Origin of the sequence: Bacteroides sp. AR20, from assembly GCF_964250605.1 — a bacterium.
In the GTDB taxonomy this organism is placed as follows: Bacteria; Bacteroidota; Bacteroidia; order Bacteroidales; family Bacteroidaceae; genus Bacteroides; species Bacteroides uniformis.
The window spans coordinates 115,343-230,685 of the sequence record NZ_CAXUGK010000004.1 but is presented as its reverse complement, the minus strand read 5'-3'; the positions used below and the strand labels follow the sequence as shown (position 1 = coordinate 230,685).

Below are 115,343 nucleotides of genomic sequence, written 5' to 3'. Positions count from 1 at the left end.
TGTCGGCCACGTATCCCGTGATACTCAGCATTCTTGGAAGCCGGTACCCGTCCTTATCGGGAACAGCATTCAGCGTGGCGCTTGCCATAGCCCTCGTCGGCCAGACTGCAATGAACGGCCTGATGGGCATGATTTCCCAATACACCAATGGCATCGGACTTTATCCTTATCTGATGATTGCCTCACTTGCCGTCATGCTCCTTTTGTATAAACGCTCACTCAAATAAATTTATTAACTTCTTAAAAAACAAAAAAGTTATGTTAGCACTCGAATGGTTAAAGAATGCCCATGGCATTATGGAAAAACTGGAGGCTACCCAGTTGGAAAACATCAAAAAAGCAGCCACTGTTATGGCAGACTCCATCGAAGCCGGTCGTTGGGTCCACACGTTTGGTTGCGGCCACGCAACAATTCCCGTAGAAGAAATGTATCCGCGTATCGGCAGCTTTGTAGGATTCCACCCGCTTTGCGAATTGCCTCTGACATTCTTCACGCAGATTATCGGCCAGATGGGTATTCATCAGTTCCTCTTCCTGGAACGGGCAGAAGGCTACGGCCAGGAAATCATGAAGAACTATGATTTTGATTCCAAAGACTGTATGTGGATTTTCTCACATACCGGTATCAATGCCGTCAATATAGACATGGCATTGGAAGCCAAGAAGCGCGGCATGAAAGTTATCGTATACGGTTCGGCCAGCGAAACGGGCGACAAGGCCAGCCGTCACTCCAGCGGAAAGAACCTCTTCCAGTTGGCAGATATCGTAGTGGATTCCTGCGTTCCCCTGGTAGACGCCTCCGTACCTTTGAAGAACCACTTCGACAAGGTAGGTCCGTTGTCTACATTGAGTTTCGTCACCATGGTATGGATGACCATCACTACCGTTGCCGAAATCCTTGCCGACCGTGGCGTACACTTGTACATCCATCCGTCGCACAACGTTCCGGGTGACACAACCGCCCACGAACGACTGGATGCAGCCATTGCAGAATATCAAAGAAAAGTCAAGTGCTTGTAACGAAAGATATTCCAATCATCATCTCATCCAATCATCATCTATGAGTGACGGAGGCCCGTCCCTGCTTCGCCCCCAAGGAGCAGGACGGGCTTTTTCTGTTCAAAAAGAATAAAATCGGCCCACTGCTTCGATAAATCTTCCCTTTGTTGTATATTTGTTCCCCAGAAAAAATAGGGAAACAGATAAGCATAAAAGATAGATATGAAACAGATAAGCATCGCACTTCTCCTCTGCCTCTGTACGCTGGCAGGTTTCGCCCAAAGTGGCAAGGCACTCGATTTGAAAGAAATCGTATCGGGCAAGTTCACTCCGAAGAATATTTCCGGCGTTATCCCCATCCCGGGAGACGGGGAACATTATTCGCAGATGAATGCGGACAGGACACAAATCATCAAGTACTCCTTCAAAACGGGAAAACCCGTGGAAGTGCTGTTTGATGCCGCTACCGCACGCGAATGCACGTTCAAGACATTCGACAGCTACAGCTTTGCTCCGGACGGCAGTAAGCTGCTCATTGCCACCGAAACAACTCCCATCTACCGTCATTCCTATACGGCTGTGCATTACATCTACAGCCTAAAGCGCAATCTGGACGGTAAAATCAACAACATTGTGGAAAAGCTTTCGGACGGCGGCCCGCAACAGGTGCCCGTATTTTCACCGGACGGCAATCAGGTGGCTTTCGTACGCGACAACAACATCTTCCTTGTAAAACTGCTCTACGGCAACAGCGAAAGCCAGGTGACGGAAGACGGGAAACAGAACGAGGTGCTGAACGGCATCCCCGACTGGGTTTACGAAGAGGAGTTCTCCTTCAACCGTGCGCTGGAATTCAGTGCCGACAGCCAGATGCTGGCTTTCATCCGCTTCGACGAGAAAGATGTTCCCTCCTACTCTTTCCCTCTTTTTGCCGGACAAGCCCCCCACTTCACCCCTTTCGAGAAGTATCCGGGAGAGTATACTTACAAATATCCTAAAACGGGAGAAGTAAATTCCAAAGTGTCCGTACACACCTTCGATATCAAGTCGAAAGTGACCCGCAAGATAAACGTGCCGGTAGATGCAGACGGCTATATTCCCCGCATCCGCTTTACCCAAGACCCCAACAAGCTTGCCGTCATGACACTGAACCGCCATCAGAACCGGTTCGACCTATACTTTGCCGACCCTCGCAGCACGGTAGCCAAACTGGCTCTGCGTGATGAAAGCGATACCTATATCCGCGAGAATGTATTCGACAACATCGTCTTCTATCCGGAAAATTTCAGCTTTGTCAGCGAAAAGAGCGGATACAACCATCTGTACTGGTATAGCATAGGTGGCAATCTGCTGAAACAAGTGACAGCCGGACCATATGAAGTGCAGGAGTTCCTGGGTTATGATCCCGAAGAAGGAAGCTTCTACTTCAGCAGCAACGAGGAAAGCCCCATGCGCAGTGCCATCTACAAGATTGACCGGAAAGGTAAAAAGACCAGGCTATCGTCACAAGCCGGAACAAACAGTGCGCAGTTCAGTGCGAACATGAAGTACTATATGAACCGTTATTCCAATCTGGACACTCCGACCGTCATTACGCTGAACGACAATACGGGCAAGACTCTTGCCACCTTGATGGACAATGCGGCATTGAAGCAGGATATCAGCGGCTATGACATGCCACGGAAGGAATTCTTCACTTTCCAGACTTCCGACGGAACCACATTGAATGGCTGGATGATGAAACCTGCCGACTTCTCTGCCGGCAAGAAATACCCGGTACTGATGTACCAGTACAGCGGCCCCGGTTCACAGCAAGTGCTTGACAAGTTCAGTGTAAGCTGGGAAACCTACATGGCATCACAAGGCTATATCGTGGTTTGCGTAGACGGGCGTGGCACCGGAGGACGGGGTGCCGAATTCGCCAAATGCACCTATCTGAACCTGGGTATCAAGGAAGCCAAAGACCAGGTGGAAACCGCCCTCTACATGGGCAACCAGCCTTATGTGGACAAAAAACGCATCGGAATCTGGGGATGGAGTTACGGTGGATACATGACCATTATGAGTATGAGTGAAGGAACACCGGTATTCAAGGCCGGAGTAGCCGTAGCTGCCGTTACCGACTGGAACTACTACGACACCGTTTATGGCGAACGCTTTATGCGCACACCGAAAGAAAACGCCGAAGGCTATAAGGCCAGTTCCACCTTTACCCGTGCCGACAAGCTTCACGGCAACCTGCTGCTGGTACACGGCATGGCAGACGACAATGTACACTTCCAGAACTGTGCCGAATATGCCGAACAACTGGTACAACTCGGCAAACAGTTCGATATGCAGGTTTACACCAACCGCAACCACAGTATCTACGGAGGAAATACCCGGTTACACCTATACACGCGGTTGACCAACTTCTTCAACAAAGAATTGAAATAATGCCCGAAAGAGTACGTAAGCCTGAGTGGCTCAAAATAAGCATCGGTGCCAACGAGCGCTATACCGAGACCAAACGCATTGTCGAATCGCATTGCCTACATACCATCTGTAGCAGCGGCCGTTGCCCCAATATGGGGGAATGTTGGGGGAAAGGCACCGCAACCTTCATGATTGGGGGAAATATCTGCACCCGGTGCTGTAAGTTCTGCAACACGGCAAGCGGGAAGCCCTTGCCACTGGATGCCGATGAGCCTACACATGTGGCAGAGTCCATTGCCTTGATGAAACTCTCCCATGCAGTCGTCACCTCCGTAGACCGTGACGACCTGCCCGACTTAGGCGCGTCGCACTGGGTACGTACCATCCGGGAAATCAAGCGGCTCAACCCTGACACCACCGTCGAAGTGCTGATTCCCGACTTCCAGGGAAGAAAGGAACTCGTGGCACAAGTCATCGATGCACAACCGGAAATCATTTCGCACAACATGGAGACTGTCCGTCGTATCAGCCCCCTCGTACGCAGTGCCGCCAAGTATGAAACAAGCCTGGAAGTGTTGCGGCAAATTGCAGAAAGCAATACTACCACCAAGTCCGGCATTATGGTGGGATTGGGCGAGACTCCGGAAGAAGTGGAAGAACTGATGGACGACCTCCGCCGGGTGGACTGCCACATACTGACCATAGGTCAATACCTTCAACCCACACACAAGCATTATCCGGTAGCAGCATATATTACTCCCGAACAATTTGCACTCTACAGAGAGAAAGGATTGAAAAAAGGGTTTCAGCAAGTGGAAAGCGCTCCATTGGTACGCTCCTCTTATCATGCGGAAAAACAGATCCATTTTATACAAAAAAGAAGTAAAATAGGAAACATTTAAATATCCCAGTTGTTATGATGTAAACGACAAAATCATAATACGGATAATGAGCCATCAAAGAATTTTATCATCAAGATTCAATATGTCGCTGGGATTCATCCCCGTTATAATATCCATCATATTATGCGAGTTTATAACGCAGGACATGTCCATCTACATCGGTGCAGGTGTAGGACTCTTGTTTAGCATCTATTCGGTGAGGCATAGAGGAACGCATGTTCCGCAAATCATACTTTACTGTACTACCGGAATGTTACTGCTATTATCGGTAACAACCCTATTCCTCGTAAACTACTGTCCCCGTTTCATGCTTCCGTTCACGCTGGAAATCAGCGCCATCATCCCCCCGTTCATCATCTACCTCAATAGGAGAAGGTTTCTGGACTACCACATGTCTCAGACACAGAAATGCTGCAAGCAACTTTTTGCACAAGGGGCAGAAGCCGCCATCGTATCCGCACGCGTAATCCTTATCATAAGCCTGCTGCATTTTCTGATTATCTTCTTGGCGGTTCTGGTCAGTTACCCTTTGGGAGACACTACCCGCCACATTCTGTTTTATGTGGCGCCTCCCCTCGTCTTTATATCAGGCATTCTGTTCAATCAGTTCGGCATTTTCTATTTCAATATAGTGATGAACCACACGGTTTTCGTACCGATAGTCAACACCAAAGGAGATGTCATGGGGAAAGCCATCGCCTCAGAGGCCATCAACCGGAAAAACGACTATATCAATCCGGTCATCCGGATTGCCGTTGCCTCACACAGCATGCTGTTTCTCCTCCCCCGCCCCAAATGCAACGTTTTCGAGAAAGATAAAATCGACTTGCTGATGGAGGGTTACCTGATATATGGAGAAACATTGGAACAAGGCGCACACAGAATTTTACGACAAACGCTTCCCACCGCCCCATTAGACCATTTGCACTTCAACTTCATGTATCATTTTGAGAATGAAGCCACCAACCGCCTGGTCTATCTCTTCATGCTAGACCTGGACGATGACTCCATCTTATGCAATAAGAATTTCAAGGGTGGAAAGCTATGGACGTTCCAGCAAATGGAACACAACCTGGGACGGAACTTCTTCAGTAGTTGCCTGGAATATGAATTCGAGCACCTGGAAGCTATTATTTATACAAGAGAAAAATACAAGGAATCTTAGAAAGGTCGGGAGTCTTGCCCTGCCACTCCCTCACGGTCTTGGTTTTGATATACTCCCCTTCACAAGTAATGTTCGCCGCAATGCAGAGCTTGGTCTGCGGACGGCAGTTATGAAGAATATCCTCTATCATCTTATTATTGCGATAAGGCGTTTCAATGAAAAGCTGAGTCTGATGTTCATTATAGACGCGTTGTTCCAGCATTTTCAGCTTTTTGGCACGCTCTGCCGGTTCAATGGGAAGATAACCATGGAAGGCAAAGCTCTGACCGTTGAAGCCGGAACCCATGACGGAAAGGATAATGGAAGAGGGTCCCACCAGGGGGACCACTCTCAAGTTTTTCCGTTGTGCAATAGCCACTACGTCCGCTCCCGGGTCGGCCACAGCCGGACAACCGGCTTCGGAGATCACGCCCATCGGATGCCCCTCCACCAACGGCTTCAGATAGCCGGAGATGTCTTCGGGCGACGTATGCTTGTTCAACGTATAGAATGTCAGCGCATCAATATCTATTCCCTTGTCCACCTTTTTCAAAAAACGGCGTGCCGAGCGCACATCCTCCACGATGAAATGGTGGATTCCCAGTATTATCTCCTTATTATAAGGAGGCAACACCGTTTCAATGGGCGTATCGCCCAAGGTGACCGGCAAAAGATAAAGTGCGAGTTCCATTAGCCGTAAATGATATTTCCGTTTTCGTCCTTATACTCATCCAGTCCCTTCTCGTAAGTAGCCATGGCGCGAAGGCTCATACCTACGCTGGAGAAACCTCCATCGTGGAACAAGTTCTGCATAGTGACCTTGCGGGTGAGGTCGGAAAACATCACGATACAGTAGTCCGCACACTCATCGGCAGAAGCATTACCCAGAGGAGACATGCGGTTGGCGAAGTCGAACAGTTTGTCCATACCCTTCACACCGGAACCGGCAGTGGTCATCGTGGGAGACTGGGAAATGGTGTTGACACGTACATGGTGTTCGCGTCCGTAGATGTAACCGAAGCTGCGGGCAATGGATTCCAGCAGTGCCTTGGCATCTGCCATATCGTTGTAACCGTAGAACGTACGTTGCGCAGCCACATAACTCAAAGCCAGAATTGAACCGTAGTCGGCAATGGCGTTGAGTTTCTTGGCAGCTTGTATCATCTTGTGGAAAGAGACAGCGGAGATGTCCAGCGTCTTTTCCAACATATCGTAATCCAAATCATCATATGTACGTTTCTTACGCACATTGGGAGACATACCAATGGAGTGCAGCACGAAGTCAACCGGGCCACCCAATACTTCCATAGAGCGTTTGAATACATTTTCCAAATCCTCTACACTTGTAGCATCTGCAGGAATCACCTCGCAGTTCAGTTTCTCCGAAAGAGCGGACACTTCGCCCATACGGACGGCAACCGGCGTATTCGACAAAGTGATGGCTGCACCTTCTTCTACTGCTTTTTCTGCTACTTTCCAGGCAATGGACTGCTCATTCAGAGCACCGAAAATAATGCCTCTTTTTCCTTTCAACAAATTGTAACTCATACCTATTTTTAGTAAAATTCGGCTGCAAAGATAGGAAGTTTTTGCATAAAAAGCCCGAAAGTGTGCAAAGAAAAGGGAAGAACGGCAAAAAATACACCGATCACCCACTGCAAAACTACTGCAACGCTTGTGCAGTACCACTGCAATACAGTTGCAGTCACGCTGCAAAGCAGTTGCAGTATCACTGCAAACATATTTGCAGTAACGCTGCACTCCATCTGCAGTACTACTGCAAAACGCATGCAGCAGGAATGCAGTAATAATGCACTGATTATCAGCCCAGGGCTTCCTATTCTGCAAATACCTGATGAAACCCGAGACAGCATTTGAACATGAGCGCAAAAAGCCCTATATTTGCAGCAAACTAAAAAATAGAGAAAGCAATGAAGAAGTTGATTATATTTGACCTGGACGGAACTTTACTGAATACAATAGCCGATTTGGCACAAAGTACAAACTATGCCCTGCAAGCGCTCGGCTATCCCACTCACCCGGAATCGGACTATAACTTCATGGTTGGCAACGGAATCAACAAACTGTTCGAGCGCGCCCTCCCGGAAGGGGAAAAGAGCGAAGAAAACGTCCTGCGCGTCCGCAAGGAGTTTGTGCCTTATTATGACGTGCACAATGCTGATAAAAGCCGCCCTTACCCCGGCATCCCCGAACTGCTGGAACAGTTGCAGGAGAAAGGGATGATATTGGCAGTGGCTTCCAACAAATATCAATCGGCTACCGTGAAACTGATTTCACACTATTTCCCCCACATACGTTTTACCGCCGTCTTCGGACAACGGGAAGGGGTCAACGTGAAGCCCGACCCGACAGTGGTGCATGACATTCTGGACATCACCCGGATATCCCGTGAAGACGTGCTATATGTGGGAGACTCCGGAGTGGATATGCAGACGGCCGCCAATGCCGGAGTCACTGCCTGCGGAGTCACCTGGGGATTCCGTCCCCGCACAGAACTGGAAGAGTTTCATCCGGCACATATCGTAGACAATGCTACGGACATTGCCGTTATCGCCGATCTTTGAGAGGGCACTCCCTCCCCCGGCTATCCGAGAGCGCATATTTACATTATGATATTTTTTAGGCGCGGATTACGCGAAAAACGCGGAGTTTTTCTTTGTCTCTCCGTGAAATCCACGTACTTCCACGCCTAAAAAATAATCAGAAAGAAAACAGCCTCAGAACAATTTCCGCATCGTTCCTTTATCTCCCACCACAAGATAGGTATTCCCGTCAATCAGTAAAGCGCGCCCACGTTTCTTCTTTCGGTTTTCCTCGTTATCCACATTCACTCCAATCACCCGTCCATCATAGAAAGTGGAAATATCCTTAAAAATAGTATGCCCCACAATGATATGTTCGACGTCATAACGTTTCAACATCAGTTGCAGGGAGTCTTGTGCCAATGGATGGTATTTTGCATCCGTCCGTACCAATCCACGATACCAGATAGGTCCGCTATTACCATATAGGAAAGCCGTGAGAGGCGATAAGGCCTTACGTTCCTTCTTGCTCATGAACAATGCACGGCTCATTTCCTCATTCACTGTGGGAATATTCAAGTCACGGTCATAAAACTCCTTTCCCAAACCTGCGTGCACATACAGATTAGGTCCGATGGTCTGCATCGTATTACGGGTACCAAGCCATTTGCCAAGTTCTGTGTCCGGACCGAACAATGCCGAATAATCCATACCCAGTTTTCGGGCCAATGTCTTGTACTTTTCTTTGGTATAACGCAAATCATTTGCCGTCACAAGCGGTTCATGGTTACCCAACAGAAACGAAACATGACCACCTGCATCCGCCGCCTCCTTCTCCAATTTATAGAACAGCCAAAATATCTGCGGCACATCTTTGCCACGGTCAAATATATCACCGATAACCACCAGATGATTGGTTCCAAAACTCCAATGGTAGTCTTTATCAATGACATTGTTGCCCCGCAGCAAGCTCATCACGCAATTCAGCTTGCCATGGGGGTCAGACATCACAAACACTTTATCCGGTTGTCTGTATTGCCATTCCGGACGTTTGACCGGATGCAGCTTCACATCAAACGGATAACGCCCTTTGTGGTCCGTGACATGAAGGGTGAAATCCTGAGGAAGTACTGTATAAGTCGTATCTTCTATCTGCCCTTGGGCTGTAACGCTTATGACGCGCACCTTTCCGTCCGGTTCATAAATCACATAAGGTCCGTCTGCCGACAATTCCTCCTTCTTCTCCTTATCCTTCTTCTTACCGTCTAAACCAAGAGTTCCGGCACTTAGGCCGGAACTGATGAAGGTTAGAATAAATACAGTAAAAAAAGACTTTATAATAGTAGTCTGATACTTCATATTCTCGCTTTTTTGGAATTAATCACCATAAGTCGGATTCTGCTGCATATTCGGATTGGAATTCATCTCCGCCTTAGGAATGGGCAATACTACACGATAATAGTTCCAATCAAAAGATACGCTCTCATCCACCATCTTCAGATGTGAAGTCTCGGCTATTTCCGGGAATTCCTTGGTCGACTCCTTGCGCACGATAGTCTGATGATTACGAAGGGCGTCGAAGAAACGGTGTCCTTCACCGAACAACTCTTTACGGCGTTCCAACAGAACATCATCCAACGTCACCGTCTTACCCTGCACGGTCTTTTCCGGATTGGCACGGCTGACAATAGCATCTAGATACTTTACAGCCTTGTCATTGTTATTGAGCTTTACAGCCGCTTCGGCAGCAATCAGATAAAGTTCGGACAGACGAAGTACTGGAATATTGGAATCTTCCACAGCCTTGCCGCTCTGCGGCTGATACTTGGCTATGTAAGCTCTCTTTGTCTTAGGAACAACCGTATATGCCTGATTTCTGACATCATCCGGATCTTCCTGCATCAGTTCATAGAAAGAACTGGTCAGGCAATAATCATCATAACCCGCCTGCCAGCAAAGGTAAGCCACACTTTCTTTGCCAACGCCGTCCACTGTCAGATTCACCAACTCAAACAAGACTTCTCCCGGATCGGAAGAGGCAAAATCAGTTCCCCATATCGTGCCATACTCATCATTGGTCCACAAACGGTACTTATTCTTTTCCGCTCCCGCAATGGCAGCTTCAGCCGTAATCAAGGCATTCTGATTATCTTCCATATACAAATAGGCTCTACTCAGCAACAGCATTGCCGCCCACTTATTAATCTTACCCTTGTTGAATTCTTCATCCAGCAGGTCAGCACCTTCCTTCAAATCCTTGATGATTGCCTCATAACACTGGGCGACGGTATTGCGCGACGGCTTGTTTTCCGTATTGGATACTTCGGTCACAATAGGCACTCCCAAAGAAGCTCCTCCATCCTTGGCATACGGATAGCCGAAGAAACGGGTCAGGTCGAACAAGGCAAATCCACGGAGAGCCAAGGTCTGGCCTTTCAGGTCGTTGAAGTATTCCGTATCATCCTCACTGACATCCAATCCGTCTATTTGAGACAAAATGATATTACAATTCTGGATAATCTTATAGGCATAAGACCAGTGGGAAGACGGACCGGAATCCTTTGTATAGTCCAGCATATAGTAGCTGGTGGTACGCTTTCCGGTCTTTATGGACTGCGTATCGTCACCCGTCACGTCTCCGTAATAAATCATACGGCCCGAGTAATAGTTGGTACTGCGCATCACGTCGTAGATACCGTTCAAGCTATATTCCACATCATCCAGATTCTGTATGGCGGTTTCAGTCGGAATCTTTGTACTGGATTCAACATCAAGCCAGTCATTGCCACAGGAGGCGGTCAGGCTGACCAACATCCCCATCATCATATATTTTAATGCTTTCATTGTGTTTCTTTATTATGAGGTTAGAAATTCAAATTAAGACCGAAAGTTACTGTTTTCAAAGGAGGTGTTCCCCAGCCGGCTGTACCTGCACTGACTGATTCCGGATCATAGAAATCGTAAGCCGCCCAAGTCCACAAGTTGTTGGCAGATGCGTAAAGGCGCAGGCTGTTTACGCCGATTTTCCGAGTCCATGTTTTAGGAACGGTCACACCGAAAGTCAACGTTTTCAGACGGATAAAGTCCGTGCTGTGCAAGCGGCGGGTAGTGGTAACGCCATTCATGGCTACCGCCGGCTTCTCTATAAACACTTCATATTTACTGATATCTCCCGGTTGCTTCCAATTGTCACGATAATAGGCCGGAATATTAAGAGTAAAGTCCTTGCCGCCATGTTCTGTTTTCTGTGCCCAGTTATCATATCCATAAGCACCGAACTGATAAGAGAACATGAAGCTCAAATCGAACCACTTGTAACGCAAAGTATTAGAGAGACCACCGGTCACATTGGGCTCGGCATGTTTCTTCAGAGGAATGGCTTTGGCATCCTTGTTATTCTCTGTGATTTCCTTAATATAGTTTCCATTCTCGTCCACGTCGTTGGTATAGAACTGAGGTGCACCGGTCTCGGGGTTGATTCCGGCAAATTCTATCATGTAGAATGTACGGTAGGACTTGCCAATCATGTGAATCTGCGAGCCGCTGATAATCTGGGTCTGTTCGCCGTCCAGTTTCACAATCTTATTCTTGTTGTGCGAAAGGGTGAAAGAGGTAGACCAGTCAAAGTCTTTGGACACAATGTTCTTGGAATTGATTTCCAATTCCACACCCTGGTTCTTCACCTCACCGATATTCATCAGATAGGAACTGAAACCGGTAGTCATAGATACGGGACAGTCCATCAAAAGGTTCTTAGTAGTACGGGTATAGTACTCCAAAGTGAAGTTCAAACGGTTGAAGAAGCCGAAATCCAGACCGATATTCAGGTTGTAATTCGTTTCCCATTCCAAATCCCTATTTTCAATCTGCGACTGAATCAATGCGGGATTCTCCATATAGCCGCCACTAAGGCTTGTCAGGCCCATATAGCCGTATAAGTCGGAGGGCAACGTACCATTCACACCGTAGGATGCACGGAGTTTCAAATCGGTCAGCCATTTGGACGTGGGTTTCATGAAATCCTCTTCGATAATACGCCATGCTCCTGAAACAGACCAGAAACTTCCCCAGCGATTATCTCTGTGCAAGCGTGAACTGCCATCCATACGATAGCTCCCACCCAGATAATACTTGTTCTTGTAGTCATAGTTGAGACGGGTGATGTAAGAAACCATTCTTGACCTCTTGGAAGAACCATCTATGCTCTCCAAAGTCTGCCCGTTGGCAATGTCATTCTTTATCGGAGTCAGGAAGTTAGTAGCATATCCCGACAAGAAATCATTGTACTTGGAATCGATTTCATATCCGACAAGGGCATCTAAATTGTGGTCCTTTTGGATAGTAGTCTTGTAAGTCAACTGGTTTGACCACACCAACTTGTTATATTCACTATATGCCTTTTCGGCTCCACCATTATTCTTCTCACCGTCGGAGGTACGGGAGTCTTTCCATTCCTTACCCTTACTGATGTTATAGTCATAGCTCAAAATAGACTTTAACTTCAAGTCCTTGATAAATTCATATTCGGCATTAATCGTATTGAACATACGGGTAACATACTCACGCTGGTAATTGTACTCCTGGGCAAGAACGGGATTTCTTCTTGACAACGAAATCAAGTCCTGGTTATAGCTTCCATCTTCATTGTAAACCGGATCTGAAGGCGTCAATTTGCTTACGCTGGAGTAGAAAGGAGCAGTATAACCGGTTCCTTCACTATATACATCCTGATTCAGATTGGTAAACATGATGTTGGCACCGAATTTCAATTTATCCGTAGCCTGAAAATCAACATTCAAACGTCCGGTAATTCTTTCCAGACCCGATGTTTTTACAATGCCCTCTTGGTTGAGATAGGACAATGAAGAATAGTATTTGAATTTGTCGGTTCCTCCGGATATGGAAGCCTCATAACTGGAATGGTTTCCTTTCTTGAACAGATAATCTCCCCAATCCGTATAGCCGCACCAGGGAACCGGAGCATATTTGTCGATATTCTTATCAGCATAAGCTATGGCATCCGCATCCGATTTGCCGCTGCGCTGTTGTCCAAGCACCATACCATTGTATATGTATTCGCGACGTTCTGCTCCGCTCAAAGTAGGACGATAATCCATAGCAAAGTCACTGAATCCCCAATCGGCTTTCAAACTGATAGAAGCCTTACCGGTTTTACCTTTCTTCGTCGTAATCAGAACCACACCATTCGCAGCGCGCGAACCGTAGAGTGATGCAGCAGCGGCATCCTTGATAATCGTAATATTCTCAATATCCGAAGTGTTGACGGTTGACATGGCATCCAGACCACCATCCGAACTGATGGAGTTTATCGAACCGGAAGTAACGGGCACTCCATCAATAACATACAGCGGAGAGTTGGAGGCATTGAAAGAGCCCATACCACGAATACTCAAAGAAGCTGAAGAACCCGGCTGGCCGGAAGCAGAAGTAAACTGTACACCCGTAGCATTTCCCTGCAACAAATCCTGGAAAGAAACGGAAGGCACATCGGCAATCTTTTCATTCTTCACACTGGCAGCCGAACCCGCATAAGCAGATTTCTTGAATGTACCGTAACCGGTTACAACCACCTCTTCCATCATATTTGCATCCGGCACCAATACAATCTTCAATATCTTACCCGAAGTAGCTTTCACTTCCTGACGAACATAGCCGACATAAGAGACAAGCAAGGTAGCCGATGCATGCTCCACCTTGATAGAGAAACCTCCATTCAAATCGGTAATCTGACCGTTTGTAGTACCTTTGACCAAAACATTGGCTCCAATGACGGGCTCACCGGTCTCATCCACCACTGTTCCGGAAATAACATTAGCTTGTTCTACTGCCTTCACAGCATTCACTTCATTGGCTGGACGGATAGCAATGGCCCCGTCTTTTACGACATAAGCCAATCCGCTATTCTTAAGACATTCATCCAGCACTGCTGCGATTTTTCCATTCGTGACCCTCAAATTACGTACCTTGACATTCTTTACGTCATTTGTACTATAAATGAAAGTAAAATCCGTCTGGCGTTGAATTTCCCATAACACGTCACTTAAAGTGGCGTCCTGCACATTTACAGTAACTGTTGTCTGGGCAAACGCCGTATTGGCAGCCTGCACAAAGCCAATCATAATAAAACTGAAAAACAGGAATGTAATCCACATACGTTTACTACCTTCCCAAAACCTGGTGTAGCTCTGTTCCTTAGTCATAATTAAATTATTAAATGGTTATTTATAGAATATAATAGTTTTACCGTTGATTTTGACATGTATGTTTTCCGTCGCTTCCAGTAGCTCAAGGAAAGGAGCTATTTCCTCATAACGGTTCACATAGCAACCGAAACGCAGGTTCTTTAACGCTTCGTCTGAATAGTCCACTTCAATATTATACCACCTTGAAAGGATTCTCATAATATCTTCCAGCCGTTGATCTTTAAAATTGATTTTTCCCTTCACCCATGATGTATAGAAGGCAGTATCTACTGTACGCACTTGTATATTCCCGCTCCCGGGAATTAATGATGCCTGCTGTGAAGGTTTTAAGACAAGACTCTGTCCCTCCCCGGTGTCCACCTTAACAGAACCACTGACAAGAGTCGCCTGATATTCTTCACCCGGATAGGCCGAAATATTGAAAGTTGTTCCCAACACCTCAATCTGCATACCTTGAGTCGATACAGTGAAGGGATGACCGGTCTTATTTACTTCAAAATAAGCTTCTCCCGCCAATTCCACTTCCCGCTTCCCAGCTTCGAAAGTAAGCGGAAAACGTAGACTGCTCATTGAATTCAGATGTACTTTTGTACCATCATTCAGAACAAGTGTATACTCACCGCCTTGAGGCACTTCAACTTTATTATATACCAAAGCTGACTGCACAACCTGCCCGTTTGCAGCGCTGTAGTTCAAGGTCGTTGAATCTATCTGTATTTGTTTACCAGCCAACTGCAACTGCCGCCCATCGGCATTCTCATCCAGATAAACCGTTTCCCCATTATCCAATGTAAGAATAGCTTTGGCTCCACCCGGCAGTATTTGCTGGGCAGCCAATAATTGATTGCCATCCATGACATGGGGTACAGAAATATCCTGAAGTGCAAAAACCAATATCAGCACTGGTGCAATAAAAAGAGCAACGTACCGTAACAGTTTCAAATGTCTCCTTCTGAGCTCCATCCTCTTGATACGTGTTTCGACACCTTTCCATCCAGCCTGCGAATCAAACTCCATTTTACGAATTTCGTGCTGTGCATAATGTTCATCACTACAAATCTTTTGGAAAAGCTGCTCATGGCTTTTGCTCTCTTTGCGCCATTTATCCAAAAAACGGCTTTCTTCCGGTGTTACTTCACCGGATAGGTGCCTGGAAATAAGATGAGCTATATGAAAGTACTCTTTTATCATAATTTGGCATGTTTTAGTCTATCTTTAATGATAATACAAGCCAAAATGAAAACATGGTGAATCGATAAAGACTTTTTTTTGAAAAAATAGAAAAAAATGTGCTTTTAGATAAATAACAGAAGGCAATAATAATAATCGGTAAGGAATGCACGAAGCTTTTTATAAGCCACTTTTTTAAGAGTATGTACCGTTTCGGGAGAGACATTGAGACGCTCTGCTATTTCTGTATTCTTTTTACCTTCCAGAGCCAACTGCATGATGGCTCTCATTTGGGTAGGAAGTTTCTCTATAGCTTCTGACAGAATCCGGAAAGTCTCTTCTTCCACAATCGCATCACGAAAAAAAGCATCTGCTTTTTTGGCTATAATCTTTTGCTCGTATTCATGAGCTACCTTCGAATGCTCAAGTTCGTTCAAGGCATGGTTACGTACGGCCGTATAAAGAAAAGCTTTCACCTGATGAAGATAAAAGAAATCGTCTCTTATCTGCCACAACTTGGCAAATACGTCTTGTACTATATCTGCTGACATATCCGCATCCTCCATGTATTGGAACGCGAAAGAACAAAGCGCCGCATAATATTCCTTAAAAATATTATGAAACTCTTGCTCATCCAGCTTAATGCTTACAACAGAGTGGGATTTATCCTTTTTTATCAGATTTAGCGCCATATTTATGCTTTTCGGGCGCTAATATAGTTAAATTTTCAGAATATAACCAATATAACTATCAATCCTCTAAATCTTTTCCCCATAAATCAATATCGGATAGAGCTTTCCATAAGCTCCATCCGACCAATAGTCCTATTGCCAATAAAAAAATCAAATATATCATTATAGTCCGGTTTGTTTCAATGTCTTATAATAACACAGTAAACTGGATTAAAGTTCACTCCACCCAAAATTGTTGTTTTTCCTATATATACTTTTCAATGCAGAGAGTGTATTATTTGGTTTTCGTGTACGAAAACGAGCAATTTTGTGCACGATAACGACCAATTTCGTCCAAAATTGTCCCATTTACTAAATAATTATGCTTTTCGAGTTTGATTAATTGAGAAAAGGTCTTATTTTTGACCCGGTTTTTAATTCATACTATTGCAAAAACAAACTCAATTACCTAATTAAATCACAAGAGAATGGAACAAGTTTTCGGCTATATCATCGGCTTAGGAGCAGCAGTGATGATGCCTATAATCTTTACAATTTTGGGAGTATGCATCGGCATCAAATTCAGTAAGGCGCTAAAGAGCGGTCTGCTGGTAGGTGTCGGTTTCGTAGGTCTGTCAGTTGTCACTGCGCTGTTGACCAGCAGCCTCGGTCCTGCTCTGAGCCAAGTCGTTGAAATTTACGGTCTTCAGTTGAAAGTATTCGATATGGGATGGCCTGCAGCTGCGGCTGTAGCCTATAACACATCGGTGGGTGCATTCATCATTCCGGTATGTTTGGGAGTAAATCTTCTGATGTTATTAACGAAAACGACCCGTACGGTCAATATCGACCTTTGGAACTACTGGCATTTCGCATTTATCGGCGCAGTCGTTTATTTTGCCAGCGACAATATCTGGTGGGGTTTCTTCGCCGCTATTATCTGCTACATCATTACCCTGATTATGGCCGACTATACCGCCGACAAATTCCAGGGATTCTACGACAAGATGGAGGGTATCTCCATTCCCCAGCCTTTCTGCGCAGGTTTCGTTCCATTTGCCGTAGTCATCAATAAAGCATTGGACAAAATCCCCGGTTTTGACAAATTGAACATTGATGCGGAAGGCATGAAGAAGAAATTCGGTTTGCTGGGTGAGCCTCTGTTCCTGGGTATTCTGGTCGGTTGCGGTATCGGTGCTTTGTCTTGCAAGAACGGTCAGGAACTGGTAGACAAGATACCTTATATATTAGGTTTGGGTATCAAGATGGGCGCCGTAATGGAGCTGATTCCGCGTATCACCGCTTTGTTCATCGAAGGCTTGAAGCCCATTTCCGATGCTACCCGCGAGCTGATTGCCAAAAAATTCAAAGGTGCTGTCGGCCTGAACATCGGTATGAGCCCCGCATTGGTTATCGGCCATCCTGCAACGCTGGTGGTTTCCCTGCTGCTGATTCCCGTAACCATACTGCTGGCTGTCATCCTGCCGGGTAACCAGTTCCTGCCTCTGGCGTCGCTGGCCGGAATGTTCTACCTCTTCCCGCTGGTACTGCCCATCACGAAAGGAAATGTAGTAAAGACGTTCATCATCGGACTCGTTGTACTGACCATCGGTCTTTATTTCGTAACAGACCTCGCCCCCTATTTCACACAAGCAGCCCACGATGTATACGAGAAGACACAAGATGCTGCCGTGAATATCCCCGCCGGCTTTGAAGGCGGTGCACTGGACTTTGCATCCAGCCCCTTTGCTTGGGTCATTTTCCACCTGACCTACTCGTTGAAATGGATAGGCTCCGGTATCCTTGTATTATGCACATTGTTCCTGATGATTATGAACCGTCGTGCTATTATCAAATACCAAAAATCAATCAAAAATTAAAAGTTAAAAATTAAATAGTAACAAATTATGAAAAAGTTAGTACTTGCATTTATGATGGGAGCAGCTGCCATGGCAGCCAATGCCCAAGTGAATTACAAAGTGCAGACCGCCTGCCATCCGCAGGACGTGAAGCATTATGACACGGAACTTCTACGCAGCAGATTCATGATGGACAAAGTCATGGCTCCAGATGAAATCAACGTAACCTACACCCTCTACGACCGATTGATTTACGGTGGCGCTATGCCGGTGAACAAGACATTGAAGTTGGAAGTGTTCCGTGAACTGGGTCCGGAAATCACTTACTTCCTCGAACGCCGCGAACTGGGTGTCATCAATACCGGTGGTGACGGAGTGGTTACTGTAGACGGTAAGGAATACCCCATGAAGTATAAGGAAGCACTTTACGTAGGCTGCGGAAATAAGGAAGTAACCTTCAAGAGCAACGACGCTACCAATCCCGCCAAGTTCTACATCAACTCGGCTCCGGCCTACAAGCCCTATGTTACTCAGCTGATTACTACCGATGCCAAGCTTCAGAAAGCCAACCCCAAGAAATATGCACTGGGCATCTCCGACCATTATGGAAAAATGGAAGACAGCAACGACCGTATCGTAAACCAGCTGATTGTGAAAGATGTACTGGAAAGAGTGAAAGACGGCGGTACCAACCAGTTGCAGATGGGACTCACGGAACTGGCTCCCGGCTCTGTATGGAATACCATGCCTGCCCACACGCACACTCGCCGCATGGAAGCTTACTACTACTTCAACCTGAAACCCGGCAACGCTATCTGTCACCTGATGGGCGAACCGCAGGAAGAACGTTTGATATGGCTGCACAACGAACAAGCCATCACTTCTCCCGAATGGTCCATCCACGCTGCTGCCGGAACCAGCAACTATACTTTCATCTGGGGTATGGGCGGTGAAAACCTGAAATACAGCGACAAAGACGAAATCAAATACATCGATATGAAATAAAGTTGCCCTGCAACGTCCGATAGGCATGGACTTAAATAATCCATGCCTATTTTTGTCATTTTCTACATCCTTTTTACTCAATATTACACCTCGAACAACACACAAACCCCTACATTTGCATCAAAATATAAATCTATTATCATGAGTACATTTCAAAACACCGCAGGGCGGATGACCAATTACCGTTGGATTATCTGCGCCATGCTATTCTTCGCGACAACCGTCAACTACCTCGACCGCCAGGTTCTTTCATTGACCTGGAAAGATTTCATCTCCCCCGAATTCCACTGGACCGATACACACTACGGCTACATCACAGCTATCTTTTCCATTGTCTATGCCTTAGGCAATCTGTTTGCCGGACGTTTCATCGACTGGATGGGAACGAAAAAAGGGTATTTATGGGCCATTGCCGTATGGTCTATCGGCGCTTGTATGCACGCCCTCTGCGGACTTGCCACAGAAATGACCCTCGGCATTGAAAATGCCGCCAACATGATTAGCGCTACCGGTGCATTGGCCTCTACCATAGCCATCACCAGCGTTTACTACTTCATTGCCGCCCGTATCATACTGGGCATCGGTGAAGCAGGAAACTTTCCTGCCGCCATCAAGGTGACTGCCGAATATTTTCCAAAGAAAGACCGTGCCTTCTCCACTTCCATATTCAATGCCGGCTCTACCATCGGAGCACTGATAGCCCCATTGTGTATCCCTACCCTGGCCCGCTACTTCCAACGCATGGGCGTGGGCAACGGCTGGGAAATGGCTTTTATCGTTATCGGCGGATTGGGTTTCATCTGGATGGGACTGTGGATATTCATGTACAAGAAACCTGATGAAAATCCACACGTAAACGCAGCTGAGCTGGCATATATAGAACAAGACAAAGACAATGAGGAGGATAAAAAGGCGACTACTCCGACAACCAAGGATGAAAAGAGCATTTCTTTCCTGCAATGTTTCAAATATCCGCAAACCTGGGCTGTATTTTTCGGCAAATTCATGACTGACGGTGTATGGTGGTTCTTCCTCTTCTGGGCACCCGCATACATTTCGGACGTTTACGGATTCTCCTCAGATACTCCCACGGCACAGATGCTTATCTTTGTGCTCTATGCCATCACGATGTTGTCCGTCTATGGCGGGAAATTGCCCACCATCATTATCAACAAAACCGGTAAGAACCCCTACGCCGCACGCATGCAGGCCATGTTCATCTTTGCACTGTTCCCGCTATTGGCATTGTTTGCACAGCCATTGGGCAACAAGGAAGTATTTGGCGAACAAGCCTATTGGTTCCCGATTATCATCATAGGTATTGCAGGCGCTGCCCATCAGTCCTGGTCGGCCAACATCTATTCTGTGGTAGGTGATATGTTTCCCAAGAGCACCATTGCCACCATTGTGGGAATCGGAGGTATGGCGGGCGGTATCAGCTCATTCCTTATCAACATGAGTTCCGGTTTGCTGTTCGACTATGCCGACAAGACACAAATGGTATTTCTTGGATTCCAGGGCAAGCCTGCCGGATATTTCATCATCTTCTGTGTATGTGCAGTGTCCTACCTGATAGGCTGGTGCATCATGAAGGCACTGGTTCCGAAGTACAAACCGATTATAGTGGACTAATCAGAAGTCTCTATATAGATATTCAGAATCATGCGGAGTTTGCAAACTGCATTACATGCCTTGCAAACTCCGCACAAAAAAAGCCTTTTCTCACGAAATGGCTTTTCTTCGTTCAATTACAGTCAAAAACAAAAAACTGTAAATGGAACACAATTTAAGATGAAAAAAAGGGAAGTCTCACGACTTCCACAATTCTTCTAACCTTAAATCTAAATCTCTATGAAAAAAACGTGATGCAAAGATAATGGTTTATCTCACACAGCGTTATTAATAAACTCTATAAAGAAGCAGAAAATATTTAAGATTTACTAAATAAGACGGTTACGAATGGCAAACTACAGACAAGAGCTCGGCATAAATAGGATTAAGTTTCAATAGTTGCGGCACTCCTGTCATAAACATCTGCTTGCGGGCACGAGTAAGGGCTACATTCAATTTCCGGTCAATCCGAGTACCGTTTTCCTCCGTCATATTTGCCAGAAACTTCAACTGATAAGCCCGGTTCACACAGAAAGAGTAGATAATGACATCCCGTTCGCTACCTTGGAAGCGTTCCACGGTGTCTACCAATATATCCTCCAAAGGAGCAATACCCAAAGCGGCAATCTCTTTCTTAATCAAGGCTATCTGACTGCGATAAGGAGTGATGACACCTAAAGTGACAGCCGGGTTGAAACCGGAAACAGCTGCATACTGCCGATAGATAGCCGCTGCCAACCGTGCCACAATCCGCGCCTCCGAATGGTTCATCTTGGCCGACTGTGCCGGCGGTTCGACTGCGGCAGGCAGAAAAGCGACACGACGAGTCAGCAAGCCGGCAAACTCACAATCACACAGCTCAGGAGCAAGAGTCAGCTCTCCCTGCTGGTGCGGCAGACCAACCGGTTCCAACAGACCACCGTAAAAAGCCCGGTTAGGAAACAAAGCTACCTCGATATTCATACGACCCTGACGGCAGAGCATGTCGTAGGAGGGATGAGGGATAAAAGATGAAGAATGAGAGGTTGATGCCTGGCGATTGGCACTTTCCTTGGAGAGATTCCTATAAAGGCGTTCGAAAAGGGAATCTTTCAAATTATACAATCCGATAGCCTGCAAAGCTTCGTCACACACTTCCGACTGCTCGGACGACTGCAAGACCACTGCGGGTAGCTGCTTATGGTCACCTATCAAAATAAATTTGCCGATGGCATCCGCGCCTGCGGGATTGCGGGTACAGAGTAACCCCAGCAGTTGTGGTTCCAAAATTTGGGTAGCCTCATCCACAATCGCTACATCAAAAGTCTTCAACCGGAAAAGTTCGGTCTTGGAAGAAAGCGTGGCAACCGTACCGACAAAAACACGGCAACGGGCAATGCGCTCCTGCACCTGCCGCCGAGTGGCACAAGGTTCCAACACATTCTCAATCAGATACGGGCGGAATGAGTCATCGCAAGACAACTCACTGCCTAAACGGATAAAGTCTATTTCAGGCTCAATGGAAGCCAGCGCCTTACTGATTTCATCTACAGCACGATTGGTATACGAAAGCAGTAGAATCTGTTTCCCCTCCCGGTAAAAGGCTTCTACCATGCCCCGCAGCGCGCGAGAGGTCTTGCCGGTACCCGGCGGACCGATTAAAAGGAAATAGTCGCGGGCAGCCTGCGCTTTTAGAATAATCCGCGAAAAATCATCCGGAGCGGTCGCAATACCAGTATCCAAAGAAGCATCGAACTCGGGAGGGCGCTGCCCCAACAACAAATCACGCCGTCTTTGAGTGGCAGAAAGGAAAGCGGAAAGTCCCAGATACATGCTACGAAAGGAGGTGTCCATATAGTCGTGCTCTATGGCATAAAGGCTAGCAGCAGGCAATACACCCGCATTCTGCTGAGTGGCACGAAGACGGATACAGACCTCGTTATCGGATATGCGCTCTATATTACCTTTAAACACCATCTTGTTGGTAACGTTGTCGGTATCCGTATTCCGTTCGTAAAGAACCACCGCATCACCCTGACGGAAATTGGGCAGAACCCGCTCCTGCCGGGAAGCAACCATTTGCTTCGTTCTGAGTGACAAATACGGTTTATGCGCATCTGCCGCATGATTCTCGCAAATAGCCAAATCGTACAGAATTTCACCTGCCTCACATTTCTCAGCCAGTGTGGAAAGCCAGAGGGCGGCAGCACCGGTACGTCCTTCATAATCCACATCTCCAGATTTGGAGGTATAGAGTTCCTTGGTTATAAAGTTATAGAGCGTATAAAAATAGCTTTGTTCCAACGACGAAAGCGAACGGATGCGTTGCGCTACGGCATCGATGGAGGGGCAAAGGAAGCGTTTCCACAAGGTATTGTCCAAACCGCGCTCATTCAAGGTATCCGGATGGATGTCTTTCAGGCGCTCTGCCGTATACTGTGGGCTATTCCGTAACTGGATGCCATATTCATTGGCTACAATCCGGTTACGCACATCCATCACACGGCGCACCATTGCCCACGAAGGACGCGCCGGATAAAGCAACGGATAACGGGTATAGAGCAGATAAGCCTTTACACGTCGATGGTCCATTCCCATAGAATACTCCAACACAGCCTGATAGAGCAACATCTGCACCTTATTGTTTTCTTTAGGCTCCACCTTACCACGGATGGAATACTCGTCCGCCTTACCGGACTTCATTTCAATGAACGAGGTCATATCCCGCTGCATGTAGTCCAGACGCCCTTGCAAACCCAATGCTTCACAGATGTAAGAGGGTTCCAGCACGGCATCAGTCCTATCGAGCTCATAGCCGGATGCACGGAATGTTTCTGTCACCGTCCGGTGGATATTGTCGAAATGGCGCTTGCAATCGGAAAAGAATTCGGCTTCCTTCTCCCGGTCGCGCAGGTCGGCACATGCTGCCAGCTCGATGGGATAAGAACGGAAGGCCTTCTTCATGCATGCCAAATAATCGGGTGCCTCCTTGGCATGAATCCATTCGTCCAGAAAGAGGTTGGCAATATTACCTAACAGTAACGGACGGGTATTGTCTGGCGACTGGAGCCGTGCCAGGATATAGTTGGCAGGATGATGCCCGTAATCCTTGAAGCATTCGGCAAGCGAACTGATGTCTATCAAGTAATCGGGCTCAAGTATAATAAAGGAAGGGGTGAGTATGCCGACTTCGTCCACCGTAACATCCAGCAGATTGACCTGGGCATGCCGCCACAGAATCCGGCAAGTTTCTGCAAACTCTTCATTAATCTGAGGTACATTATAACGGACACGCAACGGCTCATCGGCTACAGTGTCTACGGGCAGTACATATAAATAAGTATCATCGGCATACTGAAAACAGACGCGCGTGCGCTTTATCCGTTCTTTGGCGGGCGGTGCCACTATATAGGTGGCATCCGCACGGGGTAGCAGGCGATAAAGTTCGGCAGGTATCTCCTCCCCCGTCAAGCGCTTGACAAAGAATGCCAGTGTCTTGGCATCACGCAACAACTGTTCACGTTGCGGTTCCGCCTGGCGGTTCAGAATAGCATTGGAGGTCAGCCGGAAGGTATGCAGACGGTTCTGTTCCACGGTGGAAAGTCCAGCCTTCGAAGCCACGAAACTGATACGTGCAGAAAGGTCCGTCATCTGCAAGCTGCCGTCGGGCATCTGTGTACGGCACAAACGCTCCAGCAACTCGCGCAATTGCCGATAGGCCACGTCCAAGGAGATTTCCTCAACGTGGCAGGCTTCCAGCAATATACTAAAATATTCCTTTACTTCACAATCCATCATTCCTCTGTCTCCACTTCTTCCGCTTCATCATCAGTCTTTTTATCCTTTATCATCAGGATACTCAACTCATAGAGCAGATAAAGCGGCACCGCCACTACTATCAAGGTAAACGGGTCACCGGTCGGAGTAATGATGGCCGAGGCAATAACAATGATGACAACAGCATGACGGCGGTATTTCCGCAAAAAGGTCTTGTGCACCAGTCCCAGCAGGGAAAGCAGCCATGTCACCAGCGGCAGTTCGAATGCCAGTCCCATGCAAAGCACCAGCATCATGAAATTGTCGATGTACGAGTTCAGGGAAATTTGATTCTCGATGGCTGCGCTCAATTGATAAGTGGAAAGGAAACGCAATGTCAGCGGATAGACCATAAAATACCCCAGCAACACACCGATGAAGAACATCACCGTACCTATACCCAGCGCTTTCCTCACCCCTTTACGCTCGTTTGGATAGAGTGCAGGGCTTACAAAGCGCCAGATTTCATAGAAAATATAAGGAGCAGCCGTTACCACCGACATCCAGAAAGCGGTAGACATGTGGACAAAGAACGGTGCGGCAAGATTGATATTGACGAGCTTCACATGAAACTCCTGGGTAAAGAACTCATCCTGCAAGTCCAGTCTCTGCCCTATCCAGCGCAGCAAGTCATAGAAAATGAAGTCGTTATGGCAAGGAGCCAATATCACATTGTCAAACAGATAAGGCATGGCAATAAAATAACCGATAGCCAATACAAACCACACACCGAGTACACGAAACAACACTCGGCGCAACTCGTCCAAGTGGTCCCAAAAGGTTAGTTCTTTTTCTGACATAAAGGGATTTACTATTTGACAATTTACTATTTACTATTTGGGCTGCGCTGTGGGGATTTACTATTTGACAATTTACTATTTGGGCTGCGCTGTGGAAAAGGCAACAAGCCTACCCATACTCCTGAACTTCTCAGAGTATCAAATAGTAAATAGTAAATTGTCAAATAGTAAATACCCTTGTTCCTTTATTTCTTTTCAGCCGGTTTATCCAAATCTTCCTGAGCCTTGTTTATCTCTTCTTTGGCTTCATTCACGCCATCCTTGAAGCTCTTCACTCCTTTGCCCAAACCACGCATCAATTCGGGAATTTTCTTACCACCAAACAACAGTAAGATGACCAATGCAATAATTATCCATTCGGAACCGCTGGGCAGAAAGCCTAATAAAAGTAAGTTTGTCATAGTTATATCTGATTAATTATAGTGCAAAGATAGGAAAATTAAGGATTAGGGATTAAGGATTAAGGATTAATTTTATCGCAATCCCTAATCCCTAATCCCTGCCCCCTATCTTCAGTCTTGATAATAAATACGTTTTACCCGCGTAGAAACGCTTGTCAACACCTCATAAGGAATAGTTTCGAGTACATCGGAAAGAACGGTTATAGGCAGATGGTCACCAAAAATTTCCACACTGTCACCCTCCTTGCAATCGATGTCCGTTACGTCAATCATACAGACATCCATGCAGATATTCCCTACATAGGCTGCCCGTTGGCCGTTTACAAGACAATAAGCATGTCCATTTCCAAGATGGCGGTTCAAGCCGTCGGCGTAACCGATGGGAAGAGCCGCTATACGCGACGGACGGGTGAGATGCCCTTTCCGGCTATACCCCACCGTATCCTCTTCGGGAACATCACGTATCTGGAGGATGGTAGTCTTCAACGTGCTCACATTATTCATAATGGAATTGTCTATGGGATTGACACCATAGAGGCCGATACCCAGGCGCACCATATCGAATTGCGCCCCGGGGAAACGCTCGATACCTGCGGAATTGCAGATATGGCGAAGTATCTTATGCGGAAAAGCCTCCTGCAATTCCATGGACGCTTTCTCGAACATTTCTATCTGCCGGCGTGTAAAACTGTCGAATTGTTGCGAATCGCTCCCTACCAAATGCGAGAAGACGGAACGGGCAATCACGGCATTCTGTCCCTTCAGCCGCTCTATCAGCCGGGGCATGTCCTCCGGAGCAAACCCCAGGCGGTGCATACCGGTATCCAGCTTTATGTGGATGGGGAAGTTTGTGATACCTTCCTTTTCCGCTTCTTTAATCAAAGCGTCCAGCAGATGGAAGCTATATACTTCGGGTTCCAGCTTGTAATCAAACATGGTCTTGAAAGCAGTCATCTCAGGATTCATGATAATGATGTTCGCAGTGATGCCCGCTTTACGGAGTTCGGAGCCTTCGTCGGCAACCGCCACGGCAAGATAATCGACATGATGTTCCTGCAAGGTCTTGGCTATCTCGTAAGAACCTGCACCGTAAGCGGAGGCTTTCACCATGCAGACCATCTTTGTTTCCGGCTTCAGCTTGCCACGATAATAGTTCAGATTGGCAATCATCGCTCCAAGATTAACCTCCAGAATGGTTTCGTGCACCTTCTTCTCCAATACTTCCGTCAAGGAGTCAAAACCGAACTTACGTGCACCCTTAATCAGAATTATTTCGTTTTCAAGGCGAAGTTCCCCACGCTGAATGGCACGTATCAAGGCCGCTGTATCCGGATAAAAGGTCTTCTCTATATTAAAGCGTGCAGCGCAGGAAGATATTTCATTTCCTACACCTATGATGCGTTCAATGCCACGGCTGTTTACCAGCTGTGCCACTTGTCGGTAAAGTGTCGGCGTGTTCTGACCGGTCTCCAATATATCCGAAAGAACCAAAGTCCGCCTCAATCCCTTACTTTGCGAACGGCGGTAAAGAAAATCGAGTGCAATATCCAATGAGCCAAGGTCAGAATTATAACTGTCGTTAATCAACAGACAGTTGTTTTTTCCCTCCTTGACTTCCAGCCGCATGGCGATGGGTTCTAGCCTTGCCATACGTTCTGTAATCTGTTCGGCAGGAAGCATCAGATAGAGGCATGCGGCCAGGCAGTTCAGCGAATTCTCGATGGAAGCATCATCTATGAACGGTAGAGTAAACGTATTATCCATATCCAGATAGCGATAGGAAATGACAGTACAGTCATCCCGTTTCTCCACCTTACTTATATATAGAGGACGTTCCATATCTTTCCGGCTCCACGCAATCTCACGTGCAGACAGCATGGACTTCGCCACACAGTTGCTGACGAACTCATCGTCACCATTATAAATCACTACATCACAATTCTTGAAAAGCGTCAGCTTCTCCATGCATTTCTCCTGCAACGAGAAGAAATTTTCCTGGTGAGCCCCTCCTATATTGGTCAGGATACCTATGGTAGGCTTGATGATGTTCTGCAAAGCACGCATTTCCCCCGGCTCGGAAATACCGGCTTCAAAAATAGCAAGTTCGGACTGTTCGTTCATCTGCCACACAGACAAAGGCACTCCAATCTGGGAGTTATAACTGCGGGGAGAACGGATAATGGCACGTTCCGGACTGAGCAACTGGTGCAGCCATTCCTTCACAACAGTCTTACCGTTGCTTCCCGTAATACCGATGACCGGTATCTGGAACCGGTTCCGATGCTGTTCCGCCAGTTTTTGCAAGGCTTTCAGCGGGTTGGGAACAATGAGATAATTGACAATTGACTGCGCATCATCACGCTGCATAGCATTGTCAATAGTCAATTGTCCATTGTCCATTAATCTAAAGCTTTCTTCGCTAAGCACAAAATTACGTACTCCACGGGCATATAAATCTGCAATATAGCGCGCACCGTCATTTCTCTTGGTGGTCAAGGCAAAGAATAATGTTTCCTCAGGAAAATTCAGGGAACGGCTGTCAGTGAGCAGCCAGTCTATGGTAGCCGGCGCGTTTCCCATACGCCGTGCGCCAATACTTTCAGTTATGCTTTCAATCGAATACGACATATTTCTCTCTCTTTTTGGAAATCTAAGTACGGGTATTTTCTGTTAAGTTGGTCTATTTTTAACACAATTTGTCCTAAAAAACGCTTATACTCTTCTGAAGCGGGATAAAATGGCTTATGTGACAACATCTTACGGATATTTTCACTTTCTTCCATAATCCGTAACGCATCGGCAGAGATACACGACCGGGTAAACCGTTCCCAGACATAGCGAATGGCCGTTTCGGAAGGATGCACCATGTCTTCTGCATAGAAGCGATAGTCACGAAGCTCGTCGAGCAGCAACTCATAAGCCGGAAAATAGAAAACATGTTCCGGGAAAGTGGCTTGCAACTGGTTCACGGCAAGCAGCAAGGTAGCTTTACTGAGCTGGTTGGCATGCATTCCGTCACGCACGTGGCGGATGGGGCTGACGGTGAACAATACTTTCAACCGGGGAATCCGCGCCAGCAAGCCGGAAAGCAAAGAGGTGTAGTCAGATACTATTTCACTGACAGAAAGCATACGGCGGGTAAAGCAGGACTCAGGTTGCTTATGACAGTTGGCAACTACAGTTCCCGTCTTTTCATTTTCATAAACCCAGGCAGAGCCGAAAGTCAGCAACAGACAATCCAACCGGTCCAGCCTTTCATGGGCGCTTTTCAAACGCCCGTTAATACCTGCCAATGTTTCCTCTGCAGAGACTGAGGAAAAGCTACCATGATGCATGGCACTGTGCCAAAGTTCATGAAAGAGGAAAATATCGTTTTCATTGTAGCATCTGCCCGCAATGATTTCACGCAATGCCGCAGAAATGGAAAACGGATTATAAAGCACACCATAAGGATTGACGTCACAACGGAACTTGGCATCCGCCAGCCTTTGCCCCATCTCGGACGCAAAACAAGAACCCATCAGCAACAGATTATTCTCTTGCGAAAGAAGGGGCATACTGGAAACTACTTCTACAGGCGTATAAAGATTCATAAGCTCGGAATAAATAAACCATTCACTTTCTCGAAAAAAATGATGTACCAACTGCTTGCTACGCCACAAAGATAGTAAATTTCAATATATAACGGTCGAAACATAAAAAGGCAGGTGATATAACCTTTCATTATATCATCTGCCTTAAATAAAAATACTATATATTCTATTAATACCAATTAGCCGTAGGATCAGCCACCCAATCTGCAAAACCTGGATATTTATCATTAATATCCTGACGTTCAGCAGTCCATTCATATCTTGTCTCTACACGTATCTTCTGCGGCGCTTTGCCTATCTCCGCTTTCAGTGTATATACTTCAGCATTTTGACCTTCCACTTTGATATTTACGGCACCGGTACCGTCAACTCTGTACATCACCGGAGCCTTAGTTGCCCCAGCACCTATATTTACCATTGTAGTATTAGAAACGCCAAAGAGTCCATGAACTTCACGGCTATCACCGCCCACCTCAATATACAAAGGCAAAGTACCACCCGCAGCCTGCAGGGTAATGATAGTTGCTCCTCCATTGGTCGCTACATCAAACACGACATCGTTGAAGTCAAAATCATCACTGTCTCCAAGGTCTTCTGCTATGATTCTGTACGCATTCGTATATACGGCCGGAGAGATCTTCACAATCCAATCACTATAATACCCATCTGCAGCCACTTGTTGATTTGGGTTCTGTCCGGTAGCTTCAAAGTCAAATCCCACATAATAAGCACCCTCAATATATTGTATAGTATAATTATAGTGCATTTTACCATCCAGAGAAGCCCTATAGCCAAAAGAAGACGTTCCACTATTCTGCATTAGCATTATAGCCCCCTCAGTAGCATTAAAATTATTGATATGGTCATCTGATGCCGCAACCAAAAAATCCATATTAGAGTGTGAGCCACTTACATGTTGAACAAAAAAGTCGGTCCAATCCCCCCCAATGGATTGTGGATTCCGATATGTTTTAAACCATTCCGTAACCACTTCTTTTTCTGTAGCCGTAACACTCCCCGGTACTTCCGTAAAATCTTTCCATTGATTGCTATTAGTGTTAGCAACACGCGTTGTCGGTGTTACCCCAAATCCCCAATCCTGATCAACTGCAATTTCTCCATACCTCTGCACAAAAGCCGATGCATACTGTGCCTCTTTCTTAGCTGCCGCCTTTTCCGGGTTGAACAGATCGCTATCAGAACCGCAAGCGGAAAAACCACTACGCCCATAATAGCCAAAACTTTAAAGTCAAGCTTTTTCTTCATATCATTCATTGTTTATTCATTTAACAATTCGTGACTACACCCCATTCCGACACATATTACAACCAAGAATACCATCACATACAATTCAGAATTGTATAACATATTGATAAACAGGACATATTCCACTTCGCAATATATATAATATTATATCAACAACAACCAAAGCTTCTAAAAAGTTGCAATAAATAATTTATAAAATTGCATTTTTCAACAAACATCAAGTGTAGAGCAGCTCTTATCACAGACGGTCACGTGCGAGAATAAAAGTCAATCTTTGGAAGGATTAATATCCTTGTCTACTAACACTAAATCATTCCTATATGTAGAAAAAATCGTTCCACCATGGTGGAACGATTTTTTCTACAGGATGGAACAATATTTTCTCCATGGAGGAACGATTTAATATCAGGCATCTTTTCCCTTAACTATAGGCAGGCGGAACGAGAAATGTGGCGTATGCAAAGAGAAAGTAAAAACAGAAGTGAACAAAAGAGGCTTTTTTTCCTTCTAAAACTTCCCGCCATCCGTTTTCTTTTGCTATTTTTGCATTTTGTAATCTTCAGATTAGAAATGAGAACAGAACCAACAACATATAACTTGCTTAACACCATTACATTTCCCAAGGATTTACGCCAACTCAGCGTAGAAGAGCTTCCTGAAGTCTGTAAAGAATTGAGGCAAGACATTATAAAAGAGGTTTCGTGCAACCCCGGACATTTCGCAGCCAGTCTGGGCACGGTAGAGCTGACCGTTGCCCTGCACTACGTATTCAATACTCCGTACGACCGCATAGTCTGGGATGTAGGCCATCAGGCGTACGGGCACAAGATACTGACCGGACGCCGTGAAGCATTCTCCACCAACCGTAAATTCAAGGGAGTTCGTCCTTTTCCCTCACCAGAGGAAAGCGATTATGACACATTCACCTGCGGACATGCGTCAAATTCAATCTCCGCCGCTCTTGGCATGGCTGTTGCCGCTGCCGAAAAAGGCGAGAAAGACCGCCATGTGGTCGCCGTCATCGGTGATGGAAGCATGAGCGGCGGCCTGGCTTTCGAAGGACTGAACAACGCTTCGTCTACCCCTAACAACCTTCTTATCATTCTCAACGACAATGATATGTCGATAGACAGAAGTGTAGGCGGCATGAAGCAGTACCTTTTCAACTTGACTACCAGCAACCGCTATAACCAGCTGCGCTTCAAGACATCCAGACTGCTGTTCAAAATGGGACTTTTGAACGAGGACCGCCGCAAAGCGCTGATTCGCTTCGCCAACAGTCTGAAATCAATGGCCGCCCAGCAGCAGAATATCTTTGAAGGGATGAACATCCGCTACTTCGGCCCTATCAACGGACACGATGTGAAAAACATAGCCCGTGTCCTACGGGACATTAAAGATATGCAGGGACCGAAAATACTGCATCTGCACACTGTAAAAGGAAAAGGATTCGAACCTGCCGAGAAGAATCCCGATATCTGGCATGCACCGGGCAAGTTCGATCCGGAAACCGGAGAACGCCTCAAGGTGGACACCAGCAATTTGCCTCCGCTTTTCCAGGACGTGTTTGGGGAAACGCTGGTAGAACTGGCAAAGGAAAATCCGAAAATCGTCGGAGTAACCCCCGCCATGCCCACCGGCTGCTCCATGAACAAGCTGATGGACACCATGCCCGACCGTGCCTTCGATGTGGGTATTGCCGAAGGGCATGCAGCCACTTTCTCGGGCGGCATGGCTAAAGAAGGAATGCAACCTTTCTGCAACATCTACTCCTCCTTCATGCAGCGGGCATACGATAATGTCATCCATGACATCGCCCTGCTCCGCCTCCCCGTCGTACTTTGCCTGGACCGCGCCGGACTGGTAGGAGAAGACGGACCGACACACCACGGAGTTTTCGACCTGGCCTATTTCCGTCCGATTCCCAACCTGACCATATCTTCACCGATGGACGAACATGAATTGCGCCGCCTGATGTACACGGCACAGTTGCCGGACCAAGGTCCGTTCGTCATCCGCTATCCCCGCGGACGCGGCGTATTGCTGGATTGGAAATGTCCGCTGGAAGAAATCCCCGTAGGCAAAGGGCGCAGACTGAAAGAAGGCAAAGACCTGGCAGTCATCACCCTCGGCCCCATAGGCAACGTGGCCGCACGTGCCATAGAGCGTGCGGAGAAGGACAAAGGAATCTCCATAGCCCACTACGACCTGCGTTTTCTCAAGCCGCTCGACGAAGCCCTGCTGCACGAGGTGGGACTCAACTTCCAGCATGTCGTCACCATAGAAGACGGCGTCAAAAAAGGAGGAATGGGCAGTGCCGTACTGGAGTTCATGGCGGACAATGACTATATTCCCCGTATCAGACGTATCGGTGTACCCGATGCCTTCATAGAACACGGCACCATACAAGAGTTGCATCATCTTTGCGGAATGGACGAAGAAGGAATCTATAATCAATTGATAATTGATAGTTGAAAATTGACAGTTTGAACATTTACCCCATAGGTCAACTATTAATTATCAACTATCAACGAATTAAAAGTGAAAATAATTATTGCAGGTGCCGGCGCAGTAGGCACACACTTGGCCAAATTGCTGTCCCGCGAGAAGCAGGACATCATTCTGATGGACGACAACGAAGAGAAGTTGAGCACACTGAACTCCAACTTCGACTTGATGACGGCTACAGCCTCCCCTACCTCCATAAAAGGCTTGAAAGAAGTGGGAGTGGGAGAAGCCGACTTGTTCATAGCCGTCACCCCCGATGAAAGCCGGAACATGACCGCATGCATGCTTGCCAACAATCTGGGAGCACAGAAGACCGTAGCCCGTATTGACAACTACGAATACCTGCTGCCCAAAAACAAGGAATTTTTCCAGAAGCTGGGTGTCGACTCACTCATCTACCCGGAAATGCTTGCCGCCAAGGAAATCGTGTCCTCCATCCGCATGAGCTGGGTACGCCAATGGTGGGAATTCTGCGGAGGAGCCTTGATACTGATAGGCACCAAGATGCGCGAAAAAGCCGAGATACTGAACATCCCCCTCCATGAGTTGGGCGGACCGGAGCTGCCCTATCACGTGGTAGCCATCAAACGGGGAAGCGAAACACTGATTCCCCGTGGTGACGATACCATCAAGCTACATGACATCGTATACTTCACCACCACACGAAAATACGTCCCCTACATCCGCAAAATAGCCGGCAAGGAAGATTATGCCGATGTGCGCAACGTGATGATTATGGGTGGAAGCCGGATTGCCGTACGAACCGCCCAATATGTCCCGGACTACATGCAGGTGAAAATCGTGGACAACGACCTGAACCGCTGCAACCGCCTGACCGAGCTGCTTGACGACCGTACCATGATTATCAATGGCGACGGACGGGATATGGACCTGCTTGTGGAAGAGGGACTGAAAAATACGGAAGCCTTCGTTGCCTTGACCGGCAACTCGGAGACTAATATCCTGGCCTGCCTTGCCGCCAAACGCATGGGAGTCAGCAAAACCGTAGCGGAAGTGGAGAACATCGACTACATAGGCATGGCCGAAAGCCTTGACATCGGCACCGTCATCAACAAAAAGATGATTGCTGCCAGCCACATCTACCAGATGATGCTGGATGCGGACGTCAGCAACGTGAAATGCCTGACCTTTGCCAATGCCGATGTAGCGGAGTTTACCGTTAAGGCTGGCTCGAAGATTACCAAACATCCGGTAAAAGACCTCGGCCTCCCGAAAGGAGCCACCATCGGCGGACTTATCCGCCAGGGGGAAGGCGTTGTGGTTATGGGTAACACCCTGATACAGCCGGGTGACCATGTAGTGGTATTCTGCCTGAACATGATGATTAAGAAAATCGAAAAATACTTTAACTAATTGAGAATGAGTAGTTGGTAAATGATTAACTTCAAGACAATCATACGGATTATCGGTATTCTGCTATTGCTGGAAACAGTCATGTTTCTGGTCTGTTCGGGCGTGTCCTTCTACTACAGAGAAAGCGATATGCTCGACTTCTGGAAAGCAGGAGGCATCACAGCAGGGGTAGGCTTATTGCTGGCGGCTCTCGGCAAGGGAGGTGAACGGCAACTGACGCGCCGTGACGGATATGTACTGGTCAGCTTTGCCTGGGTGGCATTCTCTCTTTTCGGAATGCTGCCTTTCTATATAGGTGGATACATACCCGACATTGCCAATGCATTCTTCGAAACCATGTCCGGTTTCAGCAGTACGGGTGCCACCATCTTGGACGACATCGAGTCACTTCCTCATGGAATACTGTTCTGGCGCAGTATGACACAGTGGATTGGCGGCTTGGGAATCATCATGTTCACCATTGCAGTGCTTCCCATCTTCGGAGTCAGTGGCCTGCAGGTGTTCACCGCCGAGGCAAGCGGCCCTACACATGACAAGGTTCATCCCCGTATCGGTATCACCGCCAAATGGATTTGGAGTATCTATGCCGGCATAACCGCTCTGCTTGTCGGCCTGCTGATGCTTGGAGGTATGGACTGGTTCGACAGTATCTGCCATGCATTTGCCACTACCGGTACCGGTGGCTTCTCCACCAAGCAGGCCAGCGTTGCCTACTACAAATCTCCTTATATAGAATATGTCATCTCCATTTTCATGTTTATCTCCGGCATCAACTTCACCTTGCTATTATTGTTCGTCAACCGGAAATTCAAGAAGTTCATCGGCAATGCCGAGCTGAAATTCTATTTCGGTTCAGTTGTGCTCTTCACTGCCGTCATAGCCATCGTGCTTTACTATACCAGTCCCATGGGGATGGAAGAATCCTTCCGCAAATCCTTGTTCCAGGTAATCTCCCTCCAGACCTCCACCGGTTTTGCGACAGATGACTATATGCAATGGACACCCGTCTTGTGGGGGCTGCTTACCATCATCATGCTGATGGGAGCGTGTGCAGGCAGTACCACCGGAGGCTTGAAGTGTATACGTATGGTAATTCTTACCAAAGTCTCACGAAACGAGTTCAAACACATCCTACACCCCAATGCCATACTTCCGGTACGGATAAACAAGCAGGTAATCTCTCCCTCCATTGTCTCCACCGTACTGGCCTTTTGTTTTATTTATATCTCCATTATAGTCATCGGCACACTGCTCATGATGACTATGGGTGTCGGGGCTGAAGAATCAATGGGCTGCGTCATTTCCAGTATCGGTAATATGGGACCCGGATTGGGTGAAACCGGACCTGCCTATTCGTGGAATGCCCTGCCCGATGCAGCTAAATGGCTGTTATCCTTTTTAATGCTTCTGGGTCGTCTTGAGTTATTTACCGTACTGCTGCTTTTCACACCGGATTTCTGGAAACGGAATTGATTTAGGATAAAAAGTGTAAAAATAATCATTTTTTGTTATGCGGGGATAGCAAATTGAACAATACTTATTATATCTTTGCGTCCTTGAAAGAGAGAATTGTGGTATGAAGCAATGCATTAAATACTGTTTAATCATAATCTTTGCAGCCCTATTGCACGACAGTGCAACCGGAGCTGCAGATATTTTGTGCGTTCCTGCCACCCGACAAGCAGAATGCTGTACGCTGTCACAAGCTCCTACCACCCAACAAGCAGTCCAGAAGTTCTACGACTTGTTTTCACCAAACTCCCTCTGCATAGAACATGTGGACCATACGCAAGTACCAACCAACAAAAGCGTACTCCTGCGCATGTACATCTACAAGATGCAGCAGCATGCCTATGCACCGGAATGCGACCGTTTGTTGAATCTGTCTCCTCATCCCGTACCCGACGCGAATTATTACGTGTTCGGGCTAAGAAAGATTATCATTTAGAAGGCCTGCAAGCGCAGACGCTTGCCCCTGACCTCGCCGGACAACAAATCAGAGGTTTTGTCCTCCGGTGCGATGTATCTATTATTATATATCTAAAATCTTATCAGGTTTATGAACTTTACTTTGTTAGTGGTCGTCTTATTGACGGCAATCGCTTTCGTGGGTATCGTCATCGCGCTCTCCAATGCGATAGCACCCCGTTCGTACAATGCACAGAAGATGGAGCCGTACGAGTGTGGTATCCCTACCCGCGGTAAATCGTGGATGCAATTCCGGGTAGGTTACTATCTGTTTGCCATCTTGTTCCTGATGTTCGAAGTGGAAACGGTATTTCTGTTCCCTTGGGCAGTCATCACCCGCGAACTTGGCGTGGCAGGACTTTTCAGTGTTTTATTTTTCCTGATTATATTGATTCTGGGCCTTGCTTATGCCTGGAGGAAAGGAGCTTTGGAATGGAAGTAACAAAGAAACCGAAAATTAAATCTATCCCTTATGAGGAGTTTACAGACAACGAAACGTTGGAGAAACTGGTTCGGGAACTTAATGCCGGAGGCGCCAATGTCGCCCTTGGCGTACTGGACGATTTCGTCAACTGGGGACGCAGCAACTCACTGTGGCCTCTTACGTTTGCAACCAGCTGTTGCGGTATCGAATTCATGGCCCTCGGCGCAGCCCGCTACGATATGGCGCGCTTCGGGTTCGAGGTAGCCCGTGCCAGTCCGCGCCAGGCAGACATGATTATGGTTTGCGGAACAATAACCAACAAGATGGCTCCCGTTCTGAAACGTCTTTACGACCAGATGGCCGATCCGAAATATGTAGTAGCCGTAGGCGGCTGTGCCGTCAGCGGAGGCCCGTTCAAGAAATCCTATCACGTGGTGAACGGTGTGGACAAGATTCTGCCGGTGGATGTCTACATTCCCGGTTGCCCTCCGCGTCCGGAAGCATTCTACTACGGCATGATGCAATTGCAGCGTAAAGTGAAAATAGAGAAATACTTCGGTGGAGTAAACAGAAAAGAAGAGAACCACTAATCAGTACTTAAAAATATGGAAATAAAATACATAGAGCCCTCAGTCCTGCACGACGAAATGCTGCGTCTGCGGAAAGAGAAACAAATGGACTTCCTGGAATGCCTCAGCGGTATGGATTGGGGAATACCCGACGAGAAAGACGCACCGGACACCCCCCGCGGACTCGGTGTAGTCTATCTGTTGGAATCTACTGTTACCGGCGAACGGATAGCGGTACGCACCGCCACTCTAAACCGGGAACATCCCGAACTTCCTTCCGTCAGCGATATCTGGAAAGCTGCGGATTTCAACGAGCGCGAAGTCTACGACTTTTACGGCATCGTTTTCATCGGTCATCCGGATATGCGCCGACTCTATCTGCGCAATGACTGGGTAGGCTATCCCATGCGTAAAGACAATGAGCCGGAAAAAGATAATCCGTTGCGTATGGACAACGAAGAAACGGTGGACACTACCATGGAATTGGAGCTGAATCCCGACGGTAGCATCAAGAATAAGGAGATGCAACTTTTCGGTGATGAGGAATATGTGGTGAACATCGGTCCCCAACATCCGGCCACCCACGGCGTAATGCGCTTCCGTGTATCATTGGAGGGTGAAATCATCGACAAGATTGATGCCAACTGCGGCTACATCCACCGGGGTATCGAGAAGATGTGCGAAAGCCTGACCTATCCGCAGACCTTGGCTCTGACCGACCGTCTGGACTACCTGGGCGCACACCAGAACCGCCATGCCTTGTGCATGTGTATCGAAAAGGCAATGGGCGTGGAAGTAAGCGAACGCGTGCAGTACATACGTACCATCATGGACGAGTTGCAGCGAATAGACTCTCACCTGCTGTTCTATTCTTGTCTTGCTATGGACCTGGGTGCATTAACGGCCTTCTTCTACGGTTTCCGCGACCGCGAAAAGATACTCGACATCTTTGAGGAAACTTGCGGCGGACGCCTCATCATGAACTACAACACCATCGGTGGCGTGCAGGCAGACATTGCTCCCGGCTTCGTAAAGAAAGTGAAGGAGTTTATCCCCTACCTCCGCGGTATCCTACACGAATATCACGACGTATTCACCGGGAACATCATTGCCCAGCAACGTCTGAAAGGTGTGGGTATACTCTCACGGGAAGATGCCATCGCCTTTGGAGCTACCGGAGGCACCGGACGCGCCAGCGGATGGGCCTGCGACGTGCGTAAGCGTATGCCATATGCCGTATATGACAAGGTGGACTTTAAAGAAATCATCCGCACCGAAGGCGATTCATGGGCACGCTACCTTATCCGTATGGATGAAATTCTGGAGAGCCTGAAGATTATCGAGCAACTGATAGACAACATCCCGGAAGGAGCCTACCAGGAAAAGATGAAACCTATTATCCGCGTACCGGAAGGCACTTATTATGCAGCCGTAGAAGGTAGCCGCGGTGAGTTCGGCGTCTTCCTCGAAAGCCACGGCGACAAGATGCCTTACCGCCTGCATTTCCGCAGTACGGGCTTGCCATTGGTATCGACCGTAAATACGATTTGCCGCGGAGCTAAAATCGCCGACCTTATTGCCATTGGCGGAACATTGGATTATGTAGTACCAGATATTGACAGATAAAAGGATTTACGATTTGACAATTTACAATTTACCATGCGGAATTACAGCGCAGCCAAATTATAAATTGTACATTGTGAATTGTAAATCAAAAAGCGCCTCGTAAATTGTAAATAGTAAATTGTAAATAGTAAATGAACAACGTGTTTGACTTTAGTATAGTAACCAACTGGATACACCAGATGCTGACTTCCCTGATGCCGGAAGGTCTGGCAATATTCCTCGAATGCGTGGTGATTGGCGTATGCATCATCTTGATGTATGCCGTGCTTGCCATCATCCTGATTTACATGGAGCGTAAAATATGCGCCTTCTTCCAATGCCGCCTCGGTCCGATGCGCGTGGGGAAATGGGGATTGCTCCAAGTGCCCTGCGACGTCATCAAGATGTTGACAAAGGAAATCATTGATTTGAAATTCTCTGACCGGTTCCTCTACAATCTGGCACCGTTCATGGTAATCATCGCTTCTTTCCTGACATTTGCCTGCCTGCCCATCAACAAGGGATTGGAGGTATTGGACTTCAATGTAGGAGTGTTCTTCCTGCTGGCTGCATCGAGTATCGGCGTAGTGGGTATCCTGCTGGCAGGCTGGAGTTCCAACAATAAATTCTCGCTGATTGGAGCCATGCGAAGCGGTGCGCAGATTATCAGCTACGAGTTGTCCTGCGGATTGAGCATACTGACAATGGTAGTGTTGATGGGAACCATGCAGTTCTCCGAAATAGTAGAAGGACAAGCTGACGGCTGGTTCATCTTCAAGGGACATATCCCTGCATTGATAGCCTTCATCATCTACCTCATTGCCGGAAATGCGGAAACCAACCGCGGTCCCTTCGACTTGCCCGAAGCCGAAAGCGAGTTGACTGCCGGATACCATACGGAATACAGCGGTATGGGCTTCGGATTCTTCTATCTGGCAGAATATTTGAATCTGTTTATCGTAGCCTCCGTGGCAGCCACCATCTTCCTGGGAGGCTGGATGCCGCTACACATCGTAGGCCTGGACGGCTTCAACGCAGTGATGGATTACATTCCGGGATTTGTATGGTTCTTCGGAAAGGCCTTCTTCGTAGTCTTCCTGCTGATGTGGATAAAGTGGACCTTCCCCCGCCTGCGTATTGACCAGATTCTGAATCTGGAGTGGAAGTACCTGGTACCCATCTCTATGGTGAACTTGATTTTGATGGTATTAATTGTAGTATTTAAATTGCATTTCTAACCGGCGTAGCGCCGGAGCAAGATTTCCTTGCGGATAATTTTAATAAAGGCAAAAGTAATGAAAGAAAAGAACTCTTATATCGGCGGACTCATACACGGCGTCACTTCTCTGCTGACGGGTATGAAGACAACCATGACCGTATTCTGCCGACGAAAGACTACCGAACAATATCCGGAAAACCGCTCGACATTGAAACTCTCCGACCGTTTCCGTGGCACGCTGACCATGCCCCATAATGATAAAAATGAACATCGGTGTGTAGCTTGCGGTTTGTGCCAGATGGCTTGTCCCAACGACACTATCAAGGTGACCGGCGAGATGGTTGAAACGGAAGACGGCAAGAAAAAGAAGATATTGGTTAAGTACGAATACGACCTCGGTTCGTGCATGTTCTGCCAACTCTGTGTGAATGCCTGCCCTCACGATGCCATCACGTTCGACCAGGATTTTGAGCATGCAGTGTTTGACCGCACGAAACTGGTCATGACGCTGAACCGTCCGGGCAGCCATGTAGAAGAAAAAAAGAAACCCGCTGCTCCCAAAGAAGAGACAACAAAGTAATTCGTTAATAGTAACTTGTAATTAAACAACATGGAAATAACTCTTGAAACAGTAGTATTCTACTTCCTTGCGGCCTTTATCACCGTATTTTCCATCTTGACGGTAACGACCCACCGCATGGTGCGCTCGGCCACCTACCTGCTGTTCGTGCTTTTCGGTACGGCAGGCATCTACTTTCTGCTGGGTTACACCTTCCTCGGTTCCGTGCAGATTATGGTCTATGCCGGCGGTATCGTAGTGCTCTACGTCTTCTCCATACTGCTTACCAGTGGCGAAGGCGATGTCATCGAGAAGTTAAAGCGTAGCAGGTTCCTTGCCGGACTGGGTGCCACCGTGGGCGGTGCCATCATCGTAGTATTCATCACTTTGAAGCATAAGTTCATTGCCACCACCGACGTGGAACCTTTGGAGGTCAACATCAAGACCATCGGTCACCACATGCTGAGCGGTGACAAGTATGGTTATCTGCTTCCCTTCGAAGCTGTCAGCATCTTGTTATTGGCATGTATCGTAGGTGGATTATTAATAGCACGTAAAAGATAAGAATTATGATACACATGGAATATTATCTGATAGTTTCGGCTATCATGTTTTTCGCAGGCATCTATGGGTTCTTCACCCGCCGCAACACGCTGGCGATACTTATCAGCATCGAGCTGATTCTGAATGCCACGGACATCAACTTTGCGGTGTTCAACCGTTTCCTATTCCCCGGAGGACTGGAAGGATATTTCTTCTCTTTATTCTCCATCGCCATCTCGGCGGCCGAAACGGCTGTAGCCATTGCCATCATGATTAACATCTACCGTAACATCCGCAGTATCCAGGTGAACAAACTGGATGAGATGAAGTGGTAAGAGCAAGAATCGCCAAGCGATGTTTCTTGAATAGTAATAATTGATAAACATAGTATATATGGAATATACAATATTAATCCTTCTACTCCCTTTCCTCTCTTTCCTCGCTCTGGGACTTGGAGGTAAATGGATGTCACACCACACTGCCGGCCTTATCGGAACTGCGGCACTGAGTGTGGTCGCAGTGCTTTCCTATCTCACCGCAGGAATGTACTTCAGCGCTCCCCGCCTTGCCGATGGTACGTACGAGGCGCTAATGCCCTATAACTTCAAATGGCTGCCTTTCACAGAAAGCCTCAGTATCGACATGGGTATCCTACTCGACCCGATTTCGGTTATGATGCTCGTGGTCATCAGTACCGTTTCGCTGCTGGTACACATATACTCTTTCGGCTACATGAAGGGCGAACGCGGTTTCCAGCGTTACTACGCCTTCCTGTCGCTCTTCACCATGTCCATGCTCGGACTGGTAGTAGCAACGAATATCTTCCAGATGTATCTGTTCTGGGAGTTGGTGGGCGTGTCCTCCTATCTGCTGATTGGTTTCTATTATACGAAGCCGGCGGCTATTGCCGCTTCGAAGAAGGCTTTTATCGTGACCCGTTTTGCTGACCTGGGATTCCTTATAGGTATCCTCGTCTATGGGTATTATGCCGGTACATACACCTTCAGCCCTAATGAGATGGCGCTGGCAAAGGGCGGTGCGGCAATGATTCCGCTTGCCTTGGGACTGATGTTCATCGGTGGTGCCGGAAAGAGTGCCATGTTCCCGTTGCACATCTGGCTGCCCGATGCCATGGAAGGTCCTACGCCGGTCAGTGCACTGATTCATGCCGCCACGATGGTGGTTGCAGGTGTCTATCTGGTGGCACGCATGTTCCCGTTGTTCATAGAATATGCTCCCAGCGTGCTGCACATCGTGGCATACGTAGGAGCCTTCACGGCATTCTATGCCGCCAGTGTGGCATGTGTGCAGAGTGACATCAAGCGTGTACTGGCATTCTCCACCATCTCCCAAATCGGTTTCATGATGGTGGCGCTGGGTGTATGTACATCAGCCAACCCACACGAAGGGGGACTGGGCTACATGGCAGGCATGTTCCACTTGTTCACACACGCCATGTTCAAGGCATTGCTGTTCCTCGGAGCGGGTAGCATCATCCATGCCGTACACAGCAACGAGATGTCTGCCATGGGCGGACTGCGGAAGTATATGCCCATTACACATATCACGTTCCTCATCGCCTGCCTTGCCATTGCAGGTATTCCTCCGTTCTCCGGATTCTTCTCCAAAGATGAAATCCTGACGGCATGCTTCCAGTTCAGCCCCATCATGGGATGGATTATGACAGTGATTGCAGGTATGACAGCATTCTATATGTTCCGTCTTTATTATGGTATCTTTTGGGCCGGCTCTGAGCCGGGACAAAAGTCGGCAAGCGATGGGGGCGACAGCCACATGCCTCACCCCCACGAGAGTCCTCTGGCGATGACCCTGCCCCTGATGCTCCTTGCTGTGGTTACGATAGTTGCCGGTTTCATTCCTTTCGGACACTTCATCAGTTCCAACGGTGAAGCATATAACATCCATCTGGATTGGAGTGTGGCAGGTACAAGTATCGCCGTAGCGGTGGTTTCCATAGCCATTGCCACCTACATCTATGCAGGTAGCCGGCAACCCGTTGCCGATACATTGGCACACCGTTTCAAAGGCTTGTGGACAGCAGCTTACCACCGCTTCTATCTGGACGAGGTCTACCAGTTCATCACCCACCGCATCATCTTCGGCTGCATCTGCCACCCCATTGCATGGTGGGACCGCCACGTGGTCGACGGTTTCTTCAACTTCCTTGCCTGGGGGGCTGAAGCTACCAGTGAAGAGATACGCGGCCTGCAAAGCGGACGCATCCAGCAATATACATTTGTATTCCTGCTGGGCACGCTGGCACTGATACTGCTACTATTGCTATAACCCGAGATTTTTCAATCGTAAATCGTAAATCGTTAAATCGTAAATATAAAGATGAACTTTTTATCATTATTCGTACTCATCCCCTTGCTGATGTTGCTGGGTCTTTGGCTCAGCCGCAACATCGTACAAATACGCGCGGTGATGGTGACCGGTGCATCGGCTCTGCTGGTTCTTTCTGCAGCATTGACCGTGATGTACCTCAATGCACGCCACGCTGGTGCCACGGATGAAATGCTGTTCCGTGCCGACATGGTCTGGTATCCTGCACTCAACATCCACTATTCGGTAGGAGTAGACGGTATTTCGGTAGCCATGCTGCTGCTTTCGGCCATCATTGTCTTTACCGGAACATTCGCCTCCTGGAGGCTGCAACCGCTGACTAAAGAATATTTCCTTTGGTTCACCTTCCTCTCCATCGGTGTGTTCGGGTTCTTCATCTCGATAGACCTGTTCACCATGTTCATGTTCTACGAGGTTGCCCTCATTCCCATGTATCTGCTTATCGGTGTATGGGGGTCGGGACGCAAGGAGTACTCCGCCATGAAGCTGACACTGATGCTGATGGGCGGCTCCGCCTTCCTGCTTATCGGTATCCTGGGTATCTACTACGGTGCCGGAGCCACCTCTATGAACCTATTGGAAATAGCACAGATGCACAATATTCCCATCGAACAGCAACGTATCTGGTTCCCGCTCACCTTCCTCGGTTTCGGTGTGCTGGGCGCTCTGTTCCCGTTCCACACATGGAGCCCCGACGGTCACGCCTCCGCACCGACTGCCGTATCCATGCTCCATGCCGGTGTATTGATGAAACTGGGAGGTTACGGATGTTTCCGCATAGCCATGTACCTGATGCCCGAAGCTGCACAAGAACTGGGATGGATATTCCTGGTTCTTACCGGAATCTCCGTGGTATACGGTGCATTCTCCGCTTGTGTACAAACCGACTTGAAGTATATCAATGCCTACTCTTCCGTCAGCCATTGCGGCCTGGTGTTGTTCGCCATCCTGATGATGAACCAGACAGCTTGCACGGGTGCTGTTCTGCAGATGCTCTCTCACGGACTGATGACAGCCTTGTTCTTCGCCCTTATCGGTATGATATACGGACGTACCCATACGCGTGACGTCCGCGAACTCTCCGGTCTGATGAAGATTATGCCTTTTCTGGCTGTCTGCTATGTAATCGCCGGTCTTGCCAATCTGGGACTGCCCGGACTCAGCGGTTTCATTGCCGAAATGACCATCTTCACCGGTTCGTTCCAGCATCCCGATACGTTCCACCGCGTGTGGACGGTCATTGCATGCAGCTCCATCGTGATTACGGCAGTCTATATCCTGCGACTGGTAGGAAAGATTCTCTATGGCACCTGCACTAACAAGCATCACCTCACCTTGAGCGATGCAACCTGGGACGAACGTACAGCGGTCATCATCCTCATCGCATGCGTTGCCGCCCTCGGTATGGCACCATGGTGGATTAGCGGCATGATTGGAGACAGCGTGCTGCCAATAACTGATTTATTTACGATTTGACGATTTACGATTGATAAATGACTTGTAAATCCCAAGAGTAACCTCAATCGTAAATCGTAAAATCGTAAATCCCAAGAGTAATTTCAATCGTAAATCGTAAATCGTAAAATCGTAAATAGATATGGATTATTCCCAATTCCTCCTGCTCAAAGAAGAGCTTTCGCTGATATTGGTCATCGTCATCCTTTTTGTCGCCGACCTCTTCATGAGTCCGGATGCACACAAGAATGACGGCAAACCGGTGCTGAACACAATGCTGCCAGTTGTTCTGCTGACCATACATACACTTATCACCATCGTCCCCGGTCCTGTGGCCGATGCCTTTGGCGGCATGTATCACAACCAGCCGATACAGAGCATCGTGAAATCCATTCTCAGTATAGGTACACTGATTGTATTCCTGATGGCCCACGAATGGATGCGCCGTCCGGACACTGCCATCAAACAAGGTGAGTTCTACATTCTGACACTTTCCACCCTGCTGGGTATGTACTTCATGATTTCCGCCGGACACTTCCTGATGTTCTTCATCGGACTGGAGACGGCAAGCATCCCGATGGCAGCCCTGGTTGCCTTCGACAAATACCGCCACCACTCTGCCGAGGCAGGTGCCAAATATATTCTCACGGCACTGTTCTCCAGCGGATTGCTGCTATACGGATTATCTTTGATTTACGGTACGGTAGGCACTCTCTACTTTGCCGACATACCGGCACGCCTCACCGGCGACCCGTTGCAGATTATGGCATTCGTATTCTTCTTCTCCGGCATGGGATTCAAAATATCACTGGTGCCTTTCCATCTTTGGACAGCAGACGTTTACGAAGGTGCTCCAAGCACGGTGACAGCCTATCTGAGTGTCATCTCTAAAGGCTCTGCCGCTTTCGTGCTGATGGCTATTCTCATCAAGGTATTCGCTCCAATGGTGGAACAATGGCAGGAAGTGCTGTACTGGGTTATCATCGCCTCCATCACAATTGCCAACCTCTTCGCCCTACGCCAGCAGAACCTGAAGCGGTTGATGGCTTTCTCCAGTATCTCGCAAGCAGGTTACATCATGCTGGGTGTCATCAGCGGAAGCGCACAAGGTATGACGTCGCTGGTATACTACGTGCTGATATATATGTTTGCCAATCTTACCGTATTTACCGTTATCACGATTGTGGCACTGCGGGCAGGCAAGTTCACACTTGAAGACTATAACGGGCTGTATACCACTAATCCGAAGTTGGCGTTCCTGATGACACTGGCACTGTTCTCTCTGGCAGGCATCCCGCCGTTTGCGGGCTTCTTCTCGAAGTTCTTCATCTTCGCGGCAGCTTTCGAAGGCGGCTTCCATCTGCTGGTATTCATTGCCCTTATCAATACAATCATCTCGCTTTATTACTATCTGAAGATTGTAAAGGCAATGTACATCAACAAGAGCGACGAGCCGATTGCAGCATTCCGCAGTGACAACTATACACGTGCCAGCCTGGCCATTTGCACGCTGGGTATTGTGGTACTGAGTATTGCAAGTGTGGTATATCAATCCATCGATAAGTTCTCATTCGGATTATAACCGGAGGGTATCATCACTTACCACAAATTACGCAGATTGGCACAAATTATCTTTAGAAGTTCTGATAATCAAGAGCTTTGAGTTGTGTTAATCTGCATAATTTGTGGTGAGTGTGTATTTTAGCACATTTCCATACTATACAATCGGCAGCACAAACCAAAAGCATGAGCCTTTCCCCGGTTCACTGTCCACACCGATTGTGCCACCCAACTGCTCTATAATGCTCTTGCTGATAGAAAGCCCCAGGCCGGTGCCATGCACAAACGTATTCAGCTTTATAAAACGGTCGAATATCTGAGCCTGCATTTCCGGCTCAATGCCAAGGCCCGTATCGGCCACATAAAAACGCAAATGAGTTTCATCCACCTTATCATATCCTACACGTATACTTCCCGCAGTGGTGAACTTGATGGCATTGTTGACAAAGTTGGCTATGACCTGATTCAAACGGTTACGGTCACTGACAATCCGGCATTCCGGCAGATGATGGTCGAAGAGAACTTCCACACCCGGTTTAGCCTTCATCTTCATGAAGCGCACAATGTCCTCACATAGTACGTTCACGTCCAGCTCTTTTTCCACAAAGTCAAATGTCCCGGCCTCTATCTTGGACAAATCCAGTATGTCGGAAATCAGCTGCAACAGCAGGTCATTGTTTTCTTCGATAATCGCCATATACTGCCTTTTTTCCTCCATGTCCCCGGTCTCTCCCATCAGACTGGAGAAACCGACAATCGCATTCAGGGGCGTACGTATCTCATGACTCATATTGGCAAGGAAGGCACTCTTCAGACGGTCGGCGGTTTCTGCCTTCTCCTTGGCTTCAATCAGCATAGCCTCCGTCTCCTTCAATTCCGTAATGTCATAGTTGACGCCTATCAGCTCTATTTGTCCGTTCTCCGGTTCGAACAGATTGACAACCACATTGGTACGTACCCAGTTCCATTTTCCCTTTTCGCCCGGACGCTCAATGCGCATCTCTCCCTGGAAATGTTTGGCTTCGCCCACACGGGCCTTACTGAAGAAATCAAGCATCCTCCTGCGGTCACTGGGGTACATCTTGCTGTATATTCCCACGACATCTGCCAATTGGGTATTCTCGTCCTCTCCCATATTCTTATACCATTGCTTGATGGCATAGCCTTTCCGGTCGAGCAGGTTCAGCTTGGCATAACCTACCTTCGCATAATCCGATATAAGCAGGAAGAAATTCTCGAAATCACAGATACGGCTCATGGCATCAATCCGTTCCGTATTGTCGATGTTAATCATGGCATAGCCGGTAAAGTTACCTTTACTGTCATACACCTTGCTCACTTTCGTATAAAGATGTATCACATCCTTCGGCTGTTTGGAAGTGGAGTAATACCCTTCAGTCCGGTCGAAAGCATAATTCAGGCGGAAGTCGACCATATCCTCGGTCTGTATACGTTCTGCCAATTGGGCGGACACATTCGGGTTCTCGAATAAGTTCACTCCAATGACATCCTGTTTGTCACGGACCCCGAATATCTCCATATCCTTATTGTTGATGTCTACCAGGAATCCGTCTTTGTCATAGATTTCCACCCCGGCCGGTATATTGGCAAAGATATTCTTGAACAGTTTTTCGCTATGGTCCAAAGCCAGATGAGTCTGTACCGAGTCTGTCGTATCGAGGAATAACGCCACCACTTCATTCTTTTCCGGAGAGTATATCACCACGTGGCAGTGCTTGTTGGTGAGCTCAAAACACATGTCCATTTCCTTATGTGTCCCGGTGTTCACTATATCAAGCAGATATTCCAGTCTGGGGGCCGCCTCCCTTGAAAAAGACGAGGCAGTCTTGCCGATAAACGTCGACGCGGGTTTTCCCAGAAAATCGGCAAAGATAGAATTCGCATCTGTCACATAATACCCGTAGGGATTGTCCTTTTCATCACAGACAATGGACATCCGCACATACCCCAAAGGCATATAGCGGAACAAATTGCTGAGGAAAGTACGTTCACGCACAGCCTCATCCTTCGTTTTGCGCAACTCTATGCAAATGCTGATGACATTTGCCAACGAACTAAACCATTGGTAATCCTCGTTAGTCCACATTCGGGTACGGTCCACCAAATCAATGCCCATATATCCCCACACCTGGTCATTGGCAACCAGCGGAGTTACCATCAAGGACTTTATATTCTGTCTCGCCAGAATTTCATATTCGGCGTAAGCGTGCTCCGGCAGTTGCCCCAGCGTTTCCAGCAGAACGGGCTTTTGTGCCATAATCTGTGACGTCCACCACGGCAAGCTGTCAGCCTGGACTCCCTGAAGCATTTCTTTCTCAGGAGCCACTCCCGGAGCCACCACCTCGTATGTGCAGCTCTGGTACCGGCACTTCTCATCGTATTGGAATATATAGACACGCCCGCCGCGAAAGAAATCGAGAATATCTTTCAGTATGTCGTAAATGCCCGCACTGATATCCTCGTCTTTCAGGAAACGGAATAAGGAATGGGATATTGAGGTCTGCCGATAAAGCAAATTGTTCACTCTTTGCAAAGCCTGCTTCGCAGCTTCCTCCTTCGGCATCTCTACGCGCTGCAACACTCCGAAAGCCTTCAACGTACCATCCGGCAAATGCTCCTTATACCCCACGCGCGAGTAGACCCAGACCACTCCTTCAGTAGAATAGATAGGAAACGTCTGTTCATAGACCTCCATATTCTGAATGGCAAGGAACTCCCGGCTGATACGCGTCCGATAGTCTTCGCGTATCATTTTACCGAAATCCTCAAAGCTCAGGTATTCCCCTTCCAAGCCTAACAACTTACAGACATATTCGGAGCAGAGATACTGCCTTGAAGAAAAATCAGCCTCCCACCAACCTATCCGGCCAAGAATGGAAAGGCGCCGGAAATGTTCACTATCGTCACGATGAACAGCCATATATTTATCAATATTGGTTTGAGATACAAAAATAGCCATAAAACTCTAATAAGCAACCATTAGAAACCTTTTTCGTCCCAAGCAGCCTATATATAAGGATAACAAACAATCCGGAAGAATGTGCGGTAACCGAATCGTAATAAATTTGAAAATGAAACGTATGTGCCATGTATCACCGGTGTAATGTCATTGCCTCATCTTTGCAGCGGATTAAAAAACGTACAAAGAAAAGAGATGAGCATGAAATTAGACTTGGGAAAGATTTTCTTCCTTATTTTATTCCTCACACTTTCCGTCATGGCTGCCACGGCGGGAACCATCAAAGGGACAATCACCGACCGACAAACCAAAGAACCGCTGACGGGAGCCACCGTGCAAGTGAGCGGAACGGCACAAGGCGCCGTCGCCGATTTGGATGGTAACTATACACTGGAGCTGAAAAACGGAACCTATACCCTCACCGTCCGTTACATCGGCTACAAAGACATGACGATAAATGCCGTAGAGATAAAGGGCGAAACCGTGCTGAACTTCGACATGGAGCCGGACACGCAAACCCTGGGCGAAGTGCAGGTCACCGCCAAGAAGAACCTTGAGGGCGAACGCGCCTTGCAGATGGAACGGCAAAAAGCGACCCTCGCCATCGAGAACCTCGGTTCCAAAGAGATGTCCCTCAAAGGCATCGGCAATGTGGAAGAAGGAGTAAAGAAAATAACGGGCATCTCCATCGCCAGCGCCGGACAACTTATCGTCCGCGGACTGGGCGACCGCTACAGCACCACCACGCTGAACGGACTGCCCATCGCCTCGCCCAACCCGGACAACAAGCTGGTGCCGCTCGACCTGTTCCCCTCGTCCACCGTACAGAACATCACCGTCAGCAAGGTGTATGACGCAGCCGCCTTTGCCGACTACAGCGGTGCGCACATCAACATCAGCACCAAAGAAAACATACCGCAAGATTTCTTCCAACTGAGCCTCAACACGGGCGGGAAGTTCAACACCTTAGGCAAAGACCGCTATCAGATGGACCGCAGCGGCTCGCTCCTGAAGACACCCGGAGTGGACGCAGCCGCCCTCGGCATGCCCCTGATGGAGTTTGACAAATACGTGAAGACCCGCAATATCTTCGATACCTCCTTCAGCGCCGGCAAGAAGAGTTCGTTGCCCGAACTGGGCGGGAACCTCGGCTTCGGCAAGAACTTCGGTATAGGCAACCAGACACTCAGCCTGCTCGCCTCCTTCAGCGCCAGCAACGGCTACCAAAACATGGAAGATGCCTTCTACAAGACACTCGAGGCCACCGGCACCGTGCAGGACGACTTCTCCTACGACAGCTTTGCGCAGGAACTGAAGCTCGCCGCCCTCGGCTACCTGGGCTACACCCTGCGCCGGAGCGACCGCATAGGCTACACTTTCTTCTACGCCCGCAACGCCATCGACACCTACCAGCGCCGCGAAGGTACTGATGCCGAAGGACACGAGCTGACCGGCAGCAACAACATCATGCACATATACACCCTGCAAAACCATCAACTGAACGGAATCCATAACTTCGGCGAGAGCGACAGGTGGCAACTGACCTGGGGAGGCTCGTACAGCAAGACCGGTAGCGAAGAACCCGACCGCCGCCAAGTGATGTACGTCAAGGACAACGACGGCAGCCTCAGGCTCTTCAAGCTGAACCGCCAAGAGACCATGCGCTACTTCGGCAGCCTGGACGAAGAAGAGTGGAACGCCAACCTCGCCATGCGCTGGAAGTGGAACGACACCAGCCACCTCAAGCTCGGCTTCAACTACAAGGACAAGAACCGCGACTACAGCGCTACCCGCTTCTACTACAACCTGAACAAGCTGGACCCCGTCATCACCGACATCTACAACACCGACGGCTTCCTCAACCAGCAGAACATTGCCGACGGACAAATCATGGTACAGCGTGTGATGCAGCCCAAAGACAGCTACCGCGCCGGAAACGAAATCTACTCCGCCTACCTGCTGACCGACTTCTATCCCACCGAAGCCCTCCTGGTGAACCTCGGCCTGCGCTACGAAATGAGCAAGCAATGGGTGCGCTACGCCAGCGACGGCGGCGACTGGTACTCCCGTCGGCGCAATTTAGACAAGAACGACCTCTTCCCCGCCCTGAACCTGAAATATGCGGTGAACCCCGCCAACAGCATCCGCTTCTCTGCCTCGCGCACCGTCACCCGTCCCTCGTTCATCGAGATGGCACCCTTCCTCTACCAAGAGTCCTACGGTTCGGCACAAATCCGCGGTAACGAAGAGTTGCAGAACGGCTACAACTACAACTTCGACCTGCGTTACGAACGCTTCGGCAAGGACGGCGACATGCTCTCCGTGACCGGCTACTTCAAATACCTAGACAGCCCTATCGAACGCATCCAAGACCTGCAGGGCGGCGCCACGCTGCACAGCTTCAAGAATGCCGACAACGGCATGGCTGCCGGCGTGGAGCTGGAGATGCGCAAACGGCTCGTCAAAGACCTGCGCCTGGGTACCAACATCAGCTACATGTACACCAACGTGAAGCTGCCCCAAAGCGGTGCCTACACCAACAAGGAACGTTCGCTGCAAGGCGCATCGCCCATACTTGCCAATGCCGACCTCACCTACTCGCCCCGCTTCGGCGAAGACAGGCAGCTCAACCTCGCCCTGCTCTACAACCTGCAAGGCAGCCGCATCCATGCGGTAGGCGTGTCGGGCCTGGGCGATGTCACGCAACAGACGCTGCACACGTTGAACTTCAGCGCCGGATATAGCCTGAACAAGCACTTCAACCTGAAGCTGCAAGTGAACGACCTGCTGAACCGCGATGTCATCTTCAAGCAAGATGTGCCCACCACGGGGCAGGAGATGGAAGTGGAACGCTACCACAAGGGAACGAACTTTGAGGTGGGAATAAGCTACAACCTATAAAGTCCCCCGCCCTCCCCCTGAAGGGGGACGGAGAACACTCTTTGACAAACAAGCTCTAAAAGAATCAATCTGAATGACAGACAGATGAATTGAATATAATAACTAAAACAATTGAATTATGAAAGCAATGAAATGGAAATTCTACTCTCTGGCCTTTGTAGCCGGAATGTCTATCCTCACCGCTTGCAGCAGCGACGACAACAACGACAATGACGGCAACGGCGGCAACGGAAACGGCAATGAAATCGAAAACGGTACGATACTGAAAGGTACCATCACCTCCGACGTGACCCTGGCTGCCGGAAACACCTACAAGCTGAGCGGCGAATACATCGTAGAAGAAGGTGCCACGCTCCACATAGAGGAAGGCGTGAAGATTATCGCCGTCTACGATGACATCGCAGACTACATCCTCGTGAAGCAGGGCGGTAAAATCAACGCCGTAGGCACGCCGGACAAACCCATCGTAATGACCAGCGAAAAAGAAGAGCCGGGCGCATGGGGAGGCATACACATCTGCGGACGCGCCCACACCAATGCCGAAGGCGGCAAGGGAAGTTCTGAAATAGGCGGCGCCGTTTACGGCGGCAACGATGATGCCGACAACTCGGGCACGCTGCAATACATTCGCCTGGAATACACCGGCTTTGCCTTCGATGAAGAGCACGAAGCCAACGGTATCTCTTTCTACGGCGTAGGCAACGGTACCATCGTGGACCACTGCCAAGCCTACAAAGGTTCCGACGACGGCTTTGAGTTCTTCGGCGGCTCGGTAAACGTGAGCAACCTCGTAGCCGTAAGCTGTAGCGACGACTCCTTCGACTGGACCGAAGGCTGGAACGGCAAAGGCACCAACCTCGTGGCTTACCAAGAGGACAAATCCACACTGGGCTACGACTGCGACTGCCTGATGGAGTGCGACAACAACGGCAGCAACAACGCCGCCACTCCCGTTGCCCACCCCGTATTGAAGAACCTCATCCTCGTCGGCAACGGCGGCAGCAAGCAAGGCATCCGTCTGCGTGCCGGCACGGAAGTGGAAATAGACAACGCCAAGGTATGCGGCAAAGGCCAGCCCCTGACCGTGGAAACCGCCCTTACCGAAAACGCCCTGAAGAACGGCACCTCCAAGCTGACCAACATCACCCTCACCTCCGAGCTGAGCAGCAAAGAAGGCATCTACACCCATGCCGACTTCATCGCCGTGACAAGCAACAAGGTGGACGCCAACCTGAGCTACAGCTCTTTCGAGGACATCAGGAAAGAATGCAGCTGGATGAACGGAAGCTGGGTGAAGTAAAAAAAAGAAGCACTCGCAAGGCTATAAAAAAACACACAACTTCTTCAACAGCGTGCCCCTCGAATGCCTTCCGGCTTCAAGGGGTACGCGCTGTTTCAAGAAAGAAACTAAAAGTACCGTTTACTTCTTCTTCAGCTCCTTCTTCAATTCCTGAACCTGAAAGCTGAACAAGTCCAGATGACGGCAAACGCGCTGCATGAAACTGCCTGCCGCCCTGAAGCAGATACGCGAAATGCGCACTTTATCTGCCGTACAGTCCTCTATCCGTTCCACCGGTTCGCTGGTGATGGAGGGAAAAAAGTTTCCAAGTCCCTTGATGTTCACCGTGCGTCCACTGGCCAGATAGTCCGCTATAATATCCGGCAGTTGCACCAGCACGGACTGGGCATCGCCCACCTGCAGGGAGCTGACAAAAGCCAGCCTCTTGGCCAGTTCGTCATTGCTCACCGGTTCCGGCTGAAGCACTTTTGACGCCGCGTAGTAGCGCACCACTTCCTTGTCTCCACTCTTGTCCACCTTCTTGCGGACCACATAATTCATTGACATACCAATCTTTCTTTATAATTAGGTTCGTAAAAAACGAAAGATATTCCCGCCCGACGCGAGGCACACCTACAACTTGCATACACAAAGCCTATACCTTACGGTAAAGACTCCGTGACCGAATACCTTTCACTATATGACTGAATACCTAAAACACCCGGATGTATTGCCCCAAAACATGGGGATGTTTTCACCCAAAACACCCGGATGTAATACCCCAAAACATGGGGATGTTTTGGGAGAAAAGATGGGGATGTTCTGACCTTTCAGTATAGGGTTCAAAGGTAATGACTCCCTATGAGAAATACAATAGATATAGGCCTTTTTGATGGTCGGAATCAAGCTCCTTTTTCTTCGGAAGCAGCAGGCAGTACCCGCTGGAAATCTCTGCCGGACGGAGACTGGAATACCTGCAAATCGAATTCGGGGATGATTGCCAGCACATGGTCGAACACATCCGCCTGCACCCCTTCATAGGGCACCCAATCCTTCAGCGCACAGAAGAAATAAAGTTCTATCGGGATACCGCGGTCGGTAGGCTGGAGTTGGCGCACCATGCAGGTCAGTTCCTGATTTACGTCGGGAAGACTTTTCAAATAAGCCGTCAGATACGCCCGGAACACCCCCAGATTGGTCTGGCGGCGTCCGTTGACGAGGATGGAGTTATCGATGCCGTTTTCCACATTGTACTTTTCAATCACTTCCTCCGTCTGCTCCACATAATCTTTCAGTAGCTGTATCTTGCGATATTTTGCCAGCATCTCCGGGGTGCAGAAACGGACGCTGGTCATGTCGATATTGATACTGCGCTTCACTCGCCGCCCACCGCTCTCGCGCATGCCGCGCCAGTTCTGGAAGGAGTCGCTGACAAGCAGGTAAGGAGGGATGGTGGTAATGGTATTGTCCCAGTTGCGCACTTTTACGGTGTTCAACGTTACCTCTATCACCGTACCGTTGGCACCGTACTTGGGCATCTCAATCCAGTCGCCCACCTTCAGCATGTCGTTGGCCGAAAGCTGCACACCGGAGACAAAGCCCATAATGGAATCCTTGAATACCAGCATCAGGATGGCTGCCGAAGCACCCAATCCGGCAAGCAGCGAAAGCGGGTCGCGGCCTATCAGTTCGCCCACGACCACAATGCCGCCCACCAGCCATAGGATGACTTGCATAGTTTGCAACATCCCCTTTAAAGGGCGGTCACGAAATTGCTCCTTCTCACTGTATACACTGTAAACAGCCTTCAGGAACGAGTTGACGAAACTCAGGAAAGTAATGATGATGTAAATAAGGCAGATACGCCGGATAAAATCCATTGCCGATGAACCGACTTCGACAAATGCCAATGGGACAAACAGATAGATGATGACGGGAGCCACCATGCGGCTGAGGTGCACCATCACTTTGCGGTCGAATACGATGTCGTCCCATGTAGCTTTGGTCTTCTTCACCAGTTGTGCCACTACTTTCAGCAGAATTTTCCGGCATAGGGCATCCGCCAGAAAAGCAACGGCAAGTATCAGTGCAAAGGCTATGAACTGGTCGAACATGTCGGCACGGGAAGGGGATATGCCCCACCCGATTAAAAGGTCGTCTATCTTCTTCAATATCTCCATAATCGTATGTTTATCATAACGGCAATCTTATCTACGCGACTGCTCCTCCCGCTCAAGGAACTCCATGATATCTTCTTTCAACCACTGATAAAGATAAAGGTTCTTGTAGCCGCTGTTTTTTTTCAGCATCACGGATACATTGACCTGACTGTTCTCATACCCCGTCAGTTCGTTGCGGAACTGTTCGTTATGCTCTGCCAGGCGCTTTATCTCCTGCTCGCGTTCACGACGCAGCACCGTACATACCGGGATAAGGATTTTCAGCACTACACAATCCATGATATGGTGTCCTTGGATATAAAGATAGGTATTGTCCGGAGTCAGTCCCAAACGTTCCAACTCCGTGCCCAGCTGCTCCACCCGGTCGATGTAGCGGGGGAAACGGGCTTGCAGTTCGGACAGCTTTGCCGACACCGTCTTTTGCATCTCGTCCAGACTACGGTAAGGATGACGCAGGTTTATCTCCTGCAGGCGCACGCAGGCGTTGAAGTCGTACATCGGGAAAGTGTGTGTGTCGTGCTGGCGGTAGAACCAGACATTCCACAGAAACAGCGGATAGGCAATCTGAGAATAACGCTTCAGAAAAGCGGGGAAGTCCAGGATATGCCGGTCGTTCAGCGTGGCCTGCACACAGACTTCATGCAGACTGTCGGCAAAGCAGTGGAAGTTCTCGATGGCATAGCCATAAGTCTGGAAGATATAGGGATTCTTGTTTATCTTATGCGACACCTTGGTGGCACCTTGCAGCAGGAAGTCGTAGTCGCTGTCTACACACGCTATCAGGCTGCGCCCCAGTTCCGATGTGTTCAACGTATTCATCAGCACCATCTTCTTGCCCTTTGCCAGGGAGGTGGCCGAGGGAAGCATCACTTGAAAATAACGTTCCTCATTCTCGAACTCAGACAGCAGCGTCCGCCAGAAAGCGATGTCGTCATAGCTTTCCACATACGCCACTATGCGCCTGCGTGCTCTCTTGGGGGACAACTTGCGGGCGGCATCCAGATAGGCGGAAGTAAGGTTATGTCTTAGGGAAGTGGGCACTTGGGTAGGAATTAAGGATTAGGGATTAGGGATGAGATTTCGCTGACTTCGGTGACGGCATCCAGCCAGCCTTCCATGATGACTGCGGGCGAATGGGTGGTGAGGATAAGCTGCACATTGGGATTCAGATTGCGTATCATGCCGATAAGCTTCTGCTGCCATTCGATGTGCAGGGAGGCTTCCGGCTCGTCCATGAAGAGTACGCAGTGGTCATCGTCACGCACCAGCACGGTCAGCAGGATGACCAGCATCTGCTTCTCGCCCGAAGACAGTTTGTAGGGCAGCAGGCGTTCACCGTTCTGATAGAAAACGATGTCGTTGCTTTTGCGGTCTATCGTCTTATGGGTATAGCTGAAAAGCTCGTCAATCATATCCTGGAACTTCCGCTTGGGGAGGGAAAGGGAGGGAGCCAGGCTACGCTGCTCTTCATCACCGCTGAGCAGTTCTATCATCTTGTTGCCGATGTTCACCTGATAGTCCAGATAACGGCGCTGGAGCAGATAGAGCTGCCAGTCCAGTTCCGACTTCACGTTGGCATCGGCCATGCGTGCCGTAAAGTCGCCCATGATAAGGGGACGGTCGTAGCTGCGGATTACATCATAGGGGATAAAGGTGGCTGCAGAATTGTCGAAGTAGACGTGTACGCCGTTCTTCTCGTCACTCTTCACTTCACCCGATGTCTGTTCCAGATAGTTGACCGAACGGTTCAGGATAGTGGTTTTCCCCACTCCGTTGATGCCGGAAAGTATATTGACGTCAGGACGCAGGTCCCAGGCAATATCGTACCGATGCCACAATCCGTGTATTTCGATACGCTTGATGTAATTGGCTTGTACTTCCATGGTTTCTTGCTTTAATTAGAAGCAAATATACACGATAATCTCTTATTTCTACGCCCATGAACCAGAAAAATCATATAATGAAAGATTTTCTCTTTTCAGAAAATAGTTGTTCTTTTGCACCCGCAAAGAACAAAAGAGTATGAACAAGAACATTCAAGGGCATCTGTTCGCCCTTACCGCAAATATCTTATGGGGCTTGATGGCACCTATAGGTAAGTCAGCCTTGGTAGAGTTTTCCGCGTTGTCAGTAACCACATTCCGCATGGTAGGCGCAGCCGCCTGCTTCTGGCTCCTCTCCTTATTCTGCAAACGCGAACAGGTGGACCACCGGGACATGCTGAAGATATTCTTCGCCGCACTCTTCGCACTGGTATTCAATCAGGGTGTCTATATCTTCGGACTCTCCATGACTTCGCCCATAGACGCCTCCATCGTTACAACCACGCTGCCTATCGTCACCATGATAGTGGCTGCAATCTATCTGAAAGAACCGGTCACCAACAAGAAAGTGCTGGGCATCTTTGTAGGGGCTATGGGAGCATTTATACTCATCATGAGCAGCCAGACCACCGGTGCCGGCAATGGCAGCCTCATCGGAGACCTTCTCTGCCTGCTCGCCCAAATCAGCTTCTCCATTTATCTGACCGTATTCAAGGGGTTGTCGCAAAAATACTCTCCCATCACCCTGAACAAATGGATGTTTGTCTATGCCTCCATGTGCTACATCCCGTTCTCTTACCACGACGTGGCTGCCATACAGTGGAGCGAAATATCTACAGCCGCCCTGCTGCAAGCGGGATATGTGGTTGTGGGAGGAAGCTTCCTTGCCTATATCTTCATAATGAGTGCGCAGAGGCTGTTGCGCCCCACTGTGGTGAGCATGTACAACTACATGCAGCCCATCGTGGCCTCAACCGTTGCCATCATCTTAGGATTGGGAGTGTTCAATTTGGAAAAGGGAATAGCCATAGCCTTGGTATTCCTGGGAGTGTACATCGTGACACAAAGCAAGTCACGCAAGGATTTCGAGAAAGAAGGGAAAGCCGTATAAAACAGCCGTTCCACCGTCACAGTACTCCGGCACGTACCCGGCTCAGAGACTCGGGAGTCATTAACAGATAAGATGCTATGTGATTGACTGAGGCACGCCGGGCTATCTCCGGATAATCCCTGACGAAGCGCGCATACCGCTCGCGTGAGGTTTCGAAACGCCAAGAGTCTGCTTTATATTGGGAAAGCATTAAAGACCCCTCCAATAAATGGCGAAGCAGACGGGCTATATGCAGATAACGCTCAGAGAGTTCGACCAGTCCTGCATACGAAATGCTCCAGATGACGCCTTCCTCCAAGGATTCCAGCTGAAGGCAATTACGGCGTCCGGTGAAAAGGCTGACGATACACATAGCGCCGTCACCGTCGCAGGCAAAGTTCTCTGTAATGTCCCGGCCTTCTTTGAAATAGAACTGGCGAAGCAGTCCTTTCTCTACAAAAACAATATCCCTGGCTATATCTTTTTCACTAATCAACAGTTCTCCTTTGTGCACCTCACGGCGTACAAACAAACCGGCAATGAGCTCCAGCTCCTCAGAAGGGAGTTCATGAAGGCGGCGGGTAAACCGCCGCGCCACTTCCATGTTGTTTTCCTTAGTCATCGATATAGAGAAAGGGATATGCCCCTATTTCTTCAGTTCTGCAAAATAGGTGTCCAGCAAGTTCTTGGCAGCCACAAAAGAAGTCAAGTTGCCCTGTAGCACTTGTTTTTCCTTGCCAGTCAGCATCGCTTCAATCTGCGGATTGTGGTAGAAGCTGTCGCGCAGCTGTTCGTTAATGGTCTCGTACATCCAGTATTTGCTTTGCTCATTGCGGCGGTATTCAAAATAGCCGTTATCTTTCACAAAGTCAATGTATTTGTAGACCATATCCCACACTTCTTTTACACCAAGATTATAGAAACCGGAATAAGTCAGCACTTGGGGTGTCCAACCGCTCTCCGGAGCCGGGAAGAGGTGCAGCGCATTACGGAACTGCGTTGCTGCCAGTCTGGCCCGCTCCAGATTGTCGCCATCAGCCTTATTAATAACAATGCCATCGGCCATTTCCATGATGCCGCGTTTGATGCCTTGCAACTCATCGCCCGTACCCGCCAGCTGTATCAGCAGGAAGAAGTCTACCATAGAATGTACGGCAGTCTCACTCTGCCCCACCCCTACCGTCTCTACAAATATCTTGTCGAAACCGGCAGCCTCACAAAGCACAATCGTTTCACGCGTCTTGCGTGCCACGCCACCCAGCGAACCGGCAGAGGGACTGGGACGTATAAAGGACTTGGGATGAACGGAGAGCTTCTCCATACGCGTCTTATCACCGAGAATACTGCCTTTGCTGCGTTCACTGCTCGGGTCAATGGCAAGAACGGCCAACTTGCCGCCGTGTTCCTCCAGTACATGCAAGCCAAATACATCAATAGAGGTACTTTTACCGGCACCGGGCACACCACTGATACCCACACGGACGGAGTTGCCCGAATAGGGCAAACACTTCTCTATCACCTCCTGCGCCACAGCCTGGTGCTCCGGTTTCACACTTTCCACCAGTGTTACAGCCTGGCTGAGTACCGTAACATCACCTTTCACTATACCCTCCACATAGTCTGATACGGAAAGCTCGCGTTTCTTCCGCCTGGGACGGTTCTTCAAGTAAGGATTGACCGATGAAGGTTGCTCAATGCCTGCATTGACAACCAAGCCTTTATATGCTTCATTATTTTCGGGATGTTCCATGGCTATTTGTGAGTTATAAGTTATGAGTTATGAAGGACTTTACGACTTCTTATTGTTTTGCTTTAATGTTGATTTCAACTTTCGGCTGCATCGGGTCATTGGTAATCATCAGCAGACGCAGATGACGGCGCTTCTTGCCTATATTCTTCTTCACTACCGTTACCCGCAGGCGGGTGCTTTCACCGGGTTGCAATACACTCTTCTTGAGGTTAACTCCCACTGCCGGGTGGAATACCTGGAGTTTGTTTATCTGTAAAGGAGAACGCCCGGTATTGGTAATGGTAATATCCTGACGTGCTTTTGACTTCTTTGCCAATATCGCACTCATATCAACTTCTTTGGTAGAAAGGCTGATGACAGGAGCATTTGCCTTCTCCACTTCCGTCATTCCGGAGAAATCCGGTAAAAGAATGGCAGAAACGGGAATCTCGTTTTCATCGCCCACCTTGTCACCGGAGAAGCGAGAAAGATAGACCGACGTTTGAGTCAGTCCGAGGCCAGTCAGTCTTTCCGAATTCAATGTAAGTGTAATCACTCCTTTTTCTCCCTTTTGCAGCACGTTAGGTTCTACTTTTGTCTGCAAATAAGGGGGCAGATGCATCAGTACCGGTTCATAAGGACGGTCGGAAAGATTGACCACGCCGATATGAATCACCGGCTGCTCACCATGCTGAATATCGGGGAAGTCGAGGCTGTTCTTGTCAATACGTATCTGACCGATAAGATAGGGATGCGTCTTGGTAAAGTCCTTGATTTCCTGTACTACTTCACCATTGAACTTCAAATAGACCAGATTGGGTTGCGCATTGCTGTAAATAGCCACAGATTTCTGGAAATGTCCCAATGCCTTGGCGTCAAAAGTCACATTTACTGTTCCTTTTGCCCCCGGAGCAATAGGCGTTTTTGTCCACTGGGCCACGGAGCAGGCGCAATCCGGCTCTACTTCTGTAAGCACTAAAGGCTGGTCACCCGTATTGGTGATGGTATATTGCACAGTCACGGGATGCCTCCATTCTATCTGGCCGAAACTGTACATCTCTGTATTCGAGGTAAAACGAGCTTGCGCTACAGCAGTCAATACCACACTTGCAAGCACATATAAAGTTATCAATATCCGCTTCATCTATTTTTCTTAATATCAAGATTTCCTAATTCTGCCACTCTCATTCAATATTAGTCGGACAAAAATAGGTGTTTTTAGCGAGAGTACCTAAAATAGCGGAGCGCAATTTGTACAAATTGCGCTCCGCTCCATACTCTATTGTTACTTTATTACAATTATCCCTCCCGCCGAATGCGAAGCATACTCCGGAGCATACGCACACTGTATCGTGGCCAGCCCCGTTTCGTATGTTCCGCCACGGGCTATGCGATAACTGTGCTCTAAGACATAAACGCCTTTGCCCAAATGGTCGAAGAAGAAATTGGTTGCGGCATCTTCCACTTCTGCATAATAACCGAGGCCATTACTCCAACGATAACCGGAAAGCGAGCCTATAGGTTCAAAGCAGGCACCCCGCTGGTCTTTCAACTGAACAAAATCCATAGTACGGTCCAAGCGGATAGTCAAACGGGCCACTATTTTATCACCGACGGATAATACGGTCCCTTCCGTAACCGGTTGCAAGGACTTGCTACCACCGGCCGATATACGCTCTACATAAAGTTTCTTCTCTACATTCAATTCACCCCCCTGCTGCTTTACATCAGATATGGGTGACAGATACTGGGCATAAACAGCTCCCCAGGCAATGCCTGCATCCCGTTTCTCTACGGTGACGGTTTTAGCTTTCAGCTCCGGACTTCCTTGAGCGAAGGTTTCCTTGACATAACCCAAACCCGGGATTATGGTCTTTGTAGGCGACAATGTTTCCAAAACTTTGTTACCTAACGTGATACGTACGTCTCCCCGACTTTCCAGCAGATTAGTACCTTGACAAAGCAATGCATAAACAGCATCAGCCGTTGCAACCGGAGAATTCCAACTGGTAGTCTGCTTCTGTTTCAGCAGCCAGAGTTTCATTTCCTCCACCAAAGCATCGTTGCCACCTGCCATACGCAGGGCTTCCATTACTTCCACATGGGCAGGGATGGGCAGCATACCCCAGTTATACGGATTTGCTTGGAAAGCAAAGTATGCACCCAGTTCATCCGTCTGTACCAGATGTTCCTTGAGGGAAGCGATGAATTCATTCGCCTCGGCTGTACGCCCTACTGCTTTCAGGATGATGGCAGACTGCGCCTTGCTGCTCATGGTTCCATCTTTAAGATTGGCACCTACTTTTGATAGGAAATAGCGGTAAGCCGCTTGATTGTCTGCCGGCACTTGTTCGCCGCTAAGGGCTATCAGATACAGATATGTCATTGCCGATTCGGAGTTGGCAGTAATTCTGGCGCCATTTTTTTCGGCTTTACGGATATTGCGATACTCTTCCAAAGCCTGCCGATTCAAATAGCCGAAAACTTTCTGCCGCATGGCGGCAACTTCTTCAGGCAGTTCATTTTTCGTCAGCAGAGGAAGACGAACAAGTAATTCTGTAATATAGCCAGTTATATAGCGGCTACCGGACATTCCCTTATACCAGCTCCATCCACCGTCTTCACCCTGCAATTCTTTCAATTTGGTAAAAGCGGAAAGATTGCGGTTATTCAGTTGGTTGATATCAAACAGCGTGGCAATACGTGCCTGCTGTTCGGCTTCAGTAGTAGCTTCCAGTACCCACGGAGACTCGCTGAGCAGGATATTCTTCACATCCTGATTCTTCTCCAACTGGCTGAGGAAGGTTTCTTTCGTGCCACCGGCAGCCTTCCAACTGTCAAATACAGTCTTAATGCGGGGCTGGCTGTTGGCAATGAAGCCTGCCAGACTATTGGCATACCAAGCTGTAGCCCAAGAAATGGCATTATCATTGGCAGGCAGGCTCAATGCCGGCAACGCTTGTACAGCATACCAAGCCGGATTCCCGGTAAATTCTACAGTCAGACGACGGTCTGTCGCTGTACGGCTATTACGGTTGAAAAGGCTGTCTAATGAGAACGTACGGGTCTCCTCGCCACGGATAGGCATAGCAAGCGTTTCCGTAATATACTCCTTATTACTTAATACGGGCAACAGATGCTGCTCGCCATCGCTAAACGTACCTCCATCGGCAACCATACGAATACCAAGCAAATCATAGCGGTCGGACACTTCGAAATGGAAGTTGACAGCAGTATTTCTTCCTGCTTCTACCAAGAATTTCTGACGTTGAGTAGCAATAACTTTCTCCGTCATAGGGTCGAACAGTGTGAATACTGCTGTTCCTTTCACCGCTTTACCCGTCAGATTGGCTATTGTTCCGGCTATCTGCGTTTTATCTCCAACGCGGACAAACCGAGGCATATTCGGAGTCAGCATAAACTCCTTGGCAGTTACAACGGAAGCATCCAACATCCCAGTCAGCATATCCTTAGTATGTGAGTAACCACGGAAATTCCAACGAGTCAAGCTCTGCGACATCGTAAAAGAAAACGCAAGCTCCCCTTGTTCGTTTGTACGAAGTTGAGGATAAAAAAAGGCTGTTTCGGCAAAGTTGGTGCGAAGCCCCTCAATAGGTTGCAAGGCCTCGCCAACCGGTATCGTTTCCGATTCAAAAACAACATCTTCCACCGCGTCTTCCGCTACTTGTGCAGGAACATATTTCACTTCAACAGCATTCCCGGAGTCTTCTTTGGCAGCAAACATCGGCTGGTTGGCACCACGTATTCTAAGATTACCGGTCAAAGAGCTATTCCGGGTAGTCCCATACCCCACAACACTTACTTCTTCCAAAAGCGCATTGTCTTCTACCATCACTATCCGCATCCTCCCATCCATATAAGGAGAACAGAAGTAGTCAAACGACCACACCGGAACCCTCCAAGCCTTCAACGGGAAATAAACGGAGAAGTAATTGCTATTATAACGGCTCGCACCACGGAATGCCCCATACAGATTATCCGGATAGAAAACCCGTAGTATCTGGTTACTCTTATAAATCTTATCCAGTGAAGCGTCGTACATCGTAGCCAACATCTCAGCCGCAGCAGGCATACCTTGAGGCGTCTTTATGACGAGCTTCCACTCTTCTTCCTGTCCGGGACGCAAACGGTCACGGAACACTTCCCATTTCATGTCGAGAGCACGTTCCGGCTCCCGCTTCTTCAGTTCAACCTGATGACTGTACATCTCGCCAGCTTTCACAAAACTGAAAAGAATGGTGATTCCCTTGCCATATGCTTCCTTATAAGGGAATTCCATACGAATAATAGTATCATTCAACTGCAACACACGGCTTTCAATGCGTTTTCTGTCACAAAAGACATCCATCAGCACATATGCATCCCGATAAGAAGTCCCCAAAAGAAAAGCGGCAGGGTACTGTACATCAAATTCCTCATTTTCTTTATAATAAAAGAAATCTGTAAACGCAGCCGGACGCTTGTCACTCTTTGAAAAGAGCATGAAACTGTCACTGCCATATGCCCCGTTATTCTCTTCACGTCCCAAACTATCACGTACAGAAAGTTTCAAGCGATAGTTACCTGAAGGAAGCTTGTTCCAAGCCGAAAAATCCTGGAGCCGATTGGCTGTGAAGGTACCCTCCAATACAACATCATCCAAGGGTTCAGAACCTGCAATATTCCTTGCCCCATTTTGTTCTGCAAATGGATAAAGGCAATAGGAACCTTCAATGTGCTGAGGAATATTCATTACATTATTCACTCCAAAAGTGAAAAGCATACTGTCTTCCTTACAAACATATTGAGGCAAGCGAATATCAAAGGAATAAGCCTTAGGACCTGCCAACAAGTTATACGAAGCGGATTGCGTTTCACCGGCCTCATCCGTCACCACCGCCTCCACATGATAAGTATACACACTCCCATACCCGTCTGTATCTACAGCCGGAGCTTCCAAAGTCAAGGGTATGGAAAAATCCCCGTTGGTATCCAATTGTATGGTGTCAGACAATAATGGTTTATCAGCATTGCTCCAATAACCAGGTCTCGGATTCCGGCGAGTCACCGTATATGCCAATGGCACATCCTGCACCATCATGCCATTGAAGGCCTTGACATTTCCTTTCAACACAACCTTGTCACCCAGCCGATAAGCTTCCGAAACCGGAGTGAAGGCAATCTCGAACGTAGGTCGCTTGTACTCCTCTACCCTAAAAGTGACGGTAGATTGAGGCTCTTTGGTTCGTATGCTGAACATGCCATTCAGGCAAGCTGCCGGAAGTACAAACTCCGTAGCAAAAGAGCCGAAATCATTGGTCCGCCCCTTCCTGGTGGCAAGTTCCTTGCGGTTGGCATCCAACAAGACAAGCTCATAATCAACTCCTTGTAGTACCTGGGCACTATCACTATTCTGCTTGTAAGCTATCCCTTTTACATGAACGGTCTGCCCGGGACGATAAAGCGAACGGTCTGTCAGCAATGCCATCTGCCTCCAATCTGTATCCTTAATACCGTAATAAGGATGATTCATATAAACGTTCTGCGGCATCATGGCTGTGTCTCTGCCTTTACGCGCCACATAACTTCGGATTTCACTCTGCCAGGGTAATACAGCTTTCCCCCCGGCATCAGTCAGTACCTCTGCCATCGCTTTTCTATTCTTCTCATCATAAGAAGAGTAGAAACTCACCTTGGCACCAGCAATCGGCTGTCCACTACGGGCATCCAATGTAGCCACTTCCATACGGTTGTCACCCAAATCCAATGTCAGCACCTTGAAGCGGGTAGATACCAGAAATTTATCATCTGTACGGGCCGTTTCAGTATCAGGTACTATTTGAAGAATATAGACTCCCGTTTCCCGAGGAATCATGAACTTAAATACAGTGTCCGAGGCAAGATAAGGGACATCTTCAGGCAATTTATCCTTGCCTGGCAACGGCTTTAAGCCAAAATGCGTGGAAGAAAACTTCCGGGCATACTTTCTATAAGTATCTTTATTTATACCATGGTCCATCCAAGGTACTTCACTTAAAGTAGTGGTATATAAGTTGAGAGTGAAGCCCTCGACATTACGATAATGCAGCCTCATATTCACCGAATCGCCGGGATAACCGCTTTCATTCATAGTCAGAATGAGTTCAGGCTGTAAAATCTGTTCACGGATATTTTTCAACTCATTGATACGCTTATACGCAGGATAGCGCTTCAAGCCTTCTTCACAGACTTTTAGAGCCTCATCAGCGCGTTTCGGTTCCAAACGGCGCAGGTGGTTGGCTTTATGAATGTAAACCTCGGCACAAACCTCTCGTGAACCGTATTCCTTTATCAATTTATTCAAAACCTCAAGATATTCCCGATTAGCCTTTTCCTGACGCATTCGGAAAGTAGGATAAGGCTGCTGGCTGATACCACCGGTCAACTTCCAGTTCCAATAATCAAGAGAACAGAGCAACATAGCATCTTCCGAACCGGCACGATGGCGATAAGCATTCATCATATCCAGATAAATCCTTTCGATACGGATCTGTACCAAAGAATCCACGCTGAAACCATCCAGCTGCCGATAAGCATCAACAGCACGGCTTACCAATAGATGGTACATATCGTGCCCATAGAACCAGCTACCGTCTTCCAACACCACAAAAGGCACATATTGTTCTGCAGATGTATTGAGCAAGCGGATGGAATCCTGCAAGGATGCACGGTTACACCTATCTATTTTATCCACAAACTGGCTGATACTCCACTCACGGATATCTTCTGGAACCTCGTCAACAGTCAGTAAAGTACGTGACAGCAAGACACGGCGATTCTTCCGCATCAAGTCAGCATATTCATATGCCAACAAAGAATGTAGAATAGCCTTGTTCACCAGATTCCTCTCCGATTGTGCCCAAGATTCCATATATTTCAGACTGGAGTAAAGGCTGTCCGGAGTCAGCCCCTCTTGATAAGTCTCCCTACAAATGTAGGCTTTCAACATTTGCGGAGCATTCTGCTCTTGCCGACCTTTCCGATAGATTTCATCAGCCAGTTTTATCACTGTTTGAGGCAGGCTTTTCTTTTGAGCCTGCTCCACCTGCTTCCACAACTTATCGTACGTCTGCGCATACAATGCCGAAGCCCCAAATGTAACCAGCAGCAACAATATGCTACAAATTCTTTGAATTACTCTCATAATTATTCGTTTGTTAGTCTTTGTATTAATAACAAAGGAAGTGAATAAAGTTCAAACAAATGTACTTTTGGACATAAAAAATCTTATTCTACTCCTACAAAAAAACAATGGATATGTTTGCAAACATATCCCTTGTGCTATACTTAAATGTTAGTGTACTCACATTTGGAGGCTATAATATCTCATTGCCTCCATCCAATTCTTACCAGCTGCGGTAAAAATGTGCTTAAATGAATTTGCAATCTTCTTTTTCATAATCTTAAAAAATTAAACTAATACCTGAAAACTAAAATTCAATACTTCACGAAAGGGGGGGGGGAATGCTTAAAGCATTACGTAACCCCAAATGTTCTTATCGGCTTCGCCGACATGCTTAAAAAAACTCTTTAACATTTTCATTTTGTTATCCTCCTAAAATCAATCTTGTTATCCTTAAAAAATCTACTAGTTTTCTATTGTTTTCATGTTTTACAACACAAAAATAGAGCCTTTGTTCAAGATAACAAGCAAAAAACGGATAGAAAACATGTTTTATAACACATTTCTTGACTTAGGTCAATTTTTAGGGAGAAAGTGCAAGGATATTGACATACCATTGTAATAAGTCTGGGACATTCTGGCAGAAAGAGGACAAACTGTCACAGACAAAAAAGGCAGGATACTTAATAAAGCACCCTACCCCTATTCATTACATAAAGTATTCTCTACTTTTCAGGAGTCTGCTCCAATGTAGCCACCAAGAAATCATAGAACTTGGAAACAGTAGGAATTAACGCACGCTCGTCCGGTGAATGCGGAGAACGCAAAGTGGGACCGAAAGAAATCATATCGAGTCCTGGACAATTGGCACCAATAATACCGCATTCCAGACCTGCGTGAATAACCTTCACGGCAGGTTCCACACCAAACTGCTGCTTATAGGACAGCTTCATGGCATGCAGTATAGGAGAATCCACATTAGGCTGCCATCCAGAATAGCCACCACTCAATTCCACCTTCATACCTGCCATAGCGAAACAAGCTGTCAGGCTGTCTGCCAGGAAATCCTTCATCGTATCGCAAGAACTACGCGCCAAAATACGAACTTCGGCCTTACCGTCTGCAATGATTACGATAGCCAAATTGGAGGAAGTTTCTACAGTATCGGGAACAGTAGGAATCATACGCATCACACCATTCTGGCAAGTCATCAACACGTTAATCATATTATCCTGGATTTCTGAAGGAACAACGGCAGTGGGTAGAGTTACCTCTTCTATACTCAGGGTAATACCACTTTCAATCGGAGCATATTCGTCATTCAGTTGTGCCTCGTATTCCTTCATATAATCTTCCAAACCGTCCATATCCTCAGGATTGAACACCAATACCGCATGTGCTTCGCGAGGGATAGCATTACGCATATTACCACCTTCAAAACTTGCCAGCTGGGAGTCAAACTCAATCAGCAAATCATGTACGATACGTGCCAGCAATTTATTGGCATTACCGCGCCCTTCATTGATTTCCAAACCAGAGTGACCACCACGCAAACCTTTCAACGTAATCTTACGAGCTACGAAATCGGCCATAGGCGTCTCCTCCTTATATTCCAAAGTGGCAGTAATATCAAGACCACCGGCACAACCAATATAGAGTTCGCCTTCGTCCTCAGAGTCAAGGTTCAGCAGAATTTCCCCTTGCATAGTCCCGGGTTTCAAGCCGAATGCACCATACATTCCCGTTTCTTCATCCTTGGTAATCAGGGCTTCCAATGGACCATGCTTCAAGTTATTATCTTCGAGCACCGCCATAATGGCAGCCACTCCCAAACCATTATCTGCTCCCAGCGTAGTTCCTTTGGCTTTCACCCAATCACCGTCAACATAGGTTTCAATGGGATCTGTTGTAAAATCGTGAATAGTATCGTTGTTCTTCTGAGGCACCATGTCCATATGCGCCTGAAGGATGATGCCTTTGCGGTTTTCCATACCCGGAGTGGCAGGCTTACGAATAATAACATTGCCGACCTCGTCGACAAATGATTCCAACCCCAAGCCTTTTCCAAAATCAATAAGGAATTTTGTAATCTTCTCCATATGTCCTGACGGACGGGGAATCTGGGTCAGTGAATAAAAGTGCTTCCATACATTCTGTGGAGCTAACTGTAAGATTGTACTCATAATTCTAAAAAGTTAGTTTTCGCAAATATAACGGTTTATTCTCGGAAAGTACAATAAACCGGGATTTTTCTAAAGTACTAAATCATCAGCTATCTTAAACATGGCTTTTACATCTTCACATATTGCGATAGAACATCTGCACCTAATATAGCTACCATATTTAGGAATTTCTCCCACTTCTATATCCAAGCAACAATATCGTTTAAAGAAACCAATCTTCCAACAACCTTTAGGCTTCAGTACTTATAAGGAAGTACTGAAGTACTTGCAAAGAAGTATTACAGTACTTTTAAAGGAGTACTCTCTATAAGTACTGTCTCTGTCCTCTAACACAAGAAGTGACAATATAGGAACCCACCACAAGAAACGTCTATTTCTTTGCCCTATTCGCCAATGCCAGGTGCAACGACCCGTAGATGCCTAACACTATCACCAGCAACGTCTGTATGCCATGCACTATCAGAGCAAATATACCCGCATCCGTAGCATTTACCCCATAAAGCATCATCATAGTGATGACAGCAAAGTGCCAGGGTCCTGCCCCGTTGGGCGTGGGAACAATGACTGCAAACGTTCCGCCGACAAACATCACCAGCCCGGCAAGGAAACTAAGGTGCTCCGTAAACTGGAAGCAATAGAAAGTTATATAGAAATGATAGAAATAGCATAGCCAAATAAGTAAAGTGTAAAGAACAAACAAAGGCACATTCTTCACATTCTTAAGCGACATCACACCTTCCCATATATTCAAGACTACTCCCTTTACCTTTTCAAAAAAAGAAAGCATACGCAACAGAAAATAGAGAAGTACCAAAACACCAATAATAGAAAAAAAAGCCACATAAAACCAAGGGGAAGTCACAAGATGCACCAGCGAAGGAATCTTGGTGCCCGTCTCCTCGAAAAAACGGGAAAAAACGGGCATCTGCACCAAAAAAGTAATCCCCGTAATCAGCAGAATGCAAAGCGTATCTACCAACCGCTCTGTCACCACCGTCCCCAAGGACTTCGCAAAGGAAACATTATCATATTTGGCAAGTACTCCACAACGTGAAACCTCTCCCACACGGGGCAGTACCAGATTGGTGGCATAAGATACGAAAATGGCATCGACGCAATCGCTTGTTTTGGGATGAGCATCCAGTGGCTCCAAAGTCTGCTTCCAACGCCAGCCTCGTAACACATGGCTCATCACACCGAAGAACAAGGACAACAACATCCACCACCAGTTCGTCTGATGAAGGAGAACTTCTTCTGCCTTTGAAAAGTCAAAATCACGATATACCCAATAGAGGATAAAACCACCTAATAAAATGGGTAAGATGATTTTCAATGTCTTTTTTAGCAGCTTATTCATACGATATTCCCAAATTCTTCATTCTTCATTCTTCATTCTTCATTGAAAAGAACTACCTTTGCTCCGTATAAAGACAGGTTGTTGTTCACACGACAGCCTACGTTTACGGAGCAAAAGTAATGATTTAGTTGATACATGAGAGTAGTTAAACCTAAAAAGTTTCTCGGGCAACACTTCCTGAAAGACCTGAAAGTGGCACAAGACATTGCCGACACGGTAGATGTCTGTCCCGAAATTCCCATCCTCGAAGTTGGTCCGGGAATGGGAGTACTGACCCAGTTTCTTCTGCCCAAAGAGCGCAACGTCAAAGTAGTAGAACTGGACTACGAGTCAGTGGCCTACCTACGGGAAGCCTATCCGCAACTGGAAGACAACATCATTGAGGACGACTTCCTCAAAATGAACCTGCAACGGTTGTTTGGCGGACAAGCTTTTGTATTGACGGGAAACTATCCTTATAATATCTCCAGCCAGATATTCTTCAAAATGCTGGAATATAAGGACCTGATTCCCTGCTGTACGGGTATGATACAAAAGGAAGTAGCCGAGCGCATAGCAGCCGGACCGGGCAGCAAGACATACGGAATCCTAAGCGTACTGATACAAGCATGGTACAAAGTGGAGTACTTGTTTACGGTACACGAACATGTCTTCAACCCGCCCCCAAAAGTTAAAAGTGCCGTCATCTGCATGATGCGCAATGAAACGCACGATTTAGGCTGCGACGAGAAATTGTTCAAGCAAGTAGTGAAAACCACGTTCAACCAACGACGCAAGACTCTACGGAACTCCATAAAACCGATACTCGGCAAAGACTGTCCACTGACGGAGGACGTATTATTTAATAAACGCCCGGAACAACTGTCCGTACAGGAATTTATTCAGCTGACCAACCAAGTGGAACAGGCATTGAGAACGATTAATGATTAATGGTTAGTGATTAAACACGAACAATCATGGAAATAGACGAAGAATACATAGACAAAGTCAAAAGCCTGATAGAACAGAAAGACGCGGAAAACGTCAAAACACTTTTGACCGACCTTCACCCGGCAGATATTGCAGAACTGTGTAATGACCTCGGCTTGGAGGAAGCCCGCTTCGTTTACCGCCTCCTTGACAACGAAACGGCAGCGGACGTACTGGTTGAAATGGACGAAGACATCCGGAAAGAATTCCTGGAACTTCTTCCTTCGGAGACCATTGCCAAGCGTTTCGTGGATTATATGGACACGGACGATGCCGTAGACCTGATGCGCGAACTTGATGAAGACAAGCAGGAGGAAGTACTTTCGCACATCGAAGATATAGAACAAGCCGGTGACATCGTTGACCTGCTGAAATATGATGAAGACACTGCCGGTGGTTTGATGGGTACGGAAATGGTGACTGTCAATGAAAACTGGAGTATGCCGGAGTGCCTGAAGGAAATGCGCCTGCAAGCTGAAAAGCTGGATGAAATTTACTACGTATACGTCATCGACGACGAAGACCGTCTGCAAGGGGTATTCCCATTGAAGAAAATGATAACTTCCCCTTCTGTCTCCAAGGTAAAGCATGTGATGCGGAAAGATCCTATCTCCGTCCATGTAGATACCCCCATTGACGAAGTGGTACAAATCATCGAAAAGTATGACTTGGTGGCAGCTCCTGTTGTAGACAGTATCGGGCGTCTGGTAGGCCAGATTACCGTAGACGACGTCATGGACGAAGTCCGCGAACAGTCGGAACGTGATTACCAGTTGGCATCCGGTTTGTCCCAAGATGTAGAAACGGACGATAATGTCATGCGCCAGACTTCTGCCCGCCTTCCATGGTTACTTATCGGTATGTTAGGCGGTATAGGCAACTCCATGATATTGGGTAACTTCGACACGACTTTCGCCGCCCATCCGGAAATGGCCCTTTATATTCCGTTGATTGGTGGTACGGGGGGAAACGTGGGAACCCAGTCGTCTGCCATCATCGTGCAAGGCCTTGCCAACAGCTCACTGGATGCCAAAGACACCTTCAAGCAGGTAGCCAAGGAAGCAGTAGTGGCGGTCATCAATGCCACCATCATCTCCCTGCTGGTATACATCTATAATTTTATCCGGTTCGGAGCTACGGCTACGGTCACTTATTCCGTCTCCATCAGCCTCTTTGCAGTCGTCATGTTCGCCTCCATCTTCGGAACGCTAGTCCCCATGACTTTAGAGAAGCTGAAGGTTGACCCGGCCATTGCCACCGGCCCGTTTATCTCCATCACCAATGACATTATAGGCATGATGCTGTACATGGGTATCACTGTCTTACTGTCATAAAAACAAGAAAATAGAAAAAAATCAAGGCAAATTGTATGAAGTAATCATTTTATTTCATTAATTTGTAGCCTAATGTAACCCGAACGGGAGGAACCCGTTTCTAAAAAAGTAAATACAATGACGGACACTCATGACACTAATCTCCCCGAAAAGCCGGTGGAATTAGAAGAAGAAAAGAAGACAGCAGAGGTTTCTGAACCGGCAACAACAGAAACTCCCGCTGAAGAAATCGTTTCGGAAAAGCCGGTAGAGCCAGTTCAGAAGCTCACGAAAGAGGAAATACTTGCCAAACTCAAAGAGGTGGTTGCAGACGTGGAGAACGTGGCAAAACCTGAAATAGACGGTTTGAAGCAATCTTTCTACAAGCTGCACAATGCTGAGCAGGAAGCGGCCAGAAAACTGTTCATTGAAAACGGAGGCGCCGCGGAGAACTTTGTTCCACAAACAGACAGTGTGGAAGAAGAGTTCAAGAATATCATGTCCGTCATCAAAGAAAAAAGAAGCGCACTCACAGCCGAACTGGAGAAGCAGAAGGAAATGAACCTGCAGGTAAAGCTTTCCATCATCGAAGAGCTGAAGGAGCTGGTTGAATCTCCAGATGACGCCAACAAGAGCTATACGGAGTTCAAGAAACTACAGCAGCAATGGAACGAAGTTAAACTCGTTCCGCAAGCTAAGGTCAACGAGCTTTGGAAAAACTACCAATTGTATGTTGAGAAATTCTATGACCTTCTGAAACTGAACAATGAATTCCGCGAATACGATTTCAAGAAGAATTTGGAAATCAAGACACATCTCTGTGAAGCTGCCGAAAAGCTGGCGGATGAAGCGGATGTAGTTTCAGCTTTCCATCAGTTACAGAAGCTACATCAAGAATTTCGTGATACAGGGCCGGTAGCCAAGGAACTACGCGACGAAATCTGGGCACGTTTCAAAGCTGCCTCTACAACCGTAAACCGACGTCACCAGCAACATTTCGAAGCGTTGAAGGAAGTGGAACAACACAATCTTGACCAAAAGACCGTAATTTGCGAAATCATAGAAGCCATCGACTACAAAGAACTGACAAACTTTGCTTCTTGGGAGAGCAAAACGCAAGAAGTCATCGCACTTCAAAACAAATGGAAGACCATCGGTTTCGCTCCGCAAAAAATGAACGTGAAGATTTTCGAACGTTTCCGCAAAGCGTGCGACGAGTTCTTCCGTAAAAAGGGAGAGTTCTTCAAGACCCTGAAGGAAGGTATGAACGAAAACCTGGAAAAGAAGCGTGCCTTGTGCGAAAAAGCAGAAGCTCTTAAGGACAGTACCGACTGGAAAGTAACTGCCGATGAACTGACCAAACTTCAGAAAGAATGGAAAACCATCGGTCCGGTAGCAAAGAAATATTCGGATGCCGTATGGAAACGTTTCATCTCCGCTTGTGACTACTTCTTCGAACAAAAGAACAAAGCCACTTCTTCACAGCGCAGCGTAGAGCAGGAAAATCTGGAAAAGAAAAAAAACATCATCGAGAAACTGAATGCTATTGATGACCAAATGGATACGGAGGGAGCTACCCAATTGGTACGCGACCTCATGAAAGAGTGGAACGGCGTAGGACATGTACCTTTCAAAGAGAAAGACCGAATCTATAAGCAATACCATAGTCAGATAGACAAATTGTTTGAACGCTTCAACATCAGTGCCTCCAACAAGAAGCTAAGCAATTTCAAGTCGACTATCAGCTCCATTCAGGAAGGTAGTCCACAAGCCCTTTACCGGGAACGTGAGAAGCTGGTACGTGCCTTCGACAATATGAAGAACGAGCTCCAGACATATGAAAACAATCTCGGCTTCCTGACCACTTCTTCCAAGAAGGGAAATAGTCTGCTGACAGAAATCAACCGCAAGGTGGAAAAGCTGAAAGCAGACATCGAGCTTGTGAAAGAAAAGATAAAAGTGGTGGACGAGAACATCAAAAACCAAGGATAACGTAACAAGATAAGACTTAATAAAAAAGGAACCCGCCCCTACAGCTATGCAGCCGTGGGGGCGGGCCTACTTTTATACCCCTTATCAATGATGGAACAGACGGATACCCGTGAACGACATGGCAATGCCATATTTATCGCAAGTTTCAATCACATGGTCATCGCGTACAGAACCACCCGCTTGGGCAATGTAATCTACTCCACTCTTATGGGCACGCTCAATATTGTCTCCAAAAGGGAAGAATGCATCCGAACCCAAAGAAACACCTTTCAATGTATCCAACCAAGCCCGTTTTTCTTCACGGGTCAGCACTTCAGGTTTCTCCGTAAAGAACTGCTGCCAAACACCGTTAGCCAGCACATCGTCATGGTCTTCACTGATATAGACATCAATCGTATTATCACGGTCGGCACGGCGGATTTTCTCTACCCATGGCAAATTCAACACCTTCGGATGCTGGCGTAAATACCAAATGTCGGCCTTGTTGCCCGCCAAGCGAGTACAGTGGATACGGCTCTGCTGGCCGGCACCAATACCGATAGCCTGACCGTCCTTCACATAGCATACAGAATTCGACTGCGTATATTTCAAAGTGATAAGGGCTATCATCAAATCACGTTTCGCTGCTTCCGGGAAATTCTTATTCCGAGTAGGAATATTCGCAAAGAGTTCATCTCCATTCAGCTTTATCTCATTACGTCCCTGCTCAAACGTGATACCAAAGACATCCTTATGTTCAATCGGGGCAGGCTTATAGCCGGGACTTATCTGAATCACATTGTAAGTTCCTTTACGCTTTTCCCTCAAGATAGCCAGTGCTTCGTCCGTATACCCCGGAGCAATAACGCCATCCGAGACCTCGCGGTTAATAAAACGTACAGTAGCCTCGTCGCACACATCACTCAAAGCGATAAAGTCACCATAGGAAGACATACGGTCGGCACCGCGGGCACGCACATATGCGCAAGCAAGCGGAGAGAGCGGAAGATTATCCACAAAATAAATCTTCTTCATTGTCTCGTTGAGTTCCAAGCCGATGGCGGCACCCGCCGGACTGACGTGTTTGAATGAAGTTGCAGCAGGCATACCGGTCGCCTCTTTCAGTTCCTTTACCAACTGCCATCCATTCAAGGCATCCATAAAATTAATATACCCCGGACGTCCATTCAAAACCTCAATAGGTAACTCCCCCTCCTGCATGAAAATGCGAGCCGGCTTCTGGTTAGGGTTACAGCCGTACTTCAGTGCTAATTCTTTTGCCATAAAATTCTGCTTTAATGTTGAAATGCTACAAATTTACAGAATATTTCCGGCTTACAGAAGCCTTGTCACTGAATTTGCCACCGAATGCCTACACTGAAATTTTCGTACATGGTCGAAAAGCAACAAAAAACCACTAAAACTTGCGATTTTAGTGGTTTTTTGACTTAAATAAGGTAAGTTCGTTGGGCTACCTGGATTCGAACCAGGAATGACAGGACCAGAATCTGTAGTGTTACCATTACACCATAGCCCAATTGTTATTATTTCCGTTTTGCGGTTGCAAAGATACAAAGATTTCTATAAATCAAAACAAAAACGAGTATTTTTTTCGCAAAAAACTGATAAGATACCGTAATCCAAAGGATTATATAACTAAAAAAAATCAAAAATTGAAAGAGTTTTCCTCTTTTGCGTGTTTGATATGAGAAATCAACGTATATTTGTCAACTGTTTTAATATAATAATGTATAATGAACGAAACGAAGAAACTGATTCAACTGATAACAGAAGGTATTCAAGATAAAAAAGGAAAAAAAATCGTCATCGCAGATCTGACAAAAATCGACGATACAATATGCAATTATTTCGTCATCTGCCAAGGAAACTCTCCCAGCCAAGTGACAGCCATTGTAGAATCCATCAGGGACTTCACACGCAAGGGTGCCGATACCAAGCCCTTTGCCGTAGACGGGCTGCGCAATGCCGAATGGGTAGCTATGGACTACTCGGACATATTGGTGCATGTCTTCCTGCCTGAAACAAGGGAATTCTACAATCTGGAGCACCTATGGGCAGACGCCAAATTAACTCAAATTCCTGACCTCGATTAATCAAAACGTATGGACAATAATACCAACAAGAAACCCAATAAAGTGAATATGCCCAAGTTCAACCTGAACTGGCTGTATATGATTATAGCGATGATGTTGCTGGGGTTGTACCTGACCAATGAAAGTGGTACGGCAACTAAAAACATCTCTTATGATGAATTCCAGCAATATGTACGAGACGGTTATATAAGCAAAGTCATCGGCTACGACGACAATTCCGTCGAAGCATACGTCAAACCCCAGCACGTAGGAAACGTATTTCGCCAGGACTCCAGCCGCGTAGGCAAGAATCCGCTTATTACGACCGAGGCCCCCTCACGCGAGAGCCTAGGTAATTTCCTGCAAAAGGAAAGAGACGACGCCCACTTTGACGGCTCCATTAACTACGAAAAAAAGCGGAACTACTTCGGTGCCATTTTGTGGCAGATTCTCCCCTTTGCATTCCTTATCGGTTTCTGGATTTTCATGTCCCGCCGCATGAGCGGTGGTGGAGGCATGGGCGGAGGTGGAGGCATCTTCAGCGTAGGAAAGTCCAAGGCCCAATTGTTTGAAAAAGGTTCCCCCATCAAGATTACATTCAAGGATGTGGCAGGACTTGCTGAAGCCAAGCAAGAGGTAGAAGAAATTGTCGAGTTCTTGAAAGAGCCCCAGAAATATACCGATTTGGGAGGTAAGATACCCAAGGGCGCCTTGCTGGTAGGCCCTCCGGGAACCGGAAAGACCCTGCTTGCAAAGGCCGTGGCCGGAGAAGCCAACGTACCTTTCTTCTCTTTGGCAGGTTCCGACTTTGTGGAAATGTTTGTCGGCGTGGGAGCTTCCCGTGTCCGCGATTTGTTTCGCCAAGCAAAGGAAAAAGCGCCTTGTATCGTGTTCATCGACGAGATTGACGCTGTAGGGCGTGCCCGTGCCAAAGCAGCCGCTATGGGTGGCAACGACGAGCGCGAGAACACATTGAACCAGTTACTGACCGAGATGGACGGTTTCGGCTCCAATAGTGGTGTTATCATCTTAGCCGCCACCAACCGTGTGGACGTTTTGGATAAGGCATTGCTGCGCGCCGGACGTTTTGACCGCCAGATACATGTAGACCTACCCGACCTTAATGAGCGTAAGGAAGTATTCGGTGTACACCTGCGCCCCATCAAGATAGACAATAGTGTGGATGTAGACCTTCTGGCACGCCAGACTCCCGGATTCTCGGGGGCAGACATTGCCAATGTATGTAACGAAGCAGCTTTGATAGCCGCCCGCCACGGCAAGAAGTTCGTCGGAAAGCAAGACTTCCTGGATGCCGTAGACCGTATTGTGGGGGGATTAGAAAAGAAAACCAAAATCACTACCGAAGCCGAACGCCGTTCCATTGCTATACACGAAGCCGGCCATGCCAGCATCTCCTGGTTACTGGAATACGCCAATCCGCTGATTAAAGTAACCATTGTACCCCGTGGACGCGCTTTGGGCGCGGCTTGGTATCTGCCGGAAGAACGGCAAATCACCACTAAGGAACAGATGCTCGATGAGATGTGTGCCACCTTGGGAGGACGTGCCGCCGAAGACCTATTCTTAGGTAGAATATCCACCGGAGCCATGAATGACTTGGAACGCGTGACAAAGCAGGCGTACGGTATGATTGCCTATCTGGGTATGAGCGAAAAACTACCCAACCTCTGCTATTATAATAATGAGGAATATTCCTTCAACCGCCCGTATAGCGAAAAGACTGCGGAATTGATTGACGAAGAAGTGAAGCAGATGGTTAATGAACAGTACGAACGTGCCAAGAAAATATTGTCCGAAAACCAAGAAGGGCACAACCGGCTGGCACAACTGCTGATTGACAAAGAAGTAATCTTTGCCGAAGACGTTGAACACATCTTTGGGAAACGTCCATGGGCTTCCCGTTCGGAAGAAATCAGTGCAAACAAGACTGCTGCCGAACTGAAAAAAGCGGAGCAAGAAGAAGAGCAAAAAGCCATAGAAGCAGAAAAGGAAGTTAAGGAAGAAGAAAAGCATGAAAAATAACTTTATCCAACGTGCCGTTACCGGCGTGTTATTCGTCATAGTATTGGTGGGCTGTATTCTTTACAGCCCCCTTTCGTTCGGTATACTGTTCACCATTATCAGCGCACTGAGCGTACATGAGTTTGCCCAATTAGTCAGCAAGAGCGGCGAAGTAAGCATAAACAAGACCATCACTGCATTGGGGGGAGCCTACCTTTTCCTTGCATTGATGAGTTTCTGTACCCAGCAGTCTGTAGGAGCACGAGTATTCCTTCCTTATTTGGGACTATTGCTCTACATGATGATTACGGAACTTTACCTCAAGAAAAAGAATCCGACGGGTAACTGGGCCTACTCCATGCTAAGCCAATTGTACGTGGCACTCCCCTTTGCCCTGCTGAACGTACTTGCTTTTCAGAATTCCCCGGAAACGGGCAGTGTGACCTACAACCCTATTCTACCGCTTTCCATTTTCGTATTTATCTGGTTGAGCGATACAGGTGCCTATTGCGTAGGTTCGCTGATAGGCAAACACCGTCTGTTCGAACGTATCTCACCTAAAAAATCCTGGGAGGGCAGCATCGGCGGCGGAATATTCTCCATCGCTTCCTCTCTTGGCTTTGCACATTTCTTTCCTTTTATGCCAGGATGGCAATGGGTAGGTTTGGCAATCGTTGTCGTCATTTTCGGCACTTGGGGCGATCTGACCGAATCACTCATGAAACGCCAATTGGGCATCAAGGATTCCGGTAACATTCTGCCGGGGCATGGAGGGATGCTCGACCGTTTCGACAGTGCCCTGATGGCAATTCCTGCAGCAGTTGTTTATCTATATGCCTTGACGATGTTCTAACGACGGCTCACATGACCAAACTTACATAAAACAGATATAAAAAGAGCACCCGGGCAAGATGAATGACATCAAAATCACGGGTGCTCTTTCTAACTATATACTCTCGCAAACTCTTTCTTACTTCAACTGCATATTGGACAAATCCACATTAGTAGTCAGCTTTTCATTACTCCCCGCAGTTTTCAAATCAAAGGTTACTTCCACCTCTCCATTCTCTTCTGAATTGAGTTTCAACTTGATGCCTTTGGTTTCAGAGGGGATGTCCAGACTGTTCAAGTTATAGGAGACAGCACCAGGACTACGACGTCCCGTCAGGTCATCATAGTCGTTATAGCGGAGTTCCAAATGGACGTATCCATCTTCGCCATACAAAGTATCATCTTCTTGCGGACGCACCAGGCTGATACGGTGTTTATTATCAGTCGAAGATGGCAGGTTCTGCATGAAAAAAATGTTCATATAGCCACCACTGATGGTAATATCACCTTTATATATACGCACGGGGTCATTACCGAATTCCTCTTCGGTTTCGGGAGTCAGCGTCTCCACCTCTTTCGTCAAAACGTTCTGCAGACGCAGCAGCTTCACAGCATGATCATATCCTGCATAGTCGTCCCACAAAGGATTGAACACGGTAATCACACGCTGCCCATCCACGGCATCATACCACCCTATGTCCGTATTCACCGGCCAGAGCGTCCCCCAAACATCGCAGTTTAAATAAAAGGCATTTCCCGTAACACGCACAGTGGCCCACAAAGGCGGGGTAAAATCACCCAAAGAATATCCGTCGTTATCATCACATGATTGCAAAGCGGGCATCACTGCCAAACATATTGCCATAAATAACCAATGTAGCTTTTTCATAATCAAAGTCCTTTTCATTTGTTTCTGTATAGAAAATACAAAAGCCGGGCATTTACTGCACCGGCTTTTCCCATTTTAACAAATTCTTAATTTTTCGATTATTCTTCCCTCCTCCTCAGTAATGCCACCATCTCGCGGGCAGCATGTTTGGGTGCCCCTGCCTCTCCCAGACAGGATGCCATATACTCATATCCCTCGAGCATCTGACGGCGGTATTCCTTATCGTACAAAATGCGGTTCAGCTCCGAGCGTACCTGCTCTACCGTCATGGTATCTGCAACCAGCTCTTTCACCACCTCCCGGTTGGCTATGAGATTGACCAGGGAAATGTACTTCACTTTCAGTATATGCCGTTTCAGGAAAGCGATAACCTTCCCTATCGGAGTATGGTAACATACCGCTTGCGGCACACGAAACAGAGCTGTTTCCAGCGTTGCCGTCCCCGAAGTGACCAGTGCAGCCTCTGCCTGCCTCAACAAAGGGAATGTCTTGTTGAAGATAATCTTCACGTCCACCCCACCCACATAACGTTTGTAATACTCGGGGGAAATACCCGGAGCACCGGCCAGCACCAGTTGATAATCGGGAAAAGAAGCTGCCGCACGAAGCATGTCGGGCAGATTGTCCTTGATTTCCTGCTTGCGGCTACCAGCCAGCAGAGCAATAACGGGTTTGGCCGAAAGTCCGTTTGCCCGGACAAAGTCGTCGAATGTCTCTGAGCTGGAAGCAAGAAAAGCCGTCACTTCATCCACTGTCGGATTGCCGACATAATGTATCGGATACCCGTGCTTCCCTTCAAAAAATTCCACCTCGAACGGTAGGATGGAGAACAGCTCATCCACATCCCGTTTAATATTCTTGATGCGGTATTCCTTCCATGCCCAAATCTTGGGAGAAATATAATAAAAGACAGGAATCCTTGTGTTGGCATGGACAAACTTGGCTATATCCAGATTAAAGCCCGGATAGTCCACCAAAATCAGCACATCCGGCTGCCACGCAACAATATCCTCCTTGCAGCGCTTCATATTGGCAAAGATGGTGCGCAGATGCAGCAATACGGGAATGAACCCCATATACGCCAACTCTTTGTAATGCTTCACCATCACACCGCCCACTGCAGCCATGAGGTCGCCTCCGAAGAAACGGAACTCCGCTTGCGAGTCCTCCTCCTTCAATGCAGCCATCAGATGGGAGGCATGCAGGTCGCCAGAAGCTTCACCGACAATCAAGTAATACTTCATATCAATTGATAATTGTCAATTAATTCAGAACCATGCTTTCAGTTCATCAATCAAGCCGTATGCCGTTGCATCCACCGTGGTCGGGGTGATTGCCACATAACCGTTATCAAGCGCCCAATGGTCATTCTTCTCATTTTCGGCATCGTTGTTCTCAAACTCGCCGGTCAGCCAGTAGTAATGGGCATCTCCTCTATGGGCAAAGTTTTCCCATTCATTGGTCCATTGCCCCTTGGTTTGTTCGCAAATCTTCACACCCTTCAATTCTTTGGTATCGGGGAAGTTGACATTGAGGCATGTCAACGGAGGGAGTCCTTTCTCCAATACCAGCCGGGCTATCTCGCGGATGTAAGGACCTGCAGGTTCAAAATCAGCGTTCGGCTCATGGTTGCAAAGGGAGAATCCGATGGAAGGCACTCCTTTCAGGCATCCCTCTATCACAACGCCCATCGTACCGGAATAATGCAGGTTTACAGAAGAATTGTCGCCGTGGTTGATGCCGCCTACCACCAAGTCGGGCTTGCGGTCGAGCACCGTATGAAAAGCCAGCTTCACACAATCGGTCGGCGTACCGGAACACTTGTATACCGTCAGCCCAACATCCTTACGGACCAACTGGTAGTGGATAGGTTCCGTTACAGTCAGCGCACACGCACTTCCAGAGCGGGGTGCATCCGGCGCCATTACCACAATCTCGCCCAGCGGACGGAGGAATTTGATTAACTCGCTAATACCTTTCGCAATGATGCCGTCATCATTGGAAATCAATATCAAAGGTCTCTGATTTTCCATAACTTTCTTTTTTATTATCGTGCAAAAGTAGCTAAAAAGGCTTTAAACAGAATACTACAAAGATAATAATTCTTTTGTATTCAAAGATATTTTCAGAAAAGGCTAACTTTGTACCGACAATAGTTGGAATATAATCATTCATAAAATCCATGCTATAATGAACACTTTTTGCCATTCTACCATTGCTGCACGCATCGAGACGGCAGCTGCCGCAATTATTCTGTTTCTAACAACCCTGACAAGCTGTGGCAGGAGCAGTTCTCCCGAGCCACTTGACCAATGGAATGACGGGACATCTACGCTTCACACGGCAGACCCGGTCATTGCAGAAGGCCGGAAGCTCTTCAACGACAAAGAATACCAAAATTTCCGGCTCACCGGAGAAGCCCTCACACAACCCGGCTCCGAAGCAGGCCTCCTCTTTCATACGGACGGCGAGTCCGGTTATGAAGTGATATTCCGTAACGGAGACATCGACGGCACACGCAAGAGCGGCTCACTCGCCTCGGTGCGCAACCTCTATCGCTCACTCGCAAAAGATGGAGAATGGTTTGACTTCGAGATAACCGTACGCGGACAAAACATCATTGTCTGCATTAACGGAACCGAAGTTGTTTGCTATACCGAACCCGGACACCCATATCGCACAGAGGAGCACGCCCGGCAACTGCTGAGTCAAGGTTCCATTGCCCTGCAAGGCATACACGGCGAAGTGTCATTCCGGAATCTCGCCATCGAACGGCTTGCCAAGGAAGCACGCAACGAAGCCGACACGCTTGCTCCGGTAGACGAGCGCACGGATGAGATAATCAGGCTACAGCAGCACGATTTCCCAGTTATAGACTATCACGTTCACTTGAAAGGAGGGCTGACGAAGGAAATGGCACACGCCATGTCCATGAATTACGGTATCAACTATGGTGTCGCCCCCAATGCCGGAGAAGGAGGCGTAGGACGTATGCTGGCCGATGACAAAGAAGTGTACGACTATTTTAATGAAGTAAAAGGGATGCCATTCCTGTGCGGTGTACAAGGTGAGGGACGCAAATGGACGGCAACTTTCTCGCAGGAAGCCTTGGGGATTTTCGATTACCTGTTTACCGACGCCATGACCATCATAGACCACAAGGGACGTAACTCGCGCATCTACCGGGCCGAAGAAGCACTCTTTGATGACATTACGCTTGAACAGTATATGGACCACCTTGTCGACCAAACAGTCCTGATTCTGACCAACGAGCCTGCCGACATTTATGCCAACCCTACCTTCTTGCCCGATACTATGGCGCATGATTACGACAAGTACTGGACGGACGGACGCATTGAACGCGTATTGGATGTATTGCAACAACATGGAATCGCTCTGGAAATCAATGCACGCTACCGGATTCCCAGTTTCGAGATTATCCGTCGCGCCAAAGCACGTGGAATCAAATTCACATTCGGTACAAACAATGTCGATGCCGACTTCGGACGACTGGAATACTGCGCCGAAGCCATCAAGCAATGTGGCCTCACAGCCGACGATATATGGTTCCCGTCGATGAGCACACGCCGCTCCCGCCCCATTGTCATATACAACCGATTCGAGTAGCAGGGAACAACCGCTGTCATCTTCACCAACAGAAACGATACACCTATGGACATTCTTCTCATCATCTTGGGCATCCTCTGCCTGATTGTCGGATTGGCAGGCTGCATCCTGCCTATGATTCCGGGACCGCCCGTAGCCTATGCAGGCTTGTTGCTTCTACATTTCACGGACAAGGCGCAGTTTTCCACCACGCAGTTACTTTTATGGCTGGCAGCAGTCGTCCTTGTACAGATACTGGATTATTTCGTCCCGATGCTGGGCAGCAAATACAGCGGAGGCAGTCGGTGGGGAACGCGCGGCTGCCTCATAGGCACCATCGTAGGGTTGTTCTTCATGCCTTGGGGCATCATCCTCGGCCCCTTTCTCGGAGCCTTTGCCGGCGAACTGATGGGAGGCAGCAAGACAGACCAGGCCTTGAAATCGGGGCTGGGCTCGCTGCTTGGATTCTTGCTGGGCACAGTAGTGAAATGTGTGATGTGTGCGTACTTCTGCTGGGAGTTCGTCAAAGCCTTGGTCTGACACCAGCTCCTCTCCTTCTGCCCGGGAACAACTTATCCCCCGACCATCTTCCACACGGTAGTCCATCTGCATGAGATGTACATCTCATGCAAGTAGAGAGAATAGTCCAAGCCAATGTCTTCCATTGGTTTACAAATCTTAATCTTCTGCAAGCGAGACAAAAAATCAGCTTCATTTCAAGATAAATACGTATATTTGCCCACTAAACAGAGAAAGAACGCTTTACGCGCAATTTACAAGAAGAAAAACAGCGGTAAACGTCTGTGAGTTATTAACAAAACAGCCGACTTATCAACCGTTTTTGCAATCTTTCTCCAAATTTGTAGGCGCTATCCGGAATTATCACTTATTTCGCTGCCAATAAATATTGAGATTATGGGAAAAATAATTGCTATGGCTAACCAAAAGGGTGGTGTAGGCAAGACTACGACGACAATCAACCTCGCAGCCTCACTCGCCACGCTTGAAAAGAAAGTGCTCGTTGTAGATGCCGACCCGCAGGCCAATGCCTCCTCAGGATTGGGTGTGGACATCAAGCAGTCGGAATGTACTATCTACGAGTGCATTATTGACCGTGCAGACGTACGCGAGGCCCTTCATGACACGGAGATAGACACACTGAAGGTAATCTCCTCCCACATCAATCTGGTAGGTGCCGAAATAGAGATGCTCAATCTGAAAAACCGCGAAAAGATACTGAAAGAAGTACTCGCTCCGCTGAAGAATGAGTTTGATTATATCTTGATAGACTGTTCCCCGTCTTTGGGTCTGATTACGGTCAACGCACTGACTGCCGCCGATTCGGTAATCATCCCCGTACAAGCGGAATATTTTGCACTGGAAGGCATCAGCAAATTGCTGAATACCATTAAAATCATCAAGTCCAAGCTGAACCCTGCCCTCGAAATCGAAGGCTTCCTGCTGACGATGTACGACTCGCGTCTGCGCCAGGCCAACCAGATTTACGATGAAGTGAAACGCCACTTCCAGGAATTGGTATTCAACACCGTCATCCAGCGCAATGTGAAACTGAGCGAAGCTCCCAGCTACGGCCTGCCCACCATTCTCTATGACGCAGACTCAACCGGAGCCAAAAACCACATGGCACTTGCCAAGGAATTGATAAGCAGAAACGAAAAGAAGTGATTATAGTGGTTAGTGATTAATGATTAGTGATAAATACCATATTTACAATGCACAAACAAATCATCCCGTATGGTTAAATTGTAAATCGTCAAATAGTAAATAAACAGATGGCACAAAGAAATGCATTAGGACGCGGGCTGGACGCCCTCTTCTCCATGGATGAAGTAAAGACCGAAGGCTCCTCCTCTATCAATGAGATAGAGCTGTCGAAGATTACGGTCAATCCCAACCAGCCCCGTCATGAATTCGACCCGGTTGCGTTGCAGGAGTTAGCCGATTCCATCTCCGAAATCGGCATCATACAGCCCATCACCCTGCGCAAGCTTAGCGACGACGAATACCAGATTATCGCCGGCGAGCGTCGTTTCCGTGCTTCGCAGCTTGCCGGACTGACAAGCATCCCTGCCTATATCCGCACTGCAGATGACGAGAACGTCATGGAAATGGCGCTCATCGAAAACATACAGCGCGAAGACTTGAACTCCGTAGAAATAGCCCTCGCTTACCAGCATCTGTTGGAACAATACGGACTGACGCAGGAACGCCTCAGCGAACGCGTAGGTAAGAAGCGTACCACCATTGCCAACTACCTGCGCCTGCTCAAACTGCCCGCCCCCGTCCAGATGGGACTGCAGAACAAGCAGATAGACATGGGACATGCCCGCGCGTTGGTAACGCTTGGCGATCCCAAACTGCAAGTGAAGATTTTCGAAGAAATCCTGGAGCACGGGTATTCCGTACGCAAAGTGGAAGAAATCGTAAAGTCACTGAGTGAAGGCGAAAGCGTGAAGAGCGGTGGTCGTAAGATTGCCCCCAAGCGCGCCAAACTGCCCGAAGAATTCAATATGCTGAAACAACAGCTCTCGGGCTTTTTCAGTACCAAGGTGCAGCTAACCTGCTCGGAGAAAGGAAAAGGTAAAATCAGTATCCCGTTCAATAACGAAGAAGAATTGGAACGTATCATCGGCATTCTTGATACGCTGAAGAAATAAATGAGGAAAAAAGGAAGAATATATCAGTTAGCCATTGCCCTGCTGCTCTGTTTTTTACAGATGGCAGGGATTGCTATGTATGGTCAAGACCGTCCACGTGCCGCTTCCAAGCGTGCGCAGCGGCATCAGACCGATACACTCAACACCGTGGTGAACCGGGACAGCCTCACTGTTGCCGACAGTCTTGCAGCCGAAAACAAGCGGAAGATGCTGGAAATGACTGCCAGCCCCGACCTGAAGGAACAGCCCGTGCCTACAGACAGTCTGCAAAAGGCCATCGACCCCAAAAGGTGGGTACCTAATCCCACAAAAGCCACCTGGCTTGCCCTCGTCATTCCCGGCGGTGGACAAATTTACAACCGCAAGTATTGGAAACTGCCCATCTTCTATGGAGGATTTGCCGGTTGTGCCTATGCCCTTACGTGGAACAGCAAGATGTATAAGGACTATTCGGCCGCCTACAAGGATGCCGTAAATGGTAATTTCAACTCCAGTACCATTACCGACCTGCTGCCTCCCAACTATAACTATACCGAAAGCCAGCTGACGGAGACACTACGGAAGCGTAAGGATACCTTCCGACGATACCGCGACTTGAGCATCTTCGCCTTTATCGGTGTATACCTGCTGTCTGTTGTCGACGCATACGTAGACGCAGAGCTGTCCAACTTTGACATCACCCCCGACCTCAGCATGAAAGTGGAACCTGCCATAATCAACAGCCAGATGACTGGTTCCTCTAATAAGAACGTCGGCGTGCAATGCAGTTTCCGATTCTAAAAACGAAAATTAAAGCATAAATTATTACCTAATGACACACAAGGCCATATATATGAAAAGAATTATTCTCGGTTCCTCGCTTCTGTTTTGCGCCCTCTTCACCGCTCCGGCCATGCATGCGCAAGAAAGCGTGGAAGTGCTTATCCGCGAAAACGGCACGGAACGCCAGGAATCCATCGAGCTGCCCAAAAGCATGACCTATCCGCTGGACAGCCTGCTCAATGACTGGAAAGCCAAGAATTACATAGACTTGGGAAAAGACTGCAGCACCTCTACCGTAAACCCGATGTTCAGTGACTCTGTATACATAGACCGGTTGTCGCGCATGCCGACCGTCATGGAAATGCCATACAACGAGATTGTGCGCAAGTTCATCGACATGTATGCCGGACGTCTGCGCAACCAGGTTGCCTTCATGCTGAGCGCCTGCAACTTCTATATGCCCATCTTCGAAGAAGCGCTGGATGCCTACGGCCTGCCGCTCGAGCTGAAATACCTGCCCATCATAGAATCCGCTCTCAACCCTTCTGCCGTATCCCGCGCGGGAGCCTGCGGACTATGGCAGTTTATGCTCGCCACCGGAAAGATATACGGACTGGAAAGCAACAGCCTCGTAGACGAACGCCGTGACCCGATAAAGGCGACCTGGGCGGCAGCACGCTACCTGAAGGACATGTATGACATTTACAAAGACTGGAACCTGGTGATTGCCGCCTACAACTGCGGTCCGGGCACCATCAACAAAGCCATCCGCCGCTCGGGAGGGAAAACCGATTATTGGGAAATCTACAACTATCTGCCCAAAGAGACACGCGGCTACGTGCCCGCCTTCATTGCCGCCAACTACGTAATGACCTACTACTGCAAGCACAACATCTGCCCCATGGAAACTGACATTCCGGAAGCAACCGATACGGTGCAAGTAAGCCGTAACCTTCATTTCGAGCAGATTTCCGACCTATGCGGCATCAGCCTGGACCAGATAAAGAGCCTAAATCCCCAATTCAAGAAAAGCATCATCCCCGGAGAGAGCAAGCCGCAGACGCTACGCCTCCCCATCAACTACATCAGTGCCTTCATTGACAAGCAAGACACCATCTATGCCCACCGCAGTAACGAGCTGTTCAAGAACCGCAGAGTCGTGGCCGTTTCCAATACACGCTCGACGGCACGTAGCAGCAAAGGCAGTACCGCTACGGGGAATGTCACCTACCACAAGATACGCAGTGGCGAGAATCTCGGCAGCATTGCACGGAAATACGGTGTCACTGTCAATCAGTTAAAAAGTTGGAATGGATTGCGCAGTACCAGAATCTCCGCAGGAAAGCGCTTGAAGATTTATAAATAAAGACATAAACGCTTGCCCGGTGTTGAAAATTGCTTATTTTTGCAAAAAGTGAAGTGAAGAAAGGAGAAAGCAGTATATGGAAGAAAATATAAGTCAGAAGGAAAAGGAAAAAGCCGAAGAGGAAATGATCGAACAGGCATTCCAAGAACTGTTGAACGACTATTTGGCCACCAAGCACCGCAAGCGCGTCGAAATAATAACCAAAGCATTCAACTTTGCCAACCAGGCGCATAAGGGCATCAAGCGTCGTTCCGGCGAGCCCTACATCATGCACCCCATTGCTGTGGCAAAGATTGTCTGTAATGAGATAGGACTGGGGTCTACTTCCATATGCTCGGCATTGCTGCATGATGTGGTGGAGGACACCGACTACACCGTAGAGGATATTGAAAACATCTTCGGTCCCAAAATCGCCCAGATTGTAGACGGGCTGACAAAGATTTCCGGCGGTATCTTCGGCGACCGTGCCTCGGCGCAGGCAGAGAACTTCAAGAAGCTGCTGCTCACCATGTCCGACGATATCCGGGTTATCCTCATCAAGATAGCCGACCGTCTGCATAACATGCGTACACTCGGCTCCATGCTGCCCAACAAGCAGTTCAAGATTGCAGGCGAAACACTCTATATTTATGCCCCGCTCGCCAACCGCCTCGGCTTGTACAAAATCAAGACAGAACTGGAAAACCTGAGCTTCAAGTACGAACATCCGGAAGAGTACCACGAGATAGAAGAGAAACTGGAAGCCACCGCCGTGGAGCGCGACAAGGTATTCAATGAGTTCACCGCTCCGATACGGGCGCAACTGGACAAAATGGGACTGAAATACCGTATCCTTGCCCGTGTAAAGTCCATCTACTCCATCTGGAACAAAATGCAGACCAAGCATGTCCCCTTCGAGGAAATCTATGATTTGCTTGCTGTCCGCATCATCTTCGAGCCCCGCAATATAGAGGAAGAGCTAAACGACTGCTTCGACATTTACGTCTCCATATCCAAGATATACAAGCCCCACCCTGACCGCCTGCGCGACTGGGTGAGCCATCCCAAAGCCAACGGCTACCAAGCCCTGCACGTCACCCTTATGGGTAACAACGGGCAATGGATTGAAGTACAAATCCGCAGTGAACGCATGAATGACGTTGCCGAACAAGGCTTTGCCGCCCACTGGAAATACAAAGAAGGCGGAGGCAGCGAAGATGAAGGCGAACTGGAGAAATGGTTGCGTACCATCAAGGAAATTCTGGACGACCCACAACCGGACGCCATCGATTTTCTCGATACCATCAAACTGAACTTGTTTGCATCGGAAATTTTCGTCTTCACCCCGAAAGGCGACCTCAAGACCATGCCGCAGAACTCTACGGCACTGGACTTTGCCTTCTCCTTGCATACCGACATCGGCAGCCACTGCATCGGCGCCAAGGTAAACCACAAACTGGTTCCCCTAAGCCACAAACTGCAAAGCGGTGACCAGGTAGAGATATTGACCTCCAAATCGCAACGCGTGCAGCCGGAGTGGGAAGTGTATGCCACCACCGCCCGCGCCCGCGCCAAGATTGCCGCCATCCTGCGCAAAGAGGCGAAAGCCTATCAGAAAGAAGGTGAAACCATACTGAACGAATTCTTCAAAAACGAGGATATACGTATGGATGATGCTGCTCTGGACAAGCTGACCAGGCTGCACGGCTTCCACACCCGCGACGAGCTGCTCGTTGCCATCGGCAACAAACGGGTTGTGCTGGGCGATGCCGACAAGAACGTGTTCAAGGAAAAGCAGAACAGCAACTGGAAGAAGTTCCTGACCTTCTCCTTCGGTAACAAGGACAACAAGGATGCCAAAGAACAACCGGAAGAGAAAACACCGCAAGAGAAAATCAACACTAAGCAGATTCTGAAGCTGACGGAAGAGACCATCTCAAAGAACTATATTATGGCCGACTGTTGCCATCCCATTCCGGGTGACGACGTACTGGGATACATCGACGAGCAAAACCGTGTTGTCATCCACAAGCGCCAATGCCCCGTTGCCACCCGCCTTAAGAGTAGCTACGGAAACCGTATCATCGCCACCGAGTGGGACACTCACAAGGATTTGTCGTTCCTAGTCACCATATATATAAAAGGTATAGACAGCATGGGATTGCTGAACGAAGTAACTCAAGTCATCTCCCGCCAGCTCAACGTGAATATCCGTAAACTGACCATCGAAACCAACGACGGTATCTTCGAAGGAAAGATACAACTCTATGTACACGATGTGGACGACGTGCGCACTATCTGCAATAACCTGAAGCAGATACAGAATATAAAACAAGTGACGAGAGTAGAGGAATAAACGGAGTGGTATTTATTCTACTTCAGTCCTTGAATATTTTCCTTCAAGCTCTCCACATCCTCGTAAGTAAACTCATCCAATGCCAGTTTCATGCCTACCAGTTCTTCGCGGATAGCTCTCAGGCGATCTACGATTTCAAAGTTGCGTATCGTAGCTTCTTTATTGTCTTTCATCCGTTGGCGGGCGCCGGGCAAGGTCATTCCGCGCTCCTTCACCAGATGATAGATAAGTTTCACTGTCTCAATGTCCTCCTTACGGTACTGGCGTATTCCCCGCCCCCCCTTCTTCGGATTGAGTTGCGGAAACTCCTTTTCCCAGAAACGGAGCAGTGATTCGTTGACATCGAACATGGCAGCCACCTCGCTGATGGAGTAATATAACTTTAAATTCTTATCTGTATTCAGCATGATGTAATCCTTTCTCTATAAATCATCCGTCAATCAAGCACCTTACCATGGTTCGCCGCAATCTGTATCATGCGGTCATAATCCTCGGCACTGAGATCCATGAAGTAGTAGTTGACGGGATTCACAACCTTTCCCTTGACGTGTACTTCGTAGTGCAAGTGCGGACCAGTACTCTTGCCCGTACTGCCTACCCCGCCAATGACCTCACCACGTACCACTTTCTTGCCCAACTTCGTCCGGAAATCGCGCAAGTGTGCATACACCGTCTGATAACCGAAGCCGTGGTCTATCACAATTCTGTTGCCATAGCCCGATTGCCAGCCCATCTGCACCACGGTGCCATCTCCCGTGGCATAGACATCCGTGCCCTGGGGAGCCGAAAAGTCCATACCCTCATGGAACTTGCTGGTACCATAAATGGGGTCGATACGCGTACCGTAACCCGAAGCGGTCTTACGGAGGTCTTTATTGGAAACCGGCTGTATGGCAGGAATGCAGCGCAGCATTTCATCATGATTCTTGCACATCTCCACCACATCGTCAAAGGAGCGGGACTGGATATAGAGTTGCTTGCTAATCATATCCATTTTCTGCGTGGTATTGATAACCAAGTCGGAGTTAGCCATATCCATCAGATGCTCATAGCGGTTGGTACCGCCGTATCCAGCCTGACGGATGGCAGAAGGAATAGGGTCGGCCATGAAAATCACCCGGTACAGATTGTCATCACGCTGCTGTATGTCTTGCAGCACTCCCATAGCCTCGTCCAGCCGGCGGGAGAGGACGTTGTACTGCGCCTGCAGTTTGCTGTTCTCCTTTCGCAACTCCTTCTCCGACGGAGAGCCGAAGATAAGCAGCAATACGATGAAACTGCCCGCACCCAGCCCCATACCGATGAACAAACGGCGGAGAATGCTCAGCGCCCGCTGCCTCACGGTAGGATAAATACGGTCGTACGTCTGCGTCTGGGGATTATAAATGTAGTAAACTTTGCGCATCTTAGGAAATATTTCGCTTGTCAATGCGACAAAAGTAATAAAAACAAGCTATCTTTGCACAGTTTTTTCAAGAATATTAAGACTAAGTAGCAAGTAGTTAGTAGTAAGAAACGGGCAAAAAACGACAAGAGAAGGTAAATCAAATTAGAATCAGATAAATCAATAGAGAGTATGTTGACTGCAAACGAAATCAGAGACTCTTTCAAGAGTTTCTTCGAAAGTAAAGGTCACCAGATAGTGCCTTCGGCCCCGATGGTGATTAAGGATGACCCCACGTTGATGTTCACCAATGCGGGAATGAACCAGTTTAAAGATATTATTTTGGGCAACCACCCGGCGAAATACAAAAGAGTTGCTGACTCGCAGAAATGCCTTCGCGTAAGCGGAAAGCACAACGACCTGGAGGAAGTGGGTCACGATACCTACCACCACACCATGTTCGAGATGCTGGGCAACTGGTCGTTTGGCGACTACTTCAAGAAGGAAGCCATCTCCTGGGCATGGGAGTATCTGGTGGATGTATTGAAACTCGACCCCAAAGACCTCTACGCCACCGTATTCGAAGGTAGCGCCGAAGAAGGACTGGAACGCGACAACGAAGCCGCTTCTTACTGGGAGCAGTTCTTGCCGAAAGACCACATTCTGAATGGCAACAAACACGATAACTTCTGGGAAATGGGTGATACGGGACCGTGCGGTCCGTGTTCGGAAATCCATGTGGACTCCCGTTCGGAAGAAGAGAAGGCCAAAGTACCCGGCAGCCAGCTGGTGAACAAAGACCACCCGCAGGTGATTGAAATCTGGAACCTCGTGTTCATGCAGTTCAACCGCAAGGCGGACGGCAGCCTGGAAGGACTTCCCGCCAAGGTTATCGACACCGGCATGGGCTTCGAGCGACTGGTGCGCACACTGCAAGGAAAGACCTCCAACTACGACACCGACGTATTCCAACCGATACTGAAAGCCATCGGAGACATGGCAGGCAAGAAGTATGGCGAAGATGAGAAGTCGGACATCGCCATGCGTGTAATTGCCGACCACATCCGCACCATCGCCTTCTCCATCACCGACGGACAGCTTCCGAGCAATGCCAAGGCAGGTTACGTCATCCGTCGTATCCTCCGCCGTGCCGTGCGCTACGGTTACACGTTCCTCGGACAGAAGCAGGCATTCATGTACAAGCTCCTCCCCGTACTCATCGAGAACATGGGCGCCGCTTATCCCGAACTGGATGCACAGAAGGAACTGATTGCCAAAGTTATCAAGGAAGAAGAAGACTCCTTCCTCCGCACCCTGGAGACGGGTATCCGCCTGCTGGAAAAGACCATGGCAGACGCCAAAGCCGCCGGCAAGAACGAAATCAGCGGAAAGGATGCCTTTACCTTATATGATACCTTCGGTTTCCCGTTCGACTTGACGGAACTGATTCTCCGCGAAAACGGCATGACTGCCGACATCAAGGAGTTTGACGCCGAAATGCAGCAGCAGAAACAGCGTGCCCGCAATGCCGCCGCCATAGAGACCGGTGACTGGATTACGCTAAAGGAGGGTACTACCGAATTCGTAGGATATGACTATACGGAATACGAAACATCCATTCTGCGCTACCGCCAAGTGAAGCAGAAGAACCAAACCTTGTATCAGATTGTACTGGACAAGACTCCGTTCTATGCCGAAAGCGGCGGTCAGGTAGGTGACACCGGTGTATTGGTGAACGAGTTTGAGACCATCGAAGTGGTAGACACCAAGAAGGAGAACAACCTGCCTATCCACATCACCAAGAAGCTGCCCGAACACATGGAAGCTCCGATGATGGCATGCGTGGATACCGACAAGCGTGCCGCTTGTGCCGCCAACCACTCTGCTACCCACTTGCTGGATGCTGCGCTGCGCGAAGTATTGGGCGAGCATGTAGAGCAGAAGGGCTCTTTGGTTACACCGGACTCCCTGCGTTTCGACTTCTCACACTTCCAGAAGGTGACGGACGAGGAAATCCGCAAGGTGGAACACATCGTTAATGCAAAGATTCGCGCCAACATACCTTTGAAAGAATACCGCAACATTCCTATCGAAGAAGCCAAAGAACTGGGCGCCATCGCTCTGTTCGGCGAGAAGTACGGCGACCATGTACGCGTTATCCAGTTCGGTTCTTCCGTAGAATTCTGTGGTGGTACGCACGTGGCTGCAACCGGAAACATCGGTATGGTGAAGATTATCTCCGAAAGCTCCGTGGCTGCCGGTGTGCGCCGTATCGAAGCCTACACGGGTGCACGCGTGGAGGAACTGATGAACACCATCGAGGACACGCTGCACGACTTGAAGGCGCTCTTCAACAACGCACCCGACCTTGCCGGAACCATCCGTAAGTATATTGACGAAAACGCCGGACTGAAGAAGCAGGTAGAGGACTTCATGAAAGAGAAAGAAGCACAGCTGAAAGAAAGACTGCTGAAGAACGTGCAGGAAGTCAATGGCGTTAAAGTCATCAAGTTCTGTGCTCCCCTGCCGGCAGAAACAGTGAAGAACATCGCCTTCCAGTTGCGTGGCCAGATTACGGAAAACCTGTTCTTCGTAGCGGGAACAGAAGCCGAAGGCAAGCCGATGCTGACCGTCATGCTGAGCGACAACCTCGTGGCAGGCGGACTGAAAGCCGGTAACCTGGTGAAAGAAGCTGCCAAACTTATCCAAGGCGGTGGCGGTGGCCAGCCCCACTTTGCAACTGCCGGCGGTAAGAATGCTGACGGACTGAACGCTGCCATTGACAAAGTTTTGGAATTGGCAGGATTATAATTGAAAATAATTGGCGAAACACTTGACATCGCCTCTGTGATGTTGTATATTTGTAATGTCATTTTTTAGATATTTCAAAATTAAACTACCGGGAAAGGAGGAGCATTGCTTCTCCTTTTCTTTTTATCCTCCACGGTATTCCATTTGAAATGCCACATGCCGGCTCCCCAAACTCCACACCTTACCATCCTAAATGCCACACCTTAGCAAGTGAAATGGCTGGCATTTACCCTCCAAAGCCCTGGGGTTTCCGTGAAAAACCCTAAGGTTTGGGACAGTGAAGTGGAGGGAACGGATGATTAGTCCAGAACAAACAGACAATGCATTCGAAGCAAACGAATGATGCATACAGAACAGACAGATGATGCGCAACAGAAACAAAAACGGGAAGCCTAAGCCTCCCGTCTGTTAATCTTTCGTAAATCTGCTCTTGACAAGATTTCCACTAAAACCTTATTCCATCCGAAGTATAAACATTTCGCGATAAACCACCAGTGCACCTTCGGGCAGCAAACTGGAAGGACAGAAAGGAGTTACATTTTCCGCAAGTACACATTTACCATTTCCCGAGACCGTCCGCGTAAAGAGCCTCTTCTCTCCATTATAAGTAAACTGCCACAATGCATATGTATCTCCGTTCTCATCTTCCACTGGAACTGTCTCGTATATCCCCATTAGCGGTTCCTCCTCTTTTCCCGTCGGATAGATTTCCAATACACCTTTCCACATACTATTGGAGAAATCTTCGGGCACCAACACATAATACCCGCCATCCTTCACCCAAGGACGCTCGGCAAGTGCCTTAGAAACATCACCCAGCAGTTCCGTCGGTGCACCACTACTGATACCATACTCGAAGCCCATTTTCGTCAACGTATATTGCCTACGACCTTTCACCGTGATGCGCAGTTGTGTTTCCTCACCGGAACCATCCATCACCTTCACAATCGTCTCCCCCTCTGCCAGCGGATGAATCTTGATACGCTGATACCCGTTGACATCATCGGTAAAAGTCACGGAAGCCACCGACTCGTGCTCGTTAATCACATTATAGGAACCGTCGCCGCCGTCAATGCCCAGCACTGTATCTTCGTTTGTTTCAGAAAGATAATAAGAAAGATTGGACACCAGATTGTCACATGTCCCAATCTGGTAGATAGGCTCCACACCTTCGAAAAGTACCATGCTTCGGTAATCGTCCTCGCAACCGGAAGCGGTAAACAGCAGTGCTATCAAGGCAAAGAGAGAGTATAGCTTCTTCATACTTGTTCAGTTATAGTTGTTCTATCTACAAAAATACAAAAAATGCCGGAATACTGCATCGGTACCCCTCTCTTTTTCAAACTATTTGTTCTTCCGGATAGTTCACCAAGTAGAGCGTTCCCGTGGCACGGGTAAAGGCGGTGTAGAGCCAACGGAAATAATCGGGTGTCAGGTATTCATCCGTCATATACCCCTGGTCCAGAAAGACATTCTTCCATTGCCCGCCCTGCGCCTTGTGGCAAGTCACGGCATAGGCATACTTCACTTGCAAGGCGTTGTAGTACGGGTCTACCTTCATCTTCTTCATCCGCTCGCGCTTCACGGTGATGTCGGCATAATCTTCGAGGACGGAGTAGAAAAGCCGGTCGTTCTCTGCCTTGGGCAGCGCAGGCGAGTCGGTATGCAGCGTATCGAGCAGCATGTTCACTTCCAGTTCAAAGTCGTTATAGTCGGGAAAGACCAGCGTCACGTCTGCAAAGCGGAAGCCATACAGCTCTCGCGTACGGCGCACGCGGCGCACCACGGCAGTCTCACCGTTGGCAATGAAATCCATCTCCTTCTCCTTTTCCGTCCAGAAGTAGTTATTTTTCGCCACCATCAACAAATCACCGGTGTTTAATTCATCCTCACGCCAGAGAATCTGCGCACGGATGCCTTTGTTGTAGATGTTCGCCCTCTTGTTGGAGCGGCACACCACGATAGTTTCATCCAACCCGTCATGGTCGTAGCAAGAGTTCAGCGTTTCTATCAGCTCATTTCCGGGCAGAACTTTAATGTCGGCAAACCCCGAAACCTTTATCTTCGGCAGGCTGTAGCAATCGTCTTCCGCTATCAACTGCCGCAGGCGGGTGGCGTTCCACAAAATACCCGACTGCTGTTCCTGGCGCACCACCTGCGTCAAGTCCACCTCCACCACTTCCAGCCCGTAGCCTCTCAAGGCATCGGCAAAAAGGGCAGGACTCTGCTCCTCCCCCACCGGCGGCAACTGCGCCGTATCGCCCATCAGCAACAAGCGGCATCCCTGGCCGGAATAGACAAACTGCACCAGGTCGTCCAGCAGCCTGCCCGTGCCGAACATCGAACCGGACAGTCCCTCATTGGAAATCATCGATGCCTCATCCACTATATAGAGAGTGTGAGTTGTCAAATTATCGTTCACAGAAAAATTGCTCAGCTCGTTGGAGAAAGATTGCTGTCTATAGATTTTTTTATGAATCGTAAACGCCGGATGCCCCGCATACGCCGAGAAAACCTTTGCCGCCCGTCCGGTCGGTGCCAGCAATACCGACTTCTGTTGCAACTTGTCCAGCGTCCGCACCAAGGCACCGACCAACGATGTTTTACCCGTCCCCGCATAACCACGAAGCATAAAAACCACCTCGCTACGGGGCGACAGCAGGAACTCCGATAAAGATTTTAGAGCAATTTCTTGTTCAGGAGTTGGTTGGTAAGGAAAATTTTCCTTAATTTGCCTTTCTAAATAGTTATTTATCATTTTTGTAACAGAAAAAAGTAAAGGGAACTATCGTTTTTAAATTAATTTCTTTTATTTTTGCGGTGCGAATATAACAACTAAAAAACATATTTATCATGAAAACAGTATTTAATGTCATTTTAGGCTTATGTGCTTTGGTGCTAATTTATATTTGTTATGCCAGCATTATGGGTCCTATCAACTTTGAAAAAGCAAAGAAGCACAGAGACGCAGCCGTCATTGCACGTCTGATTGACATCCGTAAAGCACAATTGGAATATCGTACTTTACATGACCAGCAATATACTGCAAGCTTCGACTCTCTGATTGACTTTGTTAAAAACCAGAAACTTCCGTTCATCTTCAAGCAAGGAGAACTGAACGATAAGCAGCTGGAAGACGGTCTGACTGAAAAGAAAGCCATCAACATCATCAATAAGGCAAAGAAGACAGGTAACTATGCTGACGTCAAGAAATGGGGATTGGAAAACTTCAAACGTGACACCTTGTGGGTAGCCGTATTGGACACTATCTTCCCGAAGGGCTTCAACCCCGATTCAATGAGATATGTTCCCTTCGGAAACGGTGCACAGTTCGAAATGGCCATCAAGAACGATACAGCTAAATCCGGTGCTCCTTTCTGTCTGCTCGAAGTGAAGACTCCGTACGAAGTTTATTTGAACGGTCTGGATGCACAAGAAATTGCCAACATCAAGGACGTACAAACCAAACTTGGCAAGTACTGCGGTCTGATGATTGGTAGCTTGGAAACAGCTAACAACAACGCCGGTAACTGGGAATAATCTCACCCCGACAAACGTATGATAGAAACGACTGATTTTAATAAATCGGAACAGTATACATTATCCATCCGTCTCAGTACGGATGGATTTTCTTTTTCTGTGTTCAACCCTCTGGGCGACGGTGAGTTCTCTTACTACGACCGTGCAGTGGACGAGTCCCTCTCCCTCACTGCCAATCTGAAACAGACCTTCCGCGAACTGGCATGGCTGGAACGCCCCTTCCGCCGTGTCAATGTGCTCATGGTAGACAAACGCTTCACGTTCATTCCCCTGGAGTTCTTCGAGGACGAACAAACGGAAATCATTTTCTATCACAACCATCCTAAACGGGAAAACGAAACCGTACAATACAACATACTGCATAAGAACAACACTGTCGTACTGTTCGGCATGGATAAGAGTGCCTGCTCCTTCCTTCGCGAACAGTATCCCGATGTCAAGTTCTATTCCCAAGCCAGCCCCTTCATTGAGTTCTTCTCCTCAAAGAGCCGCTTGGGCAACAACCGGAAGATGTATGCACACTTGCGAAAAGATGCCGTAGACGTATACGGCTACGAGCGCGGACGCCTCCTTCTTGCCAATTCCTTTGAATGCAGAAGCACACCCGACCGTGTCTACTACCTATTATATATATGGAAACAACTCGGCTTCGAGCAGGAGCGTGATGAGCTGCACCTGACCGGTGACCTAAACGACAAAGAACTGCTACTGCCCGAACTGCGAAAATTCATCCGGCAGGTATTCATCATGAATCCCGCCACTAATCTTGACCTGCAAGCCATAACCCTATGCGAGTAATCAGCGGAATATACAAAAGAAGACGTTTCGACGTGCCCCACTCCTTCAAGGCACGCCCCACCACAGACTTTGCCAAAGAGAATCTGTTCAATGTGCTCTCCAACTACATGGACTTTGAGGACGGCATCCGTGCCCTCGACCTATTTGCCGGTACGGGCAGCATCAGCATCGAGCTTGTGTCCAGAGGCTGCGACCAAGTAATCAGCGTGGAAAAAGACCGCGACCACTATGCCTTCATCTGCAAAATTATGCAGGAATTAAAGACGGACAAGTGTCTACCCATACGCGGTGACGTATTCAAATACCTCAAAAGCGGACGCGAGCAGTTCGACTTTATCTTTGCCGACCCTCCCTACGAGCTTGCCGGGCTGGAAACCTTGCCCGATCTCATCTTCGAGAACAACTTGCTGAAAGAAGACGGACTCTTCGTCTTGGAACACGGGAAGAAAAACAGTTTCGAGGAACATCCGCACTTTGTGGAGAGAAGGGTATACGGGAGCGTGAACTTCACGATATTTAAATGATGAATGAAGAATGGTACGATATGAATACACTTCAAGAAATTCTTCATTCATCATTCTTCATTATAACAGCGGCGCCATCAGCCGCACCACACTCTCTGCAGCCTTACGATACCAGGGGCGCTTCACCCAGTTCTTCAGGAATACTTGTACGCAGTCGCGCTGGTCTTGAAGGAAGATTTCGCGCATCTGAAGCGCTGTTTCTGTGTCATAGATGAAGGCATTCACCTCAAAGTTATGTTCAAAACTGCGGAAATCCACATTCGTAGAGCCTACCGTGGACAACTCATCATCCGAAACCATCAGTTTGGAGTGCAAGAAGCCTTTCTTATAGAAATAGACCTTGACTCCCGAATAGAGCACATCTGCCAGATAAGAGCAGGAACCCAGATGCGTCAAGCGGTTATCAGCACGCATGGGCAACATCAGACGCACATCGACACCTGACAAGGCGGCTGTCTGCATAGCAACAAGTACGGCTTCGGTGGGCAGGAAGTAGGGAGTCTGGATATAGAAATATTTCTTTGCGCTGGAAATGGATATGACAAGTCCCTGCATAATGTCTTTCCATGGGCCTACGGGCTCACTCGTTACAATCTGCGCCAAGGAAGTACCGCAGTTTTCTATTTTCGGGAAATAGCGGGTAGACGTAATCAGTGTACGGTCCACAAAGTACCAATCGAGTAGGAAGGCGGTCTGCAATCCGTGAACAGCCTTGCCCTCCAGCAGCAGATGTGTGTCCCGCCAGATGCCCCATGAGAATCCGCGCATATAGCGTTCGGCAAGATTCATCCCCCCCACAAAGCCGATGCGCCCGTCAATGACAACTATTTTCCGATGATTACGATAGTTCACCTTACTGGTGAAAAGCGGAAAACGTACCTTCAGAAAGCTGCGTACCTCGATACCGGCCTCGCGCATCTCTTCAAAAAAACGGTTGGGAACATGCCAACAACCCACATCATCATAAATCACACGTACCTCTACCCCGGCACGCGCCTTTTCCATCAGGACATCACGTACCAAGCGCCCAATGGCATCGTCCTCAAAGATATAGAATTCCATGTGGATATGCTTCGTTGCTTTCCCCAGTTCGCGCAGCAGGGATTGCAGCATGGAGAGCCCCAGGGTATAGGCTTCCACCCGGTTTCCATCGAAGGGGAAAGCCTGGTTGGTATTACGGAACAAGGATATGAGACGACTGTAATTGATGGGAAGCGCACATGAGTCCTGCGCCAGATATTCTGCCATAGGTTTCTTCAACAAACGGCTGTAACTCTTCTTCCCTATCATGCGCACACGGCGCTGACTACGCCCGAAGAAGAAGTAAAACACCAGCCCCACGATGGGAAGGAACATCAGTATCAGTATCCATGCCATGGTTTTCACCGGATTGCGGTTGTCGAGGATAATGACGACAATCGTTCCGATGATGGCACCGAAATAAACAATGTCGAAGGCTATCGTAGCAATCTGGCTGGCAATGAAGTTCCAATCAAGCATGTTCACAGACAATTAAGTGTGAAACAAATGTAGGAAAAACACAGAAACTTTCACCGAAGATTACAGAGATTAACATAAAAGTCCCTCTTCCCCCAACTTGTCTGAAAACTTATACTTGCTATCGCTTTGACGCGGATGACGCAGATGACGCAGATTTTTAATATTCTTATCTGCGTCATCCGCGTCTGAAAAATAATCAAAAAGAAACCTGCCACAGAATTGAGAGTGTATCAGAATGACAAGCTGATTAGGGGGGTGATCCCCTCCGCTTTAGAACGGCCTGCGTCCTCCGAAACCGCCAGGACCATGCCCCGGACCGAAGCCCGGACCGCCGAAGCCGCGTCTGCCCTGCATCTTATCGCGGGCGGCCTTGCTGCCGAAAATATTCAGACGATAGATGAAGTGAAGCATGCAATAGCTGTTCACGCCGTTATATTCGTACACCGAGCGGCCGCTTGCAGTCAGCGAACGGCTGATGTTACTCTGCTTCTTCAGAATGTCGTACATCTCGAAGCTGACGGTGGCATTCCCTTTCAGGAAAGTCTGCGACAACTGTGCATTCCAGATAAGCTCGTTACGGTTCATACTGCTGTCCGTATATCCTCGACGGCTCTGGTTGGCAATGTTGGTAGAGAGCGTCATGTTCCACGGCATGGAAATCTGCGTATTGGCACCGTAGGAGAAGGTATAGGGCTCCTGATTATTGTCAGGCGTCAGTTTATCCTTCTCTATTGAATAGGAGATGCTTCCGTTCAAGCCGAATTCAAACCAGTCATTACGATAGGCGGCATTCAGACGTTCGCCCAGCGTCAGGTTGGTGGTTGTATTCTTCCGTTCCACGGCATCTGCTCCCTTACCGGACGTCAGATAAGCCACATTGTTCTGATAGTTGGCATTGGAGAAGGAGTTGATGGTATACTTCTTATTGGGCAGTGCCGTATTGAAGCCAAACATGCCGAACGCATTCCAATTACCGTTGATATTTTTCGGAGTTGTAGTCCATCCACCAGTCTCCGAATTGTACACACGGCTATTGCTGATGCTATTCTGCGTTGCCGAGAAGTTGACGTGTGACATAATACCGCGCTGCTTTTCGGCATTATACGTATTATAGAAGAATCGCATGTTGTGCGTGAAGGAAGGCTTCAAGCCCGGATTACCGATACGTACATTCTGCGGATTGGAGTTGTCCACAATCGGCAACAGATTCTCCATACTCGGTTGGCTGCTACGCCCGCGATATGTCATACGCAACTGGCTCACCTTGGAGAAACGGATGCGCAAGTCCAGGTTCGGAGCGAAGTTGAACACATTGCGGGTGGTATCAATCATATAGTCGCCGCGCTTATAGGACAATACAGAATGCTGCGGCTGGAACGACATACCTGCGCTCAACTGATACTTCTCGCGGATAAAGCGCAAAGACACGGATGCATCGTGGTTGTAGTAGCGGTATTCCGCATACTTACCCAGACTATCCACCGCATGCTCTTCATATCCCGTGGGAAGCTGGGTTGACAATCCCCAATCCGGAAAACCCTGCAAATCATACGTCGTCTTGTCGCTCTCGCTATACTTGTACTGGAACTGATAGCTGAATTGCAAGAAAGTGGCGCGGGCTATCGGTTCGCTGTAAGTCAGCTGTGCACTGTAATTGTAGTTCTTGGTAGGAGTAGTGATGTACTGGTTACGAACCAAGATGGAGTCTCCTCCCAAAGCATTCAGTAACTGGAAGTAATGTGTTTCCGACTCCGTATACTGGTTGTTGTCATTATTGGTATAACCGAATCTTCCACGGAACGTGACATTGCGTCCTTTGTCATTCAGCTTTCTGTTCAACTGCAAGGTTGCATCCGTAGACACACTCTTGTTGTCGTTCAGCGAACCGCTGTTGATAGCATTTATACGGATACTCCTCAACGGGTCATCGTCCGGATTAAGAATCTTCTCCAGATTCAGCCAGTTATTGGGGTCACTCACCAGACTGTAAGGGTCGGAATTGAACGTACCGCTCTCAGAATTGGAGAGATTGTCCGTTTTGCCGTACGAGAAGTTGGGACGGAAAATGATATTCGTCATCGAGTCCGGCTTCCACTCCATACGGAAATCGGCATTGAAATTCTTGGCTTTGTTACGTTGCCTGCTGTTCGAGTTGGAGTAAGAGTTGCCGTCCGGCAGAAAGTCCTCGGTAGAACCGATACTTGCAATATCCCCATCCTGATAGTTGTAGCGTGCACTACCGCCCAGTTCCAGCTTATCGGTTTGGGTAGCGAAGTTCACACCCAGCATTTTCGTTGCAGTAAGTCCGTTGTTCCTGCGCCAGCGCGGAGGACCGCCACCACCCGAAAAGCCCTGGTCGTTCACGTTATTGGCAGAACCCACTACCGACACCTGGGTTTTGTCCACGAAGCGGTTCAGCATAAAGCGGCCCATATAGCGGTCTTCCGTCCCTCCGGCCACGTCGGCATTACCGAACCAACCCTGGTTCATGCCTTTCTTTACGGTCAGGTCGAGCACCGTCTCCTCCTCACCGTCGTCAATACCGGTGATACGTGCCAAATCGGACTTCTTATCGTAGGTTTTCAGCTTCTCTATCATATCTACCGGCAGGTTCTTCAAACCGGTCTTTACGTCTCCACCGAAGAACTCCTTGCCGTCGACCATAATCTTCGACAAGTCCTTACCGTTGATTTTCACATTACCCTCGTCGTCAATCTCCGCACCGGGCAGCTTCTTCACCAACTCCTCGAGCATGGCTCCCTCGGGGGTACGATAGGCAGATGAAGTATATACCAGTGTATCTTCCACCACCTGCACTTGCGGCGCTTCTGCCGTAACCACAGCCTCGGCCAGCATCACCGCATCCGTTTCCAATGTCAGTGTACCCACGTTCTTGGCAGTTGTCGTAGCATAAAGGTGTAAAGGGATGTACTGGCTCTTGAATCCGATGTAGGAAACCTTCAGCACGTATTTACCCGCACTGACTTTGGGAAGAGTGAAATAACCTTGTGCCGTAGTGGCCGTACCCGATGCCTGAACACTGTCTGGCAACAAAAGCAACTGCACGGTAGCTTGTATCGCAGGCTCCTTGGTGTCCTCCACGACACGGCCCGATACCGTAATGTTTTTGGTCTGTGAAAATGCAGACAGCGTTGTTACCAACAGCAACGCCATCCCCGTGATAATTTTCTTCATGTGTCTATTCTTTGTCTATTCTAAATGAACAATGCCTTTTATTCACTGTTTCATTTGACAGACTTCCGGGCAAAAGGTTTAATGCCCCACATGACGATTTGCTTTATTTATCGACTATTCCGCTTAAATAATCTATCAACTGTCGCTTTCTTTATACCAAATTCCAAGCAAAGCACATTCAATATAAGAAATATGAGAAAAGAAGAAGAATCGACCGAAAGGAGGTCACCCTGCGCCACCCGGTAGAGCATACCGCCGAAGATAAAAAGAACGGTCAGAAAGATGGCATTGCGCGTGGACTTGTTGCGCACCTGCTCTATCTCCTTATTCTCGTTCTTCGTCAAGGCAAAGATTATCATCAGTGCCCCCATCATCATCAGGAGTTTGGAGCATTCCTTGTAAAACAGCAAGTTGGCATCTGTCACTTTTCCCCACAATAGGAATATGAAAGGAAGGAACAACGCCAGAGCTATGATGAAATAACCCAACGGACGGCAATAAACGGGAAGTAATGCTCTCATTTCTATCAATCAATTACAAATTACTAATTACAAATAGCGGGAGGCAGATGACGGAAACACCTTGCCACCCATAGAATTTCGCGGGACAAAGATAACGTTTTATTGCCAAAAGAGCTATCTTTGTGCCACAATATAATGAAGAAGGCTCCCTTTCCTTCATAATCCGTAACATCAGTAATTGGTAATTCGTAATTTGTAATTAACAAGATGAGTAAACAAGAAGTAATCCTTTGCGAAGGACTGGCAAACAGCCTGACGCATGCCATAGCGAAGTGTCCCCATGACAAGCTTTTCATCCTTACCGACGAGCATACCCACCGCCTCTGCCGCCCGCATCTGGACGGTATCCCCGCCCTGGAAGAAGCGGAAGAGATTATTATCGGGGCAGAAGATGTGCACAAGAATATGGAAACGCTGGCTGCCGTATGGCAAGCCCTGAGTGAGAAAGGGGCCAGCCGCCACTCCCTGCTCATCAATCTGGGCGGTGGCATGGTGACCGACCTTGGCGGTTTTGCCGCTTCCACCTTCAAGCGGGGCATCGCCTACATCAACGTTCCCACTACGCTGCTCGCCATGGTCGACGCTTCCGTGGGAGGCAAGACGGGCATCAACTTCAACGGTCTGAAGAATGAAATCGGCGTCTTTGCTCCTGCCGCCTGCGTGCTGCTGGAAACCGAGTTCCTGCGCAGCCTCGATGCCCATAACTTCTTCTCCGGCTATGCGGAGATGCTGAAGCACGGCCTCATCAGTACCCCGGAACATCTGGCGGAACTGCTGGCCTTCGATACGGAGAAGATAGATTATGCCTTGCTGAAGTCCATGGTAGGACGTTCCGTGCAGGTAAAGGAACGCATCGTAGAAGAGGACCCACTGGAACATGGCATCCGCAAAGCCTTGAACCTGGGGCACACCGTGGGACACGCCTTCGAAAGCCTCGCCCTTGCCGAAAGGCGTCCGGTGCTGCACGGCTATGCAGTGGCATGGGGGCTGGTCTGCGAACTCTACCTTTCTTATATAAAGACCGGATTCCCGAAGGACAAGATGCGCCAGACCATCCAATTCGTCAAAGAGAATTATGGCAGCTTCACCTTCAACTGCAAACAGTACGACCAGCTGTACGAACTGATGAAGCATGACAAGAAGAATACCGCCGGAGTCATCAACTTCACCCTATTGAAAGAAGTGGGTGACATCTGTCTCAACCAGACGGCAGACAAGGAGACTATCTTCGAAATGTTCGACTTTTATAGGGAGTGCATGGGAGCATAGCACTCCCGGCAAGGAGAGACAGTATTCTCTGAATTCTTCCACATTCATCGCTCACTCCTCCCCCGAAAAGTCCTCCGTATCATTTTCCATCCCAACTGGGTCTTCATCCGGAATTCCCGTCTTTCCCTCGGCCCGCTCCTTTCGCAGCGTTTCCGGTCGCAACATATCGTGAGGGAAATATCGGCTAAGCGGATAACGGTAGAAATCCATCCCGCTGTTCAGCCTCGCCACCAGCGACTTATCCGGACGAAAATAGACACGGGATAAGCGTACCTTGCCCGGCATCACATCGTCGGGATGCTCAAACCCGTCACTCGTCACCGCCACATGGAAGGAACCCAGCCCCTTAATGGTCACCGACTCTCCCTCCATCAGCGCTTCCTCTATAAACTTCGGCAAATCTATCAATACACTCTGCACGTCTCCCGAACTCATCCCTTTTCTGGATGCCATACGCTGCGCCAGCAGCTCTGCCGTCACACCTCCACGCCGCTGTAACACACGCTGCACAGCATAATAGAGTTGCTTCACCCCTTCTGCCGTGCGGAAAACCTTCTTTCGAACCAAATAGACTATACTCATACTCTTTTCACAATGAACATAATGTTTCTTACTGCAACCAGACTGCTGACACCCCACCCGAAGGTTACTTCCCCTAAACAGAAAGCCAGTTTCCATACGGCCGGACAGCTATTCCCCAACATGCACGAGATGCACATCTCATGCAGTTCGAGACATACATCTCAACACACGCGAGATGTGCATCTCATACAGCAAAGGTAATCATATTCCACCTGATATACAAATATCTTTCATGTATCGGGGAATAATATTCCGCACCAGCTTACTCCGGCTCTTATCATTAATTAACAATGCTGCATGCAGGGTTTTCGCAAATATGCTATTTCTATAAAAGCAAGACCTATTCCAAATGTTTAATTTAAAAGAGTACACTATGAAAATGAAGTCAATCTTTAACAAGAAAATTTTAATCGCTATTGCAACCATCAGCTCCTTAAGCCTCCAATCGTGCCTGGACGACGATGATAATTATGCCATGAGATTCCCCAATGCCCTGGTAACGGTAAAGACCGATGCAGACCAGACAGTCTTTCTGCAATTGGATGACAAGACCACTCTGCTGCCTACCAACATGACGAAATCTCCCTACGGCGAGAAGGAAGTCCGCGCTTTGGTAAACTACAAGAAAGTGGACGAGCCCAGCGATATCTACACCCAAGCTGTACATATAAACTGGATAGACAGTATCCTTACCAAACCCATCGCCCCGGATTTGGGTGAAGAGAACGATACCGTATACGGCACCGACCCGGTGGAAATAGTGAACGATTGGGTAACCATCGCAGAAGACGGTTATCTGACCCTTCGCTTTAGAACTCAGCAAGGAGACTATCAAACAAAGCACTTTGTCAATCTGCTGCTGAGCGAGAATCCGGAAAACCCGTATGAAGTAGAATTCCGCCACAATGCCAAGGGCGACATTTACGGCAGGTATGCGGACGGACTGGTTGCTTTCAAGTTGGATGCCCTGCCTGATACAGAAGGCAAGACCGTTAAATTGAAACTGAAGTGGAAATCATTTAGCGGCGAAAAATCTGCGGAATTCGATTATTGTACCCGGAAATCCGTAACGCCCGAAAGTCCGGCTATCACTTCCGTAAGAAACAGCCTAAACCTGCAATAACTTCATTCAAAGTATGCCTGCCCGCTCAAAGCCATTGCCTTGCGAAGCAGGCATACAAGTAAAAAGAGAGCAGGGCACGTTGGCCGAAAGCCTTGAAACTGCAAATTATAAGTTCATTCAATAAAAAAAGCACTATAAATATTTGCTATTTTAAAATAAAGCCGTACATTTGCACCCGCAATTCGGGATGTAGCTCAGCCCGGTAGAGTACGCGTCTGGGGGGCGTGTGGTCGCAAGTTCGAATCTTGTCATCCCGACTGTTGAGCATTGAGGAGTTAAGTCTAAAACTTAGCTCCTTATTTTTTTACATTAACTCAATGTCCGATATTCATTCGGAGAACATCCTACAACTCTTTTGAAAGCCTTGCTGAAATACTGTGGATATTGATATCCTAAGGCATAAGCAACGTCACCGACAGATTTAGCGGGGTCAGTAAGCAACTCTTTTGCCCTATCCATTATTTTGGTTAATATATATTCTTGCGCAGAAACACCTGTCTCCTTTTTAATCAAGTCTCCGAAATAATTTGCAGACAGGTTCAGTTGGTCTGCACAATAAGCCACAGTCAGCGTACCCCGCTCAGCGGGTTTATCCGATACGAAATAGTCGTTCAGCAATGCTTCAAAAGAGCCGAGCATGCCCTTGTTCTCCTTTTTACGGGTAGTAAACTGTCTATCATAGAAACGAATGCAATAGTTGAGCAGCAGCTCGATGGCAGAAGCGATAATCAGGTTAGTGTGACGGTCTGCCTGGTTGTATGTTTCCTCGTCAATCTTTGTCAAACAATCAATGATGGTCTGTTGCTCTTGTTTGGATAGATGCAATGCTTCGTTAGCGGCGTATGAGAAAAACGTATAATCCTGCATATGCCGACCGAGCGGCGTACCGCGTAGCAGGTCGGGATGGAACAACAGACACCATCCGGAACCGGTAAAAGTCGACCCGTCGGCTTCATGCCCGAATACTTGCCCCGGAGCGATAAACAGCAGCGTGTTCTCCTGAAAATCGTAAGAGCGACGACCGTAGGTCAAATCGTCCGTACATCGTAGTTCTTTCAGAAAAATCACATACATCCCCACGTGCTTGCGTGCATGGGGTACGGGGTGCGGCATACGGCTTCCCTCTATGACACTGACCAGAGGATGCCTTGTTTCCACACCCATATAGTCATTGTACTCCTTTATCGTTTTCAGTTGCATAACCTTCTCCATAACAGTCTATTTCAGTGGTTTCTATGCAAATGTAGAAAATATCTTCAGGTTATCTCTCCAATCAGTAAAAATTATCCTTTAAACCGTAATTCATGACCGGTCGAAGTGGAAAATCCAGCCTAATTTTGCAGCAAGTAAAACTTGATACATAATAATAAAGATTATGAAACTAAAAATGAGAATTATGACAACGCTACTCGGACTTGTCTTTGGATGCGGCATCGCAGCTTCGCAAACACCGAGAGCAGAACAAACCATGAACAGTAAACGACAATACATCGCAGAGGTCGCAGCCCTTACAAGCATGGGGCACCTCGACCAATTAAGAACAGTCCTTATCGGTGGACTGAATAGCGGTATCACCGTCAGCGAGCTTAAATAAGTTATGGTCCATTCCTACGCCTATTGTGGTTTTCCGCGTGCCCTGCGCGGACTGCAAACATTGGTTGCGGTACTTGACGAGCGTAAGGCAAAAGGCATCAGAGACAACCAGGGGCGCGAAGCGTCACCGATAACCGATACCCGCAGCAAATACGAACGCGGACGTGACATTCTTGCAGAGATTTCGGGCACCCCGGCAGATGCGCCGAAAGCCAACTATGCCGTCCTGGCCCCGGAAATCGAAGTATTCCTTAAAGAACATCTCTTTGCCGAGCTTTTCGAGCGGGACGTGCTGACCTATGCCGAACGGGAACTGGCAACCGTTGCCATAATAGCTTCTTTGGGCAAAGGCGTGGAACCGATGCTGAAAGGGCACATGGGTATTGCGCTGAATGTAGGCGTAACACCGGACGAATTACGCGGTGTGCTGGCTATCATTGAAAAGAATATCGGACGTAGCGAAGCCGATAATGGCAAACAAGTATTGAACGAATTATTGCAAAGCAAAGGGTTGACTACCAAACCGGAAACCCCGATTGTAGCAGTGGAGAATGACGTGAAGAAACAGAAAGTGACATTCCACAACCGTTTTTTGATTGATATAGTTGGCGACCTCTATTTCCCTGCGGACTATGATGCCACAAAGAAATATGCCGCCATCATCGTCGGTCATCCCTTTGGTGGCGTCAAAGAACAGACTTCGGGACTCCATGCCCGTAAGTTGGCGGAACTCGGCTATGTGGCATTAGCCTTCGATGCGTCCTATTATGGCGAGAGTGGCGGTTATCCGCGTCGTATGGAATCGCCCGAAGTGCGGGTAGAAGACTTCAGTGCGGCAGTCGATTTCCTCACGAACCATCCGGCTGTCTATGCTGATAAGATAGGAGTAATCGGTATCTGTGGCGGAGGCTGCTACTCTGTCAGTGCTACGCAGATAGACCATCGCATCAAGGCACTTGCCACCATCAGTATGTACGACATGGGCCGCGCCCGCCGTCAGGGTGTAGGCGACTCGCAGACTTACGAACAGCGTATGGCTATCCTTGATGAAATCGTCCGCCAGCGTACGATGGAATATGGTGGGGCTGTACGCAAGGATATCCGTGCCCTGCCCGAAAAAGTGGATGAGAACACACCGAAGTTTGCCATCGACTTCCTCGATTATTACGACAATCCACAACGCGGTCAACATCCCAACTCTACGGGCTATTACTCCTACACGAGCCTCGCACCGATGATGAACTTCTTCCCCTTTGCGCAAATCGAGACTATATCGCCACGTCCTATGCTTTTCATAGTGGGAGAAAATGCAGTATCGAAATATTTTTCTGAGGACGCATACGCGAAAGCCGCCGAACCGAAAGAACTGTTTGTCGTACCCGGAGCTACGCACGTGGATTTATACGACCAGCCGAAATATCTGAAAATCACGCTTCCCAAACTGGACTCTTTCTTTAAACAACATTTAAAATAACTCTTCAAGATGAAAAAGATGACTTACTTATTTCTACTGGCTGCAACACTTGGTGCTTGCAGTCCGAAACCGGAAAACAAGATTGAAACACCCCCAAAAGCATCAGCCTCTCTCTTTCCCCAAGGAGATGCCATCGAGGGCAGCAATTTCAACGGAACGGCATACCTCCAACGGCTGATGACCGACAGTGAAACATTCGATGTGGTAGTCTCCGACGTGATATTCGAGCCGAAAGCCCGAAACAGCTGGCATTCGCATCCGGGCGGACAGATTCTGATTGCCACCGCCGGAAAAGGTTACTATCAGGAAAAGGGGAAGCCTATACAAGTGTTGAATCCCGGCGATGTAGTCGCTATTCCGGCAGATGTGGTGCATTGGCACGGAGCGGCTCCCGACAGCGGATTCACGCATATAGCTATCAATACAAAAGTTCATTTGGGTGCTACACAGTGGTATGAACCTGTAAGCGATGAAGAATACACTAATCAATAAATATCTAAAAACAACTCGAATATGAAAAAGTTACTTCTTATTCCGCTCTTGCTCCTCTCTCTAACGACAATGGCAGCATGCTCTACCACCGACGACACTCCCGATACTCCATCCGGAAACGGCAATATGCTTGTGCTCTACTTTTCTGCCGAAGGACACACCCAGGCCATTGCCGAACGTATCGTGAAACTTACAGGCGCAGATATCCATCGCATTGAGGCTGCCGAACCGTATGCTGCAAATCCTTACGATGACAGCGACCGCATTCAGCATGAAGCCTATAATGACCTGCGCCCTGGAGTAGCGAATCTGCTTGATAAATAGGCATTGGCGAAATATGATACAATTTTCGTCGGTTCGCCTTGCTGGTGGCATCAACCCGCAATGGTAGTCTGTACATTCCTCGAAGCATACGACCTGAAAGACAAGGTAATCATTCCTTTCTTTACCTACGGGGCTACTACCTATCTGAACGAGTCCATGCAGAAAATTTACAAGGTAACATCCACTTCAAGACATATTCCGGAAACACTTCCCGAAGACCTTGATGCGGAGGATATTACGACACCAGGACGCCCTGATGATGCAGATATCGACATGCCGGGCAACGCTAATGGTACAGAAGGATGGTTACACCGAATCGGAATAGCAGTGCGTTCGGGAATATTCAATACATCTGCCGACTAATTGATAATATCTTTTTCTTCTTCGAGCACTCCGTCTGCCAATGCAATATCTTCCCCCATCTCCCAATACTTCATCCACTTTTACTGGAATTCTCGTAAGAAATCTCTATTTTTGCACTTTAAACAAGAAAAATTATGGGAGCAGCTAAATGGATAGGCGGCATCATCGGCTTCATGGCCGGAGGACCGCTGGGAGCCTTGGCAGGTTTTGTATTCGGTTCATTGTTCGACACCGATTCAAATGACGCAGGCAGTTATTATGGAGAAGCACCAACGCACGGCACTACCTATACCGGGCAACGGAACAGTTTCCTCTTCTCCATGCTCGTGATGGCTTCGTACATTATCCGTGCAGACGGGCGCATCATGCATAGTGAAATGGAATTCGTCCGCCGCTTTCTGAGAAGCACATTCGGTGAGGCTGCCGTGGGCGAGGGAGAACGGATACTGCTCAACCTCTTCGAACAGCGCAAGCAGATGGACAGACAAAACCCACTGGCATTTAAAAACACCATCCGTGACTGTGGAACGCAGATTGCCGCCAACCTGACATACGAGGAACGCTTGCAACTGCTGGTATTCTTGGTAGAAATTGCCAAAAGCGACGGACACGTCTGCAACGAGGAGATAGAAGCCTTGAAAGAAGTGGCCATGTACATGGGACTATCCGTCAAGGAAGTGGAATCCATGCTTAACCTAGGCGGTAGCTCACTGAACGAGGCCTACAAAGTACTTGAAATTGAACCCACTGCCACCAATGACGAAGTGCGTGCCGCTTACCGCCGCCTAGCCTTGAAACACCATCCCGACCGGGTGGCAACGCTGGGCGAAGACATCAAGAAAGCCGCAGAAGAGAAGTTCCAAAGCATCAACAATGCCAAAGAACAGATATACAAGGCACGAGGTATGAAATGACGTACCTCGCTCCTTGCCTTGTGGACAGCATCATGACGTTTATAAACATTCTATATTAACATCAACCCACACACTTATGAAGAAAACCCTTGCAATCCTTGCACTAGGCCTTACTGCCATTGCCGGACATGCCGCCACGCCGCTCTGGATGCGCGATGTGCAAATCTCTCCCGACGGTACGGAAATCGCATTCTGCTACAAAGGAGACATCTACAAGGTGCCGGCCAAAGGTGGAACCGCCACACAGCTTACTACCCAAGAGAGCTACGAATGTACCCCCATATGGTCGCCGGACGGCAAACAAATAGCCTTTGCCAGCGACAGATACGGCAACTTCGACGTATTCGTGATGCCGGCAGACGGCGGAACCGCCCAACGGCTCACTACCCACTCCACCGGTGAGATACCCTCCACATTCACTCCGGACGGAAAGTATATCTTGTTTTCCGCATCCATCCAGGACCCGGCAAGCAGCGCTCTTTTCCCCACTTCGGCCATGACCGAGCTTTACAAAGTACCTGCAACGGGAGGGCGTACGGAGCAAGTGCTGGGCACCCCTGCCGAAGCGGTCTGCTTCGACAAGGCGGGCCATCAGTTCCTCTACCAAGACCGCAAGGGATTTGAAGATGAATGGAGAAAGCACCACACCTCCTCCATCACCCGCGACATCTGGCTGTATGATGCAAAGACGGGTATCCATACCAACCTCACCGACCGCGCGGGCGAAGACCGCAACCCGGTGTTGTCACCCGATGGAAGAACGGTTTACTTTTTGAGTGAGAGAAACGGCGGCTCATTCAACGTGTATGCCTTCCCGCTGGCACAGCCCCGAGAGGTGAAGCCCATCACCAGCTTCAAGACACATCCC

At 48.2% G+C, this 115,343-nt stretch carries 86 protein-coding genes, 2 tRNA genes and 2 pseudogenes (2 of these 90 running past the window's edge); 51 read left to right on the top strand and 39 right to left on the bottom strand.

The annotated features are described in order from the left end of the window. From ACESTD_RS04250 to ACESTD_RS04230, 5 genes are all read left to right on the top strand, one after another. Positions 1–227, top strand: partial view of a sugar MFS transporter gene (locus ACESTD_RS04250; protein ID WP_373158668.1) — the 3' end only. Its footprint begins 925 nt before the window's first position; 227 of the gene's 1,152 nt are visible here — the last part of the coding sequence; the start codon falls outside the window, past its left edge; it ends in the stop codon at positions 225–227. Positions 228–258: 31 nt separating this feature from the next. Next, positions 259–1,020: a sugar isomerase domain-containing protein gene (locus tag ACESTD_RS04245; RefSeq protein WP_005823892.1), complete on the top strand. Its 762-nt coding sequence runs from the start codon at positions 259–261 to the stop codon at positions 1,018–1,020. Between the two features lie 201 nt (positions 1,021–1,221). Further along, positions 1,222–3,435, top strand: coding sequence for a S9 family peptidase (locus ACESTD_RS04240; RefSeq protein WP_117703470.1), 2,214 nt, complete (start codon positions 1,222–1,224; stop codon positions 3,433–3,435). After that, positions 3,435–4,316, top strand: a complete 882-nt coding sequence (lipA, locus tag ACESTD_RS04235; RefSeq protein ID WP_005823900.1) for a lipoyl synthase — start codon at positions 3,435–3,437, stop codon at positions 4,314–4,316. The genes ACESTD_RS04240 and lipA overlap by 1 nt, the downstream gene beginning before the upstream one ends. 46 nt (positions 4,317–4,362) lie before the next feature. Next, positions 4,363–5,481, top strand: coding sequence for a hypothetical protein (locus ACESTD_RS04230; protein ID WP_061411382.1), 1,119 nt, complete (start codon positions 4,363–4,365; stop codon positions 5,479–5,481). Here the strand turns inward: ACESTD_RS04230 and ACESTD_RS04225 are convergent. From ACESTD_RS04225 to ACESTD_RS04215, 3 genes are read right to left on the bottom strand one after another with little or no spacing between them, the layout of a single operon-like run. After that, complete coding sequence (locus ACESTD_RS04225) at positions 5,447–6,151, bottom strand: SAM-dependent methyltransferase (protein WP_061411380.1); 705 nt, start codon at positions 6,149–6,151, stop codon at positions 5,447–5,449. The genes ACESTD_RS04230 and ACESTD_RS04225 overlap by 35 nt on opposite strands. Beyond that, positions 6,151–7,008 carry an enoyl-ACP reductase gene (locus ACESTD_RS04220; protein ID WP_005835244.1) on the bottom strand — a complete coding sequence of 286 codons (858 nt, stop codon included), beginning with the start codon at positions 7,006–7,008 and terminating at the stop codon, positions 6,151–6,153. Before ACESTD_RS04220 ends, ACESTD_RS04225 begins: the two co-directional genes overlap by 1 nt. Positions 7,009–7,016: 8 nt before the next feature. Then, positions 7,017–7,250, bottom strand: a complete 234-nt coding sequence (locus tag ACESTD_RS04215; RefSeq protein ID WP_225987841.1) for a hypothetical protein — start codon at positions 7,248–7,250, stop codon at positions 7,017–7,019. 141 nt (positions 7,251–7,391) lie between these two features. Here ACESTD_RS04215 and ACESTD_RS04210 point away from each other — a divergent pair, with 141 nt between their 5' ends. After that, the gene (locus tag ACESTD_RS04210) at positions 7,392–8,045 is read left to right on the top strand and encodes an HAD family hydrolase (protein WP_061411378.1); all 654 of its coding nucleotides are present in this window, start codon (positions 7,392–7,394) and stop codon (positions 8,043–8,045) included. Positions 8,046–8,198: 153 nt separating this feature from the next. Here ACESTD_RS04210 and ACESTD_RS04205 read toward each other — a convergent pair whose 3' ends face one another. The 5 genes from ACESTD_RS04205 to ACESTD_RS04185 form a co-directional block, all read right to left on the bottom strand. Beyond that, positions 8,199–9,362: a metallophosphoesterase gene (locus tag ACESTD_RS04205; protein WP_057281990.1), complete on the bottom strand. Its 1,164-nt coding sequence runs from the start codon at positions 9,360–9,362 to the stop codon at positions 8,199–8,201. A gap of 18 nt (positions 9,363–9,380) precedes the next feature. Beyond that, the gene (locus tag ACESTD_RS04200) at positions 9,381–10,847 is read right to left on the bottom strand and encodes a RagB/SusD family nutrient uptake outer membrane protein (RefSeq protein ID WP_005835238.1); all 1,467 of its coding nucleotides are present in this window, start codon (positions 10,845–10,847) and stop codon (positions 9,381–9,383) included. 20 nt (positions 10,848–10,867) lie between these two features. After that, positions 10,868–14,224 carry a TonB-dependent receptor gene (locus ACESTD_RS04195; RefSeq protein ID WP_009037145.1) on the bottom strand — a complete coding sequence of 1,119 codons (3,357 nt, stop codon included), beginning with the start codon at positions 14,222–14,224 and terminating at the stop codon, positions 10,868–10,870. Between the two features lie 18 nt (positions 14,225–14,242). Further along, positions 14,243–15,418 carry a FecR family protein gene (locus ACESTD_RS04190; protein ID WP_061411376.1) on the bottom strand — a complete coding sequence of 392 codons (1,176 nt, stop codon included), beginning with the start codon at positions 15,416–15,418 and terminating at the stop codon, positions 14,243–14,245. A 104-nt stretch (positions 15,419–15,522) separates the two neighbouring features. After that, entirely contained in the window at positions 15,523–16,089 is a 567-nt protein-coding gene (locus tag ACESTD_RS04185) for an RNA polymerase sigma-70 factor (RefSeq protein ID WP_061411374.1), read from the bottom strand. A 467-nt stretch (positions 16,090–16,556) separates the two neighbouring features. Between ACESTD_RS04185 and ACESTD_RS04180 the strand changes: the two genes are divergently transcribed. The 3 genes from ACESTD_RS04180 to ACESTD_RS04170 all read left to right on the top strand — a co-directional run bounded on the left by ACESTD_RS04180 (position 16,557) and on the right by ACESTD_RS04170 (position 20,564). After that, entirely contained in the window at positions 16,557–17,948 is a 1,392-nt protein-coding gene (locus tag ACESTD_RS04180) for a PTS galactitol transporter subunit IIC (protein WP_005823931.1), read from the top strand. Positions 17,949–17,975: 27 nt separating this feature from the next. Next, positions 17,976–18,932, top strand: a complete 957-nt coding sequence (gene kduI / locus ACESTD_RS04175; protein ID WP_005823932.1) for a 5-dehydro-4-deoxy-D-glucuronate isomerase — start codon at positions 17,976–17,978, stop codon at positions 18,930–18,932. Between the two features lie 141 nt (positions 18,933–19,073). Continuing rightward, positions 19,074–20,564, top strand: a complete 1,491-nt coding sequence (locus ACESTD_RS04170) for an MFS transporter (protein ID WP_034523103.1) — start codon at positions 19,074–19,076, stop codon at positions 20,562–20,564. Between the two features lie 321 nt (positions 20,565–20,885). Here ACESTD_RS04170 and ACESTD_RS04165 read toward each other — a convergent pair whose 3' ends face one another. The 6 genes from ACESTD_RS04165 to ACESTD_RS04140 all read right to left on the bottom strand — a co-directional run bounded on the left by ACESTD_RS04165 (position 20,886) and on the right by ACESTD_RS04140 (position 29,952). After that, entirely contained in the window at positions 20,886–24,317 is a 3,432-nt protein-coding gene (locus ACESTD_RS04165) for a DEAD/DEAH box helicase (RefSeq protein WP_373158692.1), read from the bottom strand. After that, on the bottom strand, positions 24,317–25,138 hold the full coding sequence (tatC, locus tag ACESTD_RS04160; protein ID WP_373158669.1) for a twin-arginine translocase subunit TatC: 822 nt from the start codon (positions 25,136–25,138) through the stop codon (positions 24,317–24,319). The genes ACESTD_RS04165 and tatC overlap by 1 nt, the downstream gene beginning before the upstream one ends. A 185-nt stretch (positions 25,139–25,323) precedes the next feature. Further along, positions 25,324–25,539 (bottom strand): twin-arginine translocase TatA/TatE family subunit, encoded by a 216-nt coding sequence (locus tag ACESTD_RS04155; protein WP_005823939.1) that lies wholly within the window; start codon positions 25,537–25,539, stop codon positions 25,324–25,326. A 111-nt stretch (positions 25,540–25,650) separates the two neighbouring features. Then, positions 25,651–28,167 carry a bifunctional UDP-N-acetylmuramoyl-tripeptide:D-alanyl-D-alanine ligase/alanine racemase gene (locus ACESTD_RS04150; protein WP_005835226.1) on the bottom strand — a complete coding sequence of 839 codons (2,517 nt, stop codon included), beginning with the start codon at positions 28,165–28,167 and terminating at the stop codon, positions 25,651–25,653. Beyond that, positions 28,143–29,132 carry a GSCFA domain-containing protein gene (locus tag ACESTD_RS04145; protein WP_005835225.1) on the bottom strand — a complete coding sequence of 330 codons (990 nt, stop codon included), beginning with the start codon at positions 29,130–29,132 and terminating at the stop codon, positions 28,143–28,145. Before ACESTD_RS04145 ends, ACESTD_RS04150 begins: the two co-directional genes overlap by 25 nt. 169 nt (positions 29,133–29,301) lie before the next feature. Beyond that, complete coding sequence (locus ACESTD_RS04140) at positions 29,302–29,952, bottom strand: hypothetical protein (protein ID WP_373158670.1); 651 nt, start codon at positions 29,950–29,952, stop codon at positions 29,302–29,304. A gap of 1,016 nt (positions 29,953–30,968) precedes the next feature. On the opposite strand from ACESTD_RS04140, the gene dxs reads away from it, so the two are divergent. The 14 genes from dxs (at position 30,969) to ACESTD_RS04070 (ending at position 46,571) form a co-directional block, all read left to right on the top strand. Next, a complete protein-coding gene (gene dxs / locus ACESTD_RS04135) occupies positions 30,969–32,873 on the top strand; it encodes a 1-deoxy-D-xylulose-5-phosphate synthase (RefSeq protein WP_373158671.1) in 1,905 nt (634 codons plus the stop codon). Between the two features lie 66 nt (positions 32,874–32,939). Next, complete coding sequence (gene trkA, locus ACESTD_RS04130) at positions 32,940–34,280, top strand: Trk system potassium transporter TrkA (protein ID WP_005835221.1); 1,341 nt, start codon at positions 32,940–32,942, stop codon at positions 34,278–34,280. Between the two features lie 21 nt (positions 34,281–34,301). Further along, positions 34,302–35,753, top strand: a complete 1,452-nt coding sequence (locus ACESTD_RS04125) for a TrkH family potassium uptake protein (protein WP_373158672.1) — start codon at positions 34,302–34,304, stop codon at positions 35,751–35,753. Positions 35,754–35,856: 103 nt separating this feature from the next. Continuing rightward, positions 35,857–36,228, top strand: a complete 372-nt coding sequence (locus ACESTD_RS04120) for a hypothetical protein (RefSeq protein ID WP_005823953.1) — start codon at positions 35,857–35,859, stop codon at positions 36,226–36,228. Positions 36,229–36,339: 111 nt separating this feature from the next. Beyond that, on the top strand, positions 36,340–36,690 hold the full coding sequence (locus tag ACESTD_RS04115) for an NADH-quinone oxidoreductase subunit A (protein WP_005823956.1): 351 nt from the start codon (positions 36,340–36,342) through the stop codon (positions 36,688–36,690). Continuing rightward, positions 36,681–37,262 (top strand): NADH-quinone oxidoreductase subunit B, encoded by a 582-nt coding sequence (locus ACESTD_RS04110; protein WP_005823959.1) that lies wholly within the window; start codon positions 36,681–36,683, stop codon positions 37,260–37,262. The genes ACESTD_RS04115 and ACESTD_RS04110 overlap by 10 nt, the downstream gene beginning before the upstream one ends. Positions 37,263–37,277: 15 nt before the next feature. After that, complete coding sequence (locus tag ACESTD_RS04105; RefSeq protein WP_008665629.1) at positions 37,278–38,867, top strand: NADH-quinone oxidoreductase subunit D; 1,590 nt, start codon at positions 37,278–37,280, stop codon at positions 38,865–38,867. Positions 38,868–39,007: 140 nt separating this feature from the next. Next, positions 39,008–40,084, top strand: a complete 1,077-nt coding sequence (gene nuoH / locus ACESTD_RS04100; RefSeq protein WP_009037156.1) for an NADH-quinone oxidoreductase subunit NuoH — start codon at positions 39,008–39,010, stop codon at positions 40,082–40,084. 57 nt (positions 40,085–40,141) lie between these two features. Next, complete coding sequence (locus ACESTD_RS04095) at positions 40,142–40,645, top strand: 4Fe-4S binding protein (protein WP_005835213.1); 504 nt, start codon at positions 40,142–40,144, stop codon at positions 40,643–40,645. 30 nt (positions 40,646–40,675) lie between these two features. Further along, on the top strand, positions 40,676–41,188 hold the full coding sequence (locus ACESTD_RS04090; RefSeq protein ID WP_005823970.1) for an NADH-quinone oxidoreductase subunit J: 513 nt from the start codon (positions 40,676–40,678) through the stop codon (positions 41,186–41,188). A 5-nt stretch (positions 41,189–41,193) separates the two neighbouring features. Then, a complete protein-coding gene (gene nuoK / locus ACESTD_RS04085) occupies positions 41,194–41,502 on the top strand; it encodes an NADH-quinone oxidoreductase subunit NuoK (RefSeq protein WP_005823972.1) in 309 nt (102 codons plus the stop codon). A gap of 58 nt (positions 41,503–41,560) precedes the next feature. Then, the gene (gene nuoL / locus ACESTD_RS04080) at positions 41,561–43,474 is read left to right on the top strand and encodes an NADH-quinone oxidoreductase subunit L (RefSeq protein ID WP_373158673.1); all 1,914 of its coding nucleotides are present in this window, start codon (positions 41,561–41,563) and stop codon (positions 43,472–43,474) included. A 51-nt stretch (positions 43,475–43,525) separates the two neighbouring features. Next, positions 43,526–45,010, top strand: coding sequence for a NuoM family protein (locus ACESTD_RS04075; protein WP_138297986.1), 1,485 nt, complete (start codon positions 43,526–43,528; stop codon positions 45,008–45,010). Between the two features lie 121 nt (positions 45,011–45,131). Further along, entirely contained in the window at positions 45,132–46,571 is a 1,440-nt protein-coding gene (locus ACESTD_RS04070; protein WP_151853240.1) for an NADH-quinone oxidoreductase subunit N, read from the top strand. A 135-nt stretch (positions 46,572–46,706) separates the two neighbouring features. Here the strand turns inward: ACESTD_RS04070 and ACESTD_RS04065 are convergent, their stop codons facing one another. Then, a complete protein-coding gene (locus ACESTD_RS04065; protein ID WP_373158674.1) occupies positions 46,707–49,490 on the bottom strand; it encodes an ATP-binding protein in 2,784 nt (927 codons plus the stop codon). 234 nt (positions 49,491–49,724) lie between these two features. Here ACESTD_RS04065 and ACESTD_RS04060 point away from each other — a divergent pair, with 234 nt between their 5' ends. Together ACESTD_RS04060 and ACESTD_RS04055 are read left to right on the top strand one after the other, a co-directional pair. Beyond that, on the top strand, positions 49,725–52,430 hold the full coding sequence (locus ACESTD_RS04060; protein WP_120151702.1) for a TonB-dependent receptor: 2,706 nt from the start codon (positions 49,725–49,727) through the stop codon (positions 52,428–52,430). A gap of 118 nt (positions 52,431–52,548) precedes the next feature. Next, a complete protein-coding gene (locus tag ACESTD_RS04055) occupies positions 52,549–53,730 on the top strand; it encodes a hypothetical protein (RefSeq protein WP_005835206.1) in 1,182 nt (393 codons plus the stop codon). Between the two features lie 120 nt (positions 53,731–53,850). Here ACESTD_RS04055 and ACESTD_RS04050 read toward each other — a convergent pair whose 3' ends face one another. The 4 genes from ACESTD_RS04050 to ACESTD_RS04035 all read right to left on the bottom strand — a co-directional run bounded on the left by ACESTD_RS04050 (position 53,851) and on the right by ACESTD_RS04035 (position 57,772). After that, positions 53,851–54,276: a hypothetical protein gene (locus ACESTD_RS04050; protein WP_005835201.1), complete on the bottom strand. Its 426-nt coding sequence runs from the start codon at positions 54,274–54,276 to the stop codon at positions 53,851–53,853. A gap of 335 nt (positions 54,277–54,611) precedes the next feature. Beyond that, positions 54,612–55,889: a mechanosensitive ion channel family protein gene (locus ACESTD_RS04045; RefSeq protein WP_057253156.1), complete on the bottom strand. Its 1,278-nt coding sequence runs from the start codon at positions 55,887–55,889 to the stop codon at positions 54,612–54,614. Between the two features lie 27 nt (positions 55,890–55,916). After that, positions 55,917–56,930: a DUF4435 domain-containing protein gene (locus ACESTD_RS04040; protein ID WP_057088574.1), complete on the bottom strand. Its 1,014-nt coding sequence runs from the start codon at positions 56,928–56,930 to the stop codon at positions 55,917–55,919. Positions 56,931–56,941: 11 nt separating this feature from the next. Beyond that, positions 56,942–57,772: an AAA family ATPase gene (locus tag ACESTD_RS04035; RefSeq protein WP_009037164.1), complete on the bottom strand. Its 831-nt coding sequence runs from the start codon at positions 57,770–57,772 to the stop codon at positions 56,942–56,944. 139 nt (positions 57,773–57,911) lie between these two features. Between ACESTD_RS04035 and ACESTD_RS04030 the strand changes: the two genes are divergently transcribed. Next, positions 57,912–58,823, top strand: coding sequence for a DMT family transporter (locus tag ACESTD_RS04030; protein WP_009037165.1), 912 nt, complete (start codon positions 57,912–57,914; stop codon positions 58,821–58,823). A 16-nt stretch (positions 58,824–58,839) separates the two neighbouring features. Here ACESTD_RS04030 and ACESTD_RS04025 read toward each other — a convergent pair whose 3' ends face one another. From ACESTD_RS04025 to ACESTD_RS04000, 6 genes are all read right to left on the bottom strand, one after another. Next, complete coding sequence (locus ACESTD_RS04025) at positions 58,840–59,424, bottom strand: Crp/Fnr family transcriptional regulator (protein WP_005824006.1); 585 nt, start codon at positions 59,422–59,424, stop codon at positions 58,840–58,842. 24 nt (positions 59,425–59,448) lie between these two features. Beyond that, positions 59,449–60,552: a methylmalonyl Co-A mutase-associated GTPase MeaB gene (gene meaB, locus ACESTD_RS04020; RefSeq protein ID WP_005824008.1), complete on the bottom strand. Its 1,104-nt coding sequence runs from the start codon at positions 60,550–60,552 to the stop codon at positions 59,449–59,451. 49 nt (positions 60,553–60,601) lie between these two features. Continuing rightward, positions 60,602–61,675 (bottom strand): DUF1573 domain-containing protein, encoded by a 1,074-nt coding sequence (locus ACESTD_RS04015; protein WP_373158675.1) that lies wholly within the window; start codon positions 61,673–61,675, stop codon positions 60,602–60,604. A gap of 141 nt (positions 61,676–61,816) precedes the next feature. Beyond that, on the bottom strand, positions 61,817–67,714 hold the full coding sequence (locus tag ACESTD_RS04010) for an alpha-2-macroglobulin family protein (protein WP_373158676.1): 5,898 nt from the start codon (positions 67,712–67,714) through the stop codon (positions 61,817–61,819). Positions 67,715–68,418: 704 nt separating this feature from the next. After that, complete coding sequence (locus ACESTD_RS04005; RefSeq protein WP_061411429.1) at positions 68,419–69,876, bottom strand: aminoacyl-histidine dipeptidase; 1,458 nt, start codon at positions 69,874–69,876, stop codon at positions 68,419–68,421. A 370-nt stretch (positions 69,877–70,246) separates the two neighbouring features. Next, the gene (locus tag ACESTD_RS04000) at positions 70,247–71,233 is read right to left on the bottom strand and encodes a lysylphosphatidylglycerol synthase transmembrane domain-containing protein (RefSeq protein WP_373158677.1); all 987 of its coding nucleotides are present in this window, start codon (positions 71,231–71,233) and stop codon (positions 70,247–70,249) included. A gap of 135 nt (positions 71,234–71,368) precedes the next feature. On the opposite strand from ACESTD_RS04000, the gene rsmA reads away from it, so the two are divergent. From rsmA to ACESTD_RS03985, 3 genes are all read left to right on the top strand, one after another. Beyond that, positions 71,369–72,163, top strand: coding sequence for a 16S rRNA (adenine(1518)-N(6)/adenine(1519)-N(6))-dimethyltransferase RsmA (gene rsmA / locus ACESTD_RS03995; RefSeq protein WP_087332915.1), 795 nt, complete (start codon positions 71,369–71,371; stop codon positions 72,161–72,163). Between the two features lie 26 nt (positions 72,164–72,189). Then, a complete protein-coding gene (mgtE, locus tag ACESTD_RS03990; protein WP_005824027.1) occupies positions 72,190–73,536 on the top strand; it encodes a magnesium transporter in 1,347 nt (448 codons plus the stop codon). A 117-nt stretch (positions 73,537–73,653) separates the two neighbouring features. Further along, on the top strand, positions 73,654–75,507 hold the full coding sequence (locus ACESTD_RS03985) for a DUF349 domain-containing protein (RefSeq protein ID WP_008665652.1): 1,854 nt from the start codon (positions 73,654–73,656) through the stop codon (positions 75,505–75,507). 84 nt (positions 75,508–75,591) lie between these two features. Here the strand turns inward: ACESTD_RS03985 and ACESTD_RS03980 are convergent, their stop codons facing one another. Beyond that, on the bottom strand, positions 75,592–76,770 hold the full coding sequence (locus ACESTD_RS03980) for a phosphoribosylaminoimidazolecarboxamide formyltransferase (RefSeq protein ID WP_005835186.1): 1,179 nt from the start codon (positions 76,768–76,770) through the stop codon (positions 75,592–75,594). A gap of 182 nt (positions 76,771–76,952) precedes the next feature. Beyond that, a tRNA-Gln gene (locus ACESTD_RS03975) sits at positions 76,953–77,023 on the bottom strand. Positions 77,024–77,240: 217 nt separating this feature from the next. Between ACESTD_RS03975 and rsfS the strand changes: the two genes are divergently transcribed. The 3 genes from rsfS to ACESTD_RS03960 are packed head-to-tail and all read left to right on the top strand — an operon-like array spanning position 77,241 to position 80,454. Continuing rightward, positions 77,241–77,600, top strand: coding sequence for a ribosome silencing factor (gene rsfS / locus ACESTD_RS03970; RefSeq protein ID WP_195288444.1), 360 nt, complete (start codon positions 77,241–77,243; stop codon positions 77,598–77,600). A gap of 9 nt (positions 77,601–77,609) precedes the next feature. Beyond that, on the top strand, positions 77,610–79,622 hold the full coding sequence (ftsH, locus tag ACESTD_RS03965; RefSeq protein ID WP_005824037.1) for an ATP-dependent zinc metalloprotease FtsH: 2,013 nt from the start codon (positions 77,610–77,612) through the stop codon (positions 79,620–79,622). Next, complete coding sequence (locus ACESTD_RS03960) at positions 79,612–80,454, top strand: phosphatidate cytidylyltransferase (protein ID WP_009037172.1); 843 nt, start codon at positions 79,612–79,614, stop codon at positions 80,452–80,454. Before ftsH ends, ACESTD_RS03960 begins: the two co-directional genes overlap by 11 nt. Positions 80,455–80,571: 117 nt before the next feature. Here ACESTD_RS03960 and ACESTD_RS03955 read toward each other — a convergent pair whose 3' ends face one another. From ACESTD_RS03955 to surE, 3 genes are all read right to left on the bottom strand, one after another. Beyond that, positions 80,572–81,321: a NigD-like protein gene (locus ACESTD_RS03955; RefSeq protein ID WP_022402312.1), complete on the bottom strand. Its 750-nt coding sequence runs from the start codon at positions 81,319–81,321 to the stop codon at positions 80,572–80,574. A 98-nt stretch (positions 81,322–81,419) separates the two neighbouring features. After that, the gene (gene lpxB / locus ACESTD_RS03950; RefSeq protein WP_005824044.1) at positions 81,420–82,565 is read right to left on the bottom strand and encodes a lipid-A-disaccharide synthase; all 1,146 of its coding nucleotides are present in this window, start codon (positions 82,563–82,565) and stop codon (positions 81,420–81,422) included. Between the two features lie 24 nt (positions 82,566–82,589). Continuing rightward, a complete protein-coding gene (gene surE / locus ACESTD_RS03945) occupies positions 82,590–83,354 on the bottom strand; it encodes a 5'/3'-nucleotidase SurE (RefSeq protein ID WP_005824046.1) in 765 nt (254 codons plus the stop codon). A gap of 157 nt (positions 83,355–83,511) precedes the next feature. On the opposite strand from surE, the gene ACESTD_RS03940 reads away from it, so the two are divergent. From ACESTD_RS03940 to ACESTD_RS03910, 7 genes are all read left to right on the top strand, one after another. Beyond that, positions 83,512–84,948, top strand: a complete 1,437-nt coding sequence (locus tag ACESTD_RS03940; RefSeq protein WP_087333346.1) for a DUF1080 domain-containing protein — start codon at positions 83,512–83,514, stop codon at positions 84,946–84,948. 45 nt (positions 84,949–84,993) lie between these two features. Beyond that, a complete protein-coding gene (locus tag ACESTD_RS03935) occupies positions 84,994–85,467 on the top strand; it encodes a DUF456 domain-containing protein (protein ID WP_005824051.1) in 474 nt (157 codons plus the stop codon). 375 nt (positions 85,468–85,842) lie between these two features. Beyond that, entirely contained in the window at positions 85,843–86,613 is a 771-nt protein-coding gene (locus tag ACESTD_RS03930) for a ParA family protein (protein WP_008665665.1), read from the top strand. Between the two features lie 107 nt (positions 86,614–86,720). Beyond that, entirely contained in the window at positions 86,721–87,605 is an 885-nt protein-coding gene (locus ACESTD_RS03925; protein WP_005824054.1) for a ParB/RepB/Spo0J family partition protein, read from the top strand. Then, on the top strand, positions 87,606–88,385 hold the full coding sequence (locus ACESTD_RS03920; protein WP_005824056.1) for a DUF5683 domain-containing protein: 780 nt from the start codon (positions 87,606–87,608) through the stop codon (positions 88,383–88,385). 52 nt (positions 88,386–88,437) lie between these two features. Then, positions 88,438–89,733 (top strand): lytic transglycosylase domain-containing protein, encoded by a 1,296-nt coding sequence (locus ACESTD_RS03915; RefSeq protein WP_200998832.1) that lies wholly within the window; start codon positions 88,438–88,440, stop codon positions 89,731–89,733. Positions 89,734–89,809: 76 nt separating this feature from the next. Beyond that, positions 89,810–92,068 (top strand): bifunctional (p)ppGpp synthetase/guanosine-3',5'-bis(diphosphate) 3'-pyrophosphohydrolase, encoded by a 2,259-nt coding sequence (locus ACESTD_RS03910; protein ID WP_005824059.1) that lies wholly within the window; start codon positions 89,810–89,812, stop codon positions 92,066–92,068. A gap of 17 nt (positions 92,069–92,085) precedes the next feature. Here the strand turns inward: ACESTD_RS03910 and ACESTD_RS03905 are convergent, their stop codons facing one another. Beyond that, positions 92,086–92,475 carry a MerR family transcriptional regulator gene (locus tag ACESTD_RS03905; protein ID WP_005824060.1) on the bottom strand — a complete coding sequence of 130 codons (390 nt, stop codon included), beginning with the start codon at positions 92,473–92,475 and terminating at the stop codon, positions 92,086–92,088. Between the two features lie 29 nt (positions 92,476–92,504). Further along, complete coding sequence (locus ACESTD_RS03900; RefSeq protein ID WP_005824061.1) at positions 92,505–93,473, bottom strand: M23 family metallopeptidase; 969 nt, start codon at positions 93,471–93,473, stop codon at positions 92,505–92,507. A gap of 171 nt (positions 93,474–93,644) precedes the next feature. On the opposite strand from ACESTD_RS03900, the gene alaS reads away from it, so the two are divergent. Beyond that, positions 93,645–96,263, top strand: a complete 2,619-nt coding sequence (alaS, locus tag ACESTD_RS03895) for an alanine--tRNA ligase (protein ID WP_195288443.1) — start codon at positions 93,645–93,647, stop codon at positions 96,261–96,263. Between the two features lie 453 nt (positions 96,264–96,716). Here alaS and ACESTD_RS03890 read toward each other — a convergent pair whose 3' ends face one another. Both ACESTD_RS03890 and ACESTD_RS03885 read right to left on the bottom strand, forming a co-directional pair. After that, positions 96,717–97,526, bottom strand: a complete 810-nt coding sequence (locus ACESTD_RS03890) for a hypothetical protein (RefSeq protein WP_005824063.1) — start codon at positions 97,524–97,526, stop codon at positions 96,717–96,719. A gap of 76 nt (positions 97,527–97,602) precedes the next feature. Then, positions 97,603–99,021: an ATP-dependent RecD-like DNA helicase gene (locus ACESTD_RS03885; RefSeq protein ID WP_057254324.1), complete on the bottom strand. Its 1,419-nt coding sequence runs from the start codon at positions 99,019–99,021 to the stop codon at positions 97,603–97,605. Positions 99,022–99,116: 95 nt separating this feature from the next. Between ACESTD_RS03885 and ACESTD_RS03880 the strand changes: the two genes are divergently transcribed. Genes ACESTD_RS03880 through rsmD form a run of 3 tightly spaced genes read left to right on the top strand, consistent with a single transcriptional unit; the run spans position 99,117 to position 101,125 of the window. Further along, complete coding sequence (locus ACESTD_RS03880; protein ID WP_005835160.1) at positions 99,117–99,803, top strand: hypothetical protein; 687 nt, start codon at positions 99,117–99,119, stop codon at positions 99,801–99,803. A gap of 18 nt (positions 99,804–99,821) precedes the next feature. Beyond that, a complete protein-coding gene (locus ACESTD_RS03875; RefSeq protein ID WP_195288441.1) occupies positions 99,822–100,601 on the top strand; it encodes a DUF3822 family protein in 780 nt (259 codons plus the stop codon). After that, positions 100,592–101,125, top strand: a complete 534-nt coding sequence (gene rsmD / locus ACESTD_RS03870; RefSeq protein ID WP_005824070.1) for a 16S rRNA (guanine(966)-N(2))-methyltransferase RsmD — start codon at positions 100,592–100,594, stop codon at positions 101,123–101,125. The genes ACESTD_RS03875 and rsmD overlap by 10 nt, the downstream gene beginning before the upstream one ends. Positions 101,126–101,185: 60 nt before the next feature. On the opposite strand, the gene cls is transcribed toward rsmD, so the two are convergent. The 3 genes from cls to ACESTD_RS03855 form a co-directional block, all read right to left on the bottom strand. Then, the gene (cls, locus tag ACESTD_RS03865) at positions 101,186–102,625 is read right to left on the bottom strand and encodes a cardiolipin synthase (protein ID WP_005824073.1); all 1,440 of its coding nucleotides are present in this window, start codon (positions 102,623–102,625) and stop codon (positions 101,186–101,188) included. 270 nt (positions 102,626–102,895) lie between these two features. Beyond that, complete coding sequence (locus ACESTD_RS03860) at positions 102,896–105,820, bottom strand: TonB-dependent receptor (protein ID WP_034523096.1); 2,925 nt, start codon at positions 105,818–105,820, stop codon at positions 102,896–102,898. 107 nt (positions 105,821–105,927) lie between these two features. Continuing rightward, entirely contained in the window at positions 105,928–106,341 is a 414-nt protein-coding gene (locus tag ACESTD_RS03855) for a hypothetical protein (protein ID WP_005824079.1), read from the bottom strand. 207 nt (positions 106,342–106,548) lie between these two features. Between ACESTD_RS03855 and aroB the strand changes: the two genes are divergently transcribed. Next, positions 106,549–107,610 (top strand): 3-dehydroquinate synthase, encoded by a 1,062-nt coding sequence (gene aroB / locus ACESTD_RS03850; RefSeq protein ID WP_005835147.1) that lies wholly within the window; start codon positions 106,549–106,551, stop codon positions 107,608–107,610. A gap of 51 nt (positions 107,611–107,661) precedes the next feature. On the opposite strand, the gene ACESTD_RS03845 is transcribed toward aroB, so the two are convergent. Further along, positions 107,662–108,192 carry an HU family DNA-binding protein gene (locus ACESTD_RS03845; protein ID WP_008665685.1) on the bottom strand — a complete coding sequence of 177 codons (531 nt, stop codon included), beginning with the start codon at positions 108,190–108,192 and terminating at the stop codon, positions 107,662–107,664. Positions 108,193–108,565: 373 nt separating this feature from the next. Between ACESTD_RS03845 and ACESTD_RS03840 the strand changes: the two genes are divergently transcribed. After that, a complete protein-coding gene (locus ACESTD_RS03840; RefSeq protein ID WP_373158678.1) occupies positions 108,566–109,315 on the top strand; it encodes a NigD-like protein in 750 nt (249 codons plus the stop codon). Positions 109,316–109,498: 183 nt separating this feature from the next. Next, positions 109,499–109,572, top strand: a tRNA-Pro gene (locus tag ACESTD_RS03835). Between the two features lie 52 nt (positions 109,573–109,624). On the opposite strand, the gene ACESTD_RS03830 is transcribed toward ACESTD_RS03835, so the two are convergent. Continuing rightward, positions 109,625–110,527 carry an AraC family transcriptional regulator gene (locus ACESTD_RS03830; RefSeq protein WP_055288487.1) on the bottom strand — a complete coding sequence of 301 codons (903 nt, stop codon included), beginning with the start codon at positions 110,525–110,527 and terminating at the stop codon, positions 109,625–109,627. A gap of 163 nt (positions 110,528–110,690) precedes the next feature. Here ACESTD_RS03830 and ACESTD_RS03825 point away from each other — a divergent pair. The 5 genes and pseudogenes from ACESTD_RS03825 to ACESTD_RS03805 form a co-directional block, all read left to right on the top strand. Continuing rightward, a pseudogene (locus ACESTD_RS03825) lies at positions 110,691–112,382 on the top strand (carboxymuconolactone decarboxylase family protein). A 9-nt stretch (positions 112,383–112,391) separates the two neighbouring features. Beyond that, positions 112,392–112,874, top strand: coding sequence for a cupin domain-containing protein (locus ACESTD_RS03820; protein ID WP_005835130.1), 483 nt, complete (start codon positions 112,392–112,394; stop codon positions 112,872–112,874). Between the two features lie 21 nt (positions 112,875–112,895). Next, positions 112,896–113,561, top strand: a pseudogene (locus tag ACESTD_RS03815) (flavodoxin). Between the two features lie 134 nt (positions 113,562–113,695). Beyond that, positions 113,696–114,475 carry a DnaJ domain-containing protein gene (locus ACESTD_RS03810; protein WP_022402300.1) on the top strand — a complete coding sequence of 260 codons (780 nt, stop codon included), beginning with the start codon at positions 113,696–113,698 and terminating at the stop codon, positions 114,473–114,475. A gap of 76 nt (positions 114,476–114,551) precedes the next feature. Beyond that, positions 114,552–115,343, top strand: the 5' end (the start) of a protein-coding gene (locus tag ACESTD_RS03805) for a S41 family peptidase (RefSeq protein WP_373158679.1). It continues 2,481 nt past the right edge of the window; the window shows 792 of its 3,273 coding nt (coding positions 1–792); the start codon lies at positions 114,552–114,554; its stop codon lies off the right edge, out of view.

What these genes read in the sequence shown, in the direction of transcription:
- ACESTD_RS04245 (WP_005823892.1), top strand. Translation starts at nt 259, where the DNA reads ATGTTAGCACTCGAATGGTTAAAGAATGCCCATGGCATTATGGAAAAA.
- ACESTD_RS04240 (WP_117703470.1), top strand. Translation starts at nt 1,222, where the DNA reads ATGAAACAGATAAGCATCGCACTTCTCCTCTGCCTCTGTACGCTGGCA.
- lipA (WP_005823900.1), top strand. Translation starts at nt 3,435, where the DNA reads ATGCCCGAAAGAGTACGTAAGCCTGAGTGGCTCAAAATAAGCATCGGT.
- ACESTD_RS04230 (WP_061411382.1), top strand. Translation starts at nt 4,363, where the DNA reads ATGAGCCATCAAAGAATTTTATCATCAAGATTCAATATGTCGCTGGGA.
- ACESTD_RS04225 (WP_061411380.1), bottom strand. Translation starts at nt 6,151, where the DNA reads ATGGAACTCGCACTTTATCTTTTGCCGGTCACCTTGGGCGATACGCCC.
- ACESTD_RS04220 (WP_005835244.1), bottom strand. Translation starts at nt 7,008, where the DNA reads ATGAGTTACAATTTGTTGAAAGGAAAAAGAGGCATTATTTTCGGTGCT.
- ACESTD_RS04215 (WP_225987841.1), bottom strand. Translation starts at nt 7,250, where the DNA reads ATGCGTTTTGCAGTAGTACTGCAGATGGAGTGCAGCGTTACTGCAAAT.
- ACESTD_RS04210 (WP_061411378.1), top strand. Translation starts at nt 7,392, where the DNA reads ATGAAGAAGTTGATTATATTTGACCTGGACGGAACTTTACTGAATACA.
- ACESTD_RS04205 (WP_057281990.1), bottom strand. Translation starts at nt 9,362, where the DNA reads ATGAAGTATCAGACTACTATTATAAAGTCTTTTTTTACTGTATTTATT.
- ACESTD_RS04200 (WP_005835238.1), bottom strand. Translation starts at nt 10,847, where the DNA reads ATGAAAGCATTAAAATATATGATGATGGGGATGTTGGTCAGCCTGACC.
- ACESTD_RS04195 (WP_009037145.1), bottom strand. Translation starts at nt 14,224, where the DNA reads ATGACTAAGGAACAGAGCTACACCAGGTTTTGGGAAGGTAGTAAACGT.
- ACESTD_RS04190 (WP_061411376.1), bottom strand. Translation starts at nt 15,418, where the DNA reads ATGATAAAAGAGTACTTTCATATAGCTCATCTTATTTCCAGGCACCTA.
- ACESTD_RS04185 (WP_061411374.1), bottom strand. Translation starts at nt 16,089, where the DNA reads ATGGCGCTAAATCTGATAAAAAAGGATAAATCCCACTCTGTTGTAAGC.
- ACESTD_RS04180 (WP_005823931.1), top strand. Translation starts at nt 16,557, where the DNA reads ATGGAACAAGTTTTCGGCTATATCATCGGCTTAGGAGCAGCAGTGATG.
- kduI (WP_005823932.1), top strand. Translation starts at nt 17,976, where the DNA reads ATGAAAAAGTTAGTACTTGCATTTATGATGGGAGCAGCTGCCATGGCA.
- ACESTD_RS04170 (WP_034523103.1), top strand. Translation starts at nt 19,074, where the DNA reads ATGAGTACATTTCAAAACACCGCAGGGCGGATGACCAATTACCGTTGG.
- ACESTD_RS04165 (WP_373158692.1), bottom strand. Translation starts at nt 24,317, where the DNA reads ATGGATTGTGAAGTAAAGGAATATTTTAGTATATTGCTGGAAGCCTGC.
- tatC (WP_373158669.1), bottom strand. Translation starts at nt 25,138, where the DNA reads ATGTCAGAAAAAGAACTAACCTTTTGGGACCACTTGGACGAGTTGCGC.
- ACESTD_RS04155 (WP_005823939.1), bottom strand. Translation starts at nt 25,539, where the DNA reads ATGACAAACTTACTTTTATTAGGCTTTCTGCCCAGCGGTTCCGAATGG.
- ACESTD_RS04150 (WP_005835226.1), bottom strand. Translation starts at nt 28,167, where the DNA reads ATGTCGTATTCGATTGAAAGCATAACTGAAAGTATTGGCGCACGGCGT.
- ACESTD_RS04145 (WP_005835225.1), bottom strand. Translation starts at nt 29,132, where the DNA reads ATGAATCTTTATACGCCTGTAGAAGTAGTTTCCAGTATGCCCCTTCTT.
- ACESTD_RS04140 (WP_373158670.1), bottom strand. Translation starts at nt 29,952, where the DNA reads ATGCAGAATAGTGGAACGTCTTCTTTTGGCTATAGGGCTTCTCTGGAT.
- dxs (WP_373158671.1), top strand. Translation starts at nt 30,969, where the DNA reads ATGAGAACAGAACCAACAACATATAACTTGCTTAACACCATTACATTT.
- ACESTD_RS04125 (WP_373158672.1), top strand. Translation starts at nt 34,302, where the DNA reads ATGATTAACTTCAAGACAATCATACGGATTATCGGTATTCTGCTATTG.
- ACESTD_RS04120 (WP_005823953.1), top strand. Translation starts at nt 35,857, where the DNA reads ATGAAGCAATGCATTAAATACTGTTTAATCATAATCTTTGCAGCCCTA.
- ACESTD_RS04115 (WP_005823956.1), top strand. Translation starts at nt 36,340, where the DNA reads ATGAACTTTACTTTGTTAGTGGTCGTCTTATTGACGGCAATCGCTTTC.
- ACESTD_RS04110 (WP_005823959.1), top strand. Translation starts at nt 36,681, where the DNA reads ATGGAAGTAACAAAGAAACCGAAAATTAAATCTATCCCTTATGAGGAG.
- ACESTD_RS04105 (WP_008665629.1), top strand. Translation starts at nt 37,278, where the DNA reads ATGGAAATAAAATACATAGAGCCCTCAGTCCTGCACGACGAAATGCTG.
- ACESTD_RS04095 (WP_005835213.1), top strand. Translation starts at nt 40,142, where the DNA reads ATGAAAGAAAAGAACTCTTATATCGGCGGACTCATACACGGCGTCACT.
- ACESTD_RS04090 (WP_005823970.1), top strand. Translation starts at nt 40,676, where the DNA reads ATGGAAATAACTCTTGAAACAGTAGTATTCTACTTCCTTGCGGCCTTT.
- nuoK (WP_005823972.1), top strand. Translation starts at nt 41,194, where the DNA reads ATGATACACATGGAATATTATCTGATAGTTTCGGCTATCATGTTTTTC.
- nuoL (WP_373158673.1), top strand. Translation starts at nt 41,561, where the DNA reads ATGGAATATACAATATTAATCCTTCTACTCCCTTTCCTCTCTTTCCTC.
- ACESTD_RS04075 (WP_138297986.1), top strand. Translation starts at nt 43,526, where the DNA reads ATGAACTTTTTATCATTATTCGTACTCATCCCCTTGCTGATGTTGCTG.
- ACESTD_RS04070 (WP_151853240.1), top strand. Translation starts at nt 45,132, where the DNA reads ATGGATTATTCCCAATTCCTCCTGCTCAAAGAAGAGCTTTCGCTGATA.
- ACESTD_RS04065 (WP_373158674.1), bottom strand. Translation starts at nt 49,490, where the DNA reads ATGGCTGTTCATCGTGACGATAGTGAACATTTCCGGCGCCTTTCCATT.
- ACESTD_RS04060 (WP_120151702.1), top strand. Translation starts at nt 49,725, where the DNA reads ATGAGCATGAAATTAGACTTGGGAAAGATTTTCTTCCTTATTTTATTC.
- ACESTD_RS04055 (WP_005835206.1), top strand. Translation starts at nt 52,549, where the DNA reads ATGAAAGCAATGAAATGGAAATTCTACTCTCTGGCCTTTGTAGCCGGA.
- ACESTD_RS04050 (WP_005835201.1), bottom strand. Translation starts at nt 54,276, where the DNA reads ATGTCAATGAATTATGTGGTCCGCAAGAAGGTGGACAAGAGTGGAGAC.
- ACESTD_RS04045 (WP_057253156.1), bottom strand. Translation starts at nt 55,889, where the DNA reads ATGGAGATATTGAAGAAGATAGACGACCTTTTAATCGGGTGGGGCATA.
- ACESTD_RS04035 (WP_009037164.1), bottom strand. Translation starts at nt 57,772, where the DNA reads ATGGAAGTACAAGCCAATTACATCAAGCGTATCGAAATACACGGATTG.
- ACESTD_RS04030 (WP_009037165.1), top strand. Translation starts at nt 57,912, where the DNA reads ATGAACAAGAACATTCAAGGGCATCTGTTCGCCCTTACCGCAAATATC.
- ACESTD_RS04025 (WP_005824006.1), bottom strand. Translation starts at nt 59,424, where the DNA reads ATGACTAAGGAAAACAACATGGAAGTGGCGCGGCGGTTTACCCGCCGC.
- meaB (WP_005824008.1), bottom strand. Translation starts at nt 60,552, where the DNA reads ATGGAACATCCCGAAAATAATGAAGCATATAAAGGCTTGGTTGTCAAT.
- ACESTD_RS04015 (WP_373158675.1), bottom strand. Translation starts at nt 61,675, where the DNA reads ATGAAGCGGATATTGATAACTTTATATGTGCTTGCAAGTGTGGTATTG.
- ACESTD_RS04010 (WP_373158676.1), bottom strand. Translation starts at nt 67,714, where the DNA reads ATGAGAGTAATTCAAAGAATTTGTAGCATATTGTTGCTGCTGGTTACA.
- ACESTD_RS04005 (WP_061411429.1), bottom strand. Translation starts at nt 69,876, where the DNA reads ATGAGTACAATCTTACAGTTAGCTCCACAGAATGTATGGAAGCACTTT.
- ACESTD_RS04000 (WP_373158677.1), bottom strand. Translation starts at nt 71,233, where the DNA reads ATGAATAAGCTGCTAAAAAAGACATTGAAAATCATCTTACCCATTTTA.
- rsmA (WP_087332915.1), top strand. Translation starts at nt 71,369, where the DNA reads ATGAGAGTAGTTAAACCTAAAAAGTTTCTCGGGCAACACTTCCTGAAA.
- mgtE (WP_005824027.1), top strand. Translation starts at nt 72,190, where the DNA reads ATGGAAATAGACGAAGAATACATAGACAAAGTCAAAAGCCTGATAGAA.
- ACESTD_RS03985 (WP_008665652.1), top strand. Translation starts at nt 73,654, where the DNA reads ATGACGGACACTCATGACACTAATCTCCCCGAAAAGCCGGTGGAATTA.
- ACESTD_RS03980 (WP_005835186.1), bottom strand. Translation starts at nt 76,770, where the DNA reads ATGGCAAAAGAATTAGCACTGAAGTACGGCTGTAACCCTAACCAGAAG.
- rsfS (WP_195288444.1), top strand. Translation starts at nt 77,241, where the DNA reads ATGAACGAAACGAAGAAACTGATTCAACTGATAACAGAAGGTATTCAA.
- ftsH (WP_005824037.1), top strand. Translation starts at nt 77,610, where the DNA reads ATGGACAATAATACCAACAAGAAACCCAATAAAGTGAATATGCCCAAG.
- ACESTD_RS03960 (WP_009037172.1), top strand. Translation starts at nt 79,612, where the DNA reads ATGAAAAATAACTTTATCCAACGTGCCGTTACCGGCGTGTTATTCGTC.
- ACESTD_RS03955 (WP_022402312.1), bottom strand. Translation starts at nt 81,321, where the DNA reads ATGAAAAAGCTACATTGGTTATTTATGGCAATATGTTTGGCAGTGATG.
- lpxB (WP_005824044.1), bottom strand. Translation starts at nt 82,565, where the DNA reads ATGAAGTATTACTTGATTGTCGGTGAAGCTTCTGGCGACCTGCATGCC.
- surE (WP_005824046.1), bottom strand. Translation starts at nt 83,354, where the DNA reads ATGGAAAATCAGAGACCTTTGATATTGATTTCCAATGATGACGGCATC.
- ACESTD_RS03940 (WP_087333346.1), top strand. Translation starts at nt 83,512, where the DNA reads ATGAACACTTTTTGCCATTCTACCATTGCTGCACGCATCGAGACGGCA.
- ACESTD_RS03935 (WP_005824051.1), top strand. Translation starts at nt 84,994, where the DNA reads ATGGACATTCTTCTCATCATCTTGGGCATCCTCTGCCTGATTGTCGGA.
- ACESTD_RS03930 (WP_008665665.1), top strand. Translation starts at nt 85,843, where the DNA reads ATGGGAAAAATAATTGCTATGGCTAACCAAAAGGGTGGTGTAGGCAAG.
- ACESTD_RS03925 (WP_005824054.1), top strand. Translation starts at nt 86,721, where the DNA reads ATGGCACAAAGAAATGCATTAGGACGCGGGCTGGACGCCCTCTTCTCC.
- ACESTD_RS03920 (WP_005824056.1), top strand. Translation starts at nt 87,606, where the DNA reads ATGAGGAAAAAAGGAAGAATATATCAGTTAGCCATTGCCCTGCTGCTC.
- ACESTD_RS03915 (WP_200998832.1), top strand. Translation starts at nt 88,438, where the DNA reads ATGAAAAGAATTATTCTCGGTTCCTCGCTTCTGTTTTGCGCCCTCTTC.
- ACESTD_RS03910 (WP_005824059.1), top strand. Translation starts at nt 89,810, where the DNA reads ATGGAAGAAAATATAAGTCAGAAGGAAAAGGAAAAAGCCGAAGAGGAA.
- ACESTD_RS03905 (WP_005824060.1), bottom strand. Translation starts at nt 92,475, where the DNA reads ATGCTGAATACAGATAAGAATTTAAAGTTATATTACTCCATCAGCGAG.
- ACESTD_RS03900 (WP_005824061.1), bottom strand. Translation starts at nt 93,473, where the DNA reads ATGCGCAAAGTTTACTACATTTATAATCCCCAGACGCAGACGTACGAC.
- alaS (WP_195288443.1), top strand. Translation starts at nt 93,645, where the DNA reads ATGTTGACTGCAAACGAAATCAGAGACTCTTTCAAGAGTTTCTTCGAA.
- ACESTD_RS03890 (WP_005824063.1), bottom strand. Translation starts at nt 97,526, where the DNA reads ATGAAGAAGCTATACTCTCTCTTTGCCTTGATAGCACTGCTGTTTACC.
- ACESTD_RS03885 (WP_057254324.1), bottom strand. Translation starts at nt 99,021, where the DNA reads ATGATAAATAACTATTTAGAAAGGCAAATTAAGGAAAATTTTCCTTAC.
- ACESTD_RS03880 (WP_005835160.1), top strand. Translation starts at nt 99,117, where the DNA reads ATGAAAACAGTATTTAATGTCATTTTAGGCTTATGTGCTTTGGTGCTA.
- ACESTD_RS03875 (WP_195288441.1), top strand. Translation starts at nt 99,822, where the DNA reads ATGATAGAAACGACTGATTTTAATAAATCGGAACAGTATACATTATCC.
- rsmD (WP_005824070.1), top strand. Translation starts at nt 100,592, where the DNA reads ATGCGAGTAATCAGCGGAATATACAAAAGAAGACGTTTCGACGTGCCC.
- cls (WP_005824073.1), bottom strand. Translation starts at nt 102,625, where the DNA reads ATGCTTGATTGGAACTTCATTGCCAGCCAGATTGCTACGATAGCCTTC.
- ACESTD_RS03860 (WP_034523096.1), bottom strand. Translation starts at nt 105,820, where the DNA reads ATGAAGAAAATTATCACGGGGATGGCGTTGCTGTTGGTAACAACGCTG.
- ACESTD_RS03855 (WP_005824079.1), bottom strand. Translation starts at nt 106,341, where the DNA reads ATGAGAGCATTACTTCCCGTTTATTGCCGTCCGTTGGGTTATTTCATC.
- aroB (WP_005835147.1), top strand. Translation starts at nt 106,549, where the DNA reads ATGAGTAAACAAGAAGTAATCCTTTGCGAAGGACTGGCAAACAGCCTG.
- ACESTD_RS03845 (WP_008665685.1), bottom strand. Translation starts at nt 108,192, where the DNA reads ATGAGTATAGTCTATTTGGTTCGAAAGAAGGTTTTCCGCACGGCAGAA.
- ACESTD_RS03840 (WP_373158678.1), top strand. Translation starts at nt 108,566, where the DNA reads ATGAAAATGAAGTCAATCTTTAACAAGAAAATTTTAATCGCTATTGCA.
- ACESTD_RS03830 (WP_055288487.1), bottom strand. Translation starts at nt 110,527, where the DNA reads ATGGAGAAGGTTATGCAACTGAAAACGATAAAGGAGTACAATGACTAT.
- ACESTD_RS03820 (WP_005835130.1), top strand. Translation starts at nt 112,392, where the DNA reads ATGAAAAAGATGACTTACTTATTTCTACTGGCTGCAACACTTGGTGCT.
- ACESTD_RS03810 (WP_022402300.1), top strand. Translation starts at nt 113,696, where the DNA reads ATGGGAGCAGCTAAATGGATAGGCGGCATCATCGGCTTCATGGCCGGA.